We start from the raw sequence: 114,406 nt of genomic DNA on the forward strand, positions 1-114,406 counted from the left end.
GTTCAGCAACAACACGCAGGGCAAGAACGCCGTGGTCGGCTGGGTGAACACGAACAAATTCTGGGCGTCCGGCGATGCCGCCGCGTCACAGGGCTGGAGCGCGCTCGTGGTCGACACCAACGGCAACGGCAGGCGCGACGAGGGCTACAACGAGCCCGGCCAGCCGGTCGATCCCAGCAGGGACACTCGCATTCCGCTCGGGCTCTACGGCATTTCCGTGAGCCCGCTCGATGGCGCGGTCTGGGGCTCCAGCCTGCCGCATCCGGGCTATATCATCCGCGTCGATCCCGGAGCCAATCCGCCCGAAACTACGCTTGCCGAGGTCTACAAGGTGCCACTGCCCGGTTACGGCATTCGCGGCATGGACGTCGATCGCAACGGCGTCGTGTGGGTGCCGCTCGACAGCGGCCATATCGGCAGCTTCGATCGGCGCAAATGCAAGGGACCGCTCAACGGTCCCGGCGCTGCGAGCGGCGACAAATGTCCGGAGGGCTGGAGCTTCTACCCGTTACCGGGACCGCCGCTGCAGGGCGACACCGGCGCGGCCGAAAACCCGTACTACTTGTGGGTCGATCAGCACGACATCCTCGGACTCGGCGCGAACACGCCGATCGCCACCGGCAACCAGTCCGATTCCTTGCACGCGCTGGTGAATGGTCACATCGTCGAATTGCGGGTGCCCTATCCGATGGGCTTTTTTGCCAAGCAGATCGACGGGCGGATCGACGATGCCACCGCGGGCTGGAAAGGCCGCGCGCTCTGGGTGACCTCCGGCAACCGCACGCCCTTCCATATCGAGGGGATCGATGCGACGCATCCGGGAGCGCCGGGGGCAACCGAGGCGACGCGGTCGAGCCCGCTTGTGGTGCAATTCCAGCTCCGTCCGGACCCGCTGGCTCGCTAAAGCGCGCTGAGCTTGAGGTGAATCGTCATCGCGCTTTAGCTCCTTGTTTGAGCATGATCTTCTCGGAAAACCGCTTCACACTTTTCCGGATCATGCTCTACCGTGGCGCCGCGGGCCGGATGTGCCGAGGTCCTGACCCTCGCAGATTCACAAGCCGGAAGCCCATCGACGGGTCCTGCGCGACACGCTAACAATGCAGCGCAAGCAATCCCCGGCGCCGGCCGCAAAACCAGCGAGACTACCGCCAGCATGACGTTCCTCTCCAACCGCCACAAGCGGCTGTTCAAAATCATCTCCACGCGTTGGCAACGGCGGGCCATTTTCTTGCTGGGAGGCGTTGCGGTGGGGGCGGCCGCGGTCGCGCTCGCACAGCTCGCCGATGCGGCGCAGCTCGCCTTCTCCGCGTTGGTGTCGCAGTTTCGCTATGCCTCGCTCGTGGTGACGCCGGCTGGATTTGCGCTGTCGGTGTTTCTCACCACCCGCCTGTTTCGAAACGCCCAGGGCAGCGGAATTCCACAGGCCATCGCCGCGCGCCATCTGACGGATCAGACCGCGCGCGATAGTCTGGTCTCGCTGCGGATTGCGGCCGGCAAGATCATCCTGACCTTGCTGGGCCTGCTCTGTGGCGCATCGGTGGGGCGCGAGGGGCCGACGGTTCAGATCGGCGCCTCGATCATGTTCGCGATCGGCCGCTTCTCGCCGCGGCGGCAGCCCGGCTTGATTCTCGCCGGTGCCGCTGCCGGCGTGGCGGCGGCCTTTAATACTCCGCTGGCCGGCATCGTCTTCGGCATCGAGGAAATGAGCCGCGCATTCGAGACCAGAACCAGCAGCCTGATTATCGCGGCGGTGATCGCCGCCGGTCTCACCTCGCTCGCCCTGATGGGCAACTACACCTATTTCGGCACCAGCGCGATGGGCCTGCGCAACGGCATAGACTGGCTGGCGATCCCCGTCTGCGGGGTGGCTGGAGGTCTCGCGGGTGGTCTGTTCAGCCGCATCCTGATCATGATGGCGCAAGGGTTCTCCAATCCGGTGGGGAGGGCGATCAAGCGCTACCCGGTCGGCTTTGCCGCGATCTGCGGACTGGCGGCTGCGATCTGCGGTCTCGCATCCGACGGCGCGGTCTACGGCACCGGATATCAGCAGGTCAAAGCCGCCCTTGAGAGCGGAGCGCAGTTGTCGTCGAGCTTCAGCGCATTGAAGTTCCTGGCGACCACGTTTTCCTCGATCAGCGGCATGCCGGGCGGCATCTTCTCTCCCTCGCTCGCGGTGGGCGCAGGGATCGGCTCCAATGTCGCGTCGCTGTTTCAGGGCGCGCCGCTGGCCGCCATCATGCTGCTTGGCATGGTTTCTTATTTCGCAGGCGTGGTTCAGGCCCCCATCACGGCCTTCGTGATCGTGACTGAAATGACCGACAACCACGCCATGGTCGTGCCGCTGATGGCCGCTGCATTGATCGCTCACGCCAGTTCGCGCCTGATCTGCAAGGAGGGCGTCTACCACGCACTCGCCAAGGGTTTTATCGAGCGGGCCTCGCCGGCGCCAGAGACGCGCGTGGCTTGAATATCTGCTCTGCCAGGTCGATGGGCGTGCGTGCGCTGTGCGTCGGTCCACGAGCGTAGACCATGCGGCCTCTGGAATACTGGATCATCCGCATTCGCGGATGATGACATCGTGGACAAGTTAACTGATACGTCGAAGACGAACCGCTCGGCCTCAGTTCCGGAACGACGGGTCCGCGCGATCGAGCTTGCACAGCAAAGCGGGCTAAGGCCGGCAAAATCCGAATGCGCGGTGCCGGCTTCCGAGCGCGATCGCGACCGTCTCCGGATGTTTGATCCGTTCGATCAGCATGTCGATGCGGTCGCCGCCCCAGAACAGCTCGCCGTTGAACACCATGGTCGGAACGCCGAACACGCCAAGCGCTTCGGCCTCGTCGATGATGCGGTCGTGCTCGGTGCGGGCGGGCCCGTGGACATAGTCCTCGAAGTCGCCGGCCGGGCCGCCGATCGCGGAGATCACGCCGGCAATCTCGGCGAGGTCGTCGATCTCCAGCTCATGATTCCAGAACCGGCGGAACACCGTGTCGTGGTAGGGCCGAAACAGTTCGTGGCGCTGCGCGAACAGCATTCCGGCGCTGGAATAGAACGCGTCGTAGATTCGGCGCGGGCCCTTCATGACGAGCCCCTGCGCGTTGGCGAAGCGCCGGGCATCCATGTAGGAATAGCGCACCTTGCGCCAGAAATGCGGCGTGCGCTCCTCGACCGTACCCATGAATTCGGGAATGCGCAAAGTGTAGGGCAGCCATTCCAATTCGACGCCGTATTTGTCCTCAAGCTCGAACAGTCGCTTGTTGGCGACGTAGGCATACGGGCTCTTGTAGTCGGTGTAGATGCGCACCCGCGGCTTTTTCATCGTCGATCCTCACGTGCTCCGGACGATTGTTCCCGATCACAAGCAACGACGCAATGCGAGGCACAGGAGAGCGCAAACGAACGGGCCCCGGTGCATTCAAGCATCGCGGGGCCCTGCCACTTCGTTTTAGCGAAGGATGTCTGGTACACACCAGTAGCTTTTCGGGACCCTAAGCGCTTGGCCTTTGCGCTCATGTCCAGCGGATATGTTCAGATTGTCGGCGGCGCGACGTGGCTAGCAGCTGCTGATAGCTTCAACGTGCGCCGAGACCTTGCCGCTGAGCAAGGTCGCTGGCTTTCGCCGGTGGCGTCATGCTCCTCTCCAAGGGTGATCCGACGGACATCTGTCCGCTTCTACTGCGTGCCGGCAAACCACATGATCCGCCGTCATTTCCTGCGACGGTGGGGAGCAGTCGCTCCCGGCACCTCAACAGGTGCAGCGCGAATGCTGCGGCAGATATCGCAGCCTGTCAAGTTAAGGAGAGCGCGATTCAGGTCAGACGTCCTGTCAGGCTTTGGTCTGGCGGTACCGGGTGAAATCCGGGTCGTGAGTCATTTTCCAATAGTCGACGAACCGCCATGGCATCGCCGAGAACACCCGTCCCTGGCTGTTGCGGTAGTAGGTCGTCATGCCCGGATGTGTCCAGATCAACTGCTCATGTTCGGCATCGACCTCGCGCACATATTGATCGTGCGCGTCAGGATGCACGTCGATCGCTGCCATGTCGTTCTCGATCATCTCGACCAGACAGGCGGAGATATAGCGGCTCTGGCATTCGGACTGGAAGATCACGCTGCCGCCATGCGCAGGCCCCGAATTGGGGCCGAGCATCAAGAAGAGATTGGGGAAACTAGGCACCGTGAGGCCGAGATAGGCAGTCGGATTGTCGTCGCGCCAGACCTGCTTGAGGTTCTTGCCGCCGCGTCCGGTGATGTTCAGGCGCGCTGCCATCTCGGAGACCTTGAAGCCGGTCGAGATCACGATGACGTCGTGCCGCCGCAGCTTGCCATCGGCCGTGACGATGCCTTCAGGTGCGAAGCGGTCGATCGTGTCGGTAACGAGCTCGACATTCGGCTTGGTCAGCGTCTTGAACCAGTTGTTGTCGAGCAGGATGCGCTTGCCGTAGGGCGGATAGGTCGGCACGCATTTCTCGATCAGGTCGGGACGATCCTTCAACTCCGACAGGATGAAATCGGTCAGTTCCTGTCGATGCCGATCATTGCCCTTGTTGACGGCGCGGTCCGGATGTGGCCAGGCCGGATCCTTGCGCAGGAACGGCAGCAGGCCGTCGCCGTAGCGCCAGAACATGTTGAACCGGTACCACTGCACATAAAATGGCAGATGCGCGAGCAGCCACTGCGCGCCGTCGGTGATCGGATCGGAATAGCCCTGCACCGGGCGGGCCCATTGCGCGGTGCGCTGATAGACGGTGACCGAGGCGACACGGTCGGCAATCGATGGCACGAGCTGCATCGCGGTCGCGCCGGTGCCGATGACAGCGACATGCTTGCCGTCGAGCTCGACGTCGTCGGACCACAACGACGAATGAACCTTCAAGCCCCTAAAATCGTCGTCACCTTTGAACCGCGCCGGCGAGGGATCGTTGAGCTGGCCGATCGCGCTGACCAGCGCGGTCGACTCGAAAGTCTCTTCGCCGTTCTGGGTCTTCAGGGTCGAGATCCAGCGCCGTTTGCCTTCATCCCAGCGCGCGGACACGAGCTCGGTGTTGAGGCGGACGTTTCTGCGGATGTCGTATTCGCGCACGACCTTGAGCAGGTAGTCCAGCAGCTCCTGGCGCTGCGCAAAGTACCGCGTCCACGGATTGCGCGCGCTGAACGAAAAGGAATAGGAATGGTTCGGCGTATCGACCCCACAGCCGGGATAGCGGTTGACGTACCAGGTGCCGCCGATCTCGTCTTCCTTCTCGACGATCGTGTAGGGGATGCCGAGCCGTCCGAGTGCAACACCGAGCGCGATCGCGCAGACGCCGGCGCCGACGATCAGCACATGCTGCCGCGCCAACGTCTCGCCGGTGGGGCGCTCGCGCCAGCGTGCGTCGCGGGGAATGAAGCCCATTTCTTCGCGCATCAGCGGCGCATATTCCGGCGCGACATTTTCGCCGAGCGTCGCGCGCATCATCTTCAGCATCAGCTCATCGCCGGGATCGGTGATGACGGGCTTCGGCGCGCCTTTGGCGAACAGGTTCAGCACCGCCGCCCGGATCTGGTCCTGGATCTCCCTCGGCACTCCGGCATCGGGATCGGGGATCAGGCGGACGTCACGCTTCGGTTTGTAGGGAGGCTCCAACCACTTCTCGTCGCCGGTCATGTGCACCAGCACCATCAGCAGCACGCGGATGTCGCCTTCCGCGACGGCGGAGGACAGATTGAGGGTCTTGTGCGGAAGCTCGACGTTCATGCGTTGCTGTCCCTAGCTGGTCGGCGCTTCCGGCAGGCCGCCATAGGCCGCCCATGTGGTGCCCGCGATGTAGCCGGCGTCGACCGGCAGGTTGATGCCGGTGACGCCGCTGCTCAGCGGCGACAGCAGCCAGGCAATTGCCTGTGCGACCTCCATCGGCTCGACCAGTCGATTCATCGCGGTCGGACGCGCGAGCAGGTCCTTGTTGAGGGCGCCCGCTGCGATGCCGGCCTCGAGCGCCGCCGTGCGGGTGAAGCCGGGCGACACCGCGTTGACGCGGACGCGGACGCGGCCCCATTCGGCGGCGAGCGTCTGCGTGATCTGAATGACGCCGGCCTTGGCCGCGGTATAGGCGTGGATCGGGCCCGACGTCATGCCAGCCACCGAGGCGACATTGACGATCGCGCCGTAGCGCCGCTTCGCCATCCCGACGCCGACGCTGCGCGCGACCAGGAACGTGCCACGCAGGTCGATATTCACCTCGCGGTCCCACTGCTCCATCCGCACCCGTTCGATCGAATGCATCTTGCCGAATACGCCGGCCGCGTTGACAAGGCCGGTGATCGGACCATGCGCCTTCTCGATATCGGCGACGCCGGCCACCACGGCGCTTTCACTCGCGACGTCGAATGGCGCCGGCCAAAGGATGGCCGCGGTTCCGGCCAGCGGCTCGGGTGCAATATCGACGATGACGACATGGTGTCCCTGATCTGCAAGCAATGTCGCGGTAGCGGCACCGATGCCGCGGCTGCCGCCGGTGACGAGGATTGTGCCGTCAGCGCTCATGCTTTTTGTCCTTGACGCTGGAAGTGAACAGGCCGCGCGTCACCAGCTTCTGGTAAGCCGAGGTGACGTAGTCGGGCACCGCGGTGACGCCCTGTTCGGAATAGGAGTAACGACGGCTGAGATAGCCGCGCGCACCCATCAGCACCTGAACGATAGCCTCGAATTCCTCGTCGCTGAACGTGTTGGTGGCTCCCGCTGCCCGCGCACGCTGGAGAATCCGCACATAAGCGCTCGAAATGTTATCGAAGTGCTTCTGGTAGCCGACGGGCGCAAAGAACTCGGCCTCATTGAGGATGCGGAGGAACTCCGGCACCTCGCGGATGAAGTCGAAGAAGGCGCTGAAGCGCTCGATCTCCTGACGCGCGGCGTCGGCTGTCCCGGTCCGGGCGCGGATGAAGCGCACCATGTCGAGGCCGATCTTCGGCAGCAACTGGTCGAGCAGCTCCTGGCGGTTCTCGAAGTGATTATAGAATGTGCCTTGCGCGACGCCGGCGGCTTCCGTGATCCGGGCGACGGAGGCTTCGGCGTAGCCGTATTTGCCGACGATCTTGGTCGCGGCGTCGAAGATCTTCTGCTTGGTCCAGGCATTGCGCTCGACCCGGTTGAGCTTGGTCACCTTGGCGGATGTAGCTTGCGTCATGCGATCGCCTCGAGTTCGGCACGAAGAACGCGCTTGAGCACCTTGCCGGATGGATTGCGTGGCAGGCTGTCGCGAATGATCAACTGCTTCGGCACCTTGAAGCCGGCGAGCCGGGCGCGGCAGTGGTCGGTAAGGGCGGGCAGATCGAGCTTTGCGCCGTCGGCGAGCACCACGACCGCGACCGGCTTTTCGCCCCAGCGCTTGTCGGGGACGCCGATCACGGCGACCTCGCGCACCTCTGGCATTTCGTAGATGACGCGCTCGACCTCGGAGGAGGCGATGTTCTCACCGCCCGAGATGATCAAGTCCTTCTTGCGGTCGGTGAGAAAAAGGAAACCGTCGTCGTCGAGATAGCCGATATCGCCGGTTCTGAACCAGTCGCCGAAGAATGCGGATGCCGTCTTCTCCGGATCCTTCCAGTAGCCTTGGGTGATCTTCGGACCGCGCAGGCAGATCTCGCCGTTCTGGCCTGCGGCCACGCGCTTGCCGGCGTCGTCGCGGATCTCGATCTCGACATGGGCGGTGGCGCGGCCGGTCGAGCCGATCTTCTCGATTTCGCGGCCCGCCTCCATGAACGTGTCTCCGCCGCAGCTTTCGGTGAGGCCATAAGCGTCGATGTAGCGCGCATTGCTGAAATACTCGGAGAAGGCGCGGATCCGCACCTCCGGCGTCTTCTCGCCGCCGCCGATCGCCCATCTCAGGCTGGAGACGTCGTAGCGCTCACGGTTCGGGCAGGTGAGCAGGGCCGTGGTCATGACGGGCGCGAGCCAGGCGGCATTCAGCTTCTCTCGCTCGATCGCGGCGAGCGCGGGCTCCGGTTCGAAGGTGCGGTGAATGCACAGCATGCCGCCGTGCCAGAGCACGGCGATGCCGGGCAGGTCAAGCGCGCCGACGTGATAAAGCGGGCCGACGACGAGCAGGCGCGTGTCCGCATTCAATCCGAGCACCAGCGTCTGGTCGGCCGATTTCCAGTAGATGTTCTCGTAAGTGAGCATCACCCCCTTGGGGCGATCGGTCGTGCCGGACGTGTACATCAGCCGCATCAGGTCGCACGACTGGCGCACATGCATCGGCGCTGGCGCGATGTCGGGCGCGAGGCTTGTGATGCTGGATTGCGCGACCTCGTCGAGCAGCACGATCGCCGCGCCGCTCGCCGCGATCTCCGCAAGCTCCTCGTCCGCGATCAGGAGGCGCGCGCCGGAATTGCCGACGATGTAGCCGACCTCGTCGGCGGACAGGCGATAGTTGATCGGCAGCAACACCGCGCCGATGTGGCTTACCGCGAACACTAGTTCGAGAAAGGCCGCGCTGTTCTTCATCAGCACGGCGACGACATCGCCGGCACCGATGCCGCGTGCGGCCAGCCAGCCGCCGACCCGCCTGATCCGCAGGTCGAAGCTCGCATAGGAGATGTCTTCGCCGCGATATTTCAGCGCACAGCGATCCGGCGTCCGCTTGGCATGAAAGGCGATGAAGCTCGAAAGATTGATCATTCGCCGCTCGATAAGGCCGATTTCCGGCCGGTTTCTTCCCTAGATGAATTATGACTCGTAGTTCATCTTTGGCTTGACGTCACCCCCCTTGCTCTGAAAACATCGTGGACACGGAGACGGAACGATCTCCGAAAGGGATTTGGAAACGCGAACCCGGGAGGGGAGAATGAAGAGAACCCGTGAACCGGGCGTCAGCCGGCGCGCGACTCTCGCGCTGATGGGCGCCGGTGCGGCGACCTTGGCTGCGCCATGGGTGGCGCGCGCACAGGCCAAGACGATCAAGATCGGCATGCCGACTATCCTGTCGGGCCGGGTTGCTCAGCTCGGGACCTCCTCCCGCAACGCCGTGCTGCTCGAAGTCGAGAAGGTCAATGCGGCGGGTGGCCTTGCCGGCCGGCCGATCGAGATGGTGATCCGCGATTCCAAGGGACAGCCGCAGGAAGCCGCGCGCATCGCGCGCGAGCTCGTCAACACCGACGGCTGCGAGATGTTGCTCGATGGCGAGGCCTCGTCCGGATCGTTCGCGGTTCACGAGGTGGCGCGCGATCTCGGCGTGCTCTGCATCCACACCTGCTCGGAGGCCTCGTCGCTGACGGCCGATCCCAAGCAGCACATCCCGAATGCATTCCGTTGTGTCCGCCAGGGCATTCACGACTCGATCGTCGGCGCCAGCTATGCGGGTGGCATCGCAAAGGCCAAGGGACTGAAGAAGTGGGCGACCTGCTCGCCCGATTATGCCTACGGCCGCGACACCACCGGTGAGTTCGTGCTCTATCTGAAGAAGTTCGCGCCCGACGTTGAAGTCATCAGCGAATCCTGGCCGAAGCTGTTCCAGCCCGACTACACCGATGTGATCACCAAGATCCTGCAAGCCAAGCCGCAGGCGCTCTATTCCTGCCTATGGGGCGGCGATCTCACCTCCTACATCGACCAGGCCAACATCTACGCCATGTTCACCCAGATGGAGGTGTTCGCGGTCAATATGGCCGACTACACCGCGCTCACCGTGGTGAAGAACCTGCCCAAGGGCATTCACTCCGGCGACCGCTACATCAAGACGTTCCCTGCGACGCCGGAGAATGCAGCCTGGGGCGATGCCTACAAGGCGAAGTACAACGAGTATCCGACCAACTGGTCCTGGCAGAACGCCACGGCTATCATGTTCCTCAACGAGGCCGTGAAGAAGGCGGGTTCGACCGACGGCAAGAAGGTCGCGGGAGCGCTGACCGGATTGACCATCAAGTGCCCGTTCGGCGCCGATGGCACCGTGACCATGCGCGCGGACGACCACACGCTGGTCGGCTACGCGATCGGGTGGGGCACCACGATTCCGCAGGAGCCTTATGTGCCCGACGTGAAGGCCGGCGACTGGAAGACCATCTTCGAACTCGAAGCCGAGTGGAAGAAGAGCAAGGGCTATACCTGATCCGCATGCCGGGCGGAGGCAGCGATCTGCTGTCTCCGCGGGCCATCTGATGCTTGTCGCGCGCCGGCGTTGCGGCCGCCGTAATGGATAACTTTCCGTGGACCTCGACGCGCTTGCCAGTTGTTTCGCCAGTCCCGCCTGCCTGGTGACCCAAACCACTAGCGGTTTGATCATCGGCATGCTGCTGTTCCTCGTCGCTGTCGGGCTGACCCTGATCTTCGGCGTGCTCAAGGTGGTCAATTTCAGCCACGGCGCTTTCTACATGTTCGGCGCCTATTTTGCGATGACCGCCTATCAGCTCACCGGCAGCTTTGCGCTGGCGATGCTGTGCGGTGCCGGGGGCGCGGCGATTCTCGGCCTGATCTTCGAGCGCGCCTTCATGAGTCGGGTCTATGGCGCCGACGTCCTGATGCAGCTCCTGGTTTGCTACGCCTTCGTGCTGATCTTCGATGACGTCGTCCGCATGATCTGGGGGCCGGAATTCAAGTCGATGGGGATGCCGGCGGCATTCCAGGTCGCGCCGCTGTTCATCGCAGGCGGCGTGGTGCCGCCCTATTATCTGCTGCTGATTGGCGTGGCGTTGGCCGCTGCCGTGATCCTCGGGCTCGGGCTGGCACGGACCAGGATCGGCAAGGTGATCCGCGCAGCCGCGCATAATCCGGGCATGGTGTCCGCGCTCGGCGTCAACACCGGGTTGATCTACGGCGGCGTGTTTGCGCTTGGCGGCATGCTGGCGGGGCTGGCTGGCGCGCTTGCAGCGCCAGTGCGCTCGCTGACGCCGGGCATGGGTTTCTCGGTGCTGATCGAGTCGTTCATCGTCACCGTGATTGGCGGCATGGGCTCGATCCTCGGCGCGCTGATCGGCGCGCTCCTGATCGGTTTGATCCGATCGTTCGGATCGCTCGGCTTTCCGCTGTTCACCGAGGGGCTGATGTATCTGTTCATGGTGATCGTGCTGGTGTCGCGCCCGACCGGGCTGTTCGGTAAGGAGGCGGCATGACCGAATTGCAGGCCGGCGAGCGCGCACAGGTGCTCAAGGCGCCCCGCATCGATGCCGGGCCGCAGCGCTTTCGCGATCTCTTGATCGCACTTGCGGCCTTCGTTGTGCTGGCGCTGCTGCCGACGATCTTCGGCAGCAAGCAACTGCTCGACTTCGTGATCCGCTGCGCGGCCTATGGACTGTTTGCGACCTCGCTCAATCTTCTGGTCGGCTACACCGGGATGATCTCGTTCGGTCATGGCATGTTCTTCGGCCTCGGCGCTTATGGCTTCGGCCTGATGATGCAGAAGATCGGCGTATCGATTCCGGTAGCCTTTATCGCAACCCTCGCGATCACCTTCATTGTTGCCCTCGTGATCGGCGCCATCTGTGTGCGGTTGAAGGAAATCTACTTCGCCTTCGTCACGCTGGCGTTCCAGATGCTGATCCACTCCACCATCCTGTCGTGGCAGTCCCTGACCGGTGGCGACCAGGGCCTGCGCGGCGGCATTCCGCGGCCACCATTTTTAGGCATCGACCTGTCGCACCCGCTGCATCTCTACATCGCGAGCTGCGCGCTGCTGGTGATCGGCCTGCTCCTCATGCGACAGATCGCGCAGTCGCCGTTCGGCTACACGCTGCGCATGATCCGCGACAACTCGACGCGGGCGAGCTTCATCGGCATCAATGTCTGGCGGGCGAAGCTCACGATCTTCGTGCTTGCGGCGCTGTTCGCGTCGGTCGGCGGCATGATCATGGCGCTGTTCGTCTCCGGCGCCTATCCCGAGTTCGCCTACTGGACGATCTCGGGCGAGGGCATCTTCATCAACATGCTCGGCGGCGTAACCACGTTCCTCGGGCCGATGGTGGGAACGGTGCTGCTGCTGATCCTCAACGACACCGTCACCCGCCTGACCGAATATCACGGCATCGTATTGGGCATCGTGATCCTGTTCTTTGCCATCGGCCTGCGGAAGGGGCTGATGGACTTCGTCGTGGAATGGTTCGCACAACGTCGCGAGGGAGCAAACGGCTAGCCATGCTGGAGATCCGCTCCCTCTCGAAATCCTTCGGCGGCGTCAAGGCAACGGACAACGTCTCGCTCCACTTCGCCGACGGGTCGCTCACCGCCGTGATCGGTCCCAACGGGGCCGGCAAAAGCACGTTCTTCAACCTGATTACGGGCGCGTTGCGGCCGGATACCGGCCAGATTCTGCTCAATGGCGCCGACATGGCGGGCAAGACACCGCCTGAGATCGTGCGCCATGGCATCGGCCGCGCTTTCCAGGTGGCGAGCATCTTCCCGTCGCTGACGGTGGAGGAGACCATGCTGGCCGCGGTTTGCGCCGATCAGCGCCGGGCCGGCGTGATGCATCGTCGTTTTCCGCTGGCCGAAACGCGGGACCGCGCCGAGAACGCCATGGAACTGCTCGGCCTCGCCAACAAGCGCAACAGGACCGCCGCCACGTTGTCGCATGGCGACCAGAAGCTGCTCGATATCGCGCTCGCGTTGGTGCTCGAACCGAAGGTGCTGCTGCTGGACGAGCCGACCGCGGGGATGGGCACCGAAGAGCGGTGGCGCATGATCGACAAGGTGCGCGAGCTCTGGGAGACGCAGAAGATCACGGTCGTGTTCATCGAGCACGACATGGACATCGTGTTCAAGATCGCGCCTCAAATCGTCGTGCTGTGCTATGGCCGGATTCTGGCGACCGGCACACCGGCTGCGATCCGCAGCAACGATGCCGTCATCGAGGCCTATCTCGGCAGTGAACATCATGCAGGAACTGTCGCATGAGTGCGCAGCCGGTGGTGCAAGTCGAGGACCTCGACGTCTACTACGGCACCAGCCAGATCCTGTTCGGCGTCGGCCTGTCGGTGCGGCAGGGTGAGACCATGGCGCTGCTCGGGCGCAACGGCGCCGGCAAGTCGACGACCATGAAGGCGATCATGGGGCTGGCGCCTGCGCGGCGGGGCAAGGTGACCTTGCGCGGCAACGTCGTGTCTGGGCTGAAGCCGCATCGCATCGCGCAGGCCGGGCTCGGCTTCGTGCCGGAGGACCGGCAGATCTTCCCGGAGCACACGGTAGAGGACAATCTCGTCATCGGCCAGAAGAAGGGGCCGAACGGCGAGGACGAATGGTCGATCCGCCGGGTCTATGACGTGTTCCCGTTGCTGGAGCCGTTGCGCCACCGGATCGCCGGCCGGTTGTCCGGCGGCGAGCAGCAGATGCTGGCGATCGCCCGCACGCTGATGGGCAATCCGGCGCTCTTGTTGCTGGACGAGCCCAGCGAGGGTCTGGCGCCGATCATCGTGCAGCGAATCGGCGATCTGTTGCGGCAGCTCCGCGGCACAGGTGCCACGGTATTGATCGCCGAGCAGAACATGCATTTTTGCCTTGGCCTTGCGAGCCACGCGACGGTTATCGACAAGGGCCAGATCGTCTACACATCCTCCATCGAAGAGCTCAGGGCGAACGACAACATTCGGCAGCGCTATCTGGCGCTGTAAGGCCCTGCGCAAGCTGTGGGAGGATAAATGGCGGGCGAACGCAAGCTGACGCCGACGCATGAGGCGCCGTATCGGGGTTTGAAGGTGCTCGATTTCGGACAGGGCATCGCCTCGCCCTATTGCGCGATGCTGCTCGGGGTGTATGGCGCCGACGTCGTCAAGGTGGAGCCGCCGGAGGGCGACTGGTCGCGCTATCTCGGGACGACGTACGGCAATCATACCACGCTGTCGGCAGTCTATAACCGCGGCAAGCGCAGCCTGTGCCTCGACATGAAGCACAAGGACGGAATTGCGATCGCGCAGCGCCTGGCGCGCGAGGCCGATGTTCTGATCGAGGGATTCCGGCCTGGCGTCGCCGAACGGCTCGGGCTTGGCTATGAGAGCCTGTCGAAGGACAATGCCGGCCTGGTCTATCTGTCGGTCAGCGGCTTCGGGCAGAGCGGGCCCTACGCGAAGCGGCCCGGTTCGGATTCGGTCGCGCAGGCCTTCTCCGGGCTGGTCTCGGTCAACATCGGAACCGATGGCGTGCCGCATCGGGTCGGCACCACGATCTCCGACGTCGTCACCGGCGTCTATGCTTTCCAGGCCATCGCGACGACGCTGTTCGCGCGCGCGACCGTCGGCACCGGGCGCTGGATCGACGTCAATCTCTGCCAATCGACGGCGGCGCTGCTCGGACACAAGGTGGCCGAGTTCATCCTCGAGGGCGGCGCACCGCGCGCGCTCAATGTGCCGGCCGGCACCTATCAGACGCAGGACGGCTGGATGATGGTGACGTTGGTCAACGAGCCGCAGTACAAGCGCCTGTGCGGTGCGATCGGCCGCGAGGATCTCGCGACCGATCCGCGTTTCGCTGATTTCGCCCGGCGCGCCGATTCCGCCGACGCGCTGATCCCGCAGTTGCGGGAGGTGTTCCTGACACAGCCGACGGACGCCTGGCTGACGCAGCTCCACGCTGCCGATATCATCGCCGAGCGGATCCTCACTCCCGGCGAGTGGCTGCGCAATGCTCATGTCGAGGCAACCAAGGCATCGGTCTGCCAGGATACACCGGGCGTCGGCCCGGTCTATTCGCCGCGGACACCAGGGATCGCGAGCCTGTCTGAGGACCGGCTGTGTCCTGCACCCGACGTCGGCCAGGACAGCCGCGCGGTGCTGGTCGAGGCCGGCTTTGCGTCTGGCGAAATCGACGGGCTGCTGCGATCAGGCGCCGTGCGGCAGGCCAAGCGATAACGAAGGTTGAAAGTCATGAGCACAGATCTCGTTCGTTACTCGGTCAAGGACCACATCGCCGAAATCATGCTGGACCGTGGGCCGGTCAACGCACTCAGCCTGCCCTTGATCGATGCGCTGTTGGCGGCGCTGGCCAAGGCGCGCGACGATGAGGCGGTTCGCGCCATCATCATCGGCAGCGCTCACAAGGTGTTCTGCGCAGGCCTCGATCTCGACATCGTCAGGGGCAAGCCCCCGGTCGAGACCAAGAAGTTTCTTGAGCGGCTCTATTTCGCGCTGAACGATACGCAGTACCGCATGGGCAAGCCGACGATTGCGGCGGTCGACGGCGCGGTGCGCGCCGGCGGCATGACAATCGCGATCTCCTGCGACATGATCATCGCCGGCGATGCCTCGACCTTCGGCTATCCCGAGATCGATGTCGGCCTGATCCCCGCGATCCACTTCGTGCAGTTGCCGCGCCTGGTGGGGAAGCATCAGGCCTTCGCGCCCTTATTCCTTGGCGAGCCCTTTGATGCGGCCACCGCCTATCGCATGGGCCTGCTCAGCGAAGTCGTGCCGAAAGGCACCGCGCTCGATCGCGCCCGTGAGATTGCGCGCAAGCTCGCGACCAAATCGCCGATCGTGATGAAGATCGGGCGCGACGCCTTCATGCGCGCAGTCGATGCTGATTTCCGCCGCTCGGTCGAGAATACCGCGGAAAGCTTCGTCGTGGTCGCGTCGACCAAGGATTGCCAGGAAGGACTGAACGCGTTCGTCGAGAAACGGACGCCCAACTACAAGGGACGCTAAATGGCCGGATTGTATTTTGAAGAGTTCGAGGTCGGGCAGGAGTTCCATCACGAGTTCAGCCGGACCGTGACGGAGATGGACAACACCATGTTCAGCTTGCTGACCATGAACCCGCAGCCGTTGCACCTCGATGCACATTTCGCCGAGAAGACCGAATTTGGGCAGCGGCTGTTCAACAGCCTCTACACGCTCGGCATCATGATCGGCATGAGCGTCTACGACACGACGCTGGGAACCACGGTCGGCAATCTCGGCATGACCGACGTCGAATTTCCCAAGCCCGTCTTCCACGGCGACACGCTAAAGTCGCACACCAAGATCATCGGCAAGCGCGCCAGCAAGTCGCGGCCGACCCAGGGCATCGTCGAATTCGAGCACACCATGACCAACCAGCGCGGCGAGGTGGTGGCAAGCTGCCGCCGCACCGGGCTAATGCACTGCAAACCGAAGGCCTGAGCGATGCGATCGTTCCTGTTCGTTCCCGGCGACAGCACCCGGAAATATGAGAGCGCCAAGAAGACAGCGGCCGACGCGCTGATTCTCGATCTCGAGGATTCCATTGCACCCGACCAGAAGGTCGCGGCGCGCGGCATCACCCGAAAGATGCTGGACGAGCGCAATCCGGGCCAGAAGCTCTACATCCGCGTCAACGCGCTCGACACCGACATGACGCTCGGCGATCTCGCTGCCGTGATGCCCGGCAGACCTGACGGCATCGTGTTGCCGAAATGCGCCGGCGCTGCCGACGTCAACAAGCTCGCGCTCTATCTCGACGCGTTCGAGGCGGCCTCGGGCATTGAGCAGGGAACGACGCGGATCGTGACGGTCGCGACCGAGACGGCGCGGGCCGTGCTCAAGATCCTCGACTTCGAGAACATGAGTCCGCGGCTGTGGGGTATGATGTGGGGTGCGGAAGACCTCGCGGCTTCACTCGGCGCGTCGCGCAACCGCACTGACGGCCGCTATCACTCGCCCTTCATCCTAGCCCGCGACCTCTGTCTGATCGGGGCAGCAGCAGCCGGGGTGGTCGCCATCGATACGATCGCGACCGACATCAACGATCTCGACGCGCTGAAGGCCGAGGCGATCGCCGCGCGGCAGGACGGCTTCCTGGCCAAGGCGGTGATCCATCCCAAGCATGTCGACATCGTCAACGCGGCCTTCATGCCGACGGACGGGGAGGTCGAATGGTCGAAACGGGTGGTCGCGGCGTTTGCCGGCAATCCGTCCGGTGTCGTCAAGATGGACGGCAAGATGCTGGACAAGCCGCATCTTCGTGCCGCCGAGAAAATCCTGGCGTCGCGCGGACAATAGTCAGGAAGTTGGCTCGATCAGCGCGCCGCTCTCGATGAGGGCGGCGATCTCCGGTTCCGCGAGCCCTGCCTCGCGCAGGATCTCCCGGCCATGCTCGCCGAGCCCCGGCGGATGGCTCCGGATCGACGGCGGCGTCTTGCTCCAGTTCGCGGCGGGGCCGGCGACCCGCAGGGTCCCCTCCGTCGGGTGCTCGATGGTCTGGATCAGCCCGACTGCCGCCAGATGCGGATCGTCGATCAGGCTGTCGAGGTCGTGCAGCGGCGCATGCGGAATATCCGCCTCTTCGAAGAAGCGCAGCCATTCGGCCGTCGTGCGGGTCTTCATCATTCGCGAGAACCAGTCGTAGACGAAATCGTAGTTGCGGGTTCGCGCCGAGATGCTGTTGAGCCTTGGATCGCGATCGGCCTCGTCGGCAAGTCCGATCTTGGCGAAGAACGCGTTCCACTGCTTGTCGGAATAGACCAGCGCGCAAATGTAGCCGTCGCTGGTCTGATAAGGACGGCGGTCGGGCGAGAGCAGCCGGGAATAGCCGGGCGGCCCAATCGGCGGCTCGAAGCTGCGGCCGGCCATGTGATCGCCGAGCACGAATTGCGCCATGGTCTCGAACATCGGGATTTCAATGGCCTGGCCCTCGCCGGTCCGCTCGCGGTGAAGCAGCGCCGCAAGGATCGCGTGCACGGCGTTCAGGCCGACGATGCGATCGGCCATGGTCGCTGGCGAGTAGCGCGGCTCGCCGGTGATCCTGCCAGTGAGTGCCGGTAGGGCCGTCAAGCCCTGGATCAGATCGTCATACGCGGGACGGCCCGCATAAGGTCCGGTCTCGCCGAAGCCGTGCAGGCTGGCATAGACCAGCCGCGGATTGACCGCGAGCAGATCAGTGGCCCCGAGATTCAGCCGTGCCATCGCCGCGGGGCGGACATTGTGCACAAACACGTCGGCCGCCGCGGCAAGACGCAGCAGCGTTGCCCGACCACCGGCGGTCTTGAGGTCGAGCACGATCGAGCGTTTGTTGCGGTTGCCCTGCAGGTACATCGCGCCCATCCGCGGATGACGCATCGGGGCTGCATGGCGCATGACGTCGCCATCCGGGCTCTCGACCTTGATCACGTCGGCACCGTAGTCGCCGAGGATCATGGTCGCGTAGGGCCCCATCATCACGCTGGTGAGGTCGACGATCCTGACGCCGGCGAGCGGGCCCGCCGGCGCCGATCGCATCTCTTTGGTCGGCGTCCCGCTCAATGGGTTGCGGCCAGGGCTTCGGTGAAGGCCTTGAAGACATCGGTGCCCGGCTTGCCGCGCTTGTCGACGTCCTTCACCCAGTCCTGAGCGACGGACTTGAAGGCGGTATCGAACACCTTCTTGTCGTCGGCGCTAAAGTTGATGACCTTCATGCCTTGCGACTTGATCTTATCGGCCGCGGCCTTCTCGCCGTCCTCGAAGCGCTTGCAGGCTTCGCGCGTGGTCTGCTCGCCGGCTTCGACCAGCGCCTTGCGCACGCTTTCCGGCAGCGACTTGAACTTCGTCTCGCCGATCGAATAGGTGAAGATCGCGGTGCCGAAGTTCAGTCCCTCGGTGCCGGACTTGAGGATCTTGCCGAAGTCGTAGGATGCGGAGCTTTGGTAGGAAAAGATCAGTCCGTCGAGCGTGCCGCGCGTCAGCGATTCGTAGATCTCGGGCGCGGCCATCCGCACTGGCACGCCGCCGATCGAGCGCATCAGCAAATCCATCGCGCCGCCGGTGGTGCGGATCTTCAGACCTGCGAGGTCCTGTGCGGTCTTCACATCGCGGCTGGTCGCAAGCTGAACCTGGTAGGCAGGCAGGGCAAGCGTCACCAGCGGGCGGAGCTGGTTGGGGGCAAACTCCTTGGTCTCCAGGATGCCGCCATTGTGCGAGATTTTGTAGAAGGCAAGCGAACCCTGGCATTCTCTGTCGAAGATGCCGGGAAGCTCGGCGACCGCCGTCAACGGAAATTTGTCGGACGAATAGGACGGCACGATGTAGGAGACGTCGGCGACGCCGAGCGCGGTGAGCTGGGCCATGTCCTTGGCCTTGCCGAGCTGCTCCGCGGGGAAGTGCTGGAACGTGACCTGGCCGTTGGTCAGCTTGGTCACGAGCTCGGAAAACGGCTTGCCGACGAACTCGTGGATGACGTGACCGGACGGCAGGCTGTCGGCAAGGCGCAGGGTGACCTTCTCCTGGGCTCGGCCGGATCCGGCTGTGACCGCGAACAATGCCGCGGCGAGCGCGAGCGACATCCTTGGATAGGCGGACATTACGTTTCTCTTCCTCGTTGCTTTTGTCAGTAGCCCATTTTCATCGGAAGCCAGAGGATGATCATCGGCCAGATCACGAGGATCGCGATCGCAATCAGATGGGCTACGAAATGCGGAAATACGCCGTGGAAGACCTCGGCAACTGGGCGTCCGGAATAGCGGGCCACCACGAAGCAATTGAGGCCCACCGGAGGAGTGATCATACCGACCTCGGCGGTCACGATCTTGATGACGCCGAACCACAGGGGATCGTAGCCAAGCGACTTGATCAGCGGCAGCACAATCGGAACGGTTAGCACCAGGATCGCGATCTGGTCCATGAACGAGCCGAGCACGATGTAGCCGCACAGAATGATGGTCAGGATCAACCACGGGGGCACGGGCAGGCCGCCCACCCACGTGACCAGATTTTGCGTCACCTGCGTCAGCGTGAAGAAGTAACCGAAGATCGAGGCGCCGAACAGGATCATGGCGATCATGCACGTGCCGTGAGCCGAACGGAGCAATGCGCTGCGGAGCGTCTTGCGGTTGATCCTGCCTTTCCAGCAGGCGAGCGCGAATGCGCCGAGTGCGCCAAGCGCAGATGCTTCCGTCGGCGTGGCGACGCCGGTATAGATGACGCCGGTGACCATTCCGAACAACAGCAGCATGGGTCCCACGACGCGCAGCATCCGAAGCTTTTCCGAGAGCGACACGGAAGGAGCCGACGGAGCGCGTGCGGGATCCTGCCAAGCCAGGAACCAGACGGTGGCCATGATCGTGAAGGTGACGAGAATTCCGGGGATGACGCCGCCAATCAGCAGCGCGCCGATATTCACCTCGGCGAGCAGGCCATAGATCACCAGCGCCACCGATGGCGGGATCAGCATCGCGAGCGTGCCGGAAATCGCCACGACGCCGGCTGCCATCCTCGGCTCATAGCCCTGCTTCAACATAGCCGGCAGGCTGGTGGAGGAAAGCGTGGCGGCAGATGCGGTGCTTGTGCCGCAGATCGCGCCGAACCCGGCGCCGGCCAGTGCCGTCGCCATGCCGAGACCGCCCGGAATTCGTCCGACCCAGGCCGCGGTCGCCTTGAACAGGTCGTCGGCGATGCCGCTCACCAGCACGAATTCCGCCATCAGCAGGAACATCGGGATGGTGATCAGCTCGTACGAGGTGACCGCCGAGAGCGGCGCGGTCTGCAGAATGCCCGTCAGTATCGGCATGCCGCCGATCATGTACAAACCGAGCACACCCGATCCTGCCATCGCAAAGCCGACTGGAGTGCCGATCGCAAGCAGCACGAACAGCACCAGCATCACCAGGATCAGCGTCATTCGAACGTCTCTCCGGTGGTATGCGAGGCGGGCAGTGCGATCACGCTGCGCCCGGTCGCGAGCGAGACAACGTGAGCAACGAGGTGCAGTGCGAGGCGGACAGTGATCAGTCCTGCTCCGAATGGCACCAGTCCGATCGATGGCCACATCGGCCAGGGTATCGCGCCGGCCATCACGTCGGCGGATTTGAAGCTATCGACGGCACGCAGGAAGCCGAGGTAAGCGATCAGCGAGAAGATGGCGATGCCGACGATGCAGGTCACGATCTCCGAGACGCGGATCATCGCCGGCGAGAATTTCTGCTGCAGGATGTCCACACTGACGTGCGCATGGTTGGCGTAGGCCTCCGACAGCACCAGGAAAAAGACGCCGGCCATCAGATAGAGCGAGATCAGGTCATAGGCCCATGAGAATGGCTTGTTGAAGACGTAACGCATGATGACATCGCCAAACACGATCATCATGATCGCGAACATGAACGTCGCGGCAATCGTCGAGGCGATCTTCTCGACGGCACCGAGCGCGCGTAACAATCCGTCAATCAAGATTTCGTCCCCGTGGCTCTGGGTTTCATTTTGCCGGAATGGCCGCAACTGCGGCGTCGAATTCCTTCAGTGCGTCGCTGCCATGCTTGCCGCGTGCGTCGAGCCCATCGGCCCAAGCCTTGGCCACGCCCTTGGTCAGGTCCTTCAGCTTTGCGACGACGTCAGGCTGCAGAGTATCGAACTGGACGCCCGCCGCCGCCATCGACTTCATGGTCTCGCTGTCCTGCTTCTGCACTTCCTTGCAGGCCAAAGGCAGGATTTCTTCGGCGGCATCGATCATCGCCTTCTGGATCTCGGGCGACAGCTTCTTCCAGGCGTTCTCGCTGATCGAATAGGCCACCACGAAGCTTGCGAAACCAAAGCCATCGGTGGAATGTTTCACGAGCTTGTCGGCGCCATAGGCAACGACACTTTCGAGCGGAAACAAGAGGCCATCCATCGTTCCGCGTGATAGCGACTCGTAGGCGTCGGGCGCTGCCATGCGCACAGGCACTGCGCCGATCGCGCGCAAGGTGAGGTCCTGCGCGCCGCCGGTCGATCGCAGCTTCAATCCATTGATGTCGGCGACGTCCTTCACCGGCTGCTTCACGGTCAGGATGCGATAGGGGGGCAGGCTGACCGCGAGCAGCAGGCGTATTCCATTTGCGGTATAATCCTGCTGTGCGATCACGCCGCTCCGCGCCGTCTTCCAATAGGCGAGCGTGCCTTGGCAGGAATGCTCGAACGCACCGGGGAGCATCGCAACTTCCGAGACCGGCATCTTGTCGGAGACATAGGCGGGCGCGACGTAGCCGATATCGGCGACGCCGGTTTGCGTCAGCTTCAGCATGTCGGCGGCCTTGCCGAGCTGCTGGGCGGGGTAGTGCTCAAACGTGACGGCGTTGCTGGTGCGCCTCTGGACCTCTGCCATCCAGGGCTCGAGCACAAGGCGGACGAGATAGTGCCCTTTCGGAAACGAGTCGGCCACCCGCAGCTTGATCGGCTCTGCCGCCGCCGCAAGATTGACCGATGCGATGAGGAAGCCGTAACCGGCCAGTGCCCGCCGAAGCCTGCCCATATTTCCTGCCCCTGAGGATACTTGTTGTTCTGAGGAGCTGCGCACAAACGAAATTGCACGTCAAGCAGGGCTCGGCTGAGCATGTCTGATCGGACAACCGGAGGGAGCACGGCCGGCCATGCGTCGCGGGTCCCGTCGCCACGATTTGGCGTGGATCCGGGATCGGCCGCAAATGCTTCAAGCCGTCGCAGGAGGCGCAGAGCGGTGGGCTTGGTGGATGTCGGTACTCGATGCCGGCGACGATCTCCGCGCCGGTGGGGCTGGACGAACTCGAGCGTCGTGATCTCGGGCGCGGCCTGAGTCACGATGCGGGCTGCCGGCGGCGACGGCATCGTTCAGAGCGCGTCTGAACTCGATCGCGTATCAGGACGGTGCGCCGACCGCCGATTTGTAGTCCTGATGCTTCGACCAGGAGACGTAGTAGGCCACCCCCGTCATGGCCGCGATGCCGGCGACGCTGACGACGACCTGCATTGCCAACGCGTTCGGGCCGGTAATCAGGATGAAGTGCGCGGCAAAAGAGAGGAACACGCCCGAACAGAACACTGCCAGCCATTCCTCACCACACTTGATAATGGGCTGCAGGATGACCGACCGTAGATGTACCCAACCGCGCGGCACCAACAGAGTGAATAGGAACGCGAGCGCCAGGAAGTGGAGGATACGATACGGCTCAACGCTTTCCTTGTCGTCCGGCAAGAAGACATCGGCGAACGACACGGGAATCATCTCGCCGAGTATCGGGGTATTGGCGCTGGCGACGACGGTCAGCGCGAACAGCAGATACAGCAGCGCAGCGGCACGCAGCGCAGGCACGGCCTGCATCGCGCGGATGACGCGCGCGTAGCGCTTGCTTATGAGGCCGAACCAGCCTCCCATCACGAACAGGAACTGCCAGCAGAACGGATTGAAATACCAGCGACCATCCGGATACGCGGCCAAATTCCAGTCAAGCGTATGCGCTGCTGCATAGAGTGCCGCCGACGCGGCGAGAGTCAGGTTTGGCAACCAAAGCAGCCCGAGCAGGATGATGGGCAGCGACGCCATCAAGGCGATGACGAGTTGCAGGACATCGAGATTGAGCGGCTTCGCCTGCAGGAACAGGCCGTAGATCAGAGTCCGGATCGGGTGATCGATGAATCCGGTGATGTTGAATTCACTGATGATCTCCGGCGCTGCCGTCCGGCTGGCGGCATAACTGATCAACTCGACATAGATTACGAACAAAACGATGTAGGCCGCATAGAGCTGCCACACGCGCTTGAAGATGCGGGTTGCGGCCACCAGGAACCCGCGTTCCCGGGCCATCCCGGCATAGATCAGGGTCGCGGCGTAGCCGCCCACGAAGACGAACAGGTCGGTCGCGCCGCTGAAGCCAAAGTTGCGCAGGGTCAGCATGCTGACTGCGTTGTGAGGGATGTGGTCCAGGAACAGAAACCAGTTGGCGATGCCAAGCAGCAGCGCGATCCTGAGATCGCCATTGCGCGCCGCGATCTCGCCGTTTGTTGTCGGATTCATTGAAAGCAGACGTCTACCGGCCCGAGAATCGAATCGCTACCGTAGCGGGAAGCTCCGCACAGTCCGAATAGACTTTGCGTGAACCATATCTAGTCTGCATCCGGTTCCGGCCAAGTAGCCGAACTCGAAGAAAATCACCTTCTCGAAATCGTCACGTGAACGATACGACGTCAAACCGGCTCGTGTTTAAGCAGGTCGCGAGCATGATCGAAGGTATTGGCCTGCAAATCTGCCTCGGTCAAGCCGATCTCGGGCAGGGCGGCTTCGGCGAGGATATCGTCCGTGACGTCCTCGACCGAGGATGCCGCGATTTCATGGATGAAGCTGATATTTGCGTATTCCCCCGAGGCGACCCGTGCGACGACCTCGCGACGTGTCATCTCGGGATCCACGATGGCCTCTCGTCCGCGGCGGCCATAGTCGATCATCACGACGAAATACTGCATGTTCGAAGTTCGATGCCTTGGCTGTCATCGGGCATTATTTCCGATGATCCGAACGAAGTCAAGGAAGAATTACGATAATCGGAAACTGACGATCGGCGAGGCCGTGTGATGACGGCCTCGCGCGAATTCGGACTGGCGAACTCGGCGAACTCAGTCCTATTTCTCGGAAGAGCGTCCGCCGGACGTCCGGCCGGCCTTGCGGCCCTTGGATGCCGTTTTGCCTCGCATCCTCGCGATCTGGCCGCGCGGCAGCGTGACGCAGATCTCGCCGATCCATTCGAGTCTCACCCCGTTGATCGGCTTTGCATTGAAGCTGGTCAGATTGACAACGCCGGACGAGTTGCCGCGTTCGACCGTCTTGAGATAGCGCTCACCGGTCTTCAGCCGGACCGCGGCCTCTTCTCCGTAGAAGCTCGACAGCGGATAGCGCTGCTCGCGATAGACCACGATGACGTCGCCGTTCTCGTATTTCGGCAGCATGGAATCTCCCGACACCTCGAAGGCGATGGTCTCCTCCGCGAGCGGGAACGGAAGTTCGACCTCGCCGAGACCTTCGGGCGGCACCTGCTCGTAATCCGGCTCGATCGAGGCCCCGGCGCCGATCCGCCCCATGATCGGCACCGAGTTCAGCTCGAGGTACTCGACGATCAGAGGTATCTCCGCCGCCTTAATCAGCCGTATTCCCGAGAGAATTTCGGACACGGCACCGGCCCGAACGCCCATTGCGCGGGCAAGACCGCCCTTTGACTTGCCTGTCCTCTCCAGTCCCCGTTCGATCAGTTTCACGTCCAGCATGGCTCATCCTTTCCGAATCCCTGTATCTTCATACGGTTACGATAATCAGAAATCAAGCTTGACTTTTTCTTCCGAATATCGGAAATTGGTGGCGGCGCCGGCGGAATGACAGAAAATGGGAATTTGGAATGGAAATGACGCACTGGCTGCCGGAGCATTCGGCGGCGCTGCGGGACCTTCGTGCCCGCGGCATGTCCTATTCGGAGATCGCAGACACAATCAATAAAAGGTTCCATACGGCCTATACGCGATATGCGGCCCTTAGCCGGGGCCAGCGCATGGGGTTGGGAGGTCTTGAGCGACCTGAACCGTCGCTCTCGAATCGGGGCAACCGACCCGAATCGACCGTTCTGATGCGACCACGTATCGAACTTGCGCACGAGATTCGCCGGGAGCCGAAGGCCGGCGCGGTTCGCTGGCCGAAACCCTTCTCGGGAGAAGCGGAGACGCCGCAGCTTCGCTGCGTCGAGATCATGCCGCGCCATCTTTCGCTGGTCGAACTCGAGCGCGGGGACTGCCGATATCCCTATGGGGGAGACCGCGACGATGAGCCGATCACCTTTTGCGGTCATCCCCGTCGTCCGGGCTCAAGCTACTGCACGCCGCATTTCCACCTGAGCCGGGATCCCGAGGCGTCGGCCGCGCCGGTGTTAAGCACCGCCTGGCTCCGCGTCGTCGGGGTGACCTGAGGCAATTCACCTTCTGACCACAAGACGTCGATCCGCGATCACGATCGCGCGCAGTTCACTCCTGACCGCAGGATGTCGATCCGCGATCACGATCGCGCGGAGCCGTCCGCGTGCCCTTCATCAGACGATATGGAGATCATCAATGCCCCGAGCCAAACGCCGGAAACCGTATGATCCGGCGAGCGCGTATGACCGCCGTTCCCACGACCTGCCCTACAATGCCGTGGTGGCGACGGTCGAAGTCGACGATCCGTTCGCGCTCCAACACGGCGATAAGATTGTCGCGTTGCGCTCGATCCGCAACGACCCGCTCGGCCGACTGCATGCGCACCGCCAGATCGACGATTCGCAGTATCGGGGAGGCCGCGCCTTCCAGGGCGATTGGGAGAAGGCTGAGCGCGGGCCGCGTGCGGTCGATACAACACGCGAGTATGTCGACGGCGGTGAGCGGCGCGAGCCGATCACGGAGGGCCAACGTCAGGCGGTCCTGCGGCTGCAGCGTGCCGAGCATGAGCTCGGGGCCGACGGTTCGATGCTGGTCCACGAAGTCCTGATCCTCGGCATGACGATGGAGCAGGTGGGACAAAAGCGCGGGCTGCGCACTCAGCGTTGGCAGGACTATTTCGCGCGACGTCTCAAGGAATGCCTCGACCGCCTGGCATTGATCTATGGCTTTGCGACGCCGAGTCGGGAGCCCGCGAAGCATCCTTGAAGACGTGGCGGCAAGCTCGGGCACTCTTTGCCGCTCCTTTCTTCGGCGCGGCAAAAAGTTCTCCAACAAAGATCATAAGCGGAGCGGCCACCCTGTGACGGAACCAGCGTAAGGGTCATCACATTCGAGCGCGGCAACGTGCCGTACCTCACACTTCCCATGCGTTGATACATCCGGCTCCCTTGTGTCGAAGACGGTCGACAGCGGATCGGACTCTCATGTAACGTTCCCAATCACAGCAGGATAGGTCTGGCGGGAAGGTTGACGTGATCAAATCACCCAAGGAGAACTGACTGATGAAGCACACTGGAAATTGCTTTTGCGGCGCTGTCGAGCTGCAGGTCACCGGGGAGCCGGAAGCCATGGGCTACTGCCACTGTCGCTCGTGCCGCTCTTGGTCCGGCGGTCCGGTGAATGCGTTCAGCCTTTGGAAGCCTCAGGCGGTTGAGGTCACCAAGGGAGCTGATCATGTCGCGACGTTCGAGAAGACCCCGATGAGCCAGCGCAAGTATTGCAGCGAATGCGGTGGTCACCTAATGACCAACCATCCGACGCTTGGGCTCGTCGACGTTTTCAGCGCTACGATCCCGACACTCAAGTTCACCCCCGGCGTTCATGTCAATTATGCCGAGGCGGTGCTGCCGATACGCGACGGTCTGCCGAAGTTGAAGGATTTTCCGGCCGAGTTCGGCGGCTCCGGCGAGATGGTTGCCGAGTAGTTCGACGGCTATCTGATGAGAAGAACGGCGTGGCGCCGGCCGGCGCCACGCCGTGATGTACGAGCTTGCCACTGTCCAGCACTTTTGAAGCCGACCTGATCGGTTTCCCTTGAAATCCGGCGCGAGCATGCCGTGGTCGTCGGCCTCGTGCGACCCCGTGGCTGGCGATAGCCATGTCGGGTGAAGGTCCCGCCCTGCAAAATCCGGGTTTGGTCTTGCCGCCACGCTTCCGCTAAAAGGCGGTCACGCCGCCGTCGGCGGCGGCTGTCGAATTTCGTCTGACAAAATAACGAGGAAACCCCCGACCATGACCGCCAGACCAGAATTGCCAGAGCGCATGCCGCGCGGAGAGGGCGTCCCGACGGCGCTAGACGGTCTGCTGGTTGTCGACTTCACCCGCGTCGTAGCCGGGCCCGCCTGTACGCAGACGCTCGCCGACTTCGGAGCCGAAGTCATCAAGATCGAGAACCCGGACGGTGGAGACGACACGCGCGCCTACGAGCACGCTGAAATTGGTGGCGAGAGCGCTGCGTTCCTCAGCCTCAATCGCAACAAGCGCGGCATCGCCCTCGATTTCAACAATCCGGCCGCGCTGGAGGTGGCGCGCGAGTTGATCGCCAAGGCCGACGTCGCGGTGGAGAATTTTTCCGGCGGCGTGATGAAGAAGTTCGGCCTTGACTATGCTTCGGTAGCGCCGACCAATCCGCGGCTGATCTACTGCTCGATCTCGGCCTATGGCCGCACGGGCGATTTCGCGCTGCGTCCCGGCTTCGATCCGATCACTCAGGCCGAGAGCGGGTTCATGTCGCTCAACGGCTTTCCGGACGGCGAACCGGTTCGCACCGGCCCGCCGATCGTCGACATGGCTACGGGCATGTCGGCCTGCAATGCTATTTTGCTCGCCCTGATCGCGCGCGATCGGCTCGGCCGTGGTCAGCAGGTCGAGGTCGCCCTAATCGATACCGCGGTGGCGATGACGGGCTTCTACGGCATGGCCTATCTGATCAATGGCAACAATCCCGGCCGCTTTGGAAACTCTCCGAATGGTTCGCCGACGGTCGGCGTCTACCAGGCGTCCGATGGCCCGCTCTACATGGCTTGCGCCAATGACCGGCTGTATCGCCGGCTCGTCACTGAGGTGCTCGAGCGCCCGGATCTCATCACCGATCCGGATTTCGCTCAGCGCAAGACCCGGACCGCCAACAGAGAGAAGCTGCGCGCCATCATTGCCAGCGTGTTCGCAAGTGACACGCTAGAGAACTGGATGGTGAAGATGAAGAAGGCCAATATTCCCGTCGGCTATCTGCGGACGGTCGAGGAGGGGTTCAATGCGCCCGAGGTGCGCGATCGCGACCGCCTCAGCAAAATTCCTCACCCGACCGCCGGCTCGGTTCCAAACATCGAATCTAACGTCGGCATGAGTCTGACGCCGGCGGTCACACCCGTTGCCGCCCCGTTGCTTGGCCAACATACCAGAGACGTCCTGCGTAAAACGCTTGGCTACGACGATCGGCGTATCGCGGCGTTGGCCGAGGCGGGAGCTTTCGGCAAGGCAGGCAATACCGCCTAGCGCGTCGGCGCACACCGAAAAGGCAGGGGCATCGCCGCCATTCGTATGGCGACCTGATCGCGGGCGAGTGGGGGGCGCTCGCCCCAAAGCTCAAGCCGATATTACTTCATGTCACGAGCCGGCTGGTGCACGCCGATAGCAAGACGCCGAAAACGGGCCGGCTCGCTCCTCAGTTCGGCTTGCTGCGCAGGTTGTTCCTTGGCATACTTTCAACTTCTTCGAGCTCTGCCCGGTCAATTTCGAGGCGAGCCATCCGGAGTATCAAGGTAGCCGTCGTCAGGCCGAGACGCTCGGCCTCCTGCGCTGCGGTTTCGACCTTCTGGGCCAAGCCTTCACGTTTACCTGGGTATGCCATTCGTGATCCTCACTTACGGTGCGAGATGAAAAATCCCACTTATGTTGCAGAGCTGCAGAAGAAGCTCGGAGCTCCATCGAGCGAAACAATGGAAAGCCTGCGACTGTTGAAGGCCTTCCTTCGACTTGCGCCCGACCAGCGTTGCGAGGTCATCGAGCTGGTCGAGCGTTTGGCGGCCGAACCGCCGAGTGACCCCTCATTATCTTGAGGGTCTCTTTTCCCTTGGACGTCAGTTGCTGACTGGTTTGGCCGGCGGCTGCGTCGCGATCACGTAGACTGCACCACCTTCGAGCGCCTCAGATTGATGACGGGTCCCGGCCGGCAAGAAGATCGTGTCCCCGGCGGTTACGACACGCTCGCCGCCGTCCCAGATGAAGTTCAATCGCCCCCGAACGATCATCAGGATTTCATCGACCGGATGGGTATGGAAGTGATGCACCTTGCCAGCCGCGTCGTGTTGCAGTTCCACCGAGCCTTGCGCAGGAAGCAGGTTCAATATCTCGGGATCGATAGAAAATTCGGTCTTCGTGCCTGCGATGATCTGGGTCATGCCGCCTGCTCCTTGTCCGCAATGGATGGTGCCTTGTTCTGCGCGAGCTTGGCAAACGGGCACCCCGCGCTCGAGTTGTTGTCGTCTTGCAGGAAGTACTGCTGATACTCGCGTCCGTCGGTTGCACCATAACGGCCGAGCAGCGGCGAGGGGCTTGCGCTGTCGTATGGGATGAGACGCTTGCGCACTTCGCCGAACGCAGCGTTGGCTGCCTTCTCGGTCCCAAGGATCTTTTCGAACACCCAGCGCGGCTGGAAGGTGAGCATGAACGCACTGGATCGGCGGCTCTGCCGCATCACATGCGCAGGCGTGGTGCAGACCACGAAGATCGGCTCGCCCGCGAACGAGAACTCCCACATTGGGTGGTCGATCTGCTCCGGGATATCGACCGGCCACGGGCTCTTGTCCAAGCGCGCGAGTTGGTCGAGCGTCATCCACATCTTGCGGTAATAGGCGTCGAGCGTCTGCACTGGTCGAGGCCGCGTGAATACGATCAACGAGGTATTGGGGCCGAACGAGCGTGCCTGGGAAACATACTGCGCGAGCTGCTCGCCGAGGACGGCAACGTCGTATGGATCGAGGAAGAGGTAGCGCAGTTGATCCTGGCGATGTCCTGCTACCCCGAAAACGCAAGGGAACGGCCGCGCCTCGCTGCTCATCTGCGCTTCGAATTCCGAGAACATTACACTTTGCCAGCTACTCACCGGAAAGTTTGCGGATACTTCGCCTTTTCTTAAAAACAAGCGCTCCATAACACCCCCTTCACTCATAACGAGATTACCGAGCTATCAGCTTGCTCTTCATCAGTAGCGGCCCGGCAACACCCGGCAGCGACATGAGAAGAAGAATGGCAATCAAGGCCCCGTAGCCGGCGTCGCCGATCGCCGTTGCATTGTGCACAGCATCGGTTCCCGACACGTGGCTCGCGGCGAGCATGGCGAAGCCGATCATGGGCTGGGACGCGCCGGCGAAGATCCCGGCAGCCGTGGTGTTCACGGAAGCGCCGACGCCGATGAGATCGGCGGTGTAGAGTTTCTTGACGCATTTCAGCACAAGCGGGACGGTGCCGCCGGCGACGAGGCCCAACGCAGTGAAAACGACGGTGACGTAGATAAAGCCGAATGTGCGGGCGATCGGCGGCAGGAGCATCGCGATGAGCAGCATGCGCAACAGGCAAATGCGGATCAGCGCGCGGTCGAGCGTCTCTGCTGCGCGATCGGCGGCGTGGCCCAGGAAGATCGAACCAACGGCGTTGCCGATCATGAAGGCGAGCAGGGGCGTTCCGGCGGTCGTCGGGGAGATGTTGAAGAAATGCGCCACCATCGGGATGCCCCAGACGCCGGAGAGCGTCGTCACCACCGCGAAATGCGAAGCAAACGTCATTGCGCAACCCCAGTTGGCAATGTGTGCCAACGATTGCCGCGCAGCTCTGACAACGCCCTTCAGCGTTTTCTTGCTGTGCGAGACCGGATCAGGTTTGAGCGCAAGCTTGGCAAAAGCAAGGTTGACAAGGCCGATGCAGGCAATGAACAGGAAGCAGGCCCGCCAGCCGAAACCTGAAACCGCCGCCGCGAGCGGTGTGGTCGCGACCACGCCTCCGACATAGCCGGAAACCTGCGAGATCCCGGACATCACACCGAAACGCTCGTCGGAAAAGCTTTGCGCGACCAGTTTCAGGAGTGCAGTGAAGACCAGCGCATCGCCGCAGGCGACGATCAGGCGCGCGGCGAAGACGTCGAGTAGGTTCGGCGCCAGAGCGAATGCCGCACTGCCGAGCGACGAGGCAACCATGCTGGTCAGCACAACGCGCTTGACGCCGTACCGGTCGACCAGAAGGCCTGCCGGAATCTGCATCAATGTGTAGCCCCAGAAATAGCTGGAGGCGAGCATCGCAACACCGGCAGCGTCGGTGTTGAAGTCGTGCATGAAACTCAGGCTGATCGATTGCGGCGAGACGCGCTGCAGGAAGGCGATGGCGTAGGCGATCGCCACCGCTGCCCAGGCCAAATAGGCGCGGTCAGTCAGGCGTGACGTCGGGGCGTATACGGCTTGTTGTTCGAGTACCGACATCAGATCCTCGCGTAACCGACTGAGAAAACGGCATCTGCCGAATTCGGAATCTTCCGCGACATCGCCGCGTCGACGAGCGATGCAATGCCGCGATAGGCTTGGCGATGATGCTTGATATGGTCGTAGGCGCCGCGCATGATCATGTCGGGCAGCTCGAGAAGTCTGCCCGGATAGATTGACGCGCACATCTCGACACAGGCCGCCTGCAATGCAGGATCCTGTGCGTCGTCGAGCAGCGATGGCGTCACTTTCTCGCAAATCTTGGCGTTGGCGGCCCAAACGATGGGATTGCGGGTGCGCCAGCCGTAGAGCACATTGCCGTTGGCTCTTTCGGCGGCCCCCGAACATTTCAGAACTTCAGCGGTGAAGAAGCCGTACAGACCGCGGCCCTGGTGAGCCGGAAGCACTTCGGTGCCGCTGCGGTAGATCCCGGGCCCGGCCGATAGTTGCAGAATGCGATAGACCGAAAAGGCAACGAGGCCAGAGCCGTCATAGACCAGAATGAGACTGTACTTCCTGTCGAACGGAGAGGAGGTTGCCGTCCAGTGCGGCTCGCTGGCCTGCCAATTGACGGCGATGATGCCGTTCATCGCGTCCATCAGCGACTGACGGTCGCAGGCCTCGATGCGGGAGGCGTCCGGTAGGCTGTAGATCGCGTAATCCGGCCACGGCGATTTGATCGCCCGGTATCGGCTGCCCAGATTTCGCGACATGGCAGAACTCCCGTATTCCATCGCGAGCTATACAGGGACGCCTCAAATGGCTTAAAGGACAATATGCCCTCGAAAACTGCCAAACCGTCCCGGCTCGAGCCCGCCGAAAAGACACTTTCGCGACGGATCGCGATCGTCGCTTTTCCGGGCGTGACCTTGCTCGACATCTCGGGACCCGCGCAGGTATTTGCGGAATTGGAGGCGATCGAACTGCCCGGGCCGGGCTATTCGCTGTCGTATCTTTCGGCATCCGGCGGACTGGTGCCGACAGATGTCGGCATGATGATCGACACCGCGCCGGTCGACACGCTCGGATCTGGTGAGGTCGATACGCTGGTGATCCCCGGAGGACCGGGCATTTGGCGGATCCGCAACGACGCCACGCTGATGAACTGGATCGTGCAGACGCTTCCGAAGGCGCGTCGTGTCGCGTCCGTGTGTCTTGGAGCGTTCGCATTGGCCTGGACCGGCATCCTAGACGGCAAGCGTGCTGCAACGCACTGGCGCTATTGTCCGCGGTTGCAGGACAGTTTTCCGAAAATCCGGGTCGAGCCGAATGCAATCTTCGTCAAGGATGGCCGGGTCTGGTCGTCGGCCGGCGTCAGCGCCGGCATCGACTTGGCGCTCGCCATGATCGAGGAGGATTTCGGCCACACCACCGCGCTGGACGTCGCACGTAGGCTGGTGGTTTTCCTGAAGCGGCCGGGTGGCCAGAGCCAGTTCTCGACTGTCCTTGCGGCGCAGGCATCGGATGTCGAGGGCCGCTTCAGCGCGCTGCATGCATGGATCATCGAGAACATCACCAGCGACCTTAGGGTTGAGACACTCGCTGAAAGGGCCGGGATGACGCCGCGTACGTTCGCCCGGACCTATGTCAGCCGGACCGGCATGACGCCTGCGAGCGGCGTCGAGGCGCTCCGTGTGGAGACTGCGCGCCTGCTGCTCGAGAGCCGCGAGATCGGCGGCGTGGTTGAAGTAGCCAAGCGCGCAGGGTTCGGCGACGACGAGCGGATGCGTCGGGCTTTCCTGCGGCACCTCGGCGTGTCTCCGACTGAGTATCGCAACCGCTTTTCGGGCGGCTAGGCTGGCTCAAGAGGCCGCGTTCCGGCGTGGGTCCTAATGCCGAAGCGGATCCATCTCACAAGCGAATAGCTGACCTTCGCTGGCGGAATTCACCGTTCAAGATGGTAGCTTTTCCGATTTGTCTACGGCTAATGTGCCGGCCAAATTGGGAGAAGAAACACAATGAATGACGGGACCTCCATTCGACCGGCGCGCAATGTCGAACTCGGCGCCAGTGGCGAGGAATATCAGAATCTGCACGAATTCGTACGGAAGGCCCGTGCCAAGCTGAATCAGAATGCCTGGGATTATATCGTCGGCGCCTCGGAAACCGAGACCACGATGCGCCGCAACAGAATGGCGTTGGACGAGATCGCCTTCAGGCCGCGCGTGTTGCGCAGCGTCGTCGACGTCGATCCCTCCACCGAAGTGTTCGGGCGCAAGCTGCGGCTCCCGGTCATGATTGCCCCGGTCGGCGCGCTGGAGATATTTGATCCCGATGCTGGCGCGGCCGTCGCCCGAGGCGCAGGGACGTTCGGTGCGGCGCATATGCTAAGCTCGGTGTCAGAACCGGGGCTGGAGAATACCGCCAAGGCGGCACCGGATGCCCTCCGCATCTATCAGCTCTATGTGCGCGGCGACGACGCCTTCGTCGAGGACGTCGTCAGCCGGACCATAGCCAACGGCTATGCCGCGTTCTGTCTCACCGTCGATACCGCGCATTATAGTCGGCGCGAGCGTGACATTGCCAAGCGTTACGTGCGCGAAAGCCGCATTCGCGCCACCGGCGGCGACTTCCAGAAAGGTCTGGAATGGCGGACGGTGAAGTTGATCAAGGATAAGTTCAAGATTCCGCTCATCCTCAAGGGGATTGCAACCGCAGAGGATGCCAAGATCGCGCTCGATTACGGGGTCGATTGGATCTACGTGTCGAACCACGGCGGGAGGCAGCTCGACCACGGCCGCGGCTCGATGCACGTGCTGCCCGAGATCGTCCAGGCGGTCGCGGGCCGTGCGAAGATCATGGTCGACGGCTCGTTCTACCGTGGTACCGATATCGTGAAGGCGATCATTGCGGGCGCCGATCTCGTCGGCCTTGGACGTCTGCAGTGCTGGGCGCTTGCCGCCGCGGGCGAGGCCGGCATTGTGCGGATGCTTGAACTGCTGGAGGATGAGGTGGTCCGCTGCCTCGGGCTGCTCGGCGTCACCAGCTTTGCCGAACTGGACAAGTCCTACCTGCATCCGGCCACGCCGACCAATCTGCCGAGTGTGTTCAGCGCCTTCCCGCTTCTGGATATCGAACCCTACCGCTATTGAGGCCGTCGGCCAGGCCCGCGCGAATGAACTGGCGGGCGCAGTCACGGCTCTCGAGCCTGGACAGAGCGCCCGGTCGAATCATTATGTGATGTTCATGAAGACGCCGCGGCAAAGACAAAGTCTGATCGAAATGCCGCACTAGTCGGGGCGAATGGCAGATAGTCCATTCGCTGAGTTTTCACTTGAGAGAGCTATCGGCTTGCGCTGGACCTTGCGGGACATACAGGCCGGCCGGCTCGGGCTGTCGCCGGTTAGCGAGGAGGATCTGCGCGTCCTCATTGAACTTGGTCTGATCGAATTGCACGATGATGGGCCGACGTTGACGCCGACGGGAATCGAGATACTGAACGGCTAGATCGGAGCTGCGGTGATCGAGCGGGCCATGCGGAGCCTTCCGCCGAAATTGCAGGGCAGACGCCGACAGATTAATCGATCAAGGATCGGGTCACACGGCTCGATCAACGGCGAGGCGGATCCGTGCGCCGCACCTTACGCACGGCATTTCAATACTGATCTTGGTGTGGTCGGTGTCGGGCGGAACAGATCAGGTGTCCAGGGAACCGCACGATGCAGCTTCAGTTGAAGCCTGACTTTCCCTGTGACGCCACCTCATTGGCGGTCAGTGCTCCGGAATAGGGAATTTTTCCTTGCAAGAGCTGGATTGACCCGACGACGTTGGCGGCAGGTGATGTGACGCTGGCGGGGTCACAATTTATGCTAACGTCTCGGGATGCTGATTTCAGGGGGCGATCATGATCGAGCCAAAGCTTGATGTTCCTGCCGAGCTTCGTGACCTTGCGGAGAAGACCATCGATCAGGCCGAGCGGGCCTTCGGCCTGTTCTTTGATGCGGCCAGCAAGTCTATGGCGACGATGCCGGGTACCGGAACGGAAATCTCCAAACAGGCGCTTTCGTTCACCGAGCAGAACATGAAAGCAGCATTTGAGCATGCGCGAAAGCTGGTGCACGCGACCGACCTCCAGGAGGCAATGCAGATCCAGTCGGAATTCTTGCGCAGCCAGTTCACCAATGCCGGCGAACATATGCGGCAGATCACGGGCAATGTGATGTCTGCCACCAAGGACGCAACCAAAGGCAAGCCTTAGAACGAAGGCTTCCAGAGCGCTCAGCGCCGGCGGGCAATTGCGACGCCGAGCAGGAAGGCGACGAACAGGCTGGCAAGCGGCGCTTCGCGCGTGACTGCAGTCACGGTGGCGAGGGCTCCGCCGGAGCGGCGCGAGTCCGCGATAACGCCGCTGAGCCGATCGATGGCGGCCCGAAGTCCATCCGAGACCTCACCGATCGTGCGCGAAACATCTGTTGCCGTATCGATCGCGCGCTCGGCGAGATTGGGCTGCAGCGGTGATTCCGGTGTTTCGAAATTCATGCGATGTGCCGTGGTTGCGCTGAAGAGGCCGAGGCGGCCATCCCTTTGGCGATCCGCGACAGCCGCGCTCTTGATCGGCGGGCGATGGCCACGCTCTGGAAATGCTGGAGCCTCGGATTGGTTCCGCAGATCGGCTCGCTTTCAATGTGGGGAACCGGAAACTTCCGGGCAGGTCATGGCTTGTTGCAGAGTGGCAATCGCAGCGCAGTTCAACAACGTCATGACGGATGGTCGCACGATCAAAGAGAGAAAGCGGCACGGCGGGACGCCCCTCGTGGTGGCTGCAGTGGTCGCTACTCTCGGCGTGTTGGGCATGCTGATCGTTGACCACGGTCCATGGAGCGAGCCGAAAGTGCAGCCGGCCGCGACGGCCAACCACACAACAACGGGCGAGGCTGCACGTTCAGCCGGCGCAAAAGTGACACCGACCGAACCCAGGGCGCCGATCGAGCCCGTGCCGCCTGGTCCGGAGCCGGTCCAACCAGCGAACCCAAGCCCACCGCAATAGAGTCTGCTGCATCGTTGTGTGGTGCAAGCTGGGGCGCCTCGAAGGGCGTCGCATGACACGTCGCCGAGAACGCTGGTGAGCCTCGAAGGCAGGCTGACGCGACCATCATTCGGATTGGGACAGTTAGCGCACGCTGACAAGCATACCCCATGCCGCGGCAAGGCCGGCCCCCACCAGAACCAGAAACGGACTGTCACAGAACACGCCGCCGTACTGGCACATGGTTGTGCCGAGCGAGCCGATTTGATGGTGATCCGCGGCATAGAACAGGCCCGACAGCACCGCGAGCACTGCAGCAACGAAATACATCGACGCCCCCTTGCGATGCGAGATCGGCGCGGTCCAACCGGCCAACGCCAGCGAGAATGGTCCTGATGGTGAGCCGAACAATACGTTGCTCGTCGGCTTGACACGTCGGGCAACTCATCGGCACACTGACATCATCGCAACAAGCATAGGGCGCTCCGCAGAAGCCCCAGGTTGCGATTTCCTCATTCTCACGAATTTTCGACGGAGGCGGTTTCTTGCCGAAGAAGCCGACGCGTCGCATTTTACCAATTTCGTTCAGCTCGAAAAAAGAGTTTGACTCGTCGGGCAACTCACCGGCACAATCTCATCATCGCGAAAGTGTTGAGCCCGCGCGGAGAAATCCGCGGCGGGCTTTTTCTTTGCCGTTTCACCAATCGGACGGCGGCCGCAACGTCACGACGCCGCATCCTCCCACGCCCGTCGCCAGAGCGTCGTCAGCGTGCCGCCGTCCGAACCCTTTGAAACGAGCACGAATTGGCCGGTGCGCGCGAACGCGCCGGCCCTCGCGGCGCGGCGTAAGCCGGCGCCGCCCGCGGCCCCTGTCGTCAGGGATAAGGTTCGCGCCCCAAACGATCGCCGCCCGTTGCGCGATCTGCCGCACATTCCATTCAATGGCCGCTGCCGGCCCATCAATGAGGTTCGCATGACCGCCTATCTGATATCGCTCGCGCTCGCGGGCCTGGTTGCCATCGCGCTGTGCGAGGTAGCATGAGCGCCAAGATCATTCAGTTCATTCCGCGACCGCGTCGCGAGCGCGAGCAAACGGACTTTCCAACGATCGCATTTTGCTCGATGGCGCTCGATCTCGACAAGGATCGCGCCGACAGGCTTCCGAGCGAATACCTCCCGTCCGATTGGCAGGAGAAGTAGGTGGCGAAGTCGATCACCCAGATACGTTCACTCGCCCGCAGCCACACGAGGAGCGCAATCAATGCGCTGGTCGGCGTAATGCGCTCCACGAGCGCAACCCCTGCGGCCCGCGTTTCAGCCGCCAACGCAATTCTCGATCGCGGCTGGGGCAAACCACCGCAGGCAATCGAGAATGGTGACGGTGCACTCGAACTTGTGCACCGCATCGAGCTGCGCGCCGATTTCCAGCACCTGAGACGTTGGCGCAAAAGTGTCGAGCAGGCTCAAAGCTACACGTTCAAGGCCGTCATCACCATCATCGCTACAGGATTTCTGGGAGCGGTATGGTTGGGCATCAAGGCCACGATCGGAAAGTGAGTTGGCACAAATTCGCCGCCGTGCCGATCTTGGTCGCCAGTCAACGATGAGCGCGCTTGATGAATGGGTATCGAAGCCTGACCGCATACCGGATACGCGAGGTCGATGCGCATGATGATATCTCCGATTCACTCGGCGAGCTCCATCATCTGACCTTCTTTGACGGCGCCAGTCTTCCAGATTTCGAGCGAGGACACTGGTGGATCGCCTTTCGTGGCGCGAAGCCAGTTGGGTTCGCGGGCGTCGTTCCGTCAACGCACGTTGCCGATGCTGGATACCTTTGCCGTGTTGGGGTCGTGGCCGAGCATTGGGGAAATGGCTTGCAGGTGCGGCTCACCCGAGCGATGGAGGCACGAGCCCGTCGCATCGGCTGGGCCGCCATTGTCTCGGACACGACCGACAACCTGATCTCTGCGAACAATTTCATCCGGCAGGGCTATCGGCTCTACAGGCCGATATCGCCATGGGGATGGCGCCATACGCTATATTGGCGGAAGGAGCTTGCATAAGACACCTGCAGGATGGAGTTTGCCTATCAAGCGAGCAAGATCGAAGCTGACGGCAACACCTCGTCAACATCGAGCGCCCGATGGCCAACGGCCATCGGGCCTCTTTGTGTTTCTAGACCAGCCATTATGCTTCCAATAGCGGGCCCCAGCGATCGGATTCCAAGCGGCCACCCGGAGCAGCAGCCTTGATCATGCGATCAACGCCCACCGCGGTAGGCTGCTTCGCGGCTTTGGTGGGCGCCTGTCCGCGAATTCGCTCTACGCGGCCATTGCCGCGATCGTTACGAGGTGGAGAGGCGTCTTGATCTCCGGTGATCGCCCGATAAACTGTGTAGCAGGTTTGGCCTCATCCCGAACGCCGGGCTCGCACGAGGGAAACTTTAATGGCTGAGGTTGATCGCGGGCGTGACGCGACTGCGCCGCAAGGAGCCAGTTCGGATCGTTACTCGGTCATGGTCGAACGAGCCAAAGCGCTTGTTCCCACGTTGCGTGAGCGGGCTCCGCGGACTGAAGAGCTGAGGCGATTGCCGCCAGAGACGATGCGGAATCTTCGTGACAGCGAACTCTTTCGCATCCTGCAGCCCAGCCGTGTCGGCGGAAGCGAACTCGATTATGTCGCCCTGGTCGATTGCGCCGATGCCTTGGGGCAGGGCGACGCGTCGGTTGCATGGAACTTTGCCAATCTCGCTAGCCATCACTGGATGCTTGGGATGTTCGCGCCGGAGGCACAGAGTGCGGTATGGGGAAAGGATCCGGATACACTGATCGCGTCCTCGTTCGTGTTTCCAGCCGGTCGTGCCAGGAAAATCAACGGTGGGTACCTATTGGATGGTCATTGGCCATTCTCGTCGGGAGTGGAGGCGTGCGATTGGAATATGCTTGCCAGTGTTGTTGAGTCTGACGACGAGGCGGACGGGATCGAGTACCGACTCTTCCTGTTGAACAAGCAAGATTACCAGATCGAGGACACGTGGAATGCGACGGGCTTGCGTGGAACCGGATCCAATGACGTCCGAGTAACGGATGCGCTCGTCCCCGAGCATATGTCCGTGGCAGTGAGGGACTTGGCAGGCGGGTCGGCGCCGGGCAGTGCAGTCAATCCGAATGCGCTCTACGCGCTCCCGGTATTTTCGTTGTTTCCATACGTGCTGTCGGGGGTCGGTTTGGGAAATGCCCAAGCCTGCCTGGATGACTATGTTGAGATCGCGCGACATCGAGCTTCGACATACAATCGAGCCAAGATCGGTGACTTGCAGAGTACACAGATCAAGATCGCCGAAGCGTCGGCGAAGATAGATGCAGCGCGCCTAATCATGCGAACGAGCTGCATTCACGTACTAGCAAGTGTCCGGCAGGGATACATTCCGGATATCGCTGCAAAGACGAAACTGCGCCGTGATGGTGCTTTCTCGGTTAATCTCTGTACCGATGCCGTCTCCCTTTTGTTTACCGCGAGTGGCGCCCGCAGCTTGTTCACGTCGGGAGCCTTGCAGCGCCAGTTTCGCGATGCTCACGCGGTTAATTCGCACCTCGCATTCAGCTTCGATGCGGCAGGGACCAATTATGGGCGGGTTGCGCTTGGGTTGCCGTCCGAGAATCTGACGCTGTGAGGCTGAAGGATGTCTGATCGACCCAAGCATCCGGCGGATCCGTCCAATGAGCTCGCCAGCGACAGTTCGGTGATCGACCCTCGCGATTTCCGTAACGCTCTCGGCACATTCGCAACCGGCGTAACGATTGTGACCGCGATGTCGGCCGACGGAAGGCCATATGGGATCACGTGCAATTCATTTGCGTCGGTGTCGCTTAATCCGCCGCTGGTGCTGTGGAGTCTGGGTGTGTTTTCTCAAGGGCTCCCCATTTTCCAGAATGCCAGTCATTTTACGGTCAATGTGCTGGGCGCATCGCAGCAAGTGCTCGCTTTGCGATTTTCCAGATCGTCGGATGACAAGTTCGCCGGCGTACGCTGGACACCGGGTCTTGGCAGCGCGCCCATACTAGCCGATGTCGTCGCCAATTTTCAGTGCCGCTCTGTTAATCGCTACTACGGTGGGGATCACGTGATATTCCTGGGGGCAGTGGAAGCATACGCTTACAATCAGAGGGCGCCCCTCTTGTTCGCGCGTGGCGCTTTTGGTCGATTTCTTGCTGACGGTGGCGATAAGAAATCATGAGCAGAAGGGCTGAGCTTAAGCCAACACGCACGAAGCAAAGACGATTGCCGGCCGACGATCGCCGCAGTCAGTTTGTAGCCAAGGCTGCCGAGCTCTTTGCCGAAGAGGGATTTGCCGGCGGCACTCGCGCGCTTGCACGCAAACTCGGGGTAACCCAGCCATTGCTTTACCGCTACTTTCCGAGCAAGGACGATCTGATCAAGGAGGTCTACCAGCAAGTCTATCTTGGTCCACTCGAGACCGGCTGGGAAAAGTCGCTATCGGATCGTTCGCGTCCACTGCGGGTGCGTCTCCAGGAGTTTTACCAAGCGTACACGGACACAATTTTCACCCGCAAATGCCTCCGGATTTATCTGTACTCAGGGTTGAAAGGCCTCGATATCAACCGCTGGTACGTTGGCATGGTTAAGGACAAGATCCTGACCCGCATCATACGAGAATGCCGACACGATGCTGGACTGACGGTGCAAGGCAGGCCCAGTGCTACCGAGCTGGAGCTGGCTTGGGTATTTCACGGCGGCATCTTCTATTACGGTGTTCGAAAATACATCTACGAAGCGCCCGTGCTTGAAGACAAGGCACAGATGATCAGTGATGCGCTGGATATCTTTCTTGCAGGATTCGAAAGACTGGCGGAAAGCTCGACTGATCGCCGGCAGGCGCCGGTAGAGGTTGCGGTTTAAGCCGTGCTATTTCGTCATCTCCGCGCGATACCAATCCCCAATCTCGCTCGCTGTCATCAACACGACGCCATCATGACTGATCACGTAGTCGAGCAATGCTTCGAGATATTTGATTCGATGCGGCACTCCCGTGATGTAGGGATGCACTGAGATGGCCATGATCCGCGCGTTCTCCGCGCCTTCAAGGTAGAGCCGATCAAACTGGTCGGTACAGCGTGTCAAGAATTGTTCGGACGGAAGATGTTGCAGGGCGTGAATGACGATGTCGTTGGTTTCAACGGAATAAGGAATCGTGGTCACGGCACCGTGCGGCGTGGCGATCTCCTGCGGAAGATCGTCAATTACCCAGTCGGCGACATATTCGATCCCATTGAGGCGCAAGAGATCGAGTGTTTCCTCGGTTTCGGTCAGGCCCGGGCTTTCCCACGATCTGGGGGCTCTCCCGGTAAACGCTGCGATGGCGTCAACCGATCGCTTGACCGCATCTGCCTGATTCTCGAGCTTGTGCATCGGTCCCTGGACGAATCCATGTCCCATGAACTCGAACCCCGCTTCTAGCGCGGCTGACGCCACGCGCGGATAGGTCTTGCAGACATTGGCGTTGAGGGCCAGCGTTACCGGTATCTTTCGGTCTGTGAGCACCTTGAACTGCCGCCAAAAGCCGGCGCGCATGCCGTATTCGTGCCACGACCAGTTCGGCACGTCGGGTAGTAAGGGTTGACCCATCGGCGGGGTGAGTACGGTGCGTGGCATCGCATTCTCGATCCGCCACTCTTCGACATTGAGGATGACCCATACCGCCAGCTTCTTGCCGGCTGGCAAGGAGAGTTTTGGTCTGTCGACCTGAGCTTGATACAGAATGCGATCAGTAAAAGCCACGTCGAAACTCCTTGATCAACTCGACGATCCGGCAGTGCCGGCATTGATGCGCGGCAGGACCTTCTCGGCCATCAAGATCATCGATCGGCGACCGAGTTCGCGATCCTTCCAATCCTTGCCGGCATAAAGCAGGGTCCCGAAGGTGCCAACTTGGTCTTGGAACGCAAGGAGTTGATCGGCCACACTTTCGGGCGTGCCGTGAACAATGAGCCTATCGCAGATCGACTCCAGCGTAACCTCCGAGTCGGGCTGGTCCCGCCGCGTCTTGAACAACTCGAGGCGACCGCTGCGCTTCAGCTTCGTGAAGAGCTGATGGTAGTAGTACACATAGGGGCCACTGGGGTCGGTGGCGTAAGCTTTCGCTGTCGCGGCGTCCTTCGCAACGAACACGCTTTTGGCGACCCGCCAATTGGCGGCGTCCACTACTCGGTTCGCCCGCCGGCAGCCTTCGACATATTTGGGCCAATGGCTCCTCACCCAGGCCGGCATCAAGAAGTTTGCCGAGATCGGATCCCAGCCGCGCGCTGCCGCCTCGGTTACCCCCTTTGAGAACGGAGCGACGGCGGTTACGACGATCGGAGGGTGAGGGGCCTGCAGAGGGCGCGCTATGAATCCCTGACCGATGTCCTCGATCAGGGTCTTCCGGACCGAAATACTCCAGTGCTTACCGTGCAAGTCATAGGGTGGTTTGCCAGTCCAGATATCGAGAACCTGATTGATCGCCTCGAGAAACATCGCATTTCGATCCGCATCGAGATTGCCGAACGCCTCTGCATCGGAAAGCAGACCGCCCGGGCTAATTCCGAGGATGAAGCGGCCATCGAGCATGTGGTCAAGCATCGCGACGGACGCGGCGACCGCCGCTGGATGAGTATTGGGCATGTTGATCGTGCCGGTTCCAAGCTTGATCTGCCTGGTGGCGGCTGCAATCCAGGCGATGAAGGCGATGCTCGAGGTGATGTTCTCGGCCTTGTCGGTAACGTGCTCGCCAACATAGGCTTCGGAAAACCCGAGCTCATCCGCGAGCAAGAAGGCTTCGCGATCCTCCCGGAGCGACTGCCGCCAATCCTTTTCGAGCGGATGAATCGGCATCGTAAAGAACCCGAGCTTCATGATCTGTTGCTCCTTGCGGGCGGGCCCTCGGCCGATCAGGAACCTGCGTCCTCGGCAAAACGAAGACAAGCCCCGGCGGGACAAATAATCGCCCGATAAACAAGCTTGACCTTTAAATGAGGCGGCTCTCTAATCCAGAAAAGCGAGAGATGGGCCCGGGAGGCTACGCCCAACATGAAAGCCGCGGCTTTCGCCTATGCCCGCGCGACCAGCGTGGTCAACGCGCTGGAGTTGCTGGCCGCGCATGGCGATAGGGCGAAGGTGTTGTCCGGTGGCCAAAGCCTGATGCCGGCGATGAACCTGCGGCTCGTATCTCCGGATATTCTGGTTGATATCGGCGGCCTTCACGAGTTGCACGGCATTACAGTGAAGGGAGACGTACTCGTCATCGGTGCGCTCACCCGACACGTTGATCTGCTCAGGTCTCCGGAAGTTGCAGCGCACGCGCCGTTGCTGCGGGATGCCGTGGCCCATGTCGCTCACCCGGCAATTCGCAATCGCGGAACGATTGGGGGAAGCCTCGCGCATGCCGATCCGGCGTCGGAACTGCCGGCCTGCACACTTGCACTGGACGCGACCATTGTCGTTCGCGGCCCCGGGGGCGAGCGCCGGATCGCTGCAACCGATTTTTTCAGGGGCATTTACGAAACGGCGCTATCAGCCGAAGAATTACTGGTCGCGGTCGAATTCCCGGTCGCGGGTCAAGGCTCGACGTTCTTCTTTCAGGAGTTTGCCCGGCGGCATGGAGACTACGCCATCGCGGGTCTCGCCGCTCGTGCCATCGTCAAAGACCGCGCCTTTGCAGATCTGAAGCTCGGATTCTTCGCAGTCGGCGATCGACCTCTGCTCGCTGCGGCCGCTGGCAGGCTGACCGATGTATCCATCACTACTGCCACGCTTGCCGAGGCGTTGGCGGCGCTGGCAGATGAACTCAATCCACAGGAAGATCAGCAGGCGTCGCCGGTCATGCGTCGACATCTGGCAGGGGTTTTGCTTCGACGTAGCGTAGCGACGCTGCTCGCGCGCCCTGAATTGGATGTGGGAGTAGCGGGGTGACTGGATTTGTCCCGGTTTCGCTCCTCGTCAATGGCGAACCAGTTGACGCCGTCGTGCCGCCACGACTCAACCTCGCCGATTTCCTCCGTGAGAATCTGAAACTGACCGGTACTCATGTCGGCTGCGAACATGGAGCGTGCGGCGCCTGCACGGTGCGCATCGACAGCGAGATTGTTCGCTCGTGTTTGATGCTGGCGGTGCAAGCGCAGGGCACGTCGGTTGAGACAATCGAGGGGCTTTCCGACAGTGGAGAGATTGCCGATCTCCAGGCAGCATTCCGTGAGCGCAACGCGCTGCAGTGTGGCTATTGCACGCCGGGAATGCTGATCACGGCGCAAGACCTGTTAAAACAATCATCCACACCGGACCGGCAAGCGATCCGCGAACACCTGTCCGGCAACTATTGTCGCTGTACGGGCTATCAGGCGATCGTGGATGCCGTGGAAGCGACAGCGAGGGCGCGCGCGGAGCGATCGAGATGACCGCAATCCGCGCAGTAGCTGACAGGCTCTCCGTCCTTGATCGCCCGTACTCCTATATCGGCAAGACGGTGCCGCGGCCGAATCTCGACAGGCTGTTGCAAGGGCGTGGTCAATATGTCAGCGATCTCGAACTGCCGCGCATGGGCCACGCGGTGTTTCTGCGGTCACCACACGCCCACGCCAGGATCGTGGCGATTGATGCCGGCCTGGCGAAGCGCATGCCGGGCGTGATTGCTGTCGTTACAGGCCGCGAACTGGAGGCCGTCATCACGCCCTGGGTCGGCGTGCTCTCGCATTTGAAGGGACTGAAGTCTGCGCCGCAGCACGCGATTGCGGTTGATCGGGTCTGCTGGCAAGGCGAAGCGGTTGCCGCGATCGTGGCGACCAGCCGTGCGGCCGCTGAGGATGCCACGGAGAAGGTGGCCGTCGAATATGAAGAGCTCGAGGCTGTCACCGATATGCGGACGGCGCTCGATTCGTCGACTCCGGTCATTCACCCGTCGCTCGGCGACAATCTCGCCTTTGAGCGGACGTACAATGCGGGAGACGTCGATCAGGCATTCTCCGAATCCCATGCGGTGGTCGAAGCAGAATTCGTCTTTGGTCGTCACACCGGCGTGACGTTGGAACCGCGAGCGGTCGTTGCGGATTGGAACGCGGCTGAGGCGCGGCTTACAATCTACCAGGGCACGCAGGCGCCCCACATGGTGCAGAACATCGCGGCGCTGCATCTGGGGTTGAGGGACGCGCAAGTTCGCGTGGTCTGCAAGGATGTGGGAGGCTCATTCGGCATCAAGGTCCACATCTACGCCGATGAAATGGCGACCTACGGACTGTCCAAGCTCCTGCGGCGTCCCGTCAAGTTCGTTGCCGACCGCGTTGAAAGCTTCAACACCGACATTCACGCCCGCGATCACCGCTGCAAGGGCCGGATCGGCGTGAGGCAGGATGGTACGATCACCGCGTTCGAGATCGATGACTTGACCGGGATCGGCCCCTATTCGATGTATCCACGGACCAGTGCGATCGAAGCTAATCAGGTGATCAACCTGGTCGGGGGGCCGTATGTCACGCAGAACTATCGGGCACGGGCCCGTGTCGTCTTCCAAAACAAGAACGTCATGTGCCAGTATCGGGCGGTCGGACACCCGATCGCCTGCTCCGTGACCGAAGGCCTGGTCGATTTTGCTGCCGCGAAGATCGGCATGGACCCGGTCGAAATCCGCCGCCGCAACCTAATCGCTGATAACGCTTATCCATGCGCGTCGCCGACGGGTCTGAAATTCGAGCAGTTGTCGCATCATGCATCGCTGGCGAAGTTGCTTGAGATGATGAGCTATGACGCTCTACGCACCGAGCAGGCGGCCTTGCGGAGGCGCAACATTCATCGAGGGATCGGCATCGCAAGCTTCATCGAGGTGACCAACCCGAGCGCCGCCTTTTACGGTGTTGGCGGTGCGAAGATCTCCTCTCAGGACGGCGTTGCACTTCGGTTGGACGCACAAGGCTCGGTGATCTGCCAAACCAGCATCACGGAACAGGGGCAAGGATCTGAATCGCTTACGGCCCAGATCGTAGGCAGCGTGCTTGGCATTTCAATGGATCGAGTTCGTGTGATACTCGGCGATACCGACAACACTCCATATGGTGGCGGCACGTGGGCCTCTCGCGGCGCTGGGATTGGCGGCGAGGCCGCTTTACAGGCAGCCAAGGTCTTGCGCAGGAATATTCTTGATGTCGCAGCGGCCATACTGCAGTCGACTCCGGCCGAGCTCGATGTCGTCGGCGACCACATCGTGGATACGAGCGGTGTTCGACGGATCGAGCTGAACGAGCTCGCGAGGATCGTCTATTTTCGGCCAGATACGCTCCCGCCGGGGATCCAGCCGGAATTGATGGCGAGCCGCCACTTTGTCCCGCGCCAATACCCGTTTGCATTTACCAACGGTGTCCAGGCCTCGTGGCTTGAGGTTGACACCGAGACTGGGTTCGTCAAGCTGCTCAAGCATTGGATGGTCGAGGACTGCGGTACGATCATCAACCCGCAACTGGTTGATGAGCAAATCCGAGGTGGGGTGGTACAAGGACTCGGGGCAGCACTGTTTGAGAAGTGCGTCTATGACGAGCGTGGTCAGCTCACTAATGCCAATATGGCTGACTACTTGGTCCCTATGTCCGGCGATATGCCCGATATCGAGGTCGGCCATGTGGTGTCGCCGACGCTGGAATCCGAGTTGGGAGCCAAAGGAGCGGGCGAGGCCGGCACAGCCGGCGCGGCAGCGGCCGTCGCCAATGCAGTAAATGATGCCCTCCGGCCCTTCGGCACTACAATTACCGAGATTCCACTGACGCCTCAGATTATTCTGACGGCGCTGGGACGAATATGAAGCGGAGATGGAAGTAGGCGTAGATAAGCCAAATAAACAATTCTTGGGGACGAATAGTCATGACGAAGAAGGTCACCAAAGCTGGCACAATATCGCGTCGCCGGCTGCTGACGACCGCGAGCGCTGGAGCCGTTCTCGCCACCTCGCCCTTTCGTATCAATCCGCTTCAGGCGCAGGAGGCGCCGATCAAGATTGGCTTCCCTGTTCCTTTGACCGGACCCTATGGCGCCGAGGCACAGGACCAAGTGCGAGCGGGACAGCTTGCAGTGGCCCAGTTCAATGACGCCGGCGGTCTCAATGGGCGCAAGGCCGAGCTCGTCGTACGCGACGACAAGCTGAATCCTGGTGAGGCCGCGACGCGGACATTGGAACTGGTTGAGAAGGAGAAAGTCAGCTTCGTCGTGGGCAGCCTCTCCGCGGCCGTTCAGCTTGCGATCAATAACGTTACCAAGGAACGCGGCATCATCTTCAATTCGATCAGCCAGTCGGATGCCATCAACGAAGCTAGTGACTTCAGCAAGTACACGTTTCACGAAGCCTTGAACCCGCACATGACATCAGGGGCGGTTGGCCGATACGCGTTCTCTAAATTTGGCAAGAAGGTTGCCTTCCTGACCGCGGACTATGCCTATGGTCACGAGATGGTTCGCGGCTTCCTCGAAGTTGGCAAGGAGTTCAACATCGAGAATCTCGGTGACGTTCGTCATCCTCTGGGAACAACGGACTTCTCGACCTTGCTACCACGTTTGCAGGCGCTAAAGCCCGATATTCTATGCATCAGCAATTTCGGCCGGGATCAGCAGATCGTGCTTAAGCAGGCAACAGACTTTGGCGTTAAGAAGTCGATCCAGATCATTGCCCCGCTTCTCTCGCATGCCAGTCGAGTCGCTGCGGGTGCCCAGGCGTTTGAAGGCGTCATTGGCGGTTGTTCGTTCTACTGGGGTATCGAAGACAAATTTGCTTCGACCAAGGCATTCAATGACGCATTCCGCAAGATGTACGACGGCAAGGTGCCGACTGACTACGGTGCGCTTGGCTATGGTGGCGTTCGGACTGTGCTCGAGGCTGTCAAGAACGCAGGAACCGTTGAGACTGACAAGGTGATTGCGGCATTGGAGGCCCAGAAGTACGATTATTACAAGGGACCGCAGTACTACCGTAAGTGCGATCACCAGTCGGTGCAGTCGGTGCTCGTTATCAAATCGAAGTCAAAGGACATGAAGAACGAATCCGATGTGTTCGAGGTCCTTTCGACCGAAGAGCCCAGCGAGAAGAACCTGCGTACCTGCGAGGCGCTCGGCCACAAGAGCTGAGCTGGTGAGATGTGCACGCCGTCGCTGACGCGCGTCGCTTCTGAGGTGATGAATGGCAGGCCTGAGCTTTGATCTCATTGCGCTGCAATTGTTCGCCGGGCTGGCGCTCGGCGCGATTTACGTGCTGTTTGCGATCGGACTGTCGTTAATCTTCGGGATGCTCACCGTCGTCAACTTCGCCCATGGGGCGTTCTACATGGTGGGTGCCTATGTCGGACTCTATTTGATCTCGCTCGGTGGCAATTTCTGGCTCTGCCTGGTGGCCGTACCACTCTTGATCGGCCTGTTCGGCATGGCGGTCGAGCGTGTGTTGATTCGGCCGCTTTACGGACGGGGAATCGACTATCCACTGCTGCTGACCTTCGGGCTCAGCTATGTGATGGTCGAATGCGTGCGGATTGCTTTTGGTAAGACCGGCTATCCCTTCGAGACGCCCGAAGTTCTTCAGGGTGCCGTCGATATCGGCGTTGGGTACTTCCCGCTGTATCGCCTCTTCGTGATTGGCGCGGCTGCCGCCGTCTTGCTGGCACTCTGGCTATTTCTCGAGAAAACCAGCTTCGGGCTCATCATCCGTGCCGGGGCGCGTGATCCGCAGATCGTCCGTGTCCTTGGCGTCGACGTATCAAGGGTATGGCTGATTGTCTTTGGGATCGGAACGGCGATTGCTGGCTTCGCAGGCTTGTTGGCAGCACCGCTTCAAGGCGTCATCCCCGAGATGGGCGGTACCGTTCTGGCCGAGGCCTTTGTGGTGACGGTGGTGGGTGGCATGGGCTCGATCGGCGGCGCGGTGCTGGCAGGTCTGTTGGTCGGTGTGGTTGTTAGCATGACCTCGCTGATTGCACCTGAAATGGCCAAGGTGTCGATCTTCGCCTTGATGGCGATCGTGCTGATCGTCCGGCCTCAAGGCTTCTTTGGTCGTGCCGGATTGCTGAGTTGAGCGAAGTATGACCGAAGCCACCGAGTCCATAAAGCAATCTCAGGCCACGGCGGTCGGCTGGTACGAGTTTGCGACCAGGCATCGCGCTGGCATGGCAGCCGCAGCGATCTTGATTTTCCCGCTCGTGATGCCGTTCACGGCTTTGGCAGTGAATATTCTGATCTACGGGCTATACGCCCTCGGTTTCAACCTCGTGTTCGGGTATCTGGGGCTCTTGTCGTTCGGACATGCCGCGCTGTTCGGAACCGGAGCATATCTTTGCGGCATTGCCATCGTGCACTTCGCTTGGCCCTGGTATGTGGCCATCGTCGCCGGCGTGCTAGGCGGCCTTCTGACCGCGCTATTGATTGGCGTGCTCGCAATCCGAACTCGCGGGATCTACTTCGCCATGGTGACAATGGCATTGTCACAATGCGTCTACTACCTGTTTTATCAGGCGGTTGACTGGACCGGCGGCGAGAACGGCCTGCGCGGGATCAACGTCCGCACGATCGATCTGTTCGGCCTGCAGATCGACTTCATCAACCCGATGGTCCGCTACTACGTGATTGCGGCTTTTGTGATCGGTGCTTTTTTCGTCATGTCACGTATTCTCGCATCACCGTTTGGGGCTGTCATTGAAGCGGTACGCGAGAATGAGATGCGCGCGCGTGCGTCGGGCTATGACGTCACATTGACCCGATTACTCACCTTCGTTCTGTCGGGCGGCTTCTGCGGCCTTGCGGGTGCGCTGCAGGCGCTTCATCTTTCGATCGTCCCCATCGAAATCTTGCACTACGAGACGTCAGGTCTGGTGGTGATGATCGCGCTGCTGGGCGGCATGGGGACATTTTTCGGCCCGATGATCGGCGCAGCCGTTTTCCTTGTCCTGGAGAATCTGGTCTCGGTGTGGACGGTCCATTGGCAACTGATCGTCGGGACCATTTTCATTGCATGCGTGCTGTTCTTCCCTGCAGGCATCTGGGGCACGCTCATTGCGCGAGGCAAGCGATGATTGCCGCTGCTACGCCGACGAGAGAGGTCATTCTGCGCACCAGGGGTGTTGGCAAGACGTTCGGGAAATTTGTCGCGTTGAACAATATCTCGGCCGAGTTCACCAAGGGAGCGATTACGTCGATCATCGGCCCGAACGGCGCAGGGAAGAGCACTTATTTCAATCTGCTGTGCGGCGGGTTCCCACCGACAGGGGGCAGCATCGAGTTCGAGGGGAGGGATGTCACCGGCCTGCCGCAGCATCGCTTCGCCCATATGGGGATCGCAAAGTCGTTCCAGATCACCAGCGTGTTTCCGCAACTCTCGACGCGCGAGAATATACGGGTCGGCCTGCAGGCTCTGGTGTCGAGATACGATATCTGGCGCCCGCGCACGCGGTTGAGCGAACTGGTCGAGCGAGCGGACGAGTTGCTCGCCCTGGTTGGGCTGTGGGAGTCTCGCGAGCGCGCAGCCAAGACGCTTGCGCATGGCGAGCAGCGTGCGCTGGAGATCGGCATGGCGCTAGCCAGTCAGCCTCGCTTGCTGTTGCTGGATGAGCCGACGGCAGGGATGAGCCCGGAAGAAACCCGGACCATGATGGATCTGATCGTGAAGCTTGCAAGCGAGCGGACGGTGATCCTTGTCGAGCACAAGATGAAGCTGGTGCTGGGGATCAGCGATCGCATTCTGGTGCTACATCATGGAGAACTCCTCGCCGAGGGAACGCCGCAGGACGTCCGGCAGAATGAGGCAGTGAAGCGCGTTTATCTCGGCCACCGGGAACATTGACGATATGTTGCGGATCAGCAAGCTCAATGCGTGGTATGGAGCCAGTCACGCCCTCCAGGACGTCAGTCTGGAAGTCGCCAAAGGCGAAATCGTCTGCCTGATCGGCCGCAATGGAGCCGGCAAGACCACCACCTTAAGGTCGATTATCGGCCTGATGGATCGAACGCGTGGCTCGGTAATTTTCAAGGGTCAGGAGCTGCTGGATCAGCCCGCACATGTGCGTTTCGCTCTGGGGCTCGCCTACGTTCCTGAAGAACGGCGGATTGTGCAGGGACTGTCGGTGCGGGAGAACTTGCGGCTTGGTCTGGTTGCGTCGCCCGAGAAGAAGCGGGAAGCCGAGTTGATCGACGAGGTCGCGAGGGTGTTCCCACGGCTGGGGGAGCGCTTGGACCAGGAGGCAGTCACCATGTCCGGTGGTGAGCAGCAGATGCTGGCGATCGCGCGTGCGATGATCGCAAAGCCTGATCTGATCATGCTCGATGAGCCCTCCGAGGGCATCATGCCGGTGCTGGTCGACGAGATGTTTGCGCTCTTCCGCAACATGAAAAGGCGGGGAACGACGGTCCTGCTGGTCGAGCAGAATGTTGAACTCGCGCTTGATCTCGCCGACCGAGCCTATGTGCTGGATCACGGGGCTGTGGTGCACCACGCATCCGCACAGGAACTACTCGCCGATAACGAAATAAAGGAGCGGTATTGCTCAGTGTAGCGGGTAAGGTCTTGTTCAACCGAGGATGCAACTGTCCGAATTTCGGTCAATTCGGTGGGCCCGTACCCCTCTTTCTTTTGACGACGGATTTGCTCTGAGATCTCCGGGGCTATGATTGAGCCGAGGTGGCAGGCCGCCGGATAGAGGTCTGATCGCTGCGCGACATCCTCTCGTGCATGCCGCGAAGATCGTGAACAGCTTGATTCAAGCTCAGCTCGGCATGCCGGATCGCGGCGACAAACCTTGCCGTCAGGTCGGAATCGAGCTTGGCGCGGGTCAGTCCATCGCGGCTCCGCTTCCGGTCGAGCGCGCGTTGAATGGTTATGCCACGCGCCATCTCCGTGTCGCAGTTCAGCAAGTCAGCGATCTCCTGATAGGTCATCCAAATCTGCGGCATTTCTTGCGCTCCCTTTTAAGGGAAGACTGGCCGAAGTTGATAAATAGCCGGTTGCGTGGGTCCGACACCTGCCGGGGCGGCAGTTATCGGCTCTGTTCTTGGTTAAGCAAATTGCTGGGCCGGGCCGGGACGGGTGGGCGCGATTTTCGGCCGGGTTTTGGGCGATCTGCAATCGCCGGGTGTGGAGAGGTCAATTGCGACGATTGCGTGTGGAGATTTCATGAAGCGAGACTGTAGCCAAATGCACGGGCTACCCGCACTTTGTGCCACCGCCACAATTGAGAGTATTACGTCTAATCAACTATTTATTCGAAATTGTGACTTGTAGGCCTTTCAGCCCGACTGGCACAGCATGGACCCCTTGTTGCTGCGGGCCTCCGGCGGGGCTATAGTTCCTGTCGCTTTCATTGATCGATGGCTTTTGTCGGAATCCGCTCTGGTGGCGGACCGACCGTACGCAACACAATCGTTCTGGATGACAATGACCGGTGCGCCGCCCATAGAGAGAACTGCCGGCGTGCCGTTTTCGAGCAGCAAGCTGTCGGTGCTGCGCAAGCATCCTTATTTTGCGGATCTCGAGCCTGATGCTTTCGACCAGCTTTGCCGATACGCCAAGCACATTACGCTGAAGCGCGGCACGACAATCTTCTCCAAAGGCGATCCAGGCACCAGTCTGATTGCGGTGATCTCTGGCACGGTGAAGATCAGCATCTCGTCACCTGACGGTCGCAATGCCATTCTGAACCTGATTGAGGCAGGGGAAATATTCGGGGAGATCGCGCTGCTCGATGGATTGTCGCGAACCGCTGATGCCACCGCCAACACCAATTGCGAACTGTTTGTCATCGATCGGCGGGAGTTCATTCCTTTCGTCCGTAGTCAGCCGTCACTTGCGATGAAGTTCATCGAATTGCTCTGTGCGAGGTTGCGTTGGACCAGCGATCAGGTCGAGCAGGTCATCCTGCAAGACTTGCCCGGCCGCCTTGCCAGCGCACTGCTGCGCCTGAGCGACAAGCACAAACGTGAGCCGCAGGGGCGGACCATCTCGATTACCCAGCAGGAGATCAGCGAGATGGTCGGGATGACGCGTGAGAGCATCAACAAGCAACTTCGTGCGTGGGCGACGCGCGGCTGGGTCAGGCTCGAACATGGAGCGATTATCGTGCTGAAGCCGGACGCGCTGCAGGAACTGGTCGACATCGGGTCGAGCGACGGCGAATAGTCGCTTCGCCCGTTCGGTCGCTATCGACGCCGATCCAGCACGGACCCCGTCTCGTCGCCGGCATGGTCCGGCGGCACCTCCCTACACGGTGATACCGAGTAGCCGTGAAACGGTGCGGCCAAGGATGTTGGCTTTGTCGTCATCGCTCAGTGATGAACAGGCAAAGATGTGATCGACCGGAGCCAGTTGCCATGGATAGGGATAATCGCTCCCCAGCACGATCTGGCTGGCGCCCACCTGGGCCGCGAGGTGCCGGATAGCCTCAGGCGTGAAGATCAAGGAATCGAAATAGATCTGCTTGAGATACTCGGCGGGCGCCTTCTTGAGCTTGATGTCGGGATTGCACCCCTTTGGCCCAACCAGGCAGGCATGGTCCGAGCGATCGGCGTAGGAGGGCAGATAGCCCCCGCCATGCGCAGCGATAACCTTGAGTCCCGGGAAGCGATCGAACGTGCCCTCGAAAATCAGGTGGGAAAGCGCGATCGTGGTCTCGAGCGGATTGGCAATGGTGTTACCAAGCCAGCCATTGCCAGAGAGCCGCTTGTTGAGTTCGGGAATGCCCTGCGGGTGGATGAACAGTGGAACGCCGAGCTCCTCCGCCTTGGCCCACACCGGATGAAACTTGGGGTCGGAGAACTCGACGCCATCGACAACGCCGCCGATCGCAGCGCCCTTCAGGCGCTGTTTTTTTACCGCGGTCTCGAGCTCCTGAACAGCAAGATCCGGCGCCTGCAGCGTCAACGATGCGAACGCCGCAAACCGATCCGGCTTTGAAGCGCACAGTTCGGCGAGCTTCTCGTTCTGGATCTTGACGATCTGTCCAGCAAGCTCGCGGTCCCGGTCGTACCAGAATGGATTGATCGACAGCACCTCCATATCGACCGCCTGCGCGTCCATTGCGGCGAGGCGTTGGTCGATCTCAATGAAGGCTTCAGCCGCGCCATTGACCGGTGGTAATTGCACTTTGGGGGCATCTGCGCCGAGCAGGGCGCCAGCTTCGCGAAAGTGACAATGCGAGTGAATGTCGATGGTCTTGACGCGCTTGCCGTTGACTGTGACGGGCAACTGTTTGCGTGACTGTTGTGCATTCGCGTGATGAACTGCCCCGCAGGCGCAGAACACGATGCCGGCCGCCGCTGTTGCTCCGGCCTTCAGGAAATCCCGCCTTGTGGTCATGGCGATCGCCTCCCTATTCTTGTTGAGAGGCAGCGTAAGGATGCCGGGAGGCGGTCGCAAGCCACACGCTGTGCGTGTCGCGCAATCTTGATCCGAGGGTTGGCGCGAATGGCGGGGCCACCGGATCGATACGCAACCTTCTCTAAACTTCGGCCGTGATCACGTCGACTGGCCTTGCTGGTCGAAGAACTCCGGATTGCTGTGCGGGGTGGCCGAAATGTCGGCCAGAAGGCGCTCGATATGCCTGACCATCGCAGCTCCCGCGGCGTCGGGATCGCGAGCCTCAATCGCAGCCATGATAGCCTCGTGCTCGGCGACAACCTCGGCCATCCGCCCGCATTGCGGAAGGGTAAGGAGGCGGAAGCGATCGACGTGAATCTTGACCTGCAGGATGAGCTTCCAGATGCCCTTGTATCCGGCGATGTCGGCGATGTTGGCGTGAAAGGCCTCATCGGCCTGATGGAAGGCCTCGCGATCTCCCGCCGCCTTTGCTTCGCGCTGGCGTTCCAGGATAGAATGCAGGCCAAGGATCTGGCTCGGACTGGCGCGCTCTGTCGCGATGCGCGCTGTGGTTTCCTCGAGTGACCTGCGGATGATGATCGCTTCGGGTAGCGCGGCCAACGGGATGCGAGACACGAAGATGCCCGATTGTGGAAAAATTTCGAGTAGGCCCTCGTCCGACAATCGCAGGATCGCTTCACGCACCGGCGTCCGGCTGACGCCGTAGGAAAGGGCGATCTCGGTTTCCAGGATTTGGTCACCTGGGCGGCGCCGCAAAGAGACCAACTCCGCGCGCAGCTCAGTATAGATGCGGGCTGCCGCGGTTTCGGTGCGGGGCCGGCCGGCGCGCCTGCGCGCGCCCGGCAATCCGACTTGAGATTTCTTCGGGGTCCGCACGGACGCTTGCTTTCAAAATTGATATATTAGTATATCCAGCGCTGCGCCCAAGTGCAAACGGAGAATGGGCGTCCTGCCGCCTGAAAGGAGTTTCGCATGATGGACTATCGCAAGCTGTTTGATCTCACCGGGAAGACCGCCGTTGTACTGGGCGCGGCTTCAGGGATCGGCAAGTCGTCGGCCGAAGCGCTGGCGTCGCTTGGCGCACGCGTGCTGTGTGCTGATCGGACCCAGGACGGTGCGGAGGCAACCGCGGCGGCAATCCGCGCGCAAGGCGGAGTGGCGACGGCGGCTGGTTGCGACGCCGCGGACCGCGCGGATGTGGAGGCGTTGGCCACGAAGGCGCTGACGGAATTTTCGCGCATCGACATCGCCGTCACGACGCCAGGGCTCAATATCCGCAAGACCATCCTCGACTACACTGACGAGGATCTTGATCGTGTCATCAACCTCAACGTCAAGGGCACCGTCTGGTTCTTCCAGGCGTTCGGTCGCATCATGGTCAAGCAGCAAGGGGGCAGCCTGATCGCCTGCTCGTCGGTGCGCGCCGTGACGATCGAGCCCGGCCTTGCCGTTTACGGATCGACCAAGGCGGCGATCGGGCTGCTGGTGAAAGGCTTTGCCTCCGAGGTCGGGCGCGCAGGAGTCCGTGTCAATGCGATCGCGCCGAGTATCGCGGAGACTGCCCTGACCGGGCCATTCAAGCAGCGTCCCGACATCTATGACCTCTATGCCGGACACACCGTTTTCAACCGCTGGAGCAGCGCCGACGAGGTCGCAACCGCGGTCGCCTATTTGGCCTCGGATGCCGCAAGCTACGTCAGCGGGAGCACGCTGTTCGTTGATGGGGGCTGGACCGCGGTCGATGGACCGCCGACGGGACTGACCCAACTGGCGCGCTAGAGCAATTTCGGTTCTGATTGAATCGGAACCGAAGCTCTAGATTCTTGTTTTGACGCGTTTTCTTCACGCGAACCGGTATCCACTTCGCTCGAAAACGCTCTAAAGCGGGATGGGATTAGGTTGAATCGGCTCGCGGCGGCTTCGGTTGACCTCTCCCCGTCGGGGGCTCCGGTAGCTCCTAAGGCAGAGGTGACCTCCGCCGCCGTTTCAGATCAAGTTGATCGCATCATGCGCTGGGCTGCCGCATGCGCTAGATCCGGTCCGTGACGAAACCTGCGCGACTGCGGAGGTCTCGGGCACCAGGCGACGCCAGTAACGCGATCAGCCGTTGCGCTTGCCGCGTTGCGGACGCGTGCGTGGCCTGCGCAGCCGTATACATCGTCGCGAGCCCACACCCTGGCGGCAGTACGCCCGACAGCAACACGCCTTCGGTGCTGATGATCTCGGTCGATTGCGTGCAGCCAAGGGGATGGCGGGCATCTGACGTAGCCAGTCGCCGCATCGCGGTCGCCCCGTTTGCAAAGACCCGTAACCGGTCGGCAACTTTGTCCGCAATACCGAGGTCGGTGAGAACCTTCGCGACATGAATTCCAGCGGTTGACGTCTTGGTGTCGGGCACGAAGATCGCGTCCGCAGCGAGGAGGGCATTGCACAGATCAGCAGCATCCTTGACGCTCGCCGGCGGATCGCCGGCACGAACAGCGAGCGCCGTCTCGACCTGGCCGATGTCGGTGACCGAGCTGCGCAAAACCAGCCCTTCGTCGGCGAGCCGGCTGACCAGCGCGGCAGCAAGAATAATGACGTCGGTTGGCATGCCTGCGCGGAGCCTGTCGGCCATAGTGCCGACGGCACCGAACTCGCCGGCAATGTCGAAGCCGGTTTCGGCCTTCAATGTCGGCGCGAGGCTGCCGACCAGACTCTGCGCTGCGCCGCCGCTGAGGATTTTCAGGGTTTTCATCAGTTGGATTCCATGGCCGGGATCATCCGGTTAAGTGACCGTGCAGCGGGAGCGTATTGAGCCTTTGTTCGGACGGCAGCGTATTCACTCGGCCTTGTTGAAGTGCTTGGCGACGTTGCCCCATTTCACAATATCGTCGCGCAAGAATTTATCGAACTGTTCGGGCGTCATCGCCATCGGCAACTCGCCTTGAGCTATCCAGAGCTTGCGGAGGCCCGGCTGCTTGATCGCGGCGTTCACCGCCGTGTTCAGCTTGTCGATGATGAGTTTGGGGGTGCCCGTCGGTGCCATCAAGCCGAGCCAGATCGTGGCCTCATAGCCAGGCACGCCGGCCTCGATCGCCGTGGAGATACCGGGCAGCACCGTCGAGCGCGCCGTGCCGGTCGTTGCGAGCGCGCGGACCTGGTTTCCGGCGATGTTGGGCGCCATCGCTGGAACTGCGTCGATCATCATCTGGACCTGGCCGCCAATGACGCCGCTGCGGGCTTCGCCACTGTTGCGGTAGGGGACATGCACGACATCGATCCCGGCCATCGTTTTGAACAACTCGCCCGCCATGTGATAGGGCGTGCCTTGGCCCGACGACGCATAGTTCAGCTTGCCGGGCTCTGATTTTGCAAGGGCGATAAACTCCTGCAGGGTCTTTGCCGGCACGGCCGGGTGGATCACGATCACGAGATCGGAATAGCTCAGCGGCGCGATCGGCACCAAGTCGCGCATCAGCTCATACTTGCGCTGAGCCACCAGCGATTCATTCGCGGTCTGGGTGTTCGACATCATGAGGAGGGTGTAACCGTCGGCGGCAGCCTTCGCGACTTCGAGCGTCCCGATCACGCCACCGGCGCCGGTTCGGTTCTCGACCACGAACGGTTGGCCGAGGCTTTCCTGCAAAATGCTGCCAATTTGCCGCGCCGTGACGTCGGCCGGTCCTCCCGGGCCAAACGGAACGATGATCCTGACCGGGCGAGCTGGATAATCACCGGCTTGTGCATGCGAACCGGGGACCGGCGCGGCCATCAAAGCCGCGACAAGCGCAAGGGCAATCCGCAAATCAGTCATTGACCCGCTCCCCCGACTTTAGTCTTGTTTCTTGGTTGGAAGTCTAGCTGCAACCTGAAGGGGCTGTCGACGAGAGACTCCGTCTCCCTGGTCGGAATATCTGACGGGAAATTCTGTATCCAACTTCGCCATCAAGCGCGGGGAATCCAATGAGGGAACGTCTCGGGCCAACGCGCCGCGATGTGCTGATCGGCTCCGGTGCGGTGCTCGCCGGTGCCGCCTTTTCAACGCGGGTGACGGCCGCCGCACCTCCGGCCGAGCCTGTCACGCCAGCGCTGATCACGGCGGCGACGAAGGAGGGACAGGTCAACTATTACACCTCGACCGATCTGCCGGTCGCCGAGAAACTGGCAAGGGCGTTCGAGGCCAAATATCCGGGCATCGCCGTGCGCGTCGAACGGACCGGCGCGGAGCGCGTGTTCCAGCGCATCGGCCAGGAATACGCCAGCAACATTCATGCAGTGGACGTCGTGAACTCTTCCGACGCCGCTCATTTCATTGTCTGGAAGCGGAACGGCATTCTGGCGCCTTATGTCCCCGAGGAGGTCGCAAAGTTCTATCCGGATGAGCACCGCGACGTGGACGGTCAGTTCGCAAGCTTCCGCGTCTGGCTTTCGATCATCGCGTACAACACAAACCTGGTGAAGGCCGAAGAGGCGCCAAGGAGCTTCGCCGATCTGCTCGATCCCAAATGGAAGGGCAAGATCGTCAAGGCGCATCCAAGCTACAGCGGCACGATCATGACTGCGACCTACCAGATGCAGCGCGATCTTGGCTGGAGTTATTTCGAGAAGCTCGCCAAGCAGAACATCATGCAGGTGCAGTCCTCGACGGATCCGCCCAAGAAGCTCGATCTGGGCGAGCGAGCCGTGATGGCGGACGGCAACGAATACAACATCTTCCAGCTTAAAGAATCCGGCCGGCCGGTCGAACCGGTCTACGCCGCTGAGGGGTCTCCGATCATTGTCGGTCCGAACGGAATCTTCAAGGACTGTCCGCATCCGAATGCCGCGAAGCTGTTTCAGTCGTTCGCGCTGAGCCGCGAGGGGCAACAGCTCAATATCGAGATTGGTGGCCTGCGCTCCGTCCATGCGCAGACCCGGGAAAAGGCTGGACGCAAGCCGCTGAAGGAAATCAAGACGATGAAGGACGATCCCGCCGCGGTGGAGCGGGAAGGGGAGTCGATCAAATCGCGCTACACGCGCATCTTCCGCGTTTGACTGCGGTGACTAACGGAGCACGTCGATCGCCTGCCTGTTTCAGCGTTTGGCACATGGCCCGTGCCCGATTTTCGCACAGATTGGGCGGATAAAGCCCCTCGGCGGAGCGGCCATTTGATGTTACCTATTCGTCATGAACCAGCACGCCAGGGTCGACATCCGCCATTCCACTTGTCCGCACGACTGCCCTTCGGCATGCGCGCTCGACGTTGAAGTCCTCGATGGCCGCTCGATCGGCCGGATCCGAGGCTCCAAACAACAGACCTATACGGCCGGTGTGGTCTGCGCCAAGGTGGCGCGCTATGCGGAACGGATACATCATTCTGAACGGCTGATGTATCCGCTGCGCCGGACGGGCCCAAAGGGCTCCGGCCAGTTTGCGCGGATATCTTGGGATGAGGCTCTGGACGAAATCGCGGCGCGCTTCGATGCTGCGGAACGCGAATTCGGTGCCGAGTCCGTCTGGCCGTATTATTACGCGGGCACGATGGGGCTCGTCATGCGTGACGGCCTTAACCGCCTCTCGCATGTGAAAAAGTACTCGCGCTTCTACGCCACCATCTGCTCGACCATCGCCCGCATCGGATTTACGGTCGGGACCGGCAAGATCGCGGGCGTCGACCCGCGCGAGATGGGTGTTTCCGATCTCGTCGTGATCTGGGGTACCAATCCGGTGAACACTCAGGTCAACGTGATGACGCATGCATCGCGTGCCCGAAAGGAGCGCGGCGCAAAGATCGCGGCGGTCGACGTCTACAACAACGAGACGATGAAGCAGGCCGACATCAAGATCCTGCTCCGGCCGGGGACCGACGGCGCCTTCGCATGCGCCGTGATGCATGTTTTGTTCCGCGAAGGTTTTGCCGATCGCGATTATCTCGCGCGCTTTACCGATTGCCCGGACGAACTGGAAGCGCATCTGAAGACCCGTACCCCGGAATGGGCTTCGGCGATCTCGGGCGTTCCAGTAGAGGAGATCGAGGCGTTTGCGCGCGTGGTCGGGCAGACCAAGCGGTCGTTCTTCCGTCTCGGCTACGGCTTCACGCGCAGCCGCAATGGCGCCGCCCAGATGCACGCCGCGCTGTGCATTCCGGCGGTCACCGGTGCCTGGCAGTACGAAGGCGGCGGAGCATTCTTCAACAATGCTGGAATCTGGGGCTTCGACGAGTCCATCATCGAGGGGCATGACGCGATCGACCCTGCGACGAGGGTGCTGGACCAGTCCAAGATCGGCCGCATCCTGACCGGCGATGCCGAGGCTCTAAAGGGCGGTGGCCCGGTCAAGGCGATGCTGATCCAGAACACCAATCCGATGACGGTCGCGCCGGAGCAGGCGCTCGTGCGGCAGGGATTTGCGCGCGAGGACCTGTTCGTCGCGGTGCATGAGCAGTTCATGACCGAGACGGCGCAGATGGCCGATATCGTGCTGCCGGCGACGATGTTCATGGAGCACGACGATCTCTACTATGGCGGCGGCCACCAGCATATCTCGGTCGGCCCGAAGCTGATCGATCCGCCCGGCGAATGCCGCTCCAACCATGAGGTGATGCAGGCACTCGGGCGTCGCCTGAACGCCGTGCATCCGGGCTTCGACATGACCGCGCGCGAGCTGATCGATGCGACGCTGAAGAAGAGCGGTCATGGTGATATCGAGACGCTCGAGGCCGAGCTTTGGCGCGATCTGCAGCCTGATTTCCGCACCTCGCACTATCTCGACGGCTTCGCCCATGCCGACAGGAAGTTCCACTTCAAGGTCGATTGGGGTCGGGTCCCGGTCGGGGGCGGCGGGCTGATGGGGGCCTGGGAGCGGATGCCCTCGCTGCCCGACCACTGGACCATCATCGAGGAGGCGGACGAGCAGCATCCGTTCCGGCTTGCGACGTCGCCGTCGCGCAGCTTCCTCAACACCTCCTTCAACGAGACGCCGTCGTCGCAAGCCCGCGAGGGCGTGCCGACCGTGATGATCCATCCCGAGGATGCCGCGGGGCTTTCGATCGCGGACGGCGATGCGGTGACGCTCGGCAACACGCGCGGCGAGACCACGCTGACCGCGAAATTGTTCGATGGTGTTCGTCGCGGCGTGCTGGTCGCCGAGTCGATCCACCCGAACAAATCCCACATTGGCGGCCGCGGCATCAACATGCTGACCGGAGCTGAAGCTGTCGCCCCCGTCGGTGGTGCCGCGTTCCACGACAATAAGGTGTGGATCAGGAAGGCGTCGGCGGCCGCGTAAATCCTGCTTGCAGTTGATGCCGATCCTGCCGCAAATGTGAGCTGAAAACAGCGCACATGGTAGGAAACATGACCGACAACAGCGTCATTCTCGAAAAGCGCGGGCAGGCGTTCTGGATCACTATCAACCGGCCCGACAAGCGAAATGCCCTCAATGCTGACGTGATCGCGGGCGTTGCCAAGGGCTATCGCGACGCGCATGACGATAAGGACGTGCGCGTCATCGTGCTGACCGGCGCGGGCGACAAGGCCTTCTGCGCTGGTGCCGACCTCCAGAACAGCGGTGCAGCGTTCGCGATGGATCACTCGCGCCCCAATGTCGACTACGCCGATCTGCTGCGGCTGTCGCAGAACTCGACCAAGCCCGCCATCGCGCGGGTCGGCGGCGTCTGCATGGCGGGCGGCATGGGCCTGTTGTGCATGACCGACATGGCGGTCGCCGTCGATCACGTGATCTTTGGCCTGCCGGAGGTGAAGGTCGGCGTGTTTCCAATGCAGGTGATGAGCCTCCTGCAATCGATTGCGCCGCCACGCCTCGTCAACGAATGGGCGTTGACCGGTGAACCCTTTGACGCCAGCACCGCGCAAGCCGCGGGTCTCCTGAACTATGTTGTGCCGGCGGCCGAGCTCGACGCCAAGATCGATTGGCTGATTGGACGCATCGTCGACAAGTCGCCGACTGCGATCCGGCGCGGCAAATATGCCATGCGCGCGATTGCCTCGATGTCGTTTGACGAGAGCATCGCCTACACCGAAAGCCAGATCGCTCTGCTGGCGATGACCGAGGATGCCAAGGAAGGACTCAAGGCATTTTCGGAGAAGCGCAAGCCGTCCTGGCCGGGGCGGTAGGCGCCGCGACAGCGCGCGATGATGCGGTTCCGACAGGTCCGTGCGGTCAAAGAAAATCCCGGAGCCGGGACAGCTCGATGATGTGTTCCGGTGACAAGATCTCAGGGATCAGCGGAGCTTGAGCCGTTGTCCGGATCTCATAGAGGTGGCGAGACTTCTCCGGCTTGGCCATGAACTCCTGAATACATTCGTCGAGCGTGCCGTCCGAGACCATGTACGGCACGCGATCTTCGCGGCGCGAGTTGCCAAGAGAAGGCCATTTGTAGAGACGCGCCGCGGCGTCGAAATTCAATTGGGAAACGTCGTCAGACATGGGACATCGCAAACGACGATTATTGCGCCGGGCGACGGATCGCAGACAGGTCGGTCGCGCATGTCGGCTGATATTCCGCCGGCCGCAGCCATCTGGAGACGTGCAACGTCAGTAGTCCAATCAGGACGACGACGGTGACAACCAGCCTGGGCAAGAGATCGTCCTTCAAATTCGGGCTCCAAAAAACGTTCGAGAACGCAATGAAGAAAATCGGCTGTGATGCAATACGCTCTGCTTCCGTTCGAGACGCCGGCGGTGGCCAAAACTCGGCCGTTCCATCGCCCAAAATTCGGTCGATGCGATCACGATCATGGCCGCATCTTCTTGCCAAAGTCTACACGCGGCTTCCTTTGCGGTGCAGCAAATTCGGCGCGGCTATCCCGCATTCGCCTTGAGCCCGGCGGCTTCGATGCCGGCTATCGCGCAAGCTTCGTCGTTATCCGACGTGTCGCCGCTGACGCCGACCGCGCCGAGCAGCGTGCCGCCGTCGAGGATCAGGACGCCGCCGGGCACTGGCACCATGCGGCCCTGCGCGAGTGTGTTCACGGCGTCGATGAAATAGGCCTGCTCCTGTGCGCGCTGGAATAGCGCCCGCGATCCCATTCCCATCGCCAGTGCGCCATAGGCCTTGCCATGGGCGATCTCGGCCCGCATCAGGCTGGTGCCGTCCTGTGCTGCCGTCAGCTTCACGGCGCCGCGGGCGTCCAGAATAGTGACGACGAGCGACTTGAGCTTCTTCTCGCCCCCCGTGGCCAAGGCGGCATCGAGGATCTTGCGGGCAACGTCGAGGGTAAGCTCAGCCATGGGCCTCTTCCTTTGTCGGCGATAACTTCTGAGAGGTGGACTTCGCACAATTGAGGCTCATCGCCAATACGCTGGCGACGTGAAGCGGCGTGCGTCCGCTGCCGTCCTTGATCTGATGCCGACACGAAGTTCCATCTGCCACGATCAATGTGCCTTGATCCGTGCTCCGTACGGCCGGCAGCAGCGACAGTTCGGCCATCTCGATCGACGCCTGGTAGGTCTCAGCACCATAGCCGAAGGCGCCAGCCATCCCGCAGCAACTGGACTCGATGGTCTCGACACCAAGGCCGGGCACCAGGCGGAGCACCTTCTCCACAGGTTTGAACGCGCCAAACGACTTCTGATGGCAATGGCCGTGGACGACGGCCTTTTCGGCGATGGGCCCGAGCGGCAGCGCGAGGCGTCCGGCCTCTGCTTCGCGCACCAGGAATTCCTCGAACAGCAGGGCGCTGGCGTTGATCTTTTTTGCGGCCTCGTCGGATCGTAGCGACAACAGCTCGTCCCGTAGCGTCAGCAAGCAGCTCGGCTCGAGCCCGATGATCGGCACGCCGCGGGCCGCGAACGGTGCGTAGGTCGCGACCAGCCGGTCCAGTTCCGCACGGGCCTGGTCGACCAGACCCGCGGAGAGGAATGTCCGGCCGCAGCACAGCGGCCGCGCGCCATCAACTGGCTTCGGCAGATTTACGCGATAGCCGCCGGCGACCAGCACCTCGAGCGCGGCATCGAGGTTCTCGCGCTCGTAAGCGCGGTTAAAGGTGTCGGCGAACAGGACCACCTCACGCCCGCCTACCGGGCCGAACGCCTCGGCATCAGGCCGGAACGTGTCACGGCGAAACTCAGGGAGGCTGCGCTGAGCACTGATGCCGACAAATCGCTCGAACAATGTCCGCAACAGCGCGCTGTGGTTTCGCACATTCGCCAGCAAGGCGAAGCGCGATGCGATGTCGACGTAGCGCGGCAAATAGCCGACCAACCGATTGCGCAGCGACAGGCCGTGCTCGGCAGCGCGGGCCGCCAGCACCTCGATCTTCATCTTGGCCATGTCGACGCCGGTCGGGCATTCATGGCGGCAGGCCTTGCAGGAGACGCAGAGCTTCAACGTCTCCATCATCGCGTCGGAGGCTAGCGCGTCCGGGCCGAGCTGACCGGAGATCGCGAGCCGCAACGTGTTGGCGCGGCCGCGAGTGACATCCGCCTCGTTGCGGGTGGCCCGATAGGACGGGCACATCACGCCGCCCTCGAGCTTGCGGCAGGCGCCGTTGTTGTTGCACATCTCCACCGCGCCCTGGAAGCCGCCACCCGCGCCTGGATAGGCCGACCAGTCGAGCACGGTCTTCAATTCACCGACGCGATAATCCGGCGCAAAGCGAAACAGCGAACGATCGTCCATTTTTGGCGGATCGACGACCTTGCCGGGGTTGAGCGTGTTGCCGGGATCGAAGCGCTGCTTGACCGCGCGGAAATCGGCAACGATGCGCGCGCCGAACATCGCCTCGTGAAATTCGGAGCGCACCAGGCCGTCGCCATGTTCGCCGGAATGCGAGCCTTTGTACTCGCGCACCATCTCGAAGGCTTCCTCGGCAATGGCGCGCATGGCCTTGACGTCCTTGTCGAGCTTGAGATTGAGCACCGGGCGCACATGCAGGCAGCCTTCGGAGGCGTGCGCATACATCGTGCCGCGGGTGCCGTGCTTGGCAAAGATGGCGTTGAGCCGCTCGGTGTAGTCGGCGAGATGCGGCAGCGGCACCGCGCAATCCTCGACAAAGGAGACCGGCTTGCCTTCCTGCTTCATCGACATCATGACGTTGAGGCCGGCGGCCCGGAAATCGGCGATGCCCGACTGCAGTGCGGGTTCGACGATCTCGACCACGCCGCCCCATTTGCGCCGCGGCTTGTCCCATCCGAACCCGAGGTCGGCCATCAACTCGCCAAGCTGCTTGAGCCGGGCGAGATTGTCGGTCTGGTCCTCTTCGGCGAACTCGACCACCAGGATCGCGTCCGGATCGCCGCGCACCGCCACTGAGATGACCGGCTGAAACATCACGATCTCGCGGCCGAGTGCGATCATGGTGCGATCGACCAGCTCGACTGCGATCGGCCGCAGCTTGACCAGATGCTGGGCCGCATCCATCGCCTCGTAGAAGCTGCCGAAATGGCAGACGCCAAGCGCCTTGTTGCGGATCACCGGCCACAGCTTGAGCTCGACCTGCGTCGTGAAGGCCAGCGTTCCCTCGGAGCCGACCAGCAGATGCGCCATGTTGTTCGGCGCATTGCGCGGCACCAGGGCGTCGAGATTGTAGCCGCCGACGCGGCGCTGCACCTTGGGGAATTTGTCCGCAATCTCGGCCGCCTCGCGTTCGCCGAGATCGAGCATGTCGCGGAACAGGTTCAAGCCGCCATCGGGCGCATTCACCTTGGCGAGGTCGCGCGGCACCTCGCCGAAATGCAGCAGCGTGCCGTCGGCCAGTGCCGCGTCCATCGACAGCGTGTTGTCGCGCATCGTGCCGTAGCGCAGCGAGCGGCCGCCGCAGGAATTGTTGCCGGCCATGCCGCCGATGGTGGCGCGCGAGGCGGTGGAGACGTCGACCGGAAACCAGAGCCCGTGCTTCCTAAGCTGGCGGTTGAGATCGTCCAGCACGATGCCGGGCTCGACCACGCAGGAGCGGTTCTCGACGTCGAGCGAGATGATTAGATTCAAATGCTTGGACAGGTCGACCACGATGCCGTCGTTGACGGTCTGGCCGCATTGCGAGGTGCCGCCGCCGCGGGGGGTGACGATGCGCCCGTCATCGCGTGCAATCGCCAGCGCCCGCAGCGCCTCGTCGATGGTTCGGGGGACCACCACGCCCGCCGGCATGATCTGGTAGAATGAGGCGTCGGTCGCGTAGCGGCCGCGGTTGAAGGCGTCGAAAAAGACGTCGCCGGTCAGGTTCGATCGCAGGCGCTGCTCGAGCGGTGAGGCGTTCTTCATCCGAGATCCGATATGATCCACAGCGCGCAGGGCGCTTACCGCGAATTATGCATTATCGCGGCTTTTGAGTTACATTATGAATTCATAACGGGCAAGACTAGCCGCCCTGGCGCGCTGTCTCTGGCCTCGTGTCCTGACCTTCGGCCAGATGCTCCATCGCGGCGCTTCGCTTGTTGCGCAAGTGCTGGAACAGGATGTCGCTGAGCTCGCTTGCCGCGCGGCGGCGCAGGGCGTCGATGATCGCCTCGTGCTCGCGCATCGCTTCCGCCCAGCGTTGCCGCTGCCTCGCGAAATTGGCCGCGTAGCGAATGCGGCGGATCCGGCCCGCGAAGTTGGCGTACGTCGTTTTCAGGGTCTCGTTGCGCGCGGCCGCGACGATGCTCTCGTGGATGCGCTGATTGACCTGGAAATAGCCGTGCATGTCGCGGTGCAGATAATGCCCGTACATCTCGTAGTGCAGCCGTTCGATCGCGCTGATTTCTTCGTCTGTAATAACTTCGCAGGCCAATCGCCCGGCAAGGCTCTCCAGTCCAGCCATGACGTCGAACAGCTCCTCGATGTCGCGTTGGCCGAGCTGGCGCACCCGTGCACCGCGGTTGGGCAGCAGTTCGATCAGACCTTCGGCGGCCAGCACCTTGAGCGCCTCGCGCAGTGGCGTCCTGGAAATCCCCAGCATCTCGCAGAGCTGTCGTTCTGGAACGCGCGCGCCCTCGGGAATGTTGCCTTCGACCACATAGTCGCGGAGCCGCAGCAGGATCTCGCCGTGAAGCGAAGCTTCGTGGCGATCGCCGCCGTTGCCGGCGGCTGGCTGGGTGATCGGAACTCCGGCTTCGGGAATCGCGGATTTCATATTCTGAACAATAATTTGCCGGCGTGGTCGCGTCGATGGCCTCAATCGAATACCAAAAGTCGATTGAAAAGACAAAAAATGAATGCAAAATGCCTTACCGGTGGGCCGAGTGACGGCGATTGGGAGGTTCTTCATGCATCAAGGGCGCCATTTTCTACAGATTCCAGGGCCGAGCCCGGTCCCGGATCGCATCCTTCGCGCGATGGATATGCCGGTCATCGACCACCGGAGCGCCGAGTTCGCCGAGCTTGGCCGCACCGTGCTCGAGGGCAGCCGCAAGATCTTCCAGACCACCGGCCCGGTGGTGATTTTCCCATCGTCGGGGACCGGCGCGTGGGAGGCGGCGATCGTCAACACGCTGTCACCGGGCGACAAGGTCCTGATGGTCGAGACCGGCCACTTCGCCACGTTGTGGCGGCAGATGGCCGGCCGTTTCGGCATCGAGGTCGATTTCGTTCCCGGCGATTGGCGGCGAGGCGCCGACCCCACCGAGATCGAGGCTAGGCTCGCCGCCGACACTGCGCACGCCATCAAGGCGGTGATGGTCGTGCATAACGAGACCTCCACCGGCGCAACCAGCCGTGTCGCGGACATCCGCGCCGCCATCGACCGCACCAACCATCCAGCACTGTTGATGGTCGATACCATCTCCTCGTTGGGCTCGGTCGACTACCGGCATGACGAGTGGAAGGTCGATGTCAGCGTCAGTTGCTCGCAGAAGGGCTTCATGCTGCCGCCGGGCCTCGGCTTCAACGCGATCTCGGACAAGGCGCTTGCCGCGTCCCGGACCAACCGGATGCCGCGCTCCTATTTCGATTGGGAAGAGATGCTGAAGCCGAACGCCAAGGGCTTCTTCCCCTATACGCCGGCGACGAACCTGCTCTATGGCTTGCGCGAGGCGATTGCGATGCTGCTGCAAGAGGGGCTCGACAACGTGTTCGCGCGGCATCGGCGGCTGGCTGCCGCCACGCGTGCGGCCGTCAATCAATGGGGCCTCGAAGTGCTCTGCCAGGAGCCGTCGGAATTTTCACCGGTGCTGACCGCGGTGTTGATGCCGCCCGGCCACGACGCCGATCAATTCCGCAAGGTCGTGCTCGACAATTTCAACATGTCGCTCGGTGCCGGTCTGTCAAAGGTCGCCGGCAAGGTATTCCGCATCGGTCATCTCGGCGAGTGCAATGAACTGACCCTGCTTGGCGCACTCACCGGCGTCGAGATGGGGCTGTCGGTTGCCGGCGTCCCGCACCGCCCGGGCGGCGTCGAGGCCGCGATGAGGCTGCTCGAACAGCGCGACCAGCGCAATGCGTCGCCGCATCTGAAGGTGGTCGGCACCTAACCACCACCGGTGGCATCCCGCACGCCGACGAATTCAGAAAGATCGCGGATCTGGAGGGGAGGATATGAGGCTTCGTTTCAAGGCCACGCATGTCGTGCTGGCCATGCTGTGCGTGATGTACTTCATCACCTATGTCGATCGCGTCAACATTGGCACCGCGGCCGGCGACATCCAGAAGGAGCTCGGTCTGTCCAACACCGAGCTCGGCCTGGTGTTCTCGGCCTTCGCCTATCCCTATCTGCTGTTTCAGGTGATCGGCGGCTGGGTCGGCGATCGATTCGGCCCGCGCCAGACCCTGTTCTGGTGCGGCATGATCTGGGCCGCGGCCACCATCATGACCGGCTTTGTCCACGGCCTCTTTGCTCTCTTCGTCGCGCGCTTCGCGCTGGGATTCGGCGAGGGTGCAACGTTCCCGACCGCGACGCGTGCCATGCAGTACTGGACGCCGGCGAGCCGGCGCGGCTTCGCGCAAGGTCTGACGCATTCGTTCGCCCGGCTCGGCAACGCCGTGACGCCGCCGGTCGTAGCCGCGCTGATCCTCTGGCTGACATGGCGCGGCGCATTCGTGGTGCTCGGTGTCGTCAGCCTGCTGTGGGGCATCGCGTGGGTCTGGTACTTCCGCAACGAGCCGAAGGAGCATCGCTCCATCACCGCCGCCGAGCTCGCGGCGCTGCCGGAGCGCCCGCGAGGCGCGAGGCCAAAGGTGCCGTGGGGCGCGCTGCTGCAGCGGATGTGGCCGGTGACGTTGACCTACTTCTGCTATGGCTGGTGCCTGTGGCTCTACCTCAACTGGCTGCCGTTGTTCTTCAAGAACAACTACAGCCTCGATCTGAAACACTCGGCGCTGTTCGCGTCCGGCGTCTTCCTCGCCGGCGTCGTCGGCGACAGCATCGGCGGCGTGATCTCCGATCGCATCCTCGAGCGCTCGGGCAATGTGCGCCTGGCGCGACTCAGCGTGACGATCGTCGGCTTTGCCGGTGCGCTGTTGTCGCTGCTGCCGATCCTATTCGTTCACGACATCACTGTCGTCGCGCTTTGTCTGTCGGCCGGCTTCTTCTGTGCGGAGCTGGTGATCGGCCCGATGTGGTCGATCCCGATGGACATCGCGGCGAAATATTCCGGCACCGCCGCGGGCATCATGAACACCGGTTCGGCGCTCGCGGCCATCGTCTCGCCGCTGGTCGCCGGCTTCGTGATCGACGCCACCGGAAACTGGTACTTGCCGTTCCTGATGTCGATCGGGCTCTTGCTGCTCGGCGGCTTCACGGCCTTCCTGATGCATCCCGAACGGCCGTTCGAGGAGGCCGGGGAACTGGTCTCGCCGGGAAAGGTGGTGGCCGCCGAATAAGCGGCCGCATGCTTCGCCGGGGCGCCGCGGGATATGCATGACTGACCCTCGCCGGGCAGAGGACAAACCCGGCGAATAGTGATATGCGAGCGGCTCACCAAGACCTAGGCAAGACCGGGAAGGACGCCGATGACCGTGCACACTGGAAGGCATTTTCTGCAGATTCCGGGACCGACCAATGTGCCGGATCGGGTGCTGCGCGCCATGGATATGCCGACCATGGATCACCGCGGTCCGGAGTTCGCCGAGATCGGCTTTGCCGTACTTTCGGCGATACAGCGGGTGTTCCGCACCAAGCAGCCGGTGATCATCTATCCGTCGTCCGGGACGGGCGCCTGGGAAGCCGCGATCGTCAACACGCTGCAGCCGGGCGACAAGGTCCTGATGTGCGAGACCGGGCAGTTCGCCGTGCTGTGGCGCGGCATCGCCGACAAGTTCAAGCTCGACGTCGATTTCATCCCGGGCGACTGGCGCCATGGCGCCGATCTCGAGCAGATCGAGGCCCGGCTCTCCGCCGACAAGGCGCACAAGATCAAGGCGGTCTGCATGGTCCATAACGAGACCTCGACCGCCTGCGTCACCTATCCGCGCGACGTGCGCAAGATCATGGACGCCCTCAAGCACCCGGCGCTGTTGATGGTCGACACCATCTCCGGCCTCGGCTCGCTCGAATATGAGCACGACGCCTGGGGCATCGACGTCTCCATCGCCGGCTCCCAGAAGGGCCTGATGCTGCCGCCGGGGCTCGGCTTCAACGCCGTGTCGGAAAAGGCGCTGGCGGTGGCCAAGTCCAATCCGGGAATGCGCTCCTATTGGGATTGGCAGGAGGTCATCAACATCAATAAGGCCGGCACGTGGCCTTACACGCCCGCAACCAACCTGCTGTTCGGTCTGCGCGAGGCGGTGAACATGCTGGAGGAGGAGGGCCTCGAGAACGTGTTCGCGCGCCACAAGCGCCACAGCGAGGCGACGCGCGCGGCGATCAAGGTCTGGGGCCTGGAGACGCAGTGCCAGGAGCAGGGCGCGCACTCGCCGGCGCTGACCGCGGTGCGCGTGCCCGATGGCCACGACGCCGACCATTTCCGCAAGGTCGTGCTGGAGAATTTCGACATGTCGCTCGGCACCGGCCTCAACAAGGTCAAAGGCAAGGTGTTCCGGATCGGGCATATCGGTCATTTCAATGACCTGATGCTGATGGGCACGCTGGCGGGCGTCGAGATGGGCCTCGATCTCGCCAAGGTGCCGCATCGCGCTGGCGGCGTGCTGGCGGCGATGGAGGTCCTCAAGGGACGCGAGGCAGCGCCAACGTCCAAGGCCGTTGCCTGAAATTGAAGCCGTAAAGAACAGAAGGAGCGAGACATGAACGCGCCCGCAACTCCGTCCGAAGACCTGATCTATTCCGTCGAGGATGGGATCGCGCGTATCACGTTCAATCGGCCGCAGGCCCGCAATGCGCTGACCTTTGCGATGTACGAGCAGATGGCCGCGATCTGCGAGAGCATCAACCAGGACCATTCAATCAAGGCGCTGATCATGACCGGTGCCGGCGACAAGGCGTTCGCCTCAGGCACCGACATCTCGCAGTTCCGTGCCTTCAAGACGGCGCAGGATGCGTTGGATTACGAGGCCCGGATCGACCGCGTGCTGGGGACGCTCGAGCAGTGCCGCGTGCCCGTCATCGCGGCGATCGCCGGTGCATGCACCGGCGGGGGCGCCGGCATTGCCGCGTGCTGCGATATCCGCATCGGCACCGAGGCGACGCGGATCGGCTTTCCGATCGCGCGGACGCTCGGCAACTGTCTCTCGATGTCCAACATCTCGCGGCTGGTCTCGCTGATCGGTCCGGCGCGGACCAAGGACCTGATCTTCAAGGCACGCCTGGTCGAAGCGCCCGAAGCGTTGGCGCTTGGGCTGCTCAACGAAGTCGTGCCCGATGTAGCGACGTTGCAGCGCCGCGCCGAAGAGACCGCCAAGCTCGTCGCCAGCCACGCGCCGATCACGCTCGAGGTGACCAAGGAGGCGGTGCGCCGCATCCGCCGCACGCTGTCGCGCGACGAGGGCGAAGACCTGATCCTGCGCGCCTATATGAGCGAGGATTTCCGCGAGGGCATGGACGCCTTCCTCAACAAGCGCGCGCCAAACTGGAAGGGTAAGTAGCGCCTGCGAGATCGGTCTGGCTCCGGACACGCGGCCCCGCGCGCCGGGCAATGGCGCGCAAGAGATGGGATTGGCAGGGAAGTCGCTCGTTCTCAAAGAGCTCGCCGGGCGGCGCGCAAATTGGCGGGATGCGTGCGCGCAACTCCGAAAAGGCACCCGGCCGGTGCGGCGCGATCGGCATCCGCGGAATTCTCATCAAGTATCATTTTGCGGGACTTCCCGCGATGGATGTCATTGATGCGCCGCTTGGAAAGCCGGGCTTTGAATCCGAAGCTGGGCCTGCTTTGCTTCCAGCGGACGCAAAGTCCAACATAGATGCAAGTGACGGCAAGAAGCGGATACCAGCCACTAAGTTGATGAGCTAATCGGCTTCGGAGCTCGAACTACACGTCACGCGATGTCCGAGTTATTGCATGCGCGGGTTGAGGTGAGCGACCACGCATCCCGTGACGTCGCTAACCATCACCCGTCCGATGTTGTCCATGAAATTCACGTGCATCGGAACGGCGATGGTTTCGATCCGATCGACGTGCGGTTGATCGCGATACTCACCAACATAATCTCGGATCCAGCGATCGCTCATGAATGAGGAGCGCCATGCTCGCCAATTGTGAAGATCGGCCGGGCTCCAGGCGTTGAACTCGAGGTGGACGATCGCCTTTGTTGCGATCGAGAGGGCCGCCATCTTCGCGGCGCCGAAGATCGTGTCGTCGCAGTGCATCGCCGCGGCCGAGGTGAAGACGATATCGACGGGCTCGCTCATCAGCGAGGATGCGTCGGCCATAGAGCCATTAATCAGGCTCGTTCCTGCCGGCACTACATTCTTCTGTCCCCACTCGATTGCGTGCGGGTTGAGCTCGATTCCATAGAGCTTGATTGATGGATCCAGCGCGTGGATTTCGCGAAGGTTGGCCCCTACATTGCATCCGAGTTCGAGGACGGAGCCGGGCTTTAAAGCCACCATTTGCTTCGCAAACCACCTCTTCAACTCGGTGGAGGCCGCATATCCCTCAAACTCCTTTGTTGGAAGGTTTCGGCCCCAATGCTTCTGCCAATAGGCAGAGTCTTTCGCCTTGGCGAGGACCGGGATCGGCATCGCATACATTGCCGCCCGCCAAAGATGATGCCGGATACCTGACGACAGTCGCATGTTCTAGACCTCGCTTTTGCGGCCAAGTTCGCCTTACCACCACACCCCCGATCGGGCAATCCCAGGGACGTCGGCACTGGGGTTCCACTTCGGGGATTTGGCGCCAGGGCACCACCTCGAAGGGTCAGGCGCGCCACTCACACCACCGTCATCTCGCGCCTAAGTTGGGGCGCGAAGATGGACTTGGGTATCAGCGCGTGGACGCCGCGCACGATGTCCACCACCTGGGTCACGCGGAAGCTCACCGCGACGCTGCACAGCGCGTAGGCGTCGAGCTCGCTGATCTTCGCCCGGGTCGCCAGAAACTTGATGGCGTTGCGCGCTGCGAGAACCATCGCGGCGTTCAGGTCCTTGTCGAGGCCGATGATAATCCAGTGTGCATCTGTCGCGGCGACCGGCCAGGCCAGGTTCTTCTGCTTGTGGAGAATAACCTGGATGCGCAGCTCCTTCATGCGTGTCTCAAGGGCCGTTAGCGAGATCTCACCGTCGCCCTGTACCGCGTGGCTATCGCCCGTATAGATCAGCGCGCCGGGCTTCCATACCGGGATGTAAAGCGTCGAGCCCTCGGACAAATCGCTGAGATCGAGATTGCCCGCGTGCGGCCCAGGCGGCACCGAACTGGTGACGCCGGGACTTAAGGGCGGGAAAAATCCATCGGGCGGCGCAACGCCCAAGGTGCCCTGGAACGGCTTCAACGGAATGGTGATGTTGGGGAGGAACGCGGCCTTCATGCCGCGCAGGTCGAGATCGACGTACTTCACCTGGCCTTGAGCATAGTCCTGCGGCAGCAGGCCGGTTCCCAGCGCGCCGGGATTGTTGAAGACGGCACCCCATTGATAGGGGCGGATCCGTTCGTAGCGGATCTCCAACACGTCGCCCGGCTCAGCCTTGTTGACGGCGATCGGCCCGATGATCGAATGCGGCCCTTTACCCGGATTATCGACGCGCAGCTTCGCCAGCGTGTCGATCGCTACGCCCGGCTGCATTTCATTGAGGAAATGCGACCAAGTATCCGGAAAGCAGATGAAGTCGCCGGAATCGATGGTGAGAATAGGTGCCAGATTGGCGTCGAACACGCCGAGCCGCACCGTCTCCTTCGTCGAGGGAACCACGTGCACGCGGCCTCCACCATGAGATTGGCGCTTTGGAATTGCGCCGGACTCCTGCGCCCGCGCCAGCCTCGCGAACCACGGCTCGACCGCGGCGAGCGCGCCCATGAAGCTGCTTGCTTGCAGGAACTTGCGCCGCCAATGGCCGCGCGCCGACAAATAGCCGTCGAGCGTCTCCTGTTCGACCTCGGCCATATGGAGAAGGGCGTCGCGGGCACGATCATCGAACGCGGCATCCTTGATGTCCTCGCGGATAATGCCCGTGCCCTTCTCGTCGCCGCAACCGAAGAGATTGGCGCAGACGTGATGACCAGCGTGGTGGTGAGCGTGCTCACTTCCGTTGCCGTGGGTCTCGGACATGATGACCCCCAAAGAAAGCGTTCGCGCGGCATGCCGCAATGGACCGCTAGCCGCGCTCACCCGCGATCAAACAATCCGCATTGGACGCGCAACCTTGCCTGGCGGCCAGATTGCGGAATTGTCGCGGACCTCTGACAAAGCTCGCGTCGCTTTGTCGTACGTACGAGAAATACTTCATTACCACGTTGCGCGCTTGCCGTCGACATTGAGGTTCCGTTCTGGATCAAAAGCTACCACGATCGAGCGGGCGATGACGCTTTGCGTCAGCCAATCCATGGAGGCCAGCCGCAGCCTGCACCGCCAACGGTCAGATGGCCGCCACGCTTACCCTCTTTAAAGTCACGCTTGGGGGATATTTACTCGAAAGACGCATCACGGCCTGCGCTTGCTGTTGGCCGTGATGAAGTCGGCGATCCGGTCGACGGCCTGCGTCTCGATGCCGTAGTAGCCGTGCGCCGCATAGGCCTCGCATGCGACGGACTTCGGTGGATCGCCACCGTTGACCAGAGCGACCTCTACCTTGGCGGCCTGCGTGAGGCGCTTTGCGAGCGCCGGCGCGTCAACCGCCGGCGTAAGCTCGCAGGCATCTTCGCTGTGCGAGACAATGAGCGTGGGCACTCTGATCTCGGACAGCGCCATGCTGATCACGCCGTCCGGGTAATCTCTGGCGATATCAGGGAAAAGTCGTGCGAAGGCGGAGCCTGGCACAATGCGGGTCACAGTGGACGTCAGCACCAGGCCATCGATCGAGCCGGCCGCAATGCCGTCGCGGCTGGCGCCGATGGCTCCACGAGCCGCCGACCAACTGCCTGCGCTGGTGCCGACCAGCCACACCGGGACATTGGCCTCGCCTTTCAGGTAGTCGGCAACCGCGCCTATGTCGATCGCATGGTCTTTGCTGACGCGGAAAGACGGGCTCATCCCCCTCGGCTGGTCGGAAGGGACATCGATGACTGCCACCATGAAGTCGTGCCCGGCGAATTTTTCGCGGCTGCGCACAAGGAAATTTCCGGATACGAAATCGTGGGCTCCCACCGGCGGAGGCGGCACCCTGTTCAGTCTGAGAATACCGTTCCCGCCGGCAAACAGGATCACAGATGCGATCGCATGGTCGGGTTTGATCAGGATGAAGGGTTGCTGGACGCCGCGCGGAGTCGGGATGGATACGATCGAGGCGCTTTCTCCGAAGGCCACGGTCCAGGTCGTGGGTGACAATATTCCGAGCAAGACAATCAAACGAAGCACGCGATTCATGGTGCGCACCGGTGATCCCTCGTCGTTCTGGTCGGGCTTCTGAGAGCTAAATGTAGCGTAACAGAAATATCCGCTCCGGATCAAAGGCAGCCAAAGATGGCCTGAGCTGGGCCCCACCGGGCCCCGCCGGCGCCGAGTGCGCCGGGCACGCCCGGGTTACCATTCGAAGTTGCGTGCTGCTATTCGCCCTTGCGCGCAATAACGATCGCCCTTGGCACTGAGTTGCCCGACGGCGCAAGCCCCTTATGCAAAAATATTTCGGTTTTCAAGAAGTGAAATTTGGTGTATAGATTTCGCCGTCTCACCCGCTTGAGGGGCGCTTCGCGATCGTCACGAGTGCTGGGTCGGGATGCGGTGGACGCCTCACGCGCAACTGACGAGTGCGCATGAGGCGGACGGCGAAATCGTGCAGGCCTGACGCCCTAGTGGCAGGTGTCCTGTTGCAAGATGCAATTGCGTCTTGCAACGGCGGTGACAACCAAGCCCAGTCTCGCCGGGGCGAGCACGTATAAGCCGTAACCCATCGCGCAGGGAAAGCCGGGCTTGCTCCGGTTACACCTGTGGTCCTACCCCCGAGCTTTCTACCAATGCTCGGGGCCCATGGGTGCGATCGGCACCCGGCTTTCCCTGCGCCCTCTACAAAGAGAGGGCTGAATGAAATGCAAAGCTCGGACAATTCATGTCGCGAGAAGGCGAACGTATGACTCACAGGCGGCGCCACATCCTCGCCGTCGTCCCGGCGGAGGCCGGGACCCATAACCCCGAATACATGTTGTTATGCGCCACTGGAACGACGAGTCCCGTTCACAACCTAAGCCGCGGCGTATGGGTCTCGGCCTCCGCCGGGACGACGCGGTGGAGCGAGCTGCGGCCTCGCGGCTCAAGCACCGGCGCCTCTGGAATACCGGATCACCCGCATGCGCTGACGATGACACAGCGCTGTTTGACAATCGAAGCCCGACTCCAACGTTGCCCTGGCTTTCGTCAGGACGACGATCGGCGAAATTGCTGGTCCTAACTCCATCGCTGTTGTGGCGCATTCGACGCGCCCCGCCTCATTCCAAAGTCATGCTGGATGCGGCAGTTCGCGGCTTGAACTCACATCCATTATCCGCACAATGACCGCACCAGTCTTGCAGGTTCTGCTCAGCCGAACAAACAATAGGGAAGAAAACACGTGGGACAGATTGTGAAAGTCACGGCTGCCATCGCCGCCATGCTGCTCAGCGCGCCAGCCTTCGCCTGGGAGCCGACCAAGCCGGTCGAGATCGTGGTCGCGGCCGGTGCGGGCGGCGCATCCGACCAGATGGCGCGCATGATGCAGGCGGCGATCCAGAAGAACAATCTGATGAAGCAGCCGATGGTGGTCTCGTTGAAGGGCGGCGCGTCGGGTGCCGAAGCGCTGATGTACATGAAGTCCAGCGAGGGCGATCCCAACAAGGTGCTGATCGCTTATTCGCTGATCTACATGCTGCCATTGTCGGCCAAGATACCTTTCAACTGGCGTGATCTGACTCCCGTGTCGGTGATCGCGCTCGACCAGTTCGTGTTGTGGGACAACGCATCCGGTCCCAAGACGGTCAAGGATTTCATCGCGGCCGCCAAGGCGGCGAGCGCGCCGTTCAAAATGGGCGGCACCGGCTCCAAGCGCGAAGACCACGTGCTGACCGTGTTCGTGGAGCAGAAGACCGGCGCAAAATTCTCCTACCTGCCGTACAAGTCCGGCGGCGAGGCTGCCACGCAACTGGTCGGCGGCCACACCGAATCCAACGTCAACAATCCGAGCGAAAACCTCGAGGTCTGGCGCGCCGGGCAGGTTCGTGCGCTCTGCGTGTTCGACAAGGAGCGCATCTCCTACAAGACCAAGGTCACCGACACGCAGTCGTGGAACGATATCCCGACCTGCAAGGAGGAGGGGCTCGACGTGCAGTACCTGATGCTGCGCGCGATGTTCCTGCCGGGCAAGGTCACGCCAGAGCAGCAGGCGTTCTACGTCGACCTGTTCCAGAAAGTGACGCAGACGCCCGAATACAAGGATTACATGGAAAAGCAGGCGCTGAAGCCGATCTTCCTCACCGGCAAAGACATGGTGCAATTCCTGGAGGATGACGACAAGCAGAACGCCACGCTGATGAACGAAGCCGGGTTCGTCGCGAAGTAGCGAGCCCGGGAATCACGGGCCGATTGTCTTGCCTTCGAAATTGCCTTGCAAGTGACGCACGCACAGTGATTACTGCGCCGCAGTCAGGTCGAACGTCCGGCGTGCCCATCGGGCTGGGTCAACGCTCCGTCGCCGTCGCTGAACTGTGAGGAGCGATCATGGCCAAAGCCGTTCTCGGGATCATCGGCGGATCCGGCATCTACGACCTGCCCGGCCTGGACAACGTCCGCGAGGAAGCAATCCAGAGCCCCTGGGGCGAGCCGTCGGCAGCGCTGCGACGCGGGGAGATGGCCGGACTGCCGATCGTGTTCCTGCCGCGGCACGGGTCGGGGCATGCCCTGTCGCCCTCCGACATCAATTACCGCGCCAACATCGACGTCCTGAAGCGGGCGGGGGTCACCGATCTGGTCGCGCTGTCCGCGTGCGGGTCGTTCAGGGAAGATCTGCCGCCGGGCACCTTCGTGCTGGTCGATCAGTTCGTCGATCGCACCTACAAGCGCGAGAGCTCGTTCTTCGGCAAAGGCTGCGTTGCGCATGTGTCGATGGCGCATCCGGTGTCGCCGCGTCTCGCGGGGCATCTGGCGGCCGCAGCCGAAGCCGAGGGCATCGCATTTGCGCGTGGCGGCACCTATCTCTGCATGGAGGGACCGCAATTCTCTTCGCTTGCGGAAAGCCTGACCTACAAGGCGCAGGGTTATTCGGTGATCGGCATGACCAACATGCCGGAAGCCAAGCTCGCGCGCGAGGCCGAAATCTGCTACGCCAGCGTGGCGATGGTAACCGATTTCGATTGCTGGCATCCGGGCCACGATGCCGTGACGGTGCAGGATATCATTCGCGTGCTGAATTCGAACGCCGAGAGGGCCAAGGCACTGGTCGCGCGTCTGGCGCGGGATTTCCCGAGGGAGCACGAGCTGTGCCCCATCGGCTCGGACCGTGCACTGGATACTGCGATGATCACGGCGCCAGTAGCGCGCGATCCCGCGCTTCTCGCCAAGCTTGATGCGGTTGCCGGACGGGTGTTGGGCAAATGAAAGTAGATGGACAACATTTCCGCAGCATCTGGCTCGAGCCCGACGGCTGGTCGGTCGGCGCGATCGACCAGCGGCGGCTGCCGCATGAGTTCATCGTCGCCAGGATCACCACGGCCGAAGAGGCGGGCGAGGCGATCCGCTCGATGCTGGTCCGCGGCGCGCCGCTGATCGGCGCCACCGCCGCCTATGGCATTGCGCTGGCGATGCGCGCCGATGCGTCCGATTCGGCCCTCGACCGGGCGGGCAAGATGCTGGCTGCGACCCGGCCGACCGCCATCAATCTGAAATGGGCGATCGATGAGATGCAGCGCGCGCTCGCGCCGCTTCCGGCTGCGGCACGGACGGACGCGGCCTATGCCCGCGCCCGCGAGATCGCCGAGGACGACGTGGCGATCAATCGCGATATCGGCCGCCACGGGCTCGGCCTGATCGAGGCGATTGCCGCCAACAAGAAGCCTGGCGAGCCGGTCAACGTGCTGACGCATTGCAATGCCGGCTGGCTTGCAACGGTGGATTGGGGGACGGCGACCTCGCCGATCTACCAGGCCCATGACCGCGGCATCCCGGTTCATGTCTGGGTCGACGAGACGCGTCCGCGCAATCAGGGTGCCTCGCTCACCGCCTGGGAGCTCGGGCATCATGGCGTGCCGCACACCGTGATCCCCGACAACACCGGCGGCCATCTGATGCAGCACCGGATGGTCGATCTGGCGATCGTCGGAACCGACCGTGTCGCCGCCAATGGCGACGTCTGCAACAAGATCGGGACCTATCTGAAGGCGCTCGCCGCGCACGACAACGGCGTGCCGTTCTATGTTGCGCTGCCGTCGCCGACCATCGACTTTCGTATCGACGACGGTCTCAGGCAGATTCCGATCGAACAGCGCGCGGCCAGCGAAGTCACGCATCTGACCGGGCGTACCGCGGACGGACGGATCGAGACCGTGCGCGTGGTTCCGGACGGCTCGCCGGCGGCCAATTTCGGCTTCGACGTGACCCCTGCGCGGCTGGTGACGGGATTGATCACCGAGCGCGGGGTGCTCAGGGCGGACCGTGCTGCACTTGCGAGCGCGTTTCCCGAACGCTCCGGCGTTAGCTGAAGGCCGCATTGACGGTGATTGTATCAGCACGCTATCCGAATCGTTGCCTTCGCAACCCAGACCGTCTCATCCATGTCTCATACCGAACTTGATATCGTCGTCGACGATCCGACCGCGCCCGAGGACGACTCGCCCGCGGTGGTCAGCAGCGGTGCCGTCGACGTCATCACGTCGCTGCTGCTGCTCGCACTCGCCGTGATACTGGGGTGGGACAACTGGCGCACCGGCGCATCGTGGGACTCGACCGGCCCGCAACCCGGCTATTTTCCGTTCTACCTCTCGGTCATCCTCGGTGCCGCCAGCCTCTACGGCCTCGGCGCGGCGTTCGTCTCGCGCCATGAGGCGGCCGAGACCTTCGTCACCCGCGCCCAGCTTCGCCGGGTGATGGCGGTGTTCGTGCCGACCTTCCTGTTCTGCCTCGCCACGCAGTATCTCGGGCTCTATGTCGCGAGCTTTCTGCTGATCGCGGGCTTCATGCGCCTGGTCGGCAAGATCGCGCTGTGGAAGTCACTGCTCACCGCGTTCGTCTTTACCGCCGTGATGTTCGTGACTTTCGACATCGTGTTCGACGTCATCATGCCGAAGGGGCCGCTCGAAGCGGCCCTCGGCCGCTAGCAAGCCGACGGGGTTTCGAGACATGGAAGCCTTCGGTCTCCTGCTGCACGGCTTTGCCGTCCTGCTGACGTGGAAGACGCTGCTCTTGATGATGGTCGGGCTGGTGCTGGGCATCTTCGTCGGCGTGCTGCCCGGGCTTGGCGGCCCCAACGGCGTCGCGATCCTGCTGCCCCTGACCTTTACGATGGACCCGACCTCGGCCATCGTGATGCTGTCCTGCATCTATTGGGGCGCGCTGTTCGGCGGCGCCATCACCTCGATCCTGTTCAACATCCCGGGCGAAGCCTGGTCGGTCGCGACCACATTCGACGGCTATCCGATGGCGCAGCAGGGCAGGGCGGCGGAGGCCCTCACCGCGGCGTTCACCTCGTCCTTCATCGGATCGCTGGTCGCCGTGCTGCTGATCACCTTCCTGGCGCCGATGATCTCGTCATTCGCACTGAGGTTCGGTCCGCCGGAATTCTTCGCCGTCTATCTGCTGACGTTCTGCTCTTTCGTCGGTCTTGGCCGCGAGGCCAAGCACAAAACGGTGATCTCGATGTCGCTCGGGCTGCTGCTCGCCGGTGTCGGCATGGACACGGTGTCGGGGCAATTGCGCATGACGTTCGGCTCTGCCGAACTGTTGCGCGGCATCAACTTCCTGGTCGCGGTGATCGGCCTGTTCGGGATCAGCGAGATCCTGCTCACGATGGAGGAGCGCTTGGCGCTGCGCGGGCACGCTGCCGGCATCAGCCTACGCGTCGTGCTCTCGGTATGGAAGGACCTGCCGAAATACTGGGTGACGCTGGTGCGCTCGTCCTTCATCGGCTGCTGGCTCGGCATCACGCCCGGCGGCGCGATCGCGGCCTCGTTCATGGGCTACAATCTCGCCAAGCGCTTCTCCAAGGAGCCGGAGAGCTTCGGCAAGGGCCGCATCGAGGGTGTGTTCGCACCTGAAACCGCGGCGCACGCCTCCGGGACCTCCGCGCTGCTGCCAATGCTGGCGCTCGGCATTCCCGGCTCCGGCACCGCGGCGATCCTGCTCGGCGGCCTGATGGTGTGGGGGCTCAACCCCGGCCCTCTGCTGTTCGTCGAGCACAAGGATTTCGTCTGGGGCCTGATCGCCTCGATGTATCTCGGCAACGTCGTCGGCCTCGTGCTGGTGCTGACCACCGTGCCGATCTTCGCCTCGATCCTGCGCGTGCCGTTCGCAGCGGTCGCACCGATGATCGTGGTGTCCTGCGCGATCGGCGCCTATGCGATCCAGAATGCGATGTTCGACATCTGGCTGATGCTGGGCTTCGGCGTGGTCGGCTATGTCTTCAAGAAGATCGGCATTCCGCTGGCGCCGTTCACTCTGGCGCTGGTGCTCGGCAATCGCGCCGAGGACGCGTTCCGCCTGTCGATGATCGGATCAGGCGGCGACATGAAGGTGTTCTGGTCGAACGGCCTTGTCGGCACGATCACGACGCTCGCGATCGTGCTGCTGTTCTGGCCTGTGATCGACAGGGCCTTTGCCGGCGTCACACGTCTGATGCGGCCGGCAAGGGCTTGAGATCTTAGACCACCTTGCGCTGCCGGAGCTCGGCGATCTCGTCCTTGCCGAAGCCGAACTCGACCAGCAGTTCCTCGGTCTGCTCGCCGAACTCCGGCGGCCGCGCCGCCATCTTGCTCGGCGTCCGCGACAGGGTCACGGGTTGCCCGACGAGCTGAAGGTGCCGGTTCTCCTCGTTGGGCACGGCTTGCGCGATGCCGAGATGCTTGACCTGGGCATCCTCGAACATCTGGTCGATCGAATAGATCGGCCCGCAGGGCACGCCGACCTCATTGAGTTCGCGGACCCAGGTCTCGGTCGATTTCTTCTCGGTCAGCGTGTTGATCTTCGCGTTCAGCGCATCGCGGTTCTTGGATCGCGCCGGCGCGGTGGCGTAGTCAGGATCGGTGATCAGGTCCGGGGCGCCGATCGCCTGGGCGCAGCGCTCCCAGATTCGCCCGCCGGTGGTGGCGATGTTGATGTAGCCGTCGGAGGTCTTGAACACGCCGGTCGGGATCGAGGTCGGATGGTTGTTGCCGGCCTGCTTGGCGACCTCCTTCTCCATCAGCCAGCGCGCAGCCTGGAAATCCAGCATGAAGATCTGGGCCTGCAGCAGCGAGGTCTGGACCCATTGGCCCTGGCCGGAGACGTCGCGCTCCAGCAGCGCAGTCAGGATGCCGATCGCGCAGAACAGCCCGGCGGTCAGGTCCGCCACCGGGATCCCGACCCGCATCGGGCCGCCGCCGGGCGCGCCCGTGACCGACATCAGCCCACCCATGCCCTGTGCAATCTGATCGAACCCGGGGCGCTTATGATAGGGGCCATCCTGCCCGAACCCGGAGATGCTGCCATAGACGATGCGAGGGTTGATCTTGCGGATGCTGTCATAGTCGATGCCGAGCTTGAACTTGACGTCCGGCCGGAAGTTCTCGACCACGACGTCGGCCTGCTCGGCCAGTCGCTTGAACACCTCGAGACCCTTCGGATCCTTCAGGTTGAGGGTCATCGCGCGCTTGTTGCGGTGCAGGTTCTGGAAGTCGGATCCGCCGCGCGGGCCGCCCGGCTGCTCGCCGCCGCCATCCTCCAGCAGGGCATCGATCTTGATGACATTGGCGCCCCAATCGGCGAGCTGACGGACGCAGGTCGGCCCCGACCGGACGCGGGTCAGATCCAGGACAGTGAAGCGGGAGAGGGCTTGGGACGCGCGAGGAAAGGGCATTGAGAACACCTCTTGTTTGGCGGGCCGTTCCGGATTCCGGCCTGTGTGGCTTAGCCAATTTGGCAGGGCATTCCAACCGCCACCCAACGGGAAAGGCTGGAACGAATGGCCGGTCGGAACGGCTACTCCGATCGAGAGCGCGCGTTGTCCGGCACGACGCCCGCAAATCTACGGAGCGCCCAGGGAACGGCCGCCGTTCTGCCATAATCTTTCCGGAAGCGGGTAATCGTCCTTTCGGCGTGCACCAATTAATGGTTTGCCAATGACGCTTGCGCAAGATTGCAGCAATCGACGGCGATCCGGCTGTGCTATCCTGCAGCCCTCGTCAGTTAATTCATCCCAGACAATTCATTTCCAGGTACAGTGATGCGAAAAGGTCATTTGTCGTCCGAGGATCTCGGAGTTTTCGGTTTTGATGATTGGGATGGTGCGGCATTGCCGGCGTCCACTGCGATAGCGGGCGGACCGGCCCTTCTGGGTGATCCCGGCGATCAATATCCGCTGGCAGCGAATGCAGCGGCCGCTCCGACGAACGCCAGCTCCGCCAAGCCGGTGGCGACGATCGCTCAACTGGCCGACTACCTCGTCAACGGGTTCTGGGCGTACAACAACACGATAGCCCACCATTGGGCGTCGAATACGATCACGTTCAACATCAACGGTCTGAACGCCGCCGAGCAGACGCTCGCTCTGTCTGCGCTCGAGGCTTGGCACGAGGTCGCCAACGTGACCTTCGTTCAGACCAGTTCGAGCGCCAATATCACCTTCGTCGACACGGGCTCGATGGCGGCCGTGACCAACGCCGTGTGGAACAGTTCGGGCATCATGAGCTCGGCGATCGTCGATATCAGCTCCGACTGGATCACGACCGACGGCGGTGCTTATGACGGCAAGACCGGCATCGACAGCTACGGATACCAGACCTACATCCACGAAATCGGTCACGCACTCGGCCTCGGCCACCAGGGCCCCTACAATGGCAGCGCGAGCTACTCGACCGACGCGATCTACGCCGACGACACCTGGCAATATTCGATCATGTCGTACTTCGCGGAAGATAACTATTCCGGAAGTTCTTATCGCTACGTCGTCACGCCGCAGATGGCCGATATCTATGCCGTGGACTCGATTTACGGCGCGGCGACCACGACGCGGACGGGCAACACCGTCTACGGCTTCAACAGCAACGCGGGTGCGATCTTCAATTTCGCCAACTACAGCCAGCCACCCGCTTTCACGATCTATGACAGCGGCGGCAGCAATACGCTCGACTGCTCCGGATACTCCGTCGCACAGACCATCGACCTGCATCCCGGTGCCTTCTCCTCGATCGGCGGCCTGATCCACAACATCGGTATCGCGACCAACACGATCATCCAGACAGCGATTGCCGGCAGCGGCAACGACTCACTGATCGCGAACGACTACGGCTGCACGCTGGTGGGCGGTGCGGGCAACGATACTTTGATCGGTGGAGCCGGCGCCGACCGGCTGGTCGCCGGCTCCGGCGCCGACACGATGACCGGCGGTGCGGGCGCCGACACGTTCGTGTTTGCAGCCGGGGACGTGACCGCGGCGAGCGGGACGCATGATCTGATCACAGATTTTGTCTCGGGCGTAGACCACATCGATCTCAGTGGCATAGATGCGATCAGCACGACCTCTGTGCAGGACGCTTTCCGCTTTATCGGTCTCTCGGGATTTGACCATACTGCGGGCGAACTCGACTACCGCTACAACAGCTCGCTCGGCGTAACAGTGGTGCAGGGCGACATCAACGGTGATGGCATCGCGGACTTTGCGATCGACCTGACGGGCAACATCGCGATCGCAGCGTCCGATTTGATCGGAATTCTGACCACTCCGACCACGATCGAGTCTGCTGGTTCAATCAGCCTCGTCGAGATGGGTGCGAACTTCTACTTCAATCCTGTTGCCGGCGGAGCAGGTGTCGAGTTGAAGTATCAGGGGTCGTCGGTCATCTCGGGCCAATTTGACCCCTATGTGCCAGTCGGTGTGGAGCAGACGGCGAGCGGTTACGAGGTGGCGTTCAAGAACGCTGCGGCCAACCAGTTCTCGATCTGGAGCACGGATAGCAGCGGCAACTTCCAGTCTTACACGGTGTATGCCGGCAATAGCGCGGCGCTGGAGACGTTGGAGACGAGTTTTCACCAGGATCTGAACGGCGATGGCGTCATTGGCGCTACGATCACGACGATCGAATCCGCTGGTGCGACAAGTCTGGTCGAGGTCGGCAATAACTACTTCTTTGATCCTGTTGCCGGCGGTGCGGGTGTCGAGCTGAAATACCAGGGCGCGCCGGTCATCTGGGGGCAATTCGACCCCTATGTGGCAGTCGGCGTGGAGCAGACGGCGAGCGGTTACGAGGTGGCGTTCAAGAACGCTGGGGCTAACCAGTTCTCGATCTGGAGCACCGACAGCAGCGGCAACTTCCAGTCTTACGCGGTGTATGCCGGCAATAGCACGGCGTTGGAGTCGTTGGAAACGAGCTTCCACCAGGACCTGAACGGCGATGGTTCGATCGGCTTCCCGGTGATCGAAGCCGCGGGTGCGACCAGTCTGGTCGAGGTCGGCAACAATTACTTCTTCAATCCCGTTGCCGGCGGCACCGGTGTGGAAATGAAGTATCAGGGGGCGCCGGTCATCTCGGGCCAATTTGACCCCTATGTGCCAGTCGGTGTGGAGCAGACGGAGAGCGGTTACGAGGTGGCGTTCAAGAACGCTGCGGCCAACCAGTTCTCGATCTGGAGCACGGATAGCAGCGGCAACTTCCAGTCTTACACGGTGTATGCCGGCAATAGCGCGGCGCTGGAGACGTTGGAGACGAGTTTTCACCAGGATCTGAACGGCGACGGCGTCATTGGCGCTACGATCACGACGATCGAATCCGCTGGTGCGACAAGTCTGGTCGAGGTCGGCAATAACTACTTCTTTGACCCTGTTGCCGGCGGTGCGGGTGTCGAGCTGAAATACCAGGGCGCGCCGGTCATCTGGGGGCAATTCGACCCCTATGTGGCAGTCGGCGTGGAGCAGACGGCGAGCGGTTACGAGGTGGCGTTCAAGAACGCTGGGGCTAACCAGTTCTCGATCTGGAGCACCGACAGCAGCGGCAACTTCCAGTCTTACGCGGTGTATGCCGGCAATAGCACGGCGTTGGAGTCGTTGGAAACGAGCTTCCACCAGGACCTGAACGGCGATGGCGTCGTTGGAGTGTTAACGGCGACGCAATTGGCCGATAACCCCGCTGCAACGAGCCGCGCGCCTGCGTTGGCTGAGGCCAATTTTTTGTTTAGCTCGAGCGCTGAGCCGGACATAACCCATCCTGACACCAGCCGGTCCACGGGCGGTCCGCTTCTAAATATTGGAAACAAAGGAGGAGGCATGATCGGCAGCATTTCGCAGACGGTCTTTCAGGCTGCTCCTGATGATGGTCACGCAAGTCTGGACAATGCGAGCTTCAACGTCGCAGCCTGGGTGCATTACCTGAACGAGGTGCATACGGGCGGTTTCCTCATTCATTAGGTTGTTTCTCTCGCGAGGCGGGACGAGTTGCTTGCGACCTCGGCTTCTAGCCTGGCCAACATAGTTGTATTTGGTCGTCCAATGAGCTATCGAAGTTGTCTACCCGCGTGTCTTTGGGCGCCTGCCATCGGTAGTTAATTGCGATTTCTTTTGGGCGGGTTGCTGGGCTGGTGAGCTTCGAAGCCGGATGCCTGAGATCTCGATCGTTGCGCCGGTCTACAATCAGCACGCAATGACGTTGGCTGAGCTTGTAAGGCGCTTAGTCACCTCGCTCTCGAAGATCACGGATGATTTCGAGATCTTACTGGTCGACGATGGCAGTGCGAACGACGCCTGGCTTACGATCAATGATCTCGCGCGAGCAAACCCGAGGGTCACGGGCCTTCATTTGGCAAGAAATTTTGGCCAGCATGTCGCAATCAGTGCGGGTCTTGACCATGCTGAGGGGAAGTGGGTTGTGGTCATGGACGCGGATCTGCAGGACCGCCCTGAGGTTATTCCGGATCTCTACGCGAAGGCCCAGGAAGGCTATGACGTCGTTTTCGTCAACCGCGCAAATCGACCGGAGCGTTGGCTGTACCGTGTGTTCGCTGCCGCGTTCTACTTGCTCCTGAATGCACTATCGGGCGAAGATTACAATCGCCTGCAAGGGAATTTCTCTATTGTATCGGCAAACGCAGTTCGCGCGTTCCGTCGGCTGCGCGAACCAGGAAGGTTCTACGGCGGTATCTTGCGCTGGGTGGGGTTCAGGCACACTAGCATCGTAGCCGAACACGCTCCGGCTGGTCAGGGGCAAAGCAGCTACACGCTCGTCAAGCGCGTTCGCTTCGCCATCACTCTCATTGTTAGCTTTTCGACGCGGCTCTTGTATGTCTCGATCGTGCTGGGCCTGTTGATGGCATTGGCGAGCTTCGTGATGGCAATCCAAATTGTGATTGAAAAACTCGTTAATCCGAGTTACCCGCTGCAGGGTTGGCCAAGTGTGATGACGGCCATTTTCTTTGCTGCCGGCGTGACGAACGTCGGGATCGGCTTTGCCGCAATTTATGTTGGGCGGATCCTTGAGCAAACCAGAGGTCGCCCGCTTTACATCGTCGCCGAAACGACGTCGCGTTCCGAATTAACAGCCTGATTGAAGGCCTATTGCATGAAGCTGGATGGGAATCAGATCAGGGACTATTGGCGCAATCAGGCACTTACCTTCGGTGCCGATCATAGGGCCTCGTGGACAGACGTTAATGCGATCAATCTCGAGATCACCGAGATATCAAAACGTCTCCGCGATGGCATGAAGGTGATCGATATCGGCTGTGCCAATGGTTTCTCCACGAAGCAGTACGCGCAGCGTTTCAAGATCGCGATCAAGGGCGTTGACTACGTTCCGGAGATGATTGCCGCCGCAAAGACCGAGTTGGCGCAACAGCGTAGCCTCAGGGGGACCGCAAGCTTTGCGGTCGGTGACATCAACGGTCTAGACGAGCCGACTGCGTACTACGACGTCGCGATTGTGGCGCGGGTAATCATCAACCTCCCGGACCGCAACAAGCAAGTCGCAGCTATCCGCGAAGCGGGAAGGACGGTCAAGCCGGGAGGTCTGTTACTATTGTCGGAAGCGACGCGCGAAGGGCTGAACCGATTGAATTCGTTCCGCGCCGAATGGGCAATGCCCGCGATTCCGGAGCCCGCGTTCAACAACTATGTGGACGAAGATCTAGTCCGCTCCGCCGCTACGGAGCTTTTGGAGTTGGAAGAGATATCCAATTTCTCAAGCACTTACTTCATCGGCACCCGAATCATAAAACCACTGCTGGCTAGGATCGCGGGTGATGTCGTCGATCCGAACCGCGCGGATATGGAATGGAACCGGTTCTTTTCCATGCTTCCGGCGGCTGGCGACTATGGCACGCAAAAACTCTTTGTTCTGCGTCGGACGTGAAATCTGACAATTGAATAGGCGAGGGTCCGGGGTTGTGGCGAGTAAGTGACCTTGGTGCACAGCGATTCGGGCGGGCACGTCTCTGTCTGGCTTGCGGAACCGCTGAGACAGTTGGTCGTTGTGAGCCGCTATGGTCACCGGGCTGGCAATGTACGGAATGTGGTCATCTTACAGAAGCAGTTGACGATCTTCCGCTATATGCGCCGGAATTGGCGTACGCGCAGACCGGGTTTGACCGACTCGTTTTCGACGAACTCGCCAGGCATGAAGATGGCCATTTCTGGTTCGAGCCACGGAACCGCCTGTTAACAGGGCTTGCGGCTAGGTTTTTTCCGCAGGCGATGCACTATCTTGAAATTGGATGCGGCACGGGTGTGGTGCTGAGAAGTATGGTGAACTCGCGTACGTGGTCGAGCATTGCAGGTTCCGAACTGCATCCGTCCGGGCTGTCGCATGCCATTCGTCGGCTGGGTGATCGTGCCAAGTTCGTGCAGATGGATGCACGCCGCATCCCCGCGCGAAACGCGTTCGATCTCATCGGCGCATATGACGTGCTTGAGCACATCGTTGAGGAAGAGCTTGTAATCAGCGAAGTTCATGCGGCACTTACGGACGGTGGAGGATTCATCGCTGCCGTTCCGCAACATCCCGCGCTTTGGAGTGACGCCGATGAGGCCGCCCATCATGTCCGCCGCTATCGCCGGGGCGAACTCGAGCGAAAGTTGCGGGCTGCCGGCTTCGATATCTTGTTTTCTAGCTCCTACGCTAGCGTTGTGTTGCCGTTGATGGCGGCAAACCGACTCAGACCTCGGCTGCGCAAGCCTCGCGGCGAGGCGGTCGCCCATGAGTTGTCGGTGTCGCCAGCGCTCAACGCACTTCTACGCACGGCGCTGAACACTGAGGTCAGCCTCACCTTATCAGGCTGGGCATGGCCGGTCGGCGGGAGTCGAGTGGTCGTGGCTCGAAGAAAGCTTTAGCTTCGCGAGCCGCGGAGTCTGACGAAGGCAACCGTCGCAGGTGATCACTTCTGGTCGAGTTACAATTAAACGTTATGTCGCGAAAAGTCCGGTCGCCATTCCGGCGGGTTTGGGTCGGCGATATCCGCGGTCGCCGCCACTTGGCCCAGACTCCTCACTCTACTCGCCGTGCCGAGATCGCGATCCCGGCTAGGCTTGTGGCCTATGTCGCGAAGGTCGCAGTGCGGTGATTGACCGCATTCTCCCGTCGGGCTGTTCCTGGCACTTCGCGAACTGGCTCAGTTGGCCGGGCGAGGCGCTGTTGAGCTTGGGCGACAAGGCGCTGCCATCGGTACGATCGGTCGGCACCCTGGGATGCCGCTCGGGTGGTACCCAGTTTGGCGCCAACAGCCGCGCTTGCGCGACGTCGCCACGGAAACCTTGCTGGTGATGGGATCACGGATGTGCTGCCACGCTTCGCGCCTAGCCAGACTAGGGCGATGCGGCCGCCGTCCAAGGGCGGGACGGTCAGCCGGTCCAAACTTTCGATCTCCACGCTGCTGTGGGGTGCAGTGATCGTCTTTTCGGCATTCCCAGCCGAAGGCGGCTATGTCGCTGGACGCACGCCCGGTCGGCCAGACCGGGGCTCTGACTCCGTCGATGTCGGCGGTCTGAACCCGCTGGGCGGCCGACTCAGGAGCCGGCTAGGGGAAATCCGCTGTGGTCAGTGCGGCTATCGGCCCTGGCCGCCACCGTGGCTCGGCCGCTGTTCTCAGCCTCGCGGTCGTCGATGCGACCTGCGATTGCTTCGCCAATGGCAGAGCTGACCCAAACCGCCAGCCTCGGCCGCACCTGATCACCCGGCGTTGGCGCTGATCGGAGCGGTCGTGGGCGAAGGCGACGCTATCGCGCTGACGCTCGGCCGGGCGACTCAAAAGGTCGTTCGCCTGCGCCAGAGTGACACGCACGCAGGATGGCAGGTCAGTGCCGTGCGGGAGGTCGCCTTTGCAGAAGGCCGGCCACACCGAGACTCTCGTGCTGCAACGCCAGACAGAGCGGCCGCGCCGTCTAGCCGCTTTGCGGCCTCGGACTGTTTCGAGCGATCATGACGATGTGGTCGTAAGGTATACGGAGCAGGTCATGAAACACGCGGGTCTGCACATCGAAATCCAGACCGTTCAGCAGTTCCAGGTAGCCCCCAAGCCATCGAATATTCAGGCCAGAGTCAAGCTTGTTAATAAGCTTGACTGTGACGCGCTGCTGGGGAAGCCAGACATTGTCAAACGTGACAATCCTTCCATTCGGCTTGAGCAAGCGCTTCAAGGAAGCGAACATGGTAATGGCTTCACTGTCGGAAAGATGATGTAGCAGAGCCGAAACGTTAATGAGATCGAAGCTATGCTCATCCTGACCGAGGTCGTTTGCGGCGTTACCGACAATGAAGCGGCCGCGGTTGCCGTAAAACGCCCGGGCATAATCGACGTGCTTCTCGTTGAGGTCGATGCCCGTATAGTCGAGCGCAGGCAGGTAGGCGAGAATATTTGCTGGTCCGCACCCGACGTCCAGCATCTTCATGCCAGGCGCTGGTTCTAGGACCTCATTCACATAGCGCTTTATTGCATTGTCGGCGCCAAGCGCAAACATCAGCCCTTTATAGATCAACGGAACACGGACCAATTGATATAAACCGCTAATTCGTTGCGCCACATCCCGCTCCAGATCATCTTGCAGGTACGCTAGTTGAGAGACTCTGTAACCGCCTCGGGCGGATGAGACTAGCTGCTCCCGGTCAACCGGACCAGGGCTTGGCTCCGATTCCGCCGATGCTAGCGCTCCGAAACCGCTGGCGCGGCCGTTATGGTCACGCCTTGAGGATCCTGCCCAGCAGATCGCAAACCCGTTGCTGCTGGCTTTCGGTCAGCCCGACCCACATCGGCAGCCTGATCAGGCGCTCGGACAACGATGTCGTCAACGACAGGTCGCCATGGGCGCGCCCGAAGCGCCGACCGGCCGGGGACGAATGCAGCGGCACGTAGTGAAACACGGAGTTGACGCCGTTGTCCTTGAGCTTCCGGAGGACCATCTGGCGGTCGACGCCGGGCGCCAGAAGCACGTAGTACAGATGGCCATTATGCCGGCAGTCTGCCGGCACGATCGGTCGCCGCAGCAATGCCTGCCGCTCAAGCTCCTCCAGGCCAGCGTGATAGCGCTGCCACAGCGCGAGCCGTTCGCGGGTGATGCGTTCGGCTTCTTCGAGCTGCGCCCAGAGGAATGCCGCGTTAATTTCGCTCGGCAAGTAGGACGAGCCGACGTCCTGCCAGGTGTATTTGTCGACCTCGCCGCGATAGAAGCGGGCGCGATCGGTGCCTTTCTCGCGCATGATCTCGGCGCGCTGGACCAGCGCGGGATCGTTGACCAGCAGTGCGCCGCCTTCGCCTGCGATGACGTTCTTGGTCTCGTGGAAGCTGAAGCTGCCGAGATCGCCGATCGCTCCCAGCGCGCGGCCCTTGTAGGAGGCCGCGACACCTTGCGCCGCGTCCTCGACGACGGCCAGCCCGTGCCGTCTTGCGATCGCCATGATCGTGTCCATCTCGCAGCCGACGCCGGCATAATGCACCACCGCGATCGCGCGCGTGCGCGGCGTGATCGCGGCCTCGATCAGGCGCTCATCCAGATTGAGCGTATCCTCGCGGATGTCGACGAAGACAGGTACGCCGCCGCGCAGCACGAACGCATTCGCCGTCGAGACAAAGGTGAAGGACGGCATGATGATCTCGTCGCCCTTGGCGATGTCGAGCAGCAGCGCCGTCATGTCGAGCGCGGACGAGCATGAATGGGTCAGGAGTGCCTTGGCGCAGCCGGTCTGCTGCTCGATCCAGCGATGGCAGCGCGTCGTGAAGCTGCCGTCGCCGGACAGGTGCAGGGCACGCTGCACCTCGGCGATATTGTCGAGCTGCTTCCCGGTCATGTAAGGCCGGTTGAACGGAATAGGGTCAGTGGCCACGGTGCTGCTTTCAGGCCTTGCGATGTCAGTGAAATTCGGCGTGGAGAACGCCAGATAGGCGGTTTCGGCGGGCAGAATCAACGGCCAATTCGCGCGCAGCATCGGCCGGGGCGCGGTCCACCAACCCTCGACAATTGCCGCGCCGGCTGCTAGCCCGGTCCCGGTGCTGAGGGGGTTTTGCCTTGATGGACGAGGCACTTGAGGCGCATCGAAGCGATGGTCCGAAAGCTGGCATGGCGTTGAAAAAAGGTCCGTCGGATCTGCTCGGGAACTCGGCATGGAATGCGATCGCCTTCGCGGTCGCGGTGCTGCTCAACCTGGCGATCCTGCCGTTCGTGATCTTTCGTCTCGGCCTCGCCGCGTTCGGTGTCGCGGGGCTGGTGACGGCCTGCGTCGCGCCGGCCCTGATGTTCAGCAATGCGCTCGGTTTGTCGACGGCGCGCGAACTCGCGCAGAGGTTGGCGCCAGCCGATCGCGACGAGGCGCGGCGCTTCTTCGCGACCGCGCTGACGCTCGCCATCGTCGCGGGCGGCCTGATCGCGCTGTTGCTCGGCCTGGCCGGGGCACCGCTCGCGCGACTGGGATTTCATTTGAGCGGGCCGGCCGCCGACGACCTTGGGCTTGCGTTCGCACTGGCCGGCGCCGGCTGGCTGTTCCAGTGCCTGTTCGCGGTCTTTCTGTCCCTGTTCACGGCTCGACAGGACTATCGGCGGATCGCGTCGATCAGCATCACGGGCACTCTGGTGACGACGATGTCGATGCTGCTGCTGATCCCGCTGGCGCCGCGTTCTTCGACGTTTCTCGGTTGCCAGGCGCTGGGCTTCGCGACGAATTTTCTGATGGCCGTCGCCTGGTCGCGGCGCATCATCGGAGGTTGGCTCGCGAGACCTGCGCTCGATCGTGGCGCACTCCGCGCGCTCGCCAGGCTTGGCGGTTGGCAACTCGCGGCACAAAGCGGGGCGCTGTTTGCCGGGCAGGCGGATCGCTATCTGCTTGGGGCCCTGCTGCAGCCGCAGTTCGTCGGATTCTACAGTGTCGCGCAGCGGCTGGAGGAGGCGGTCTATATCGGTGTGCTGAAGATCGGCGAGATCCTGTTTCCGTTCTTCAGCACGCTACAGAGAGAGGCCGAGGATCGCAAGGTCGACCTCCTGCTGCGTTCGTCCTGGATCCTCAACGTGCTCGCCGCGAGCGCGCTGGGTGGCCTCATCCCGGTCGCCGGAGCGCTGCTATATCGATGGACCGGCGCCGAGGTGGCCGCGGAAGCTCAACTGGTGCTGGTGGTGCTCTCAATCAGTGGCATACTTGGGTCGAGCGCCAATGTGTTTGCGTTCTATCTGCTGTCGCAGGGGCGATCCGGCTCCAATGCACTGATCTCGCTGCTGACAGGAATCTTCACGCTGGCGACCAGCGCGATCGCGTTGCCGCACTTCGGCTGGCAGGCGGCTGGTTGGAGCACCTGTGTCGGTATGATCGCGCAGATGGTCACCACGGTCTTCCTGTTGCGGCGGACTTTCAGGCTTGCAGACATATGGTCGCGCGTCGTTCATTTCGTCCTGGCACCGCTCGGCGCCGGGATCGTCACGGCGCTGGCGCTGCGCGCCGGGCTCGGCCATGCATCATTCGACCACGCGCCGTCATGGTGGTATGTGGTGTCGCTGTATGCGATATCAGCGGCGATGATCTTCGTCGCCGCCGTCGCAGCATCGCAACTTGGCCCCTATCGCGCGGTCTGCTGGCGGGATCTTCGCGCCATCGTGGCACGCTTCCTGCCCATCAAGGCCATCTAGACATGTGCGGTATCACAGGCATCGTCAATCTTCGCGGCGATCCCGTGCAGCCCGCCGAGCTCTCGCGGCTGACAAGCTTGATCGCGCATCGCGGTCCGTTCGGCGAGGGCACCTGGTTCAACGCCAGGCGCAATCTCGCGCTTGGTCACCGCCGGCTCGCGATCATCGATCCGGGCGAGGGGGGCCATCAACCGATGGTGTCCGGCGGTGGACGCCACGTCATCGTTTACAATGGCGAGATCTACAACTTCCTGGAACTGCGGCGCGAGCTCGAGGCGAAAGGCGCGGTCTTCCGCAGCCAGTCCGATACCGAAGTGATCCTTGCCGCCTGGCAGGCCTGGGGCGAGGACATGCTGCCGCGCTTCAACGGCATGTGGGCGGTCGCGATCTACGATACGACCACGGACGAATTGTTCCTGGCGCGTGACCGCTTCGGCATCAAGCCGTTGCTCTATGCACTGACGTCCGAGCGCTTCGTGTTCGCGTCCGAACAGCGGGCGCTGGCGCGCAGCGGCCTGGTCGAGGCAACGATCGATACCGATGTGGCGCGGCGGTTGCTGCTCGATCCGTTCGGGATCGAAGGCAGCGAGCGGACCTTGTTTCGCCAATTGCGCCGCCTGCAGGGCGGCCACTGCATGTGGTTGCGGCAAGGGCGCATCGAGCTGCGCCGCTGGTGGCGGACCGTCGATCATCTGCCGGAGATACCGACCAGCGAAGCTGACCGGGTGGCGCGCTTTCGCGAGCTGTTTCAGGATTCCGTGGCATTGCGGATGCGCAGCGACGTTCCGATCGGCACGTGCCTGTCCGGCGGCTTCGATTCGTCGGCGGTGATCTGCGCCATGGCGGCCCATGAGAAGGCCGGGATGGGGCCGCGTGACAGCACTGCCTGGCGTCACGCCTTCGTCGCGACATTTCCCGGCGCGATCAATGACGAGCGACCGATGGCCGAGGAAGCCGCCGCCTGGGCGGAGGTCAAGCCAACCTTCCTCGAGATCGGGCGGTGCGATGCGCTCGCCGACATCGACCGGATCCTCGACGGCAATGACGACGTCTATATCAGCCTGCCGAGCGCTGCGTGGCTGATCTATCGCGAGCTGCGCCGCCAAAACGTCACGGTGTCGCTCGACGGTCATGGCGCGGATGAATTGATGGGCGCCTACCTGCAGGAGGGCCAATCCGCTGCATTCCGAATTCGGAACGCGGCGGCCGCGCTCACCTCGCGATTGCCGTTGGCACAGCGCGGCGTCGATGTCCTGCGGGCGCAGATGATCAAGCGGCAGGGGCACTATTTCCTGCGCGGCGGCCTGTCGAACATTCCCGCGCCACTTCCGCTGGTCGGTGAAGATGATGAGTTGCCGCGCGAATGGGGCGCCTTGAACCGGCGGCTCTATCGCATGTTTCACTCGACCACGCTGCCCACCATCCTGCGCAACTTCGACCGGCTGTCGATGGCACACGGGATCGAGGTCCGGATGCCGTTCATGGACTGGCGGTTGGTGAGCTATACGATGGCGTTGCCGGAAACCAGCAAGTCGTCCGACGGCTACACCAAGGTGGTGGCGCGGCAGGCGATGGCGAATCTGATGCCGGAGAGCATTCGTACCGCGCGCCGCAAGGTCGGTTTCAACTCGCCGATGCCGGAATGGCTGAACGGGCCACTATCCGGCTGGACCAAGGATTTGCTCGATCGCGACGTCCCGGCGTTTGCCGCAATCGTCGACGAAGCGCCGCTTCGCCAGACTGTCGAACGCTTGACTGCGGCGCAAAGTTGGGACTGGGAGACGGTCGGCCGGATCTGGCCGTATCTGAACATGAAATGGATGTTGGCCAGGTACGTGTAACCGATGCGCTTGTTTCAGAATAGCGGCATTTACCCATCCTATCTGCCGCGCCTCAACCAGCTCGCGCAGCACGCGTCACACTTCGAGGCACGGCGTGAGGTGTTTCTGCACGATCGCTTCGGCGCGCCGCACATCCTCAAACCGGTGCTGGACGGTGCACCAGACGCCTTCTTCACCAATGGCGACGATGAGGTGCTGCAGCGCCAGTGGGCGCGCGCGCAAGGGATGCCTGGGACGCCGGCGCTTGAAGCGATCCTGCTCGCGCAGATCGAGCACCACGGAACGGAGGTGTTCTACAATCTCGATCCGGTGCGTTACCCGAGCGCGTTCGTCGCCAAGCTGCCCGGCTGCGTGAAGACCACGCTCTGCTGGCGGGCCGCTCCGTCGGGCAGCGCCGATCTCTCCGCCTATGGCGCGGTGCTCGGCAACTTCCCATCGATCCTGGAGTCCTGGCGAGCCAAGGGCTGCCGCGCCGAATTGTTCTTCCCCGCGGTCGATCCTGTGATGGACGAATACGGCCACGGCGAGCGGCCGATCGACGTCGCTTTCGTCGGCGGCTATTCGCGGCATCACAGCGCGCGCGGCCGGACCCTCGAGCAGGTGGCAGCTCTGGCGGCAAAGCACGACATCGTCTTCTGCCTCGACGCGTCACGGCTGACGCGGCTTGCCGAGAGCGCGATCGGCCGATTGTTGCCGCTGGGAAAACACAGGCGCCCCGATGCCATCGCCGGCATCGCGAGGCCCCCGGTGTTCGGGCGCGAACTCTACGCGCTGTTCGGCTCGGCGAAGATCGTGCTCAATGGTGCGATCGACATGGCAGGGAGCGATCGTGGCAACATGCGCTGCTTCGAGGCGATGGGCTGTGGCGCGCTGCTGCTGTCGGATTCCGGCAGATATCCGGAGGGGATGGACCCCGAGCACACGATCGCGATCTACGAGACAGGCGATGACTGCCTCACTCGGATCGAGAATTGCCTGCGCGAGTGGGACGAAATCAAGCTGAGAGCCGAGCGGGGGCGGCGAGTGGTCGGAGATTTGTATGGCAAAGAGCGCCAGTGGGCTCTATTTGAAAAGCTCTTGGAGCGCCTCTAGGAGCAGGCATGCACGTTGACGGTCTGGTTTTCAGGATCAAGGAGATCGCTGACGCGGTTGCGCTGCCTGTCTATGCGCTGCGAGGGCGTCAGCCCTGGTCGCTCGGCTACTATACGCGGAAGAAGTCAAGCATTCAGACCGCGATCGACACCGCCGCGGTTCAACCGGGGCGTCCGCTGCCTGACGGGTTCGGCATCGGAATCGATGAAAGGGTCGTCGAATATCCATGGCTGTTCGAGCGGCTGTGCCGCGACGGCGTCGCGCTGGGGCGAATGCTTGATGCCGGCTCGACGCTGAATCATGAGTATATCCTTGGCCGAGATCCACTGCGCAAGGCGGACCTGACCATCATGACGTTGGCGCCGGAAAAGCGCTGCTATTGGTATCAGGGCTACTCCTATGTTTTCGGGGATTTTCGCAAGACGAGGTTCGAAGATGGTGCCTTCGACACCATCATCAGTATATCGACCCTGGAGCATGTCGGGCTCGACAACACGATGCTCTACACCGACGATCCCACGAAGTCAGAAGCCAACAGGCATGGCTTTGTTGATGCGATGCGCGAGTTCCGGCGCATCATCGCCCCCGGCGGACGTTGCCTGATCACCGTGCCATATGGGCGGTATGAGAATTTCGACTGGTTTCAGGTCTTCGACTGGGACATGATCCGAACCTTGATCGATGCATTTGCGCCGTCGTCCTTTGAGCTGGAATTCTTCGGCTATGGGAAGGCGGGCTGGCGGCGCGCGTCGGAGGCCGATGTTGTCAACGCAACTGCATTTGACCCGCATAGCGGTCGCGGCCGGCTCGACGACAGGGCTGGTTGCGCGCGCGCCATTGCCTGCATCGAGTTGATCAGATGAATCTCGATTACTGGCTGCAGCGGGTGGTGGGGCGCGCGACCTGTCGCCTGGGGGCGCGCGCACGGCTGATGCCGACGGCGCGGATCCGCAATATTCGCGGTGACAGCGACTGCATCGTCATTGGTGCGAACAGCATTATTCGCGGAGAGCTCTTGACGTTCGCACATGGCGGACGGATCGAAATCGGCTCGTGGTGTTATGTCGGGGAGAATTCGCGGATCTGGTCCGCTGGATCGGTGCGGATCGGCGACAGGGTGCTGATCGCGCATGATGTGAACGTCTTCGACAATCTGACCCATCCGGTGGACCATGTGGCGCGTCACCGGCAGATTCAGGAGATGTTTACCAAGGGCCATCCGCGTCAATTGGATCTGGATGAGCGTCCTGTCACGATCAACGACGATGCCTGGATCGGAGCCGGCGCATTCCTGATGCGAGGCGTTCAGATCGGCGCCCGTGCAATTGTGGCGGCTGGTGCGGTTGTCACGGCGGATGTTGCTGAAGACACGGTTGTCGCCGGAAACCCCGCGCGTCTGGTAAAGTCGATCCTTGAAAGTTAGCTTGGCTGGACCAACGGCATGATCATCTGGGTCACAGGCGCGAACGGATTCATTGGCCGCTATCTCGTCCGGGAACTGGCGGGGGCGGGCCATGCGGTCCATGGCGTCGGTCATGGCGCAATCGATGAAGCGGAAGCGCGTCGCCTCGGCCTGCGGACCTGGATCAACGGCGAGATCGATGCGGCCAATCTGAATGCGCTCTCGGTGGCGCACGGGTTGCCTGCGCAGGTCTTTCATCTCGCCGGCGGATCGTCCGTCGGCTTGTCGATCGAGCGGCCCTTCGAGGACTTTTCCCGCACTGTTGCGAGTACGGCCCGGCTGCTGGAATGGCTGCGCGGGTCCGCACCGGAGTGCGCCTTGATCGCGGCATCGAGCGCGGCCGTCTACGGGGCTGACCATGCCGGTCCGATCCCTGAAGACGCCGTCCTGGCACCGATGTCGCCCTACGGCCAGCACAAAATGATGATGGAACAGTTGTGCCAGAGCTACACGCGATCGTTCGGCCTGCATTGCAGCATCGTGCGGCTGTTCTCGGTCTATGGCCCGGACCTGCGCAAGCAGCTACTCTGGGACATCTGCTCGCGGCTGAAGGCGCAACCGGACGTGCTGACTCTCGGTGGAACTGGCGGTGAGATCCGCGACTGGATCGATGTTCGCGATGTTGCGAGGTTGCTGGCCAGCTTCGCGGCGCCGTCGACGCAGGCTTCATCCCGCATCATCAACGGTGGTTCGGGACGGGGGACGAGCGTCGCCGACATCGCGACCGGCCTCATCCAACAGTGGGGTACTGACACCGTTGTGCGATATTCCGGCGTCAGCCGGCCCGGCGATCCCGTCAGCCTGCTGGCCGACGATGCGAGCCTGCGCCGCGCCGGCTTCGATTGGCGGATTCCGCTCGACCGCGGTCTTGCCGATTATGTGGCGTGGTTCCAGGGGCAAGCGGGTGGCTGAGCCAGAGCCACTGCGCGTCGCATTCACCCATATTTCCCGGCGCGCGTGGGCCGGAGGATACAACTATCAACGCAACCTCTTCGAGGTGTTGAATCGATACCATCCGGGTGAGGTCCGGCCTGTGCTTTTCGCCGGCATGAACGATGATGCCGCCGAGATCGCGGCACTCGCTCAAATCCCCGGTGTCGAGGTCTTTCAGTCGCCGGCATTTGATCGAACAGGCCGCGGCCTTCTGGGTGCGCTCGCGCTCGGAATAGACGGTCCCGCCGCCGCGCAGTTCTGTGCGCGCGAGATCGACATCGTGTTCGAATCGGCACGCTTCTTTGGACGGCGGCTGCCCTTTCCGGCCATTGCGTGGTTTCCTGACTTTCAGCACCGGCTTCTGCCGAACCTCTTCTCCAGGCGTGCCTATTGGCAGCGCGAACTCGGATTCCGGATCCAGATCGCCTCAGGCCGTCACATCATGCTGAGCAGCGCAAGTGCACTCGAAGACCTCAAGCGCTTCTATCCTGGCGTAGCGAACGGCGTCTCCGTCGTGCGCTTCGCGACCGAACCTCCGTCGAGCTTGCTCACAACTGATCCGCTTGATGTGATCTCGCGCTATGGATTGCCGCAACATTTTCTCTACCTTCCAAATCAGTTCTGGAGGCACAAGAACCACCAGTTGGTGATCGAGGCGCTTGGTCTGCTCAAGCGGCGTGGTGTCGATGTCGTGGTGGCCGCCTCGGGCAGTACCCATGATCCGCGCGAGCCTGACTATTTCGAGGACACAATGAGGCGCGTCGCAGCGCAAGGCCTCGAATCGAGCTTTCGCCACCTCGGAATGATCCCGCTGGATCATGTCTATGCGTTGTTGCGAACGTCGGCGGCGCTCATCAATCCGTCGAAATGCGAAGGATGGAGCACGACCGTGGAAGAGGCCAAGTCATTCGGCGTTCCAATGATCCTGTCCGACATTGACGTCCATCGCGAGCAAACTGAAGAGGCCGCGCGATATTTCGCCGTCGACGATGCCGGAGCTCTGGCCGATCACATGAGTGATGTCATGGCGGACGCCGGCTCCGTAGCGGCGCGCCACCTTCAGGCGGGGCACGATGAACGAGTCAGGGCGTTCGTGACGGACTTCATCCAGCTTGCACGCGTTGCCGCGCATTCGAAGCCGGCGCGATAGATGTCGGGCGCTGCGTGATGGTCAGCGGGCGTCCAGATCACGGTCGAAGATTGAGCGCGGCATAATGTACCAGATCAGGAACAGCAATGCCGTGCCGTGGGTGAGCATGGCAACGGTCAGTGGCACGTTGAGGAAAATCTGCGGCAGGATCGACGACGAAATCAGGACAAAGTCGGGCGGCAAGCCAGCCGAAGCCTTGTTGCCGATCGCGACGATCAACCCACAGGCGAGCGCCGCGACGGGCGCGAGATAGAGGCCGACGGACGCGATGCCTTCGGTCGCGAACAGTGAGGCGTTAAGATTTCCCCAGCCGTATTCCTCCCGCATAATGACCGCCAGCGGTTGCTGGTAAGGACAGGTCAGAAACGTCTTGACGATGGATATCTGGCAAAAGTGCGTCAAGGGATGGGACGCGAAGAAATCGTTATAGATGTCGAGGGCCGACGACGGTATCGTGACCATGCGGACATTGACCATATCGAAATAAGTGAACAGGGGGCCGCTCGTCGTGATGCCGACAAAGATCACCCCGATGGTGATGGGCAGCAAGAGAGAGAGGATGGCGGCGGTCCGCGCCTCAAACACTCTTGAAGCCGCCCACATTGCAACTACCCATCCGGGCGAGAAGAACGCAAGCTTGCCCAATGTGATCGGATAGAACAATGGAAATAGCAGTATTGCGATGGCGGCCTTCCGGTAGGACCTCAGCGCCAGGTAGGAGGCGAACGCCAACGGCAACAGGGAGTTGGGAACGATCCCGATCAGGTAGCGTATCACCGCGGGATATTGCAGCTGTTCGCGAAACTCGTACATGCGGTCGAGCCATACGAGTTTGAAATGGTAGATCGAGGCGGCTGCGAAAGTCCCGACCGTGACCAGTAGTATCAGATCGAGGAGACGCAGGAACTTTTGGTGCGACAGTATGAAGACCTGTTTCGCGGGTGCGTTGATCAGCAGCGCGGGGAGGAGGAACGTGATTGCCGAGACCGCGGCTGACAGGGCTGCCAGTCTGAGGTTGTAGTTGAACTTGCTGAAGCTGTTGATCCAAAGGAATCCCAGGATCATCGAGTAGAGATAGAAGCCGACAAAGTAGCCGAGGCTAAAGCGCACTGTCGCGAAGAGGATCGCCGCCACGGAGAACGCCGCCGTGACGACGATAGCATAAGAGAGATGCTTCGGATCGTAGAGAATATAGACCTGATAGTTTGCCACTTTGACAAGCGACACACAGCACACCACGACATGGAGCGGGATCAGAGCAAGAAGGCCCGCACGGTAGGGCGCATACGGAGGAGTGGTTTCGACCGTGTAGGCCGGATTTGACATCGTGATGGGCGATCCCGTGGCCATTAGGTTACGCCGCGAACAGACGCTTGAAGTAGGCGATCGTCTCCTTCAGTCCCTCATCGAGCGCGACCCTTGGCTGCCAGTCGAGCACGGCCTTGGCTTTCGCGAGGTCCGGCTGGCGTTGCCGCGGATCGTCCTGCGGCAGCGGCTCGAAGATCAGCTTCGAGCGTGAATTGGTAAGTTTGATGACTTTTTCCGCCAATTCGAGGATGGTGAATTCCGAACTGTTGCCAAGGTTGATCGGGCCGGTACAGTCATCGTCGGTCAGCATCAGCCGGGTGATGGCCTCAACGAGGTCGTCTACATAGCAGAACGAACGGGTTTGCCCACCGTCGCCGAACACTGTGATAGGATCGCCCTTGAGCGCCTGTACGATGAACGACGACACCACGCGGCCGTCATCGGGCTGCATGCGCGGTCCGTAGGTGTTGAAGATGCGTGCGACCTTAATCGGTAGCCCGTGCTGGCGCCAATAGTCGAAGAACAGTGTCTCGGCGCAGCGCTTACCTTCATCGTAGCAGGAGCGGATACCGACCGGGTTTACATTGCCCCAGTAGTCTTCAGTCTGCGGATGGATCAGCGGGTCGCCGTAGACCTCGCTGGTTGATGCCTGGAAGATCCGCGCCTTGAGCCGCTTGGCGAGGCCCAGCATGTTGATCGCGCCATGGACGCTGGTTTTGGTGGTCTGCACGGGGTCGCGCTGATAGTGGATCGGTGAGGCCGGGCAGGCCAGGTTGAAGATCGCGTCCACCTCAACATACAGCGGAAAGGTCACGTCGTGCCGGACGGCCTCGAACAGGGGGTTCTGCAACAAATGCGCAATGTTGCGGCGGCTGCCCGTGAAGTAGTTGTCTACCGACACCACTTCGGCACCCTCAGCGAGCAAGCGTTCGCAGAGATGCGATCCGATGAAGCCCGCACCGCCGGTGACGAGAATCCTTCTGGTCTTGTAATGCTCAAACGCCATTGGTCGTCCAGTCCGTCTGTTTAGCTGTTGAGATGATTGCCGCGCGCGAGCGCAGAGGGGAGTGGTATCGTGCAAAGTTAGCCAACGGATATACCGGACAATAGTAATATAATACCATCACCCGGAAAATCCGACGTAACTGTCTCAAAACTCGCGGCGTCGCCACCAGGCCCGCGCTGCCCAATGGGCGAAACACCATCCAGACTTGCCCAGCGGCAAGCGCTCGACATTGCGGTAGATGTGCCAAACCCAGCCGGCGGAGCGAAGCCGCTGGCTCGACACCGAAAAGCCCCGGACGCGATATCGGGCGAGATCCTCGTTCAGCCCGCGGGCAACGTGGCCGCGCCTGAGAATGCTGAGCCAGAGACAAAAATCGTCATATGGCTCGTTCTTCATCGCGACCGGACCCGCGACCTCACGGTCGACCATCGCCGTCAACGTCGCAATCGAGGTGTTCTTCAGAAGTTCTTCGTAGGATAGTTGTTCCGGTACGGTGATAAGCCGGCCAGTGAGGGACCCGGCCTCGTTGATGCGGCGATAGGCCGTATAACTGATCGCGGCGGGCTTTTCCTTCGCGAAGGCGATCTGGCGTTCGAGCTTTTGCGGCAGCCACAGATCATCGCTATCCAGAAAGGCGAGGAAGCGGCCTTGCGCATGGTTGATCGCTGCCTGGCGCGCCAGCGCTGGGCCACCGTTGCGCGGCTGCCGAATCAGCTTGATGCGTGGATCGGACGCGGCATGCTGCTCCACGATAGCCGGTGTCCTATCGGTCGAGCAGTCGTCGGCGATCAGAAATTCCCAATCGCGTATGGTTTGCGCCTGCACCGACGCGATGGTCTCGCCAATCAATCCTCCGACGTTCCAGGACGGGGTGATGATGGACACAAGCGGCATGACGAGGCCTTCAACTCCTGGCCGACGTTGGTGTGATCGCGGACGCAAGCGTCGCGGCAAAGACGTCGAGCTGCCGCGGATCATCGATATAGAGTTCGCCGGGAACCGATTTCCGCCACGCCGTCTCGAAATAGGGCGCGGCTGTCGCTGGATCGAACGGCGGGGCAGCGAGCGCGTCGCGCAGGCGTTGCGGCACGTCCTTCAGCCTATCCGCCGTGAAGACCAGCGGGCAGTTGCGGTAGAACGCGTCACCCATCACGACGACCGGCCGGCCGAGCAGCACCCCTTCGGCTCCGGACTTGCTGTTGACCGAAACCACCGCGTCGGCGCGGGCAAGCACCGCGTAATTGTTGGTCTGCGGCGGTAGCAGTACGAAATTGTCGAAGCGTCGTGCCAACTCGAAGAGGCGGCGCGATGAGATGGCGCCGATCTGCGCAGGATGTTCCTTCACCACCAGTAAGTGTGTGTCCGGGATCGTCCGGAGCAGGAAATCGATGGTCGCGATCTGGTCGAGATATTCCGGTGAGCGTAGTGTCAGCGCCATATCGGCGGGAACGTGCAGCGGATAATAAACGAACCGCGCCTCCGGCATCGGCCGGTAAAGCTTCTTCAATCGCGTCGCGTTGAGTGCCATCGCGGCATGCACGCTTGCGTGCCGAAGATTGTGGCCGAATTCCTGGTGCTTTCCGAGTGCATATTGGTCCCAGAGCTTTTCAGCCAGGCGCTTTGAATTGCGCAGATTTGCCACCTTCTTGAAGGCGGCCGAATATTGGTGCCGGTCCTTCTGTGGGATAACGATGGCCCGCTGGTTCAGCGTCTCGTTGAGATAGGCACGCACTTCGGGTGACACGGCGTCCGCCGGCGTTGCCATGGTATCCGGCGCCGACAGACTGTCCAGCGTATAGTAGAGCCGGCCGCGAAAGAATGACGGCTCGATGAACCAGTTGCGGATGCCGCGCCTCCTTGCCGCGTAGAATGCGGCGATTACCGACAGGAAGCCGCCGAGCTCCTGTACCAACACAGCCGCTTGCGACCGCGCTGCCAGTTGGTCCAGCAACTGCTCCATCGCGTTGGCGTAGATCATAAAACGGCGTCGCAAGGCAGCGGTGTCGCGAAGGCCGAAGGTAAAGCGCTCGTGGCTGAACAGGAAATTGCTTCCGCTGAGCCCGTAGGCTGCGATTCGCGCATCGAACGCCTTGCGGTCATCGACCGGCGGCCCGCCGGCAAGCCCACTCCGGTACATATTGACGACGGCAATTCCGTGCGCCTGGGCCATCTCGGAGCTGCGATCGTCGAACGCGAGCAATTGTACCTCGCGACCAGCGCTGCGCAACCGCTGCGCGACCGGGATCCAGAACCGGGTCTGATATTGGGCCAGCGTCGTGATCAGGATGGTTTCGTCGGCGGACATGTTGGGGGTGGGAAGTTGCCTTGTGGTGTCCCGAAATATACAGTGTAGCAGGTTCGCGACGATCCGTTCGAGCGTAATGGTTGTGGACTTGGGGGCGAGCGGCCAATAGCCCATGTTGGCGGATACTACAACCATCGGAACGTGTCGAATTCCCGCGAAATGCGTAGTTTCCGGAAGGTCGCCGGATTGATTCGATGAACGCCGTGCAGCGGGTCATAATTCGCGTCGATGCCTCGGTCGCGATGGGGATGGGCCATCTTGCGCGCTGCGTCAGCCTCGCCAATGCGTTGGCTCAGAAGGGAACCAGCTCGATTTTCCTGATCCGAAGTCATGCTGCGGGGCTGGCCTCGCTGATTGAGGCCAACGGGCATGCAGTCAGGTTGTTGCCGGATCCAGAGCACCCTGCGGCGGTCACGTCATGGTTGCCAACAACATGGCAGTACGACGCGCAGCAAACGCTGGAGATGATCGGCGAGATCGGCCCGGCTCAATGGCTCGTCGTCGACCACTACGGTCTCGATGCGCGCTGGGAGCACATGCTGCGCGCAGGGGTTCCGCGCATCCTCGCTATCGATGACATGGCCGATCGTCCGCATGACTGCGATCTGCTGCTTGACCAAAATCTGGTCGCGGAGATGGATACGCGCTATCAAGGGCTGGTGCGTGCCAACTGCAGGCTCTTGCTTGGCCCACGCTTTGCGCTGCTTCGTCCCGCATTTGCTGCACTCCGCAGGGGGCTTGCAGCGCGCAGCGGAGAAGTCCGGCGCGTGCTGGTGTGTTTCGGCGGATCCGACCCTTCGAACGAGACCGTGAAGGCACTCGGCGCGATCCAGTTGCTTGCGACGGTCGCGCTCACGATTGACGTCGTGATCGGCGCGAGCAATCCGCATGTCGATGCGGTCTCTGCGCGGTGCCGCGAGTTGCCAGGTACCGAATTGCACCGGAGCGTAGACAATATGGCCGAGCTGATGGCACGCGCCGACCTGGCGATCGGGGCGGGCGGCACTATGAATTGGGAGCGATGCTGTCTCGGATTGCCGACGATTGCGATGGACATCGCCGACAATCAGGTTAGTGGCTTGACGGCGCTGGCCCGTGCCGGGGCACTGGAGTATCTGGGTTCGGCAGGCTCAGTCGGAAGCGTACACATCGCCCGTGCCGTGACGGCCCTGACGCGGGAGCCCGCACGTATGCGCGCGATGAGCGAAGCGGCGTTTGCGCTCGTCGACGGCGAAGGCAGCGACCGTGTCGGTACTGCGCTGGGGTCCATCTCATAGGCTTATAGGCCGGGCTTCGTTGCCGGATCGCCTGGGGGATTTTCTCTTGATTTTTCAATAGGAGATTGCGTCCTTCCAGCCCCGCTTTCGGTTGACTAGCGTGGGACTGAGGCCTATTTGGAGCAGGCGGTTGGGCGGGGTTGGCGCAATGGACCATTTTCGGATACGACCGGCTACGAAGGACGATACTCGGCTTTTGTTCGATTGGCGCAACGACGAGTCGACGCGGATGATGTCTAAGAACAAGGACGCGGTCGATTGGAGTGACCATTTGGGCTGGCTTGAACGACGGCTCGGCTTGGCGCAGCCGAACCTCTTTATCTTCGAGCTCGACGAAGAGCCGGTGGCCACATTCCGGATTGATGGCGAGGACCTATCCTATACGGTCGCGCCGGGGCGTCGGAATCAAGGTATCGCGAAGTTAATGCTGAACGAGGTCAGATCGCAGTTTGGGCGCCTGCGCGCGCATGTTTATGCCGACAACGTACCGTCGATCCGAGTAGCGCAAAACGCTGGCATGGACGTGGTGATCATCGATGTCTGAGCCTATGAGCGAACCTCGCCGCCGTCGATTGCGCGGTACCGGTGTCCGTAGACCTCTCGGGAGCAATTGATGACGGGGAGCGTCTCCATTGCCGGTCGCCTGATCGGTAGGTTGCATCGGCCTTTCATCATTGCCGAGATGTCGGGCAATCACAATCAGTCGTTGGAACGAGCGCTGGCGATCGTTGATGCTGCGGCAAAGTCCGGCGCACATGCACTGAAACTGCAGACCTATACCGCGGACACAATGACCCTCGATCTGGGCGAGGGCGAATTCTTCATCGATAACCCCAGCAGCCTGTGGCGCGGAACGTCGCTGTACAAGCTTTACCAGGAAGCTTACACGCCATGGGAATGGCATGCGCCGATCTTCGAGCGCGCTCGAGCGCTCGGCATGATCCCGTTTTCGACGCCGTTCGATGCGACGGCAGTCGATTTCCTCGAAGAACTCGGCGTGCCCTGCTACAAGATCGCTTCGTTCGAGAACACCGATCTGCCGCTGATCCGCAAGGTCGCTGCCACCGGCAAGCCTGTAATCATCTCGACCGGCATGGCGACGGTCACCGATATCGACGAGGCCGTTCGTGCGGCGCGGGAGGCCGGCTGCAAGGACCTGATCCTGCTCAAATGTACTAGCACCTACCCGGCCACGCCCGCCGACACCAACCTGCTGACCATCCCGCACATGCGTGCGTTGTTCGATTGTGAGGTCGGCCTATCGGACCACACCTTTGGGATAGGGGCCGGCGTGGCAAGCGTCGCGCTGGGCGCGACCGTGATCGAGAAGCATTTCACGCTCGCCCGCGCCGACGGCGGGGTCGACTCGACATTCTCGATGGAGCCTGCGGAGATGGCGGCGCTGGTAGTCGAAACTGAGCGCGCCTGGATGGCCCTTGGCGATGTCCACTATGGCCTGACGGAGAAGGAAAAGAAGTCGCTGATCTTCCGCCGCTCTCTGTACGTTGCCGAGGATCTTGCGGCGGGCGATGCACTGACGGATAGGAATTTGCGGATTATTCGGCCCGGGCTCGGGTTGCCGCCAAAATACTTCGAGACCCTGCTCGGTAAGCGGGTCGGACGCGCAGTGCGCAAGGGCACGCCGATGAGCTGGGATCTCCTGTCGTCGGACGAATCCGTCACGCAAGCACGGCAGCATTTGCCGAGGAACGCTCGTGGCTGACCAGCCTCATGTTTGCCTCATCGTTGACAATCCCTTGCGTGATCTTGAGGGATTGGTCCTGCTCGGCCGGCAGCTTGCAGCTCGAGGGGTAAAGGTCACTCTGGTGCCGATGTATGAGCAGGGATTTGACGTGCTCGCCCTGCGGCCGGATCTGGTGCTTGTCAACTATACGCGTCCCAACAATGCCGATCTGATCAAATCGTACAAGCGTGCCGGCATCTTGGTCGGCGTGCTCGACACTGAGGGCATCGGCGGCAAGAACAGCGATCAATTCGCGGAGATGGTCAAGAGTGCGGGCTGCACCGAGCTTGTCGATCTCTACTGCGTCTGGGGACAGGCCCAGCACGCGGCGTTCCTGAAGCACGGCACGGTGCCCGCGGAGCTGCTGCACGCGACCGGGTGTCCGCGCTACGATTTCTGCGCGGCGCCGTGGCGTGCCGCGCTGCCAAAGCCCCCGGTTGCGCCCGGTTATGTGCTGATCAACACCAATTTCCCAACGGTGAATCCGCGGTTTTCGACTGGCTCGTCGCACGAGGAGGAAGCGATGGTGCAGGCGGGCTTTACCCGCGACTTCGCGCGCGAATTCATCGCTGACAGCACGCGAGCCTATCGCGCGGTGCTCGACACGTCGGTCAAGCTTGCTACGCACTTTCCTGAAATCCAGTTCGTGCTGCGGCCGCATCCGTTCGAAAACCTGCAATCCTACGACGGCTTTGCCAAACTCCCGAATGCAAAGGTGCTGCAGAGCGGAACATCGCTGGAATGGATCAGCAGCGCTCGCCTGCTGATCCACCAGAATTGCTCGACGGCGATCGAGGCCACTATGCTCAACGTTGAGCCGCTCAGCATGGAGTGGTTTAACACACCGGCTTTGCGTCTGCAGGCAGCGACCTCCGTCAGCCGTAGCGTGGGGTCTGAGGCCGACCTGCTGGACCTAGTGAAGCGGGGGCTCGACGATCGACTTCCGCCACTTGCCAACGGAACCGATGAAGCACGTCGCCGGATCGTCACTGATCTTTATACCGCCGTTGACGGTGCCAGCGCCTCGCGCGTAACGGACGTTGTGCTCCGCACGATTAGCGCTGCGCGGCGCGGTGTGCGGGTCACGACATCTACGCCGCCGCCGTCGGCGCGCGGTCTTCTAGTCGGCGCGGTCCGGCGGACGCTCGGCTACAAGGCTAGCGCGGTGCTGCGCCGCGGTCTTGGTTCGGCCGAGACGGAACACCGCCGCGGTGGCAAGACATTTGCGCAAGACGTAGTAAACGCGGTTCTGGGGAGAATCGATGCGGCGTCGGCGGACGGGCGCAATTTCGTGGCACAACGCGCGACTGGCATTTCGCGGCGGACCACGCGCACCGCGAGCGGGCTGAGTCTGCAACTGACCGAGGCGAACTGATCCGTGCTACAACGCTTCCTGCGGAACACCGCCATCTCGGCCGTCGCCTTTGGGCTGGCTGGCATACTCGGTCTTTTTGCGGTTGGCGTGATAGCGCGGTCCTACGGAATCGCCGTGCTCGGCCTGATTGTGCTCGTGCGTTCTTTCCTGCCGACGGGCCTGTTGTCGCTGATTGATTTCGGCGCTTCCGAGATCGCTACCCAGGCGGTGGCGCGCGGCCGAGCCGGTGGTTGGTTGCCTGCAAGCGAAAAGGTGTCATTGCTCGCCGTCATTGCTGCCGTCGTGGGATTGGCGTCAGGTCTCGCGCTGTGGTTTGGCTGTTCCCTGATTGCGACCGTGTTCAAGGTCGCGCCGGATCAAATCCAGTCGTTCATCGCGATCCTCAGGGTGACCGCGCTGTTGCTGCCGATCACCTTCCTCGGTCTCGTGGTCGAGGGCGTCTTCAAGGGTCTTGAGCGCTACGCATGGCTGCGGTCGACCGAGATCGGCAGCAATGTGGTGTATGTCGTTGCGGTCTACGCACTGGTTTGGCGCGGAGCGGCTTTTGAATGGATCGCCTATTGGTATCTTGCAACGGTCGTTGCAAAATATCTGGTGCTGATCGTCGCGCTCGTGCCGATCGCGCGAGAAGCGCCGTTGCACCTTGCGATGTGGAGCGACGAGAGTCGACGAGATGTGCTTCATCGCTGCTGGCTGATGCTCAACAGCCGGATTGGCGGCGTGCTGCAGCAGACGGCGATACCGATCATGATCGGAGCGCTCTACAGCCCTACTCAGGTCGGAGCCTACGACCTTGCGATGCGCTTACCGCGTTTCATGAAAACGACGATGGCGCCACTCTATTCGGCGATTGTGCCCATCTCCAGCCACATCGACGAGACCTCGGACACGCGCAGGATGCAGATATTGGCGCGCAATGGAGTGGTCATGCCCGCGGCTATCATCATACCGGTGTTGGTCGTGATCGCGCTGTTCTCTTCGGATATTCTGGCGGTCTGGGTCGGCGCTGAGCATGCTAGCCAGTGGCCATGGCTGGCCCTGGGGTTGCTGCCTCCAGCGATGACCCTGCTCGTCAATAGCGGCCAGATCGCGCTGGCGGTGAGATCCGAATTCCTGCGCGTCAATAACAGGCTTCTCTATCTGCAGGTTTTCATCCAATATCTGACAACGCTGATCTTCTTGCGTTGGTACAACGAGATGGCGTTCATCATCGGCTGGGTAATCTCTTATCTCGTAGTGTCGCCGGTTGTTGCTCACTACGTGTTGCGCGAGATGCAGCTAAGTGCATCCCTGTTCTGGGAACAGATTGTGCGACACATCGTGGTGGCGGGAATCCTTGCCGTCGTTGTTTTGCTCTGCAAACTGCTCATTACGATCGACGGACTGGCGCGCCTCGTCGTCGTGGGGGGAGTGAGCTGTGCCCTGGCCTGGGGGCTGAGCGCCTACATTGCACTGTCGTCGAGCGACCGCGCAATGTTCGGCCGGTTCGTGCGCGCCATGACGCCGCGTTAGGGCCGTGGTCCGAGATTACGATGCGAGTTCGTGGGGGTTCCAGGTCCTTGCCGGTTTCCTTGCCCGCGCTGGTTGTTTTTGCTATTCCAATTCATCATGAGCGCGGGGCGCCACGCGACGCCGTGAACCAGACATTTCGGCCCTAAAATCGGATGCGACAAATGGGATTGATGTCCAGAACGCTTTGGCACGTTAACCGGTCACCGCTGCGGTACGCAGTTAAGACCGGCGTAAGTGCGTGGCACCTTAACGAGAAGCTCGAGCGTCGGCGGCAGGCGCAGGCACTGAGCGTCTCTTCGGCCGAGCGCTCCAAGGCGGATGACCTCAATCGCGACGGTTATGCCATCGTTACAGAATTGATGGACGCATCTATCCAAGATGAGTTCGCCCAGGCGGGGCTTGTCAGGTTGAAGAACATCGACACATCCGAGAGCAAGCAGACGTCGACCTGGAAGAAGTTCTGGGTCCGGCTGCTCGATACCGAGATGAAGGATGGCAAGCTGAGCGCGGATAACGTCTTCGTCCGTTACGCGCTACAGCCCGCCGTAATCAACGTCGTTGCGACCGCGCTGGGAGAAATCCCGTGGCTCGACTATGTGCTGCTATCATATTCGCGCCATACCGGCGAAAGCCTTGCTTCGTCGCAGCTTTGGCACCGCGACCATGACGATGTACGCGTAATCAAGCTGTTTAGCTATCTCACCGACGTCCAGGAGGATGGCGACGGTCCGTTTACGTTCCTACCGCGCCAATCGACCGACAAGTTTGGATATCCGCTCCGGCGCAGTCATTTTCCGGATGAGCAGGTGTTCCAGAAGGTCTCGCGGAGCGATATCAAGGTGATGAGAGCGCCGCGCCTGACTTCGTTCATGGTGGACACAGCGAAGTGTCTCCACATGGGCAGCCGGATGGAGCCCGGGCATGGCCGGCTACTGTACACAGCAACGTTCTTTGCCTTCCCACGCATGTATCCAGGTGGAAAGCAGCGGCCGTTTGCGTTGACGGCGAACACGACGCCGTTGGAGAAGCTGGTGATGGGTCTTTGACCGGCGCGCGAGGTCGCGCCGCATATTGCGCAGCGGTTCGCTGATGAGGATTTCTGTGGATTTCAAGCCTGACGTGAGGCGCGCGTCGCCGTTGGACTTATCGCGGGCCTACGCGATCGATGTGTTGCGCAGCCTGCGTCGTCTGGCATTCAAGAATGTGCGGCGCACGCACGATGTCGTGGACGCGGAATATAATTCCGGCGAATGGGGCCGGATCCTCGCGGAGCGCGCCTGGTTGCAAGAGCCGACGCTCGAGGAGTTCCTGGTTGGTCAAAACCAAGCACCGCGTTTGGCCAAGGTCGATGGCCAGATCGTTCGTATTTCGACCTGCGATTACTATCGGTATCGGCTCGGCGCGCTCTCGCAATTGATCTCGCGACACGCCGGCGGAGCGACCTCGCTCCTCGAGCTTGGCGCAGGCTTCGGATACAATCTGTTCTCGCTCGGCCTCGACCCGCGCTGGAGTAGGTTGCGCGGGCTCGACATAGCCCCGAACGGAATCGAGGCAGGACGGCAGATTGCCAGCCATTTTAAGCTCGATGATCGGATCAGCTTCAACCGTATCGACCTGACTAACCCCGGCGATCCCGCTTTCGTGGAACTCGCCGATGCGACGATCTTGACCTATTTCTGCATCGAGCAGATTCCCTACGCGGTCGCCGACGTCGTGGATCATATCCTGAAGGCGCGCCCTGGCCGCGTCATCAACATTGAGCCAGCGATCGACATGTTAGGATTTTCCGATCCACGAGATATTGCAAGTCGCATCTACATTCGATCCATGGACTACCAAACACGGTTGTGGACGCTGCTCGATGAGTTGGAGCGCAAGGGACGCATTCGTGTGATCGCGAGGGAGCGCATGAGTTT

At 61.8% G+C, this 114,406-nt stretch carries 110 protein-coding genes (2 of these 110 cut by a window edge); 69 read left to right on the top strand and 41 right to left on the bottom strand.

The annotated features are described in order from the left end of the window. Nucleotides 1-904: the 3' end of a carboxypeptidase regulatory-like domain-containing protein gene (locus P6U25_RS11785; RefSeq protein ID WP_407151335.1), read on the top strand. The gene continues 1,319 nt to the left of window position 1, outside the view; the window shows 904 of its 2,223 coding nt (coding positions 1,320-2,223); its start codon lies off the left edge, out of view; its stop codon occupies nt 902-904. A 249-nt stretch (nt 905-1,153) separates the two neighbouring features. After that, the gene (locus P6U25_RS11790; RefSeq protein ID WP_407151336.1) at nt 1,154-2,467 is read left to right on the top strand and encodes a chloride channel protein; all 1,314 of its coding nucleotides are present in this window, start codon (nt 1,154-1,156) and stop codon (nt 2,465-2,467) included. 204 nt (nt 2,468-2,671) lie between these two features. Here the strand turns inward: P6U25_RS11790 and P6U25_RS11795 are convergent, their stop codons facing one another. The 5 genes from P6U25_RS11795 to P6U25_RS11815 all read right to left on the bottom strand — a co-directional run bounded on the left by P6U25_RS11795 (nt 2,672) and on the right by P6U25_RS11815 (nt 8,656). Next, on the bottom strand, nt 2,672-3,319 hold the full coding sequence (locus P6U25_RS11795; protein WP_407151337.1) for a 2-hydroxychromene-2-carboxylate isomerase: 648 nt from the start codon (nt 3,317-3,319) through the stop codon (nt 2,672-2,674). A 507-nt stretch (nt 3,320-3,826) separates the two neighbouring features. After that, nucleotides 3,827-5,737 carry an NAD(P)-binding domain-containing protein gene (locus P6U25_RS11800; RefSeq protein WP_407151338.1) on the bottom strand — a complete coding sequence of 637 codons (1,911 nt, stop codon included), beginning with the start codon at nt 5,735-5,737 and terminating at the stop codon, nt 3,827-3,829. A 12-nt stretch (nt 5,738-5,749) separates the two neighbouring features. After that, nucleotides 5,750-6,523 carry an SDR family NAD(P)-dependent oxidoreductase gene (locus P6U25_RS11805; protein ID WP_407151339.1) on the bottom strand — a complete coding sequence of 258 codons (774 nt, stop codon included), beginning with the start codon at nt 6,521-6,523 and terminating at the stop codon, nt 5,750-5,752. After that, entirely contained in the window at nt 6,513-7,163 is a 651-nt protein-coding gene (locus P6U25_RS11810) for a TetR/AcrR family transcriptional regulator (RefSeq protein WP_407151340.1), read from the bottom strand. Before P6U25_RS11810 ends, P6U25_RS11805 begins: the two co-directional genes overlap by 11 nt. Further along, nucleotides 7,160-8,656 carry an AMP-binding protein gene (locus P6U25_RS11815; protein ID WP_407151341.1) on the bottom strand — a complete coding sequence of 499 codons (1,497 nt, stop codon included), beginning with the start codon at nt 8,654-8,656 and terminating at the stop codon, nt 7,160-7,162. Before P6U25_RS11815 ends, P6U25_RS11810 begins: the two co-directional genes overlap by 4 nt. A 166-nt stretch (nt 8,657-8,822) precedes the next feature. Here P6U25_RS11815 and P6U25_RS11820 point away from each other — a divergent pair, with 166 nt between their 5' ends. From P6U25_RS11820 to P6U25_RS11860, 9 genes are all read left to right on the top strand, one after another. Next, nucleotides 8,823-10,082: an ABC transporter substrate-binding protein gene (locus tag P6U25_RS11820; protein WP_407151342.1), complete on the top strand. Its 1,260-nt coding sequence runs from the start codon at nt 8,823-8,825 to the stop codon at nt 10,080-10,082. A 97-nt stretch (nt 10,083-10,179) separates the two neighbouring features. Beyond that, nucleotides 10,180-11,082: a branched-chain amino acid ABC transporter permease gene (locus tag P6U25_RS11825; RefSeq protein WP_407151343.1), complete on the top strand. Its 903-nt coding sequence runs from the start codon at nt 10,180-10,182 to the stop codon at nt 11,080-11,082. Next, a complete protein-coding gene (locus tag P6U25_RS11830; protein WP_407151344.1) occupies nt 11,079-12,098 on the top strand; it encodes a branched-chain amino acid ABC transporter permease in 1,020 nt (339 codons plus the stop codon). Before P6U25_RS11825 ends, P6U25_RS11830 begins: the two co-directional genes overlap by 4 nt. 2 nt (nt 12,099-12,100) lie before the next feature. Then, nucleotides 12,101-12,859, top strand: coding sequence for an ABC transporter ATP-binding protein (locus P6U25_RS11835; RefSeq protein ID WP_407151345.1), 759 nt, complete (start codon nt 12,101-12,103; stop codon nt 12,857-12,859). After that, nucleotides 12,856-13,572, top strand: a complete 717-nt coding sequence (locus tag P6U25_RS11840) for an ABC transporter ATP-binding protein (RefSeq protein ID WP_407151346.1) — start codon at nt 12,856-12,858, stop codon at nt 13,570-13,572. Before P6U25_RS11835 ends, P6U25_RS11840 begins: the two co-directional genes overlap by 4 nt. 27 nt (nt 13,573-13,599) lie before the next feature. Next, on the top strand, nt 13,600-14,805 hold the full coding sequence (locus P6U25_RS11845) for a CaiB/BaiF CoA transferase family protein (protein ID WP_407151347.1): 1,206 nt from the start codon (nt 13,600-13,602) through the stop codon (nt 14,803-14,805). 15 nt (nt 14,806-14,820) lie between these two features. Continuing rightward, nucleotides 14,821-15,597, top strand: coding sequence for an enoyl-CoA hydratase/isomerase family protein (locus tag P6U25_RS11850; protein WP_407151348.1), 777 nt, complete (start codon nt 14,821-14,823; stop codon nt 15,595-15,597). Beyond that, nucleotides 15,598-16,053 carry a MaoC family dehydratase gene (locus P6U25_RS11855; protein ID WP_407151349.1) on the top strand — a complete coding sequence of 152 codons (456 nt, stop codon included), beginning with the start codon at nt 15,598-15,600 and terminating at the stop codon, nt 16,051-16,053. A gap of 3 nt (nt 16,054-16,056) precedes the next feature. Then, a complete protein-coding gene (locus tag P6U25_RS11860; RefSeq protein ID WP_407151350.1) occupies nt 16,057-16,911 on the top strand; it encodes an HpcH/HpaI aldolase/citrate lyase family protein in 855 nt (284 codons plus the stop codon). On the opposite strand, the gene P6U25_RS11865 is transcribed toward P6U25_RS11860, so the two are convergent. From P6U25_RS11865 to P6U25_RS11900, 8 genes are all read right to left on the bottom strand, one after another. Next, on the bottom strand, nt 16,912-18,126 hold the full coding sequence (locus tag P6U25_RS11865; RefSeq protein WP_407151351.1) for a CaiB/BaiF CoA transferase family protein: 1,215 nt from the start codon (nt 18,124-18,126) through the stop codon (nt 16,912-16,914). Between the two features lie 20 nt (nt 18,127-18,146). Further along, entirely contained in the window at nt 18,147-19,184 is a 1,038-nt protein-coding gene (dctP, locus tag P6U25_RS11870) for a TRAP transporter substrate-binding protein DctP (protein WP_407151352.1), read from the bottom strand. Nucleotides 19,185-19,210: 26 nt separating this feature from the next. Beyond that, entirely contained in the window at nt 19,211-20,500 is a 1,290-nt protein-coding gene (locus P6U25_RS11875) for a TRAP transporter large permease (RefSeq protein WP_407151353.1), read from the bottom strand. Further along, nucleotides 20,497-21,045: a TRAP transporter small permease gene (locus P6U25_RS11880; RefSeq protein WP_407151354.1), complete on the bottom strand. Its 549-nt coding sequence runs from the start codon at nt 21,043-21,045 to the stop codon at nt 20,497-20,499. Before P6U25_RS11880 ends, P6U25_RS11875 begins: the two co-directional genes overlap by 4 nt. 25 nt (nt 21,046-21,070) lie before the next feature. Beyond that, a complete protein-coding gene (gene dctP / locus P6U25_RS11885) occupies nt 21,071-22,102 on the bottom strand; it encodes a TRAP transporter substrate-binding protein DctP (protein ID WP_407151355.1) in 1,032 nt (343 codons plus the stop codon). Nucleotides 22,103-22,465: 363 nt separating this feature from the next. Beyond that, nucleotides 22,466-23,620 (bottom strand): OpgC domain-containing protein, encoded by a 1,155-nt coding sequence (locus tag P6U25_RS11890; protein ID WP_407151356.1) that lies wholly within the window; start codon nt 23,618-23,620, stop codon nt 22,466-22,468. Between the two features lie 170 nt (nt 23,621-23,790). Beyond that, complete coding sequence (locus P6U25_RS11895) at nt 23,791-24,066, bottom strand: hypothetical protein (protein ID WP_407151357.1); 276 nt, start codon at nt 24,064-24,066, stop codon at nt 23,791-23,793. Between the two features lie 156 nt (nt 24,067-24,222). Then, nucleotides 24,223-24,861 carry a helix-turn-helix transcriptional regulator gene (locus P6U25_RS11900; RefSeq protein WP_407151358.1) on the bottom strand — a complete coding sequence of 213 codons (639 nt, stop codon included), beginning with the start codon at nt 24,859-24,861 and terminating at the stop codon, nt 24,223-24,225. A gap of 128 nt (nt 24,862-24,989) precedes the next feature. Between P6U25_RS11900 and P6U25_RS11905 the strand changes: the two genes are divergently transcribed. The 4 genes from P6U25_RS11905 (at nt 24,990) to P6U25_RS11920 (ending at nt 28,551) form a co-directional block, all read left to right on the top strand. Further along, a complete protein-coding gene (locus P6U25_RS11905; protein ID WP_407151359.1) occupies nt 24,990-25,550 on the top strand; it encodes a GcrA family cell cycle regulator in 561 nt (186 codons plus the stop codon). A 142-nt stretch (nt 25,551-25,692) separates the two neighbouring features. Then, on the top strand, nt 25,693-26,262 hold the full coding sequence (locus P6U25_RS11910; protein WP_407151360.1) for a DUF6456 domain-containing protein: 570 nt from the start codon (nt 25,693-25,695) through the stop codon (nt 26,260-26,262). 296 nt (nt 26,263-26,558) lie between these two features. Then, entirely contained in the window at nt 26,559-26,981 is a 423-nt protein-coding gene (locus P6U25_RS11915) for a GFA family protein (protein WP_407151361.1), read from the top strand. A gap of 307 nt (nt 26,982-27,288) precedes the next feature. Next, nucleotides 27,289-28,551, top strand: coding sequence for a CaiB/BaiF CoA transferase family protein (locus P6U25_RS11920; RefSeq protein ID WP_407151362.1), 1,263 nt, complete (start codon nt 27,289-27,291; stop codon nt 28,549-28,551). Nucleotides 28,552-28,720: 169 nt separating this feature from the next. On the opposite strand, the gene P6U25_RS11925 is transcribed toward P6U25_RS11920, so the two are convergent. Further along, on the bottom strand, nt 28,721-28,906 hold the full coding sequence (locus P6U25_RS11925) for a hypothetical protein (protein ID WP_066512043.1): 186 nt from the start codon (nt 28,904-28,906) through the stop codon (nt 28,721-28,723). A 25-nt stretch (nt 28,907-28,931) separates the two neighbouring features. Between P6U25_RS11925 and P6U25_RS11930 the strand changes: the two genes are divergently transcribed. Continuing rightward, complete coding sequence (locus tag P6U25_RS11930; RefSeq protein WP_407151363.1) at nt 28,932-29,114, top strand: hypothetical protein; 183 nt, start codon at nt 28,932-28,934, stop codon at nt 29,112-29,114. Nucleotides 29,115-29,135: 21 nt separating this feature from the next. On the opposite strand, the gene P6U25_RS11935 is transcribed toward P6U25_RS11930, so the two are convergent. The 4 genes from P6U25_RS11935 to P6U25_RS11950 are packed head-to-tail and all read right to left on the bottom strand — an operon-like array spanning nt 29,136 to nt 32,239. Then, nucleotides 29,136-29,456, bottom strand: a complete 321-nt coding sequence (locus tag P6U25_RS11935) for a cupin domain-containing protein (RefSeq protein WP_407151364.1) — start codon at nt 29,454-29,456, stop codon at nt 29,136-29,138. Beyond that, on the bottom strand, nt 29,453-30,208 hold the full coding sequence (locus P6U25_RS11940) for a YqcI/YcgG family protein (protein ID WP_407151365.1): 756 nt from the start codon (nt 30,206-30,208) through the stop codon (nt 29,453-29,455). The genes P6U25_RS11935 and P6U25_RS11940 overlap by 4 nt, the downstream gene beginning before the upstream one ends. A 25-nt stretch (nt 30,209-30,233) precedes the next feature. Continuing rightward, nucleotides 30,234-31,526: an MFS transporter gene (locus P6U25_RS11945; RefSeq protein WP_407151366.1), complete on the bottom strand. Its 1,293-nt coding sequence runs from the start codon at nt 31,524-31,526 to the stop codon at nt 30,234-30,236. Then, nucleotides 31,526-32,239, bottom strand: coding sequence for a hypothetical protein (locus P6U25_RS11950; RefSeq protein WP_407151367.1), 714 nt, complete (start codon nt 32,237-32,239; stop codon nt 31,526-31,528). Before P6U25_RS11950 ends, P6U25_RS11945 begins: the two co-directional genes overlap by 1 nt. A gap of 63 nt (nt 32,240-32,302) precedes the next feature. Here P6U25_RS11950 and P6U25_RS11955 point away from each other — a divergent pair, with 63 nt between their 5' ends. The 4 genes from P6U25_RS11955 (at nt 32,303) to P6U25_RS11970 (ending at nt 35,724) form a co-directional block, all read left to right on the top strand. Then, nucleotides 32,303-33,322, top strand: a complete 1,020-nt coding sequence (locus P6U25_RS11955; protein ID WP_407151368.1) for a GlxA family transcriptional regulator — start codon at nt 32,303-32,305, stop codon at nt 33,320-33,322. A 162-nt stretch (nt 33,323-33,484) separates the two neighbouring features. Further along, a complete protein-coding gene (locus P6U25_RS11960) occupies nt 33,485-34,618 on the top strand; it encodes an alpha-hydroxy acid oxidase (RefSeq protein ID WP_407151369.1) in 1,134 nt (377 codons plus the stop codon). A 199-nt stretch (nt 34,619-34,817) separates the two neighbouring features. Then, nucleotides 34,818-34,973, top strand: coding sequence for a hypothetical protein (locus tag P6U25_RS11965; RefSeq protein ID WP_407151370.1), 156 nt, complete (start codon nt 34,818-34,820; stop codon nt 34,971-34,973). A gap of 397 nt (nt 34,974-35,370) precedes the next feature. After that, a complete protein-coding gene (locus P6U25_RS11970) occupies nt 35,371-35,724 on the top strand; it encodes a phasin (RefSeq protein ID WP_407151371.1) in 354 nt (117 codons plus the stop codon). Between the two features lie 20 nt (nt 35,725-35,744). On the opposite strand, the gene P6U25_RS11975 is transcribed toward P6U25_RS11970, so the two are convergent. After that, nucleotides 35,745-36,005 (bottom strand): hypothetical protein, encoded by a 261-nt coding sequence (locus tag P6U25_RS11975; RefSeq protein WP_407151372.1) that lies wholly within the window; start codon nt 36,003-36,005, stop codon nt 35,745-35,747. 631 nt (nt 36,006-36,636) lie between these two features. Continuing rightward, complete coding sequence (locus P6U25_RS11980; RefSeq protein WP_407151373.1) at nt 36,637-36,822, bottom strand: hypothetical protein; 186 nt, start codon at nt 36,820-36,822, stop codon at nt 36,637-36,639. Nucleotides 36,823-37,261: 439 nt separating this feature from the next. On the opposite strand from P6U25_RS11980, the gene P6U25_RS11985 reads away from it, so the two are divergent. From P6U25_RS11985 to P6U25_RS12015, 7 genes are all read left to right on the top strand, one after another. Then, a complete protein-coding gene (locus P6U25_RS11985; protein ID WP_407151374.1) occupies nt 37,262-37,534 on the top strand; it encodes a hypothetical protein in 273 nt (90 codons plus the stop codon). Continuing rightward, complete coding sequence (locus tag P6U25_RS11990; RefSeq protein ID WP_407151375.1) at nt 37,531-37,692, top strand: hypothetical protein; 162 nt, start codon at nt 37,531-37,533, stop codon at nt 37,690-37,692. The genes P6U25_RS11985 and P6U25_RS11990 overlap by 4 nt, the downstream gene beginning before the upstream one ends. Then, on the top strand, nt 37,693-38,049 hold the full coding sequence (locus tag P6U25_RS11995; RefSeq protein WP_407151376.1) for a hypothetical protein: 357 nt from the start codon (nt 37,693-37,695) through the stop codon (nt 38,047-38,049). It begins immediately after the preceding gene. A 59-nt stretch (nt 38,050-38,108) separates the two neighbouring features. Further along, entirely contained in the window at nt 38,109-38,558 is a 450-nt protein-coding gene (locus P6U25_RS12000; protein ID WP_407152499.1) for a GNAT family N-acetyltransferase, read from the top strand. Between the two features lie 452 nt (nt 38,559-39,010). Beyond that, the gene (locus P6U25_RS12005) at nt 39,011-40,168 is read left to right on the top strand and encodes an acyl-CoA dehydrogenase family protein (RefSeq protein WP_407152500.1); all 1,158 of its coding nucleotides are present in this window, start codon (nt 39,011-39,013) and stop codon (nt 40,166-40,168) included. Between the two features lie 9 nt (nt 40,169-40,177). Next, nucleotides 40,178-40,732, top strand: coding sequence for a flavin reductase family protein (locus P6U25_RS12010; protein WP_407151377.1), 555 nt, complete (start codon nt 40,178-40,180; stop codon nt 40,730-40,732). After that, entirely contained in the window at nt 40,729-41,415 is a 687-nt protein-coding gene (locus P6U25_RS12015; protein WP_407151378.1) for a TetR/AcrR family transcriptional regulator, read from the top strand. The genes P6U25_RS12010 and P6U25_RS12015 overlap by 4 nt, the downstream gene beginning before the upstream one ends. Nucleotides 41,416-41,421: 6 nt before the next feature. Here the strand turns inward: P6U25_RS12015 and P6U25_RS12020 are convergent, their stop codons facing one another. Then, on the bottom strand, nt 41,422-42,294 hold the full coding sequence (locus P6U25_RS12020) for a polysaccharide deacetylase family protein (protein WP_407151379.1): 873 nt from the start codon (nt 42,292-42,294) through the stop codon (nt 41,422-41,424). A gap of 15 nt (nt 42,295-42,309) precedes the next feature. Then, nucleotides 42,310-43,407: an LLM class flavin-dependent oxidoreductase gene (locus tag P6U25_RS12025; RefSeq protein WP_407151380.1), complete on the bottom strand. Its 1,098-nt coding sequence runs from the start codon at nt 43,405-43,407 to the stop codon at nt 42,310-42,312. Between the two features lie 174 nt (nt 43,408-43,581). Between P6U25_RS12025 and P6U25_RS12030 the strand changes: the two genes are divergently transcribed. The 8 genes from P6U25_RS12030 to P6U25_RS12065 are packed head-to-tail and all read left to right on the top strand — an operon-like array spanning nt 43,582 to nt 52,052. Beyond that, nucleotides 43,582-44,463: an FAD binding domain-containing protein gene (locus P6U25_RS12030; RefSeq protein WP_407151381.1), complete on the top strand. Its 882-nt coding sequence runs from the start codon at nt 43,582-43,584 to the stop codon at nt 44,461-44,463. Next, nucleotides 44,460-44,945: a (2Fe-2S)-binding protein gene (locus P6U25_RS12035; protein ID WP_407151382.1), complete on the top strand. Its 486-nt coding sequence runs from the start codon at nt 44,460-44,462 to the stop codon at nt 44,943-44,945. The genes P6U25_RS12030 and P6U25_RS12035 overlap by 4 nt, the downstream gene beginning before the upstream one ends. Next, on the top strand, nt 44,942-47,332 hold the full coding sequence (locus tag P6U25_RS12040; RefSeq protein WP_407151383.1) for a xanthine dehydrogenase family protein molybdopterin-binding subunit: 2,391 nt from the start codon (nt 44,942-44,944) through the stop codon (nt 47,330-47,332). The genes P6U25_RS12035 and P6U25_RS12040 overlap by 4 nt, the downstream gene beginning before the upstream one ends. Nucleotides 47,333-47,391: 59 nt before the next feature. Continuing rightward, entirely contained in the window at nt 47,392-48,645 is a 1,254-nt protein-coding gene (locus P6U25_RS12045) for an ABC transporter substrate-binding protein (protein WP_407151384.1), read from the top strand. 52 nt (nt 48,646-48,697) lie between these two features. Further along, nucleotides 48,698-49,582 (top strand): branched-chain amino acid ABC transporter permease, encoded by an 885-nt coding sequence (locus P6U25_RS12050; RefSeq protein ID WP_407151385.1) that lies wholly within the window; start codon nt 48,698-48,700, stop codon nt 49,580-49,582. A gap of 7 nt (nt 49,583-49,589) precedes the next feature. After that, a complete protein-coding gene (locus P6U25_RS12055; RefSeq protein ID WP_407151386.1) occupies nt 49,590-50,576 on the top strand; it encodes a branched-chain amino acid ABC transporter permease in 987 nt (328 codons plus the stop codon). Next, entirely contained in the window at nt 50,573-51,343 is a 771-nt protein-coding gene (locus P6U25_RS12060; RefSeq protein ID WP_407151387.1) for an ABC transporter ATP-binding protein, read from the top strand. The genes P6U25_RS12055 and P6U25_RS12060 overlap by 4 nt, the downstream gene beginning before the upstream one ends. A 4-nt stretch (nt 51,344-51,347) precedes the next feature. Next, nucleotides 51,348-52,052, top strand: a complete 705-nt coding sequence (locus P6U25_RS12065; RefSeq protein ID WP_407151388.1) for an ABC transporter ATP-binding protein — start codon at nt 51,348-51,350, stop codon at nt 52,050-52,052. A 109-nt stretch (nt 52,053-52,161) separates the two neighbouring features. On the opposite strand, the gene P6U25_RS12070 is transcribed toward P6U25_RS12065, so the two are convergent. Continuing rightward, complete coding sequence (locus P6U25_RS12070; protein ID WP_407151389.1) at nt 52,162-52,449, bottom strand: hypothetical protein; 288 nt, start codon at nt 52,447-52,449, stop codon at nt 52,162-52,164. Between the two features lie 481 nt (nt 52,450-52,930). Between P6U25_RS12070 and P6U25_RS12075 the strand changes: the two genes are divergently transcribed. Further along, nucleotides 52,931-53,671, top strand: a complete 741-nt coding sequence (locus P6U25_RS12075; RefSeq protein WP_407151390.1) for a Crp/Fnr family transcriptional regulator — start codon at nt 52,931-52,933, stop codon at nt 53,669-53,671. An 81-nt stretch (nt 53,672-53,752) separates the two neighbouring features. On the opposite strand, the gene P6U25_RS12080 is transcribed toward P6U25_RS12075, so the two are convergent. Further along, nucleotides 53,753-54,847, bottom strand: a complete 1,095-nt coding sequence (locus P6U25_RS12080) for an amidohydrolase family protein (protein ID WP_407151391.1) — start codon at nt 54,845-54,847, stop codon at nt 53,753-53,755. 159 nt (nt 54,848-55,006) lie between these two features. Beyond that, entirely contained in the window at nt 55,007-55,714 is a 708-nt protein-coding gene (locus P6U25_RS12085) for a GntR family transcriptional regulator (protein ID WP_407151392.1), read from the bottom strand. 126 nt (nt 55,715-55,840) lie between these two features. Between P6U25_RS12085 and P6U25_RS12090 the strand changes: the two genes are divergently transcribed. Next, entirely contained in the window at nt 55,841-56,647 is an 807-nt protein-coding gene (locus tag P6U25_RS12090) for an SDR family NAD(P)-dependent oxidoreductase (RefSeq protein ID WP_407151393.1), read from the top strand. Nucleotides 56,648-56,897: 250 nt separating this feature from the next. Here the strand turns inward: P6U25_RS12090 and P6U25_RS12095 are convergent, their stop codons facing one another. Continuing rightward, the gene (locus P6U25_RS12095) at nt 56,898-57,605 is read right to left on the bottom strand and encodes a molybdate ABC transporter substrate-binding protein (protein WP_407151394.1); all 708 of its coding nucleotides are present in this window, start codon (nt 57,603-57,605) and stop codon (nt 56,898-56,900) included. An 84-nt stretch (nt 57,606-57,689) separates the two neighbouring features. Then, on the bottom strand, nt 57,690-58,664 hold the full coding sequence (locus P6U25_RS12100; RefSeq protein ID WP_407151395.1) for a tripartite tricarboxylate transporter substrate binding protein: 975 nt from the start codon (nt 58,662-58,664) through the stop codon (nt 57,690-57,692). Nucleotides 58,665-58,813: 149 nt separating this feature from the next. Here P6U25_RS12100 and P6U25_RS12105 point away from each other — a divergent pair, with 149 nt between their 5' ends. The 3 genes from P6U25_RS12105 (at nt 58,814) to P6U25_RS12115 (ending at nt 62,965) form a co-directional block, all read left to right on the top strand. Beyond that, nucleotides 58,814-59,884, top strand: a complete 1,071-nt coding sequence (locus P6U25_RS12105; protein ID WP_407151396.1) for an ABC transporter substrate-binding protein — start codon at nt 58,814-58,816, stop codon at nt 59,882-59,884. 133 nt (nt 59,885-60,017) lie between these two features. Beyond that, nucleotides 60,018-62,117 carry a molybdopterin oxidoreductase family protein gene (locus tag P6U25_RS12110; protein WP_407151397.1) on the top strand — a complete coding sequence of 700 codons (2,100 nt, stop codon included), beginning with the start codon at nt 60,018-60,020 and terminating at the stop codon, nt 62,115-62,117. 68 nt (nt 62,118-62,185) lie between these two features. Beyond that, nucleotides 62,186-62,965: an enoyl-CoA hydratase/isomerase family protein gene (locus P6U25_RS12115; RefSeq protein WP_407151398.1), complete on the top strand. Its 780-nt coding sequence runs from the start codon at nt 62,186-62,188 to the stop codon at nt 62,963-62,965. Nucleotides 62,966-63,011: 46 nt separating this feature from the next. On the opposite strand, the gene P6U25_RS12120 is transcribed toward P6U25_RS12115, so the two are convergent. The 4 genes from P6U25_RS12120 to P6U25_RS12135 all read right to left on the bottom strand — a co-directional run bounded on the left by P6U25_RS12120 (nt 63,012) and on the right by P6U25_RS12135 (nt 67,903). After that, nucleotides 63,012-63,278 carry a hypothetical protein gene (locus P6U25_RS12120; protein WP_407151399.1) on the bottom strand — a complete coding sequence of 89 codons (267 nt, stop codon included), beginning with the start codon at nt 63,276-63,278 and terminating at the stop codon, nt 63,012-63,014. Between the two features lie 375 nt (nt 63,279-63,653). After that, entirely contained in the window at nt 63,654-64,082 is a 429-nt protein-coding gene (locus P6U25_RS12125) for a GlcG/HbpS family heme-binding protein (protein ID WP_407151400.1), read from the bottom strand. Beyond that, on the bottom strand, nt 64,075-67,053 hold the full coding sequence (locus P6U25_RS12130) for an FAD-binding and (Fe-S)-binding domain-containing protein (protein WP_407151401.1): 2,979 nt from the start codon (nt 67,051-67,053) through the stop codon (nt 64,075-64,077). Before P6U25_RS12130 ends, P6U25_RS12125 begins: the two co-directional genes overlap by 8 nt. Before the next feature lie 97 nt (nt 67,054-67,150). Further along, complete coding sequence (locus P6U25_RS12135; protein ID WP_407152501.1) at nt 67,151-67,903, bottom strand: GntR family transcriptional regulator; 753 nt, start codon at nt 67,901-67,903, stop codon at nt 67,151-67,153. Nucleotides 67,904-68,036: 133 nt separating this feature from the next. Here P6U25_RS12135 and P6U25_RS12140 point away from each other — a divergent pair, with 133 nt between their 5' ends. From P6U25_RS12140 to P6U25_RS12160, 5 genes are all read left to right on the top strand, one after another. Further along, nucleotides 68,037-69,239: a pyridoxal-phosphate-dependent aminotransferase family protein gene (locus P6U25_RS12140; RefSeq protein ID WP_407151402.1), complete on the top strand. Its 1,203-nt coding sequence runs from the start codon at nt 68,037-68,039 to the stop codon at nt 69,237-69,239. A gap of 64 nt (nt 69,240-69,303) precedes the next feature. Further along, nucleotides 69,304-70,587 carry an MFS transporter gene (locus tag P6U25_RS12145; RefSeq protein WP_407151403.1) on the top strand — a complete coding sequence of 428 codons (1,284 nt, stop codon included), beginning with the start codon at nt 69,304-69,306 and terminating at the stop codon, nt 70,585-70,587. A 129-nt stretch (nt 70,588-70,716) separates the two neighbouring features. Beyond that, nucleotides 70,717-71,913, top strand: coding sequence for a pyridoxal-phosphate-dependent aminotransferase family protein (locus P6U25_RS12150; protein ID WP_407151404.1), 1,197 nt, complete (start codon nt 70,717-70,719; stop codon nt 71,911-71,913). A gap of 33 nt (nt 71,914-71,946) precedes the next feature. Next, nucleotides 71,947-72,744, top strand: coding sequence for an enoyl-CoA hydratase/isomerase family protein (locus tag P6U25_RS12155; protein WP_407151405.1), 798 nt, complete (start codon nt 71,947-71,949; stop codon nt 72,742-72,744). Nucleotides 72,745-72,794: 50 nt separating this feature from the next. Beyond that, nucleotides 72,795-73,109 (top strand): hypothetical protein, encoded by a 315-nt coding sequence (locus P6U25_RS12160; RefSeq protein WP_407151406.1) that lies wholly within the window; start codon nt 72,795-72,797, stop codon nt 73,107-73,109. A gap of 41 nt (nt 73,110-73,150) precedes the next feature. On the opposite strand, the gene P6U25_RS12165 is transcribed toward P6U25_RS12160, so the two are convergent. The 3 genes from P6U25_RS12165 to P6U25_RS12175 form a co-directional block, all read right to left on the bottom strand. Beyond that, nucleotides 73,151-73,894, bottom strand: coding sequence for a class I SAM-dependent methyltransferase (locus tag P6U25_RS12165; RefSeq protein WP_407151407.1), 744 nt, complete (start codon nt 73,892-73,894; stop codon nt 73,151-73,153). A 137-nt stretch (nt 73,895-74,031) separates the two neighbouring features. Continuing rightward, nucleotides 74,032-75,363, bottom strand: coding sequence for an acetamidase/formamidase family protein (locus P6U25_RS12170; RefSeq protein ID WP_407151408.1), 1,332 nt, complete (start codon nt 75,361-75,363; stop codon nt 74,032-74,034). 372 nt (nt 75,364-75,735) lie between these two features. Next, the gene (locus P6U25_RS12175) at nt 75,736-76,458 is read right to left on the bottom strand and encodes an alpha/beta hydrolase (protein WP_407151409.1); all 723 of its coding nucleotides are present in this window, start codon (nt 76,456-76,458) and stop codon (nt 75,736-75,738) included. A gap of 64 nt (nt 76,459-76,522) precedes the next feature. Here P6U25_RS12175 and P6U25_RS12180 point away from each other — a divergent pair, with 64 nt between their 5' ends. From P6U25_RS12180 to P6U25_RS12205, 6 genes are all read left to right on the top strand, one after another. Continuing rightward, the gene (locus P6U25_RS12180; protein ID WP_407151410.1) at nt 76,523-76,660 is read left to right on the top strand and encodes a hypothetical protein; all 138 of its coding nucleotides are present in this window, start codon (nt 76,523-76,525) and stop codon (nt 76,658-76,660) included. Between the two features lie 1,173 nt (nt 76,661-77,833). Then, nucleotides 77,834-78,778, top strand: a complete 945-nt coding sequence (locus P6U25_RS12185; protein WP_407152502.1) for a Bug family tripartite tricarboxylate transporter substrate binding protein — start codon at nt 77,834-77,836, stop codon at nt 78,776-78,778. A gap of 158 nt (nt 78,779-78,936) precedes the next feature. Next, the gene (locus P6U25_RS12190) at nt 78,937-79,812 is read left to right on the top strand and encodes an S-methyl-5'-thioadenosine phosphorylase (protein ID WP_407151411.1); all 876 of its coding nucleotides are present in this window, start codon (nt 78,937-78,939) and stop codon (nt 79,810-79,812) included. Continuing rightward, on the top strand, nt 79,809-80,912 hold the full coding sequence (gene mtnA, locus P6U25_RS12195; RefSeq protein WP_407151412.1) for an S-methyl-5-thioribose-1-phosphate isomerase: 1,104 nt from the start codon (nt 79,809-79,811) through the stop codon (nt 80,910-80,912). Before P6U25_RS12190 ends, mtnA begins: the two co-directional genes overlap by 4 nt. A 72-nt stretch (nt 80,913-80,984) precedes the next feature. Continuing rightward, nucleotides 80,985-81,527 carry a tripartite tricarboxylate transporter TctB family protein gene (locus tag P6U25_RS12200; protein ID WP_407151413.1) on the top strand — a complete coding sequence of 181 codons (543 nt, stop codon included), beginning with the start codon at nt 80,985-80,987 and terminating at the stop codon, nt 81,525-81,527. Between the two features lie 22 nt (nt 81,528-81,549). Continuing rightward, entirely contained in the window at nt 81,550-83,061 is a 1,512-nt protein-coding gene (locus tag P6U25_RS12205; protein WP_407151414.1) for a tripartite tricarboxylate transporter permease, read from the top strand. Between the two features lie 4 nt (nt 83,062-83,065). Here P6U25_RS12205 and P6U25_RS12210 read toward each other — a convergent pair whose 3' ends face one another. Continuing rightward, nucleotides 83,066-84,259 carry a CaiB/BaiF CoA transferase family protein gene (locus P6U25_RS12210; RefSeq protein ID WP_407151415.1) on the bottom strand — a complete coding sequence of 398 codons (1,194 nt, stop codon included), beginning with the start codon at nt 84,257-84,259 and terminating at the stop codon, nt 83,066-83,068. A 381-nt stretch (nt 84,260-84,640) separates the two neighbouring features. Here P6U25_RS12210 and P6U25_RS12215 point away from each other — a divergent pair, with 381 nt between their 5' ends. From P6U25_RS12215 to P6U25_RS12230, 4 genes are all read left to right on the top strand, one after another. After that, nucleotides 84,641-87,802: a M10 family metallopeptidase C-terminal domain-containing protein gene (locus P6U25_RS12215; RefSeq protein ID WP_407151416.1), complete on the top strand. Its 3,162-nt coding sequence runs from the start codon at nt 84,641-84,643 to the stop codon at nt 87,800-87,802. Between the two features lie 187 nt (nt 87,803-87,989). Beyond that, the gene (locus tag P6U25_RS12220) at nt 87,990-88,934 is read left to right on the top strand and encodes a glycosyltransferase family 2 protein (RefSeq protein WP_407151417.1); all 945 of its coding nucleotides are present in this window, start codon (nt 87,990-87,992) and stop codon (nt 88,932-88,934) included. A gap of 15 nt (nt 88,935-88,949) precedes the next feature. After that, nucleotides 88,950-89,738 (top strand): class I SAM-dependent methyltransferase, encoded by a 789-nt coding sequence (locus tag P6U25_RS12225; protein WP_407151418.1) that lies wholly within the window; start codon nt 88,950-88,952, stop codon nt 89,736-89,738. A gap of 209 nt (nt 89,739-89,947) precedes the next feature. Further along, the gene (locus P6U25_RS12230; RefSeq protein WP_407151419.1) at nt 89,948-90,715 is read left to right on the top strand and encodes a class I SAM-dependent methyltransferase; all 768 of its coding nucleotides are present in this window, start codon (nt 89,948-89,950) and stop codon (nt 90,713-90,715) included. 1,047 nt (nt 90,716-91,762) lie between these two features. Here P6U25_RS12230 and P6U25_RS12235 read toward each other — a convergent pair. Beyond that, the gene (locus tag P6U25_RS12235; RefSeq protein ID WP_407151420.1) at nt 91,763-92,401 is read right to left on the bottom strand and encodes a class I SAM-dependent methyltransferase; all 639 of its coding nucleotides are present in this window, start codon (nt 92,399-92,401) and stop codon (nt 91,763-91,765) included. Between the two features lie 154 nt (nt 92,402-92,555). Next, nucleotides 92,556-93,662 carry a dTDP-4-amino-4,6-dideoxygalactose transaminase gene (gene rffA, locus P6U25_RS12240; RefSeq protein WP_407152503.1) on the bottom strand — a complete coding sequence of 369 codons (1,107 nt, stop codon included), beginning with the start codon at nt 93,660-93,662 and terminating at the stop codon, nt 92,556-92,558. 269 nt (nt 93,663-93,931) lie between these two features. Between rffA and P6U25_RS12245 the strand changes: the two genes are divergently transcribed. From P6U25_RS12245 to P6U25_RS12275, 7 genes are read left to right on the top strand one after another with little or no spacing between them, the layout of a single operon-like run. Continuing rightward, on the top strand, nt 93,932-95,485 hold the full coding sequence (locus tag P6U25_RS12245) for a lipopolysaccharide biosynthesis protein (RefSeq protein ID WP_407151421.1): 1,554 nt from the start codon (nt 93,932-93,934) through the stop codon (nt 95,483-95,485). A gap of 2 nt (nt 95,486-95,487) precedes the next feature. After that, nucleotides 95,488-97,326, top strand: coding sequence for an asparagine synthase (glutamine-hydrolyzing) (gene asnB / locus P6U25_RS12250; RefSeq protein WP_407151422.1), 1,839 nt, complete (start codon nt 95,488-95,490; stop codon nt 97,324-97,326). 3 nt (nt 97,327-97,329) lie between these two features. After that, nucleotides 97,330-98,418 carry a glycosyltransferase gene (locus tag P6U25_RS12255; protein WP_407151423.1) on the top strand — a complete coding sequence of 363 codons (1,089 nt, stop codon included), beginning with the start codon at nt 97,330-97,332 and terminating at the stop codon, nt 98,416-98,418. An 8-nt stretch (nt 98,419-98,426) separates the two neighbouring features. Then, nucleotides 98,427-99,281, top strand: a complete 855-nt coding sequence (locus P6U25_RS12260) for a methyltransferase domain-containing protein (RefSeq protein WP_407151424.1) — start codon at nt 98,427-98,429, stop codon at nt 99,279-99,281. Then, nucleotides 99,278-99,841 (top strand): acyltransferase, encoded by a 564-nt coding sequence (locus tag P6U25_RS12265; RefSeq protein ID WP_407151425.1) that lies wholly within the window; start codon nt 99,278-99,280, stop codon nt 99,839-99,841. The genes P6U25_RS12260 and P6U25_RS12265 overlap by 4 nt, the downstream gene beginning before the upstream one ends. Before the next feature lie 18 nt (nt 99,842-99,859). After that, nucleotides 99,860-100,792, top strand: coding sequence for an NAD-dependent epimerase/dehydratase family protein (locus P6U25_RS12270; protein WP_407151426.1), 933 nt, complete (start codon nt 99,860-99,862; stop codon nt 100,790-100,792). Beyond that, nucleotides 100,758-101,963: a glycosyltransferase family 4 protein gene (locus P6U25_RS12275; RefSeq protein ID WP_407152504.1), complete on the top strand. Its 1,206-nt coding sequence runs from the start codon at nt 100,758-100,760 to the stop codon at nt 101,961-101,963. Before P6U25_RS12270 ends, P6U25_RS12275 begins: the two co-directional genes overlap by 35 nt. A gap of 21 nt (nt 101,964-101,984) precedes the next feature. Here P6U25_RS12275 and P6U25_RS12280 read toward each other — a convergent pair whose 3' ends face one another. The 4 genes from P6U25_RS12280 to P6U25_RS12295 form a co-directional block, all read right to left on the bottom strand. Next, nucleotides 101,985-103,313, bottom strand: coding sequence for a hypothetical protein (locus tag P6U25_RS12280; protein ID WP_407151427.1), 1,329 nt, complete (start codon nt 103,311-103,313; stop codon nt 101,985-101,987). A gap of 4 nt (nt 103,314-103,317) precedes the next feature. Then, on the bottom strand, nt 103,318-104,277 hold the full coding sequence (locus P6U25_RS12285; RefSeq protein WP_407152505.1) for a UDP-glucuronic acid decarboxylase family protein: 960 nt from the start codon (nt 104,275-104,277) through the stop codon (nt 103,318-103,320). A 144-nt stretch (nt 104,278-104,421) separates the two neighbouring features. Then, complete coding sequence (locus P6U25_RS12290) at nt 104,422-105,255, bottom strand: glycosyltransferase family 2 protein (protein ID WP_407151428.1); 834 nt, start codon at nt 105,253-105,255, stop codon at nt 104,422-104,424. Continuing rightward, entirely contained in the window at nt 105,182-106,717 is a 1,536-nt protein-coding gene (locus P6U25_RS12295; protein WP_407151429.1) for a capsule biosynthesis protein, read from the bottom strand. The genes P6U25_RS12290 and P6U25_RS12295 overlap by 74 nt, the downstream gene beginning before the upstream one ends. A gap of 59 nt (nt 106,718-106,776) precedes the next feature. Here P6U25_RS12295 and pseG point away from each other — a divergent pair, with 59 nt between their 5' ends. The 7 genes from pseG to P6U25_RS12330 form a co-directional block, all read left to right on the top strand. Continuing rightward, the gene (gene pseG / locus P6U25_RS12300) at nt 106,777-107,859 is read left to right on the top strand and encodes a UDP-2,4-diacetamido-2,4,6-trideoxy-beta-L-altropyranose hydrolase (protein WP_407151430.1); all 1,083 of its coding nucleotides are present in this window, start codon (nt 106,777-106,779) and stop codon (nt 107,857-107,859) included. A 148-nt stretch (nt 107,860-108,007) separates the two neighbouring features. Continuing rightward, complete coding sequence (locus P6U25_RS12305; protein WP_407151431.1) at nt 108,008-108,403, top strand: GNAT family N-acetyltransferase; 396 nt, start codon at nt 108,008-108,010, stop codon at nt 108,401-108,403. Between the two features lie 69 nt (nt 108,404-108,472). After that, nucleotides 108,473-109,582, top strand: coding sequence for a pseudaminic acid synthase (gene pseI / locus P6U25_RS12310; protein ID WP_407151432.1), 1,110 nt, complete (start codon nt 108,473-108,475; stop codon nt 109,580-109,582). After that, complete coding sequence (locus tag P6U25_RS12315; protein WP_407151433.1) at nt 109,575-110,978, top strand: surface carbohydrate biosynthesis protein; 1,404 nt, start codon at nt 109,575-109,577, stop codon at nt 110,976-110,978. The genes pseI and P6U25_RS12315 overlap by 8 nt, the downstream gene beginning before the upstream one ends. Nucleotides 110,979-110,981: 3 nt before the next feature. Beyond that, the gene (locus P6U25_RS12320) at nt 110,982-112,490 is read left to right on the top strand and encodes a lipopolysaccharide biosynthesis protein (RefSeq protein WP_407151434.1); all 1,509 of its coding nucleotides are present in this window, start codon (nt 110,982-110,984) and stop codon (nt 112,488-112,490) included. Between the two features lie 161 nt (nt 112,491-112,651). Beyond that, nucleotides 112,652-113,536 (top strand): hypothetical protein, encoded by an 885-nt coding sequence (locus P6U25_RS12325; protein WP_407151435.1) that lies wholly within the window; start codon nt 112,652-112,654, stop codon nt 113,534-113,536. 25 nt (nt 113,537-113,561) lie between these two features. Beyond that, nucleotides 113,562-114,406 carry the 5' portion of a class I SAM-dependent methyltransferase gene (locus P6U25_RS12330; RefSeq protein WP_407151436.1) on the top strand. Its footprint extends 64 nt past the window's final position, so only the first 845 of its 909 coding nucleotides appear in the window; it begins with the start codon at nt 113,562-113,564; the stop codon falls past the right edge of the window.

This window comes from Bradyrhizobium sp. ORS 86, from assembly GCF_045571475.1.
GTDB lineage: Bacteria > Pseudomonadota > Alphaproteobacteria > Rhizobiales > Xanthobacteraceae > Bradyrhizobium.

Coding starts and splice junctions, on each gene's coding strand:
- P6U25_RS11790 (WP_407151336.1), top strand. CDS start 1,154: ATGACGTTCCTCTCCAACCGCCACAAGCGGCTGTTCAAAATCATCTCC.
- P6U25_RS11795 (WP_407151337.1), bottom strand. CDS start 3,319: ATGAAAAAGCCGCGGGTGCGCATCTACACCGACTACAAGAGCCCGTAT.
- P6U25_RS11800 (WP_407151338.1), bottom strand. CDS start 5,737: ATGAACGTCGAGCTTCCGCACAAGACCCTCAATCTGTCCTCCGCCGTC.
- P6U25_RS11805 (WP_407151339.1), bottom strand. CDS start 6,523: ATGAGCGCTGACGGCACAATCCTCGTCACCGGCGGCAGCCGCGGCATC.
- P6U25_RS11810 (WP_407151340.1), bottom strand. CDS start 7,163: ATGACGCAAGCTACATCCGCCAAGGTGACCAAGCTCAACCGGGTCGAG.
- P6U25_RS11815 (WP_407151341.1), bottom strand. CDS start 8,656: ATGATCAATCTTTCGAGCTTCATCGCCTTTCATGCCAAGCGGACGCCG.
- P6U25_RS11820 (WP_407151342.1), top strand. CDS start 8,823: ATGAAGAGAACCCGTGAACCGGGCGTCAGCCGGCGCGCGACTCTCGCG.
- P6U25_RS11830 (WP_407151344.1), top strand. CDS start 11,079: ATGACCGAATTGCAGGCCGGCGAGCGCGCACAGGTGCTCAAGGCGCCC.
- P6U25_RS11835 (WP_407151345.1), top strand. CDS start 12,101: ATGCTGGAGATCCGCTCCCTCTCGAAATCCTTCGGCGGCGTCAAGGCA.
- P6U25_RS11840 (WP_407151346.1), top strand. CDS start 12,856: ATGAGTGCGCAGCCGGTGGTGCAAGTCGAGGACCTCGACGTCTACTAC.
- P6U25_RS11845 (WP_407151347.1), top strand. CDS start 13,600: ATGGCGGGCGAACGCAAGCTGACGCCGACGCATGAGGCGCCGTATCGG.
- P6U25_RS11850 (WP_407151348.1), top strand. CDS start 14,821: ATGAGCACAGATCTCGTTCGTTACTCGGTCAAGGACCACATCGCCGAA.
- P6U25_RS11855 (WP_407151349.1), top strand. CDS start 15,598: ATGGCCGGATTGTATTTTGAAGAGTTCGAGGTCGGGCAGGAGTTCCAT.
- P6U25_RS11860 (WP_407151350.1), top strand. CDS start 16,057: ATGCGATCGTTCCTGTTCGTTCCCGGCGACAGCACCCGGAAATATGAG.
- P6U25_RS11865 (WP_407151351.1), bottom strand. CDS start 18,126: ATGCGATCGGCGCCGGCGGGCCCGCTCGCCGGCGTCAGGATCGTCGAC.
- dctP (WP_407151352.1), bottom strand. CDS start 19,184: ATGTCCGCCTATCCAAGGATGTCGCTCGCGCTCGCCGCGGCATTGTTC.
- P6U25_RS11875 (WP_407151353.1), bottom strand. CDS start 20,500: ATGACGCTGATCCTGGTGATGCTGGTGCTGTTCGTGCTGCTTGCGATC.
- dctP (WP_407151355.1), bottom strand. CDS start 22,102: ATGGGCAGGCTTCGGCGGGCACTGGCCGGTTACGGCTTCCTCATCGCA.
- P6U25_RS11890 (WP_407151356.1), bottom strand. CDS start 23,620: ATGAATCCGACAACAAACGGCGAGATCGCGGCGCGCAATGGCGATCTC.
- P6U25_RS11895 (WP_407151357.1), bottom strand. CDS start 24,066: ATGCAGTATTTCGTCGTGATGATCGACTATGGCCGCCGCGGACGAGAG.
- P6U25_RS11900 (WP_407151358.1), bottom strand. CDS start 24,861: ATGCTGGACGTGAAACTGATCGAACGGGGACTGGAGAGGACAGGCAAG.
- P6U25_RS11905 (WP_407151359.1), top strand. CDS start 24,990: ATGGAAATGACGCACTGGCTGCCGGAGCATTCGGCGGCGCTGCGGGAC.
- P6U25_RS11910 (WP_407151360.1), top strand. CDS start 25,693: ATGCCCCGAGCCAAACGCCGGAAACCGTATGATCCGGCGAGCGCGTAT.
- P6U25_RS11915 (WP_407151361.1), top strand. CDS start 26,559: ATGAAGCACACTGGAAATTGCTTTTGCGGCGCTGTCGAGCTGCAGGTC.
- P6U25_RS11920 (WP_407151362.1), top strand. CDS start 27,289: ATGACCGCCAGACCAGAATTGCCAGAGCGCATGCCGCGCGGAGAGGGC.
- P6U25_RS11925 (WP_066512043.1), bottom strand. CDS start 28,906: ATGGCATACCCAGGTAAACGTGAAGGCTTGGCCCAGAAGGTCGAAACC.
- P6U25_RS11930 (WP_407151363.1), top strand. CDS start 28,932: ATGAAAAATCCCACTTATGTTGCAGAGCTGCAGAAGAAGCTCGGAGCT.
- P6U25_RS11935 (WP_407151364.1), bottom strand. CDS start 29,456: ATGACCCAGATCATCGCAGGCACGAAGACCGAATTTTCTATCGATCCC.
- P6U25_RS11940 (WP_407151365.1), bottom strand. CDS start 30,208: ATGGAGCGCTTGTTTTTAAGAAAAGGCGAAGTATCCGCAAACTTTCCG.
- P6U25_RS11945 (WP_407151366.1), bottom strand. CDS start 31,526: ATGTCGGTACTCGAACAACAAGCCGTATACGCCCCGACGTCACGCCTG.
- P6U25_RS11950 (WP_407151367.1), bottom strand. CDS start 32,239: ATGTCGCGAAATCTGGGCAGCCGATACCGGGCGATCAAATCGCCGTGG.
- P6U25_RS11955 (WP_407151368.1), top strand. CDS start 32,303: ATGCCCTCGAAAACTGCCAAACCGTCCCGGCTCGAGCCCGCCGAAAAG.
- P6U25_RS11960 (WP_407151369.1), top strand. CDS start 33,485: ATGAATGACGGGACCTCCATTCGACCGGCGCGCAATGTCGAACTCGGC.
- P6U25_RS11970 (WP_407151371.1), top strand. CDS start 35,371: ATGATCGAGCCAAAGCTTGATGTTCCTGCCGAGCTTCGTGACCTTGCG.
- P6U25_RS11975 (WP_407151372.1), bottom strand. CDS start 36,005: ATGAATTTCGAAACACCGGAATCACCGCTGCAGCCCAATCTCGCCGAG.
- P6U25_RS11980 (WP_407151373.1), bottom strand. CDS start 36,822: ATGTATTTCGTTGCTGCAGTGCTCGCGGTGCTGTCGGGCCTGTTCTAT.
- P6U25_RS11990 (WP_407151375.1), top strand. CDS start 37,531: ATGAGCGCCAAGATCATTCAGTTCATTCCGCGACCGCGTCGCGAGCGC.
- P6U25_RS12000 (WP_407152499.1), top strand. CDS start 38,109: ATGAATGGGTATCGAAGCCTGACCGCATACCGGATACGCGAGGTCGAT.
- P6U25_RS12005 (WP_407152500.1), top strand. CDS start 39,011: ATGGTCGAACGAGCCAAAGCGCTTGTTCCCACGTTGCGTGAGCGGGCT.
- P6U25_RS12010 (WP_407151377.1), top strand. CDS start 40,178: ATGTCTGATCGACCCAAGCATCCGGCGGATCCGTCCAATGAGCTCGCC.
- P6U25_RS12015 (WP_407151378.1), top strand. CDS start 40,729: ATGAGCAGAAGGGCTGAGCTTAAGCCAACACGCACGAAGCAAAGACGA.
- P6U25_RS12025 (WP_407151380.1), bottom strand. CDS start 43,407: ATGAAGCTCGGGTTCTTTACGATGCCGATTCATCCGCTCGAAAAGGAT.
- P6U25_RS12030 (WP_407151381.1), top strand. CDS start 43,582: ATGAAAGCCGCGGCTTTCGCCTATGCCCGCGCGACCAGCGTGGTCAAC.
- P6U25_RS12040 (WP_407151383.1), top strand. CDS start 44,942: ATGACCGCAATCCGCGCAGTAGCTGACAGGCTCTCCGTCCTTGATCGC.
- P6U25_RS12045 (WP_407151384.1), top strand. CDS start 47,392: ATGACGAAGAAGGTCACCAAAGCTGGCACAATATCGCGTCGCCGGCTG.
- P6U25_RS12050 (WP_407151385.1), top strand. CDS start 48,698: ATGGCAGGCCTGAGCTTTGATCTCATTGCGCTGCAATTGTTCGCCGGG.
- P6U25_RS12055 (WP_407151386.1), top strand. CDS start 49,590: ATGACCGAAGCCACCGAGTCCATAAAGCAATCTCAGGCCACGGCGGTC.
- P6U25_RS12060 (WP_407151387.1), top strand. CDS start 50,573: ATGATTGCCGCTGCTACGCCGACGAGAGAGGTCATTCTGCGCACCAGG.
- P6U25_RS12065 (WP_407151388.1), top strand. CDS start 51,348: ATGTTGCGGATCAGCAAGCTCAATGCGTGGTATGGAGCCAGTCACGCC.
- P6U25_RS12070 (WP_407151389.1), bottom strand. CDS start 52,449: ATGCCGCAGATTTGGATGACCTATCAGGAGATCGCTGACTTGCTGAAC.
- P6U25_RS12075 (WP_407151390.1), top strand. CDS start 52,931: ATGACCGGTGCGCCGCCCATAGAGAGAACTGCCGGCGTGCCGTTTTCG.
- P6U25_RS12080 (WP_407151391.1), bottom strand. CDS start 54,847: ATGACCACAAGGCGGGATTTCCTGAAGGCCGGAGCAACAGCGGCGGCC.
- P6U25_RS12090 (WP_407151393.1), top strand. CDS start 55,841: ATGATGGACTATCGCAAGCTGTTTGATCTCACCGGGAAGACCGCCGTT.
- P6U25_RS12095 (WP_407151394.1), bottom strand. CDS start 57,605: ATGAAAACCCTGAAAATCCTCAGCGGCGGCGCAGCGCAGAGTCTGGTC.
- P6U25_RS12100 (WP_407151395.1), bottom strand. CDS start 58,664: ATGACTGATTTGCGGATTGCCCTTGCGCTTGTCGCGGCTTTGATGGCC.
- P6U25_RS12105 (WP_407151396.1), top strand. CDS start 58,814: ATGAGGGAACGTCTCGGGCCAACGCGCCGCGATGTGCTGATCGGCTCC.
- P6U25_RS12110 (WP_407151397.1), top strand. CDS start 60,018: ATGAACCAGCACGCCAGGGTCGACATCCGCCATTCCACTTGTCCGCAC.
- P6U25_RS12115 (WP_407151398.1), top strand. CDS start 62,186: ATGACCGACAACAGCGTCATTCTCGAAAAGCGCGGGCAGGCGTTCTGG.
- P6U25_RS12120 (WP_407151399.1), bottom strand. CDS start 63,278: ATGTCTGACGACGTTTCCCAATTGAATTTCGACGCCGCGGCGCGTCTC.
- P6U25_RS12125 (WP_407151400.1), bottom strand. CDS start 64,082: ATGGCTGAGCTTACCCTCGACGTTGCCCGCAAGATCCTCGATGCCGCC.
- P6U25_RS12130 (WP_407151401.1), bottom strand. CDS start 67,053: ATGAAGAACGCCTCACCGCTCGAGCAGCGCCTGCGATCGAACCTGACC.
- P6U25_RS12135 (WP_407152501.1), bottom strand. CDS start 67,903: ATGAAATCCGCGATTCCCGAAGCCGGAGTTCCGATCACCCAGCCAGCC.
- P6U25_RS12140 (WP_407151402.1), top strand. CDS start 68,037: ATGCATCAAGGGCGCCATTTTCTACAGATTCCAGGGCCGAGCCCGGTC.
- P6U25_RS12145 (WP_407151403.1), top strand. CDS start 69,304: ATGAGGCTTCGTTTCAAGGCCACGCATGTCGTGCTGGCCATGCTGTGC.
- P6U25_RS12150 (WP_407151404.1), top strand. CDS start 70,717: ATGACCGTGCACACTGGAAGGCATTTTCTGCAGATTCCGGGACCGACC.
- P6U25_RS12155 (WP_407151405.1), top strand. CDS start 71,947: ATGAACGCGCCCGCAACTCCGTCCGAAGACCTGATCTATTCCGTCGAG.
- P6U25_RS12160 (WP_407151406.1), top strand. CDS start 72,795: ATGGCGCGCAAGAGATGGGATTGGCAGGGAAGTCGCTCGTTCTCAAAG.
- P6U25_RS12165 (WP_407151407.1), bottom strand. CDS start 73,894: ATGCGACTGTCGTCAGGTATCCGGCATCATCTTTGGCGGGCGGCAATG.
- P6U25_RS12170 (WP_407151408.1), bottom strand. CDS start 75,363: ATGTCCGAGACCCACGGCAACGGAAGTGAGCACGCTCACCACCACGCT.
- P6U25_RS12180 (WP_407151410.1), top strand. CDS start 76,523: ATGGATACGATCGAGGCGCTTTCTCCGAAGGCCACGGTCCAGGTCGTG.
- P6U25_RS12185 (WP_407152502.1), top strand. CDS start 77,834: ATGCTGCTCAGCGCGCCAGCCTTCGCCTGGGAGCCGACCAAGCCGGTC.
- P6U25_RS12190 (WP_407151411.1), top strand. CDS start 78,937: ATGGCCAAAGCCGTTCTCGGGATCATCGGCGGATCCGGCATCTACGAC.
- mtnA (WP_407151412.1), top strand. CDS start 79,809: ATGAAAGTAGATGGACAACATTTCCGCAGCATCTGGCTCGAGCCCGAC.
- P6U25_RS12200 (WP_407151413.1), top strand. CDS start 80,985: ATGTCTCATACCGAACTTGATATCGTCGTCGACGATCCGACCGCGCCC.
- P6U25_RS12205 (WP_407151414.1), top strand. CDS start 81,550: ATGGAAGCCTTCGGTCTCCTGCTGCACGGCTTTGCCGTCCTGCTGACG.
- P6U25_RS12210 (WP_407151415.1), bottom strand. CDS start 84,259: ATGCCCTTTCCTCGCGCGTCCCAAGCCCTCTCCCGCTTCACTGTCCTG.
- P6U25_RS12220 (WP_407151417.1), top strand. CDS start 87,990: ATGCCTGAGATCTCGATCGTTGCGCCGGTCTACAATCAGCACGCAATG.
- P6U25_RS12225 (WP_407151418.1), top strand. CDS start 88,950: ATGAAGCTGGATGGGAATCAGATCAGGGACTATTGGCGCAATCAGGCA.
- rffA (WP_407152503.1), bottom strand. CDS start 93,662: ATGACCGGGAAGCAGCTCGACAATATCGCCGAGGTGCAGCGTGCCCTG.
- P6U25_RS12245 (WP_407151421.1), top strand. CDS start 93,932: ATGGCGTTGAAAAAAGGTCCGTCGGATCTGCTCGGGAACTCGGCATGG.
- asnB (WP_407151422.1), top strand. CDS start 95,488: ATGTGCGGTATCACAGGCATCGTCAATCTTCGCGGCGATCCCGTGCAG.
- P6U25_RS12255 (WP_407151423.1), top strand. CDS start 97,330: ATGCGCTTGTTTCAGAATAGCGGCATTTACCCATCCTATCTGCCGCGC.
- P6U25_RS12260 (WP_407151424.1), top strand. CDS start 98,427: ATGCACGTTGACGGTCTGGTTTTCAGGATCAAGGAGATCGCTGACGCG.
- P6U25_RS12265 (WP_407151425.1), top strand. CDS start 99,278: ATGAATCTCGATTACTGGCTGCAGCGGGTGGTGGGGCGCGCGACCTGT.
- P6U25_RS12270 (WP_407151426.1), top strand. CDS start 99,860: ATGATCATCTGGGTCACAGGCGCGAACGGATTCATTGGCCGCTATCTC.
- P6U25_RS12275 (WP_407152504.1), top strand. CDS start 100,758: ATGTGGCGTGGTTCCAGGGGCAAGCGGGTGGCTGAGCCAGAGCCACTG.
- P6U25_RS12280 (WP_407151427.1), bottom strand. CDS start 103,313: ATGGCCACGGGATCGCCCATCACGATGTCAAATCCGGCCTACACGGTC.
- P6U25_RS12285 (WP_407152505.1), bottom strand. CDS start 104,277: ATGGCGTTTGAGCATTACAAGACCAGAAGGATTCTCGTCACCGGCGGT.
- P6U25_RS12290 (WP_407151428.1), bottom strand. CDS start 105,255: ATGATCCGCGGCAGCTCGACGTCTTTGCCGCGACGCTTGCGTCCGCGA.
- P6U25_RS12295 (WP_407151429.1), bottom strand. CDS start 106,717: ATGGTTGTAGTATCCGCCAACATGGGCTATTGGCCGCTCGCCCCCAAG.
- pseG (WP_407151430.1), top strand. CDS start 106,777: ATGAACGCCGTGCAGCGGGTCATAATTCGCGTCGATGCCTCGGTCGCG.
- P6U25_RS12305 (WP_407151431.1), top strand. CDS start 108,008: ATGGACCATTTTCGGATACGACCGGCTACGAAGGACGATACTCGGCTT.
- pseI (WP_407151432.1), top strand. CDS start 108,473: ATGACGGGGAGCGTCTCCATTGCCGGTCGCCTGATCGGTAGGTTGCAT.
- P6U25_RS12325 (WP_407151435.1), top strand. CDS start 112,652: ATGGGATTGATGTCCAGAACGCTTTGGCACGTTAACCGGTCACCGCTG.